General features: G+C 73.8%; 89 protein-coding genes, 1 tRNA gene, 2 pseudogenes and 1 riboswitch (1 of these 93 running past the window's edge). Of the genes and pseudogenes, 46 read left to right on the forward strand and 46 right to left on the reverse strand.

The genetic code is table 11. The features are described 5' to 3' along the window. Positions 1-156 precede the first annotated feature (156 nt). Positions 157-1,944: pseudogene (locus ACIA8O_RS20490) on the reverse strand (glycoside hydrolase family 15 protein); the annotation flags it as partial. A gap of 127 nt (positions 1,945-2,071) precedes the next feature. Between ACIA8O_RS20490 and ACIA8O_RS20495 the strand changes: the two are divergent. From ACIA8O_RS20495 to ACIA8O_RS20525, 7 genes are all read left to right on the forward strand, one after another. Continuing rightward, positions 2,072-2,878, forward strand: a complete 807-nt coding sequence (locus tag ACIA8O_RS20495; protein ID WP_396295347.1) for an SAM-dependent methyltransferase — start codon at positions 2,072-2,074, stop codon at positions 2,876-2,878. Beyond that, positions 2,875-5,019 (forward strand): putative bifunctional diguanylate cyclase/phosphodiesterase, encoded by a 2,145-nt coding sequence (locus ACIA8O_RS20500; RefSeq protein WP_396295348.1) that lies wholly within the window; start codon positions 2,875-2,877, stop codon positions 5,017-5,019. Before ACIA8O_RS20495 ends, ACIA8O_RS20500 begins: the two co-directional genes overlap by 4 nt. Before the next feature lie 302 nt (positions 5,020-5,321). Further along, positions 5,322-6,152 (forward strand): glycosyltransferase family 2 protein, encoded by an 831-nt coding sequence (locus ACIA8O_RS20505; protein WP_396295349.1) that lies wholly within the window; start codon positions 5,322-5,324, stop codon positions 6,150-6,152. After that, a complete protein-coding gene (locus ACIA8O_RS20510) occupies positions 6,152-7,549 on the forward strand; it encodes a glycosyltransferase family 2 protein (protein WP_396295350.1) in 1,398 nt (465 codons plus the stop codon). Before ACIA8O_RS20505 ends, ACIA8O_RS20510 begins: the two co-directional genes overlap by 1 nt. 5 nt (positions 7,550-7,554) lie before the next feature. Next, positions 7,555-8,919 carry a lipopolysaccharide biosynthesis protein gene (locus ACIA8O_RS20515; protein WP_396295351.1) on the forward strand — a complete coding sequence of 455 codons (1,365 nt, stop codon included), beginning with the start codon at positions 7,555-7,557 and terminating at the stop codon, positions 8,917-8,919. Between the two features lie 5 nt (positions 8,920-8,924). Then, positions 8,925-9,944, forward strand: a complete 1,020-nt coding sequence (locus tag ACIA8O_RS20520) for a glycosyltransferase family 2 protein (protein ID WP_396295352.1) — start codon at positions 8,925-8,927, stop codon at positions 9,942-9,944. Beyond that, positions 9,941-10,753: a polysaccharide deacetylase family protein gene (locus tag ACIA8O_RS20525; RefSeq protein ID WP_396295353.1), complete on the forward strand. Its 813-nt coding sequence runs from the start codon at positions 9,941-9,943 to the stop codon at positions 10,751-10,753. Before ACIA8O_RS20520 ends, ACIA8O_RS20525 begins: the two co-directional genes overlap by 4 nt. Positions 10,754-10,808: 55 nt before the next feature. Here ACIA8O_RS20525 and ACIA8O_RS20530 read toward each other — a convergent pair whose 3' ends face one another. From ACIA8O_RS20530 to ACIA8O_RS20540, 3 genes are all read right to left on the reverse strand, one after another. Continuing rightward, positions 10,809-11,993, reverse strand: a complete 1,185-nt coding sequence (locus tag ACIA8O_RS20530; RefSeq protein ID WP_396295354.1) for a family 16 glycosylhydrolase — start codon at positions 11,991-11,993, stop codon at positions 10,809-10,811. 22 nt (positions 11,994-12,015) lie between these two features. Beyond that, positions 12,016-13,731 carry a glycosyltransferase gene (locus ACIA8O_RS20535; protein WP_396295355.1) on the reverse strand — a complete coding sequence of 572 codons (1,716 nt, stop codon included), beginning with the start codon at positions 13,729-13,731 and terminating at the stop codon, positions 12,016-12,018. Positions 13,732-13,811: 80 nt separating this feature from the next. After that, positions 13,812-15,047: an FAD-dependent oxidoreductase gene (locus ACIA8O_RS20540; RefSeq protein ID WP_396295356.1), complete on the reverse strand. Its 1,236-nt coding sequence runs from the start codon at positions 15,045-15,047 to the stop codon at positions 13,812-13,814. A gap of 24 nt (positions 15,048-15,071) precedes the next feature. Between ACIA8O_RS20540 and ACIA8O_RS20545 the strand changes: the two genes are divergently transcribed. Together ACIA8O_RS20545 and ACIA8O_RS20550 are read left to right on the forward strand one after the other, a co-directional pair. Next, positions 15,072-16,427, forward strand: a complete 1,356-nt coding sequence (locus ACIA8O_RS20545) for an ATP-grasp domain-containing protein (protein ID WP_396295357.1) — start codon at positions 15,072-15,074, stop codon at positions 16,425-16,427. Between the two features lie 122 nt (positions 16,428-16,549). Further along, a complete protein-coding gene (locus tag ACIA8O_RS20550; RefSeq protein ID WP_396295358.1) occupies positions 16,550-18,751 on the forward strand; it encodes a transglycosylase domain-containing protein in 2,202 nt (733 codons plus the stop codon). Positions 18,752-18,758: 7 nt separating this feature from the next. Here ACIA8O_RS20550 and ACIA8O_RS20555 read toward each other — a convergent pair whose 3' ends face one another. Both ACIA8O_RS20555 and ribA read right to left on the reverse strand, forming a co-directional pair. Continuing rightward, a complete protein-coding gene (locus tag ACIA8O_RS20555) occupies positions 18,759-19,376 on the reverse strand; it encodes an RICIN domain-containing protein (RefSeq protein ID WP_396295359.1) in 618 nt (205 codons plus the stop codon). Between the two features lie 123 nt (positions 19,377-19,499). After that, positions 19,500-20,156, reverse strand: a complete 657-nt coding sequence (gene ribA, locus ACIA8O_RS20560; RefSeq protein ID WP_396295360.1) for a GTP cyclohydrolase II RibA — start codon at positions 20,154-20,156, stop codon at positions 19,500-19,502. A gap of 173 nt (positions 20,157-20,329) precedes the next feature. On the opposite strand from ribA, the gene ACIA8O_RS20565 reads away from it, so the two are divergent. Both ACIA8O_RS20565 and ACIA8O_RS20570 read left to right on the forward strand, forming a co-directional pair. Continuing rightward, complete coding sequence (locus ACIA8O_RS20565; protein WP_396295361.1) at positions 20,330-21,241, forward strand: NADP-dependent oxidoreductase; 912 nt, start codon at positions 20,330-20,332, stop codon at positions 21,239-21,241. A gap of 12 nt (positions 21,242-21,253) precedes the next feature. Further along, the gene (locus ACIA8O_RS20570; RefSeq protein WP_396295362.1) at positions 21,254-22,006 is read left to right on the forward strand and encodes a VOC family protein; all 753 of its coding nucleotides are present in this window, start codon (positions 21,254-21,256) and stop codon (positions 22,004-22,006) included. Positions 22,007-22,070: 64 nt separating this feature from the next. Here ACIA8O_RS20570 and lnt read toward each other — a convergent pair whose 3' ends face one another. After that, positions 22,071-23,669 (reverse strand): apolipoprotein N-acyltransferase, encoded by a 1,599-nt coding sequence (gene lnt / locus ACIA8O_RS20575; RefSeq protein WP_396295363.1) that lies wholly within the window; start codon positions 23,667-23,669, stop codon positions 22,071-22,073. Between the two features lie 220 nt (positions 23,670-23,889). On the opposite strand from lnt, the gene ACIA8O_RS20580 reads away from it, so the two are divergent. After that, the gene (locus ACIA8O_RS20580; protein WP_396295364.1) at positions 23,890-25,233 is read left to right on the forward strand and encodes a glycoside hydrolase family 18 protein; all 1,344 of its coding nucleotides are present in this window, start codon (positions 23,890-23,892) and stop codon (positions 25,231-25,233) included. A 65-nt stretch (positions 25,234-25,298) separates the two neighbouring features. Here the strand turns inward: ACIA8O_RS20580 and cobN are convergent, their stop codons facing one another. Further along, the gene (gene cobN / locus ACIA8O_RS20585) at positions 25,299-28,907 is read right to left on the reverse strand and encodes a cobaltochelatase subunit CobN (RefSeq protein WP_396295365.1); all 3,609 of its coding nucleotides are present in this window, start codon (positions 28,905-28,907) and stop codon (positions 25,299-25,301) included. Between the two features lie 122 nt (positions 28,908-29,029). Next, a riboswitch (cobalamin riboswitch) is annotated at positions 29,030-29,152 on the reverse strand. A gap of 212 nt (positions 29,153-29,364) precedes the next feature. Here cobN and ACIA8O_RS20590 point away from each other — a divergent pair. Beyond that, a complete protein-coding gene (locus ACIA8O_RS20590) occupies positions 29,365-30,642 on the forward strand; it encodes a cobalamin biosynthesis protein CobG (RefSeq protein ID WP_396295730.1) in 1,278 nt (425 codons plus the stop codon). 51 nt (positions 30,643-30,693) lie between these two features. Here ACIA8O_RS20590 and ACIA8O_RS20595 read toward each other — a convergent pair whose 3' ends face one another. Beyond that, positions 30,694-31,896, reverse strand: a complete 1,203-nt coding sequence (locus ACIA8O_RS20595) for an RNA-guided endonuclease InsQ/TnpB family protein (protein ID WP_396295366.1) — start codon at positions 31,894-31,896, stop codon at positions 30,694-30,696. 162 nt (positions 31,897-32,058) lie between these two features. Between ACIA8O_RS20595 and ACIA8O_RS20600 the strand changes: the two genes are divergently transcribed. Beyond that, the gene (locus tag ACIA8O_RS20600) at positions 32,059-32,685 is read left to right on the forward strand and encodes a precorrin-8X methylmutase (RefSeq protein ID WP_396295367.1); all 627 of its coding nucleotides are present in this window, start codon (positions 32,059-32,061) and stop codon (positions 32,683-32,685) included. Next, positions 32,682-34,190: a precorrin-2 C(20)-methyltransferase gene (locus ACIA8O_RS20605; protein WP_396295368.1), complete on the forward strand. Its 1,509-nt coding sequence runs from the start codon at positions 32,682-32,684 to the stop codon at positions 34,188-34,190. The genes ACIA8O_RS20600 and ACIA8O_RS20605 overlap by 4 nt, the downstream gene beginning before the upstream one ends. Before the next feature lie 33 nt (positions 34,191-34,223). Here the strand turns inward: ACIA8O_RS20605 and ACIA8O_RS20610 are convergent, their stop codons facing one another. Then, the gene (locus ACIA8O_RS20610; protein WP_396295369.1) at positions 34,224-34,775 is read right to left on the reverse strand and encodes a hypothetical protein; all 552 of its coding nucleotides are present in this window, start codon (positions 34,773-34,775) and stop codon (positions 34,224-34,226) included. Between the two features lie 81 nt (positions 34,776-34,856). On the opposite strand from ACIA8O_RS20610, the gene ACIA8O_RS20615 reads away from it, so the two are divergent. Beyond that, positions 34,857-35,744, forward strand: a complete 888-nt coding sequence (locus ACIA8O_RS20615; protein ID WP_396295370.1) for a S41 family peptidase — start codon at positions 34,857-34,859, stop codon at positions 35,742-35,744. A 49-nt stretch (positions 35,745-35,793) separates the two neighbouring features. Here ACIA8O_RS20615 and ACIA8O_RS20620 read toward each other — a convergent pair whose 3' ends face one another. Then, positions 35,794-36,621, reverse strand: coding sequence for an oxidoreductase (locus tag ACIA8O_RS20620; protein WP_396295371.1), 828 nt, complete (start codon positions 36,619-36,621; stop codon positions 35,794-35,796). A gap of 98 nt (positions 36,622-36,719) precedes the next feature. Next, positions 36,720-37,103 carry a VOC family protein gene (locus ACIA8O_RS20625; RefSeq protein ID WP_396295372.1) on the reverse strand — a complete coding sequence of 128 codons (384 nt, stop codon included), beginning with the start codon at positions 37,101-37,103 and terminating at the stop codon, positions 36,720-36,722. Between the two features lie 57 nt (positions 37,104-37,160). Here ACIA8O_RS20625 and ACIA8O_RS20630 point away from each other — a divergent pair, with 57 nt between their 5' ends. Beyond that, positions 37,161-37,793: an AAA family ATPase gene (locus ACIA8O_RS20630; RefSeq protein WP_396295373.1), complete on the forward strand. Its 633-nt coding sequence runs from the start codon at positions 37,161-37,163 to the stop codon at positions 37,791-37,793. Positions 37,794-37,795: 2 nt separating this feature from the next. On the opposite strand, the gene ACIA8O_RS20635 is transcribed toward ACIA8O_RS20630, so the two are convergent. Genes ACIA8O_RS20635 through ACIA8O_RS20645 form a run of 3 tightly spaced genes read right to left on the reverse strand, consistent with a single transcriptional unit; the run spans position 37,796 to position 39,600 of the window. Beyond that, positions 37,796-38,353, reverse strand: a complete 558-nt coding sequence (locus tag ACIA8O_RS20635) for a barstar family protein (protein WP_396295374.1) — start codon at positions 38,351-38,353, stop codon at positions 37,796-37,798. Between the two features lie 45 nt (positions 38,354-38,398). Further along, positions 38,399-38,866, reverse strand: a complete 468-nt coding sequence (locus ACIA8O_RS20640; protein WP_396295375.1) for a hypothetical protein — start codon at positions 38,864-38,866, stop codon at positions 38,399-38,401. Positions 38,867-38,868: 2 nt separating this feature from the next. After that, positions 38,869-39,600, reverse strand: a complete 732-nt coding sequence (locus tag ACIA8O_RS20645; protein WP_396295376.1) for a cobalt-precorrin-6A reductase — start codon at positions 39,598-39,600, stop codon at positions 38,869-38,871. A gap of 20 nt (positions 39,601-39,620) precedes the next feature. Between ACIA8O_RS20645 and ACIA8O_RS20650 the strand changes: the two genes are divergently transcribed. Further along, the gene (locus ACIA8O_RS20650) at positions 39,621-40,751 is read left to right on the forward strand and encodes a cobalt-precorrin-5B (C(1))-methyltransferase (protein WP_396295377.1); all 1,131 of its coding nucleotides are present in this window, start codon (positions 39,621-39,623) and stop codon (positions 40,749-40,751) included. A gap of 7 nt (positions 40,752-40,758) precedes the next feature. Here the strand turns inward: ACIA8O_RS20650 and ACIA8O_RS20655 are convergent, their stop codons facing one another. The 3 genes from ACIA8O_RS20655 to cbiE are packed head-to-tail and all read right to left on the reverse strand — an operon-like array spanning position 40,759 to position 43,959. Next, positions 40,759-41,928 carry a HEAT repeat domain-containing protein gene (locus ACIA8O_RS20655; RefSeq protein ID WP_396295378.1) on the reverse strand — a complete coding sequence of 390 codons (1,170 nt, stop codon included), beginning with the start codon at positions 41,926-41,928 and terminating at the stop codon, positions 40,759-40,761. Between the two features lie 22 nt (positions 41,929-41,950). Then, complete coding sequence (gene cobM / locus ACIA8O_RS20660; RefSeq protein ID WP_396295379.1) at positions 41,951-42,706, reverse strand: precorrin-4 C(11)-methyltransferase; 756 nt, start codon at positions 42,704-42,706, stop codon at positions 41,951-41,953. After that, complete coding sequence (cbiE, locus tag ACIA8O_RS20665) at positions 42,703-43,959, reverse strand: precorrin-6y C5,15-methyltransferase (decarboxylating) subunit CbiE (protein ID WP_396295380.1); 1,257 nt, start codon at positions 43,957-43,959, stop codon at positions 42,703-42,705. Before cbiE ends, cobM begins: the two co-directional genes overlap by 4 nt. A 409-nt stretch (positions 43,960-44,368) precedes the next feature. Between cbiE and ACIA8O_RS20670 the strand changes: the two genes are divergently transcribed. Beyond that, positions 44,369-46,429: a glycosyl hydrolase family 18 protein gene (locus ACIA8O_RS20670; protein WP_396295381.1), complete on the forward strand. Its 2,061-nt coding sequence runs from the start codon at positions 44,369-44,371 to the stop codon at positions 46,427-46,429. 105 nt (positions 46,430-46,534) lie between these two features. Here the strand turns inward: ACIA8O_RS20670 and ACIA8O_RS20675 are convergent, their stop codons facing one another. After that, positions 46,535-46,804: a metal-sensitive transcriptional regulator gene (locus tag ACIA8O_RS20675; protein ID WP_396295382.1), complete on the reverse strand. Its 270-nt coding sequence runs from the start codon at positions 46,802-46,804 to the stop codon at positions 46,535-46,537. Between the two features lie 199 nt (positions 46,805-47,003). On the opposite strand from ACIA8O_RS20675, the gene ACIA8O_RS20680 reads away from it, so the two are divergent. Next, positions 47,004-48,164 (forward strand): alkaline phosphatase PhoX, encoded by a 1,161-nt coding sequence (locus ACIA8O_RS20680; protein WP_396295383.1) that lies wholly within the window; start codon positions 47,004-47,006, stop codon positions 48,162-48,164. Positions 48,165-48,239: 75 nt separating this feature from the next. Here ACIA8O_RS20680 and ACIA8O_RS20685 read toward each other — a convergent pair whose 3' ends face one another. The 6 genes from ACIA8O_RS20685 to ACIA8O_RS20710 form a co-directional block, all read right to left on the reverse strand. Beyond that, the gene (locus tag ACIA8O_RS20685; protein WP_396295384.1) at positions 48,240-49,004 is read right to left on the reverse strand and encodes a DUF4239 domain-containing protein; all 765 of its coding nucleotides are present in this window, start codon (positions 49,002-49,004) and stop codon (positions 48,240-48,242) included. A 75-nt stretch (positions 49,005-49,079) separates the two neighbouring features. Continuing rightward, positions 49,080-49,793, reverse strand: coding sequence for a hypothetical protein (locus ACIA8O_RS20690; RefSeq protein ID WP_396295385.1), 714 nt, complete (start codon positions 49,791-49,793; stop codon positions 49,080-49,082). Positions 49,794-49,960: 167 nt separating this feature from the next. Further along, positions 49,961-52,213 (reverse strand): germacradienol/geosmin synthase, encoded by a 2,253-nt coding sequence (locus ACIA8O_RS20695; protein WP_396295386.1) that lies wholly within the window; start codon positions 52,211-52,213, stop codon positions 49,961-49,963. Between the two features lie 99 nt (positions 52,214-52,312). Continuing rightward, positions 52,313-53,725, reverse strand: coding sequence for a family 2B encapsulin nanocompartment shell protein (locus tag ACIA8O_RS20700; protein ID WP_396295387.1), 1,413 nt, complete (start codon positions 53,723-53,725; stop codon positions 52,313-52,315). 319 nt (positions 53,726-54,044) lie between these two features. Beyond that, positions 54,045-56,309 carry a collagenase gene (locus tag ACIA8O_RS20705; RefSeq protein WP_396295388.1) on the reverse strand — a complete coding sequence of 755 codons (2,265 nt, stop codon included), beginning with the start codon at positions 56,307-56,309 and terminating at the stop codon, positions 54,045-54,047. A gap of 258 nt (positions 56,310-56,567) precedes the next feature. Beyond that, positions 56,568-57,911: a tetratricopeptide repeat protein gene (locus ACIA8O_RS20710; protein ID WP_396295389.1), complete on the reverse strand. Its 1,344-nt coding sequence runs from the start codon at positions 57,909-57,911 to the stop codon at positions 56,568-56,570. A 138-nt stretch (positions 57,912-58,049) separates the two neighbouring features. Here ACIA8O_RS20710 and ACIA8O_RS20715 point away from each other — a divergent pair, with 138 nt between their 5' ends. Both ACIA8O_RS20715 and ACIA8O_RS20720 read left to right on the forward strand, forming a co-directional pair. After that, on the forward strand, positions 58,050-59,342 hold the full coding sequence (locus tag ACIA8O_RS20715) for a M64 family metallopeptidase (RefSeq protein ID WP_396295390.1): 1,293 nt from the start codon (positions 58,050-58,052) through the stop codon (positions 59,340-59,342). A gap of 159 nt (positions 59,343-59,501) precedes the next feature. Beyond that, positions 59,502-60,413 carry a DMT family transporter gene (locus tag ACIA8O_RS20720; RefSeq protein WP_396295391.1) on the forward strand — a complete coding sequence of 304 codons (912 nt, stop codon included), beginning with the start codon at positions 59,502-59,504 and terminating at the stop codon, positions 60,411-60,413. Here ACIA8O_RS20720 and ACIA8O_RS20725 read toward each other — a convergent pair. After that, on the reverse strand, positions 60,401-61,813 hold the full coding sequence (locus ACIA8O_RS20725) for an STM4012 family radical SAM protein (RefSeq protein ID WP_396295392.1): 1,413 nt from the start codon (positions 61,811-61,813) through the stop codon (positions 60,401-60,403). The two genes, ACIA8O_RS20720 and ACIA8O_RS20725, sit on opposite strands and share 13 nt — an antisense overlap. A gap of 135 nt (positions 61,814-61,948) precedes the next feature. Between ACIA8O_RS20725 and ACIA8O_RS20730 the strand changes: the two genes are divergently transcribed. Beyond that, positions 61,949-63,034: a DUF1152 domain-containing protein gene (locus ACIA8O_RS20730; protein ID WP_396295393.1), complete on the forward strand. Its 1,086-nt coding sequence runs from the start codon at positions 61,949-61,951 to the stop codon at positions 63,032-63,034. Positions 63,035-63,072: 38 nt separating this feature from the next. Here the strand turns inward: ACIA8O_RS20730 and ACIA8O_RS20735 are convergent, their stop codons facing one another. Then, the gene (locus ACIA8O_RS20735) at positions 63,073-63,870 is read right to left on the reverse strand and encodes a LysR family substrate-binding domain-containing protein (protein ID WP_396295394.1); all 798 of its coding nucleotides are present in this window, start codon (positions 63,868-63,870) and stop codon (positions 63,073-63,075) included. A gap of 83 nt (positions 63,871-63,953) precedes the next feature. Here ACIA8O_RS20735 and ACIA8O_RS20740 point away from each other — a divergent pair, with 83 nt between their 5' ends. Further along, positions 63,954-64,358 (forward strand): DUF5997 family protein, encoded by a 405-nt coding sequence (locus ACIA8O_RS20740; protein WP_396295395.1) that lies wholly within the window; start codon positions 63,954-63,956, stop codon positions 64,356-64,358. 85 nt (positions 64,359-64,443) lie between these two features. Beyond that, positions 64,444-64,788: a VOC family protein gene (locus tag ACIA8O_RS20745; protein ID WP_396295396.1), complete on the forward strand. Its 345-nt coding sequence runs from the start codon at positions 64,444-64,446 to the stop codon at positions 64,786-64,788. 5 nt (positions 64,789-64,793) lie between these two features. On the opposite strand, the gene ACIA8O_RS20750 is transcribed toward ACIA8O_RS20745, so the two are convergent. From ACIA8O_RS20750 to ACIA8O_RS20775, 6 genes are all read right to left on the reverse strand, one after another. Then, the gene (locus ACIA8O_RS20750; protein ID WP_396295397.1) at positions 64,794-65,627 is read right to left on the reverse strand and encodes a PaaX family transcriptional regulator C-terminal domain-containing protein; all 834 of its coding nucleotides are present in this window, start codon (positions 65,625-65,627) and stop codon (positions 64,794-64,796) included. Between the two features lie 35 nt (positions 65,628-65,662). After that, entirely contained in the window at positions 65,663-68,095 is a 2,433-nt protein-coding gene (locus ACIA8O_RS20755) for a bifunctional salicylyl-CoA 5-hydroxylase/oxidoreductase (protein ID WP_396295398.1), read from the reverse strand. Further along, a complete protein-coding gene (locus ACIA8O_RS20760) occupies positions 68,092-69,783 on the reverse strand; it encodes an AMP-binding protein (protein ID WP_396295399.1) in 1,692 nt (563 codons plus the stop codon). The genes ACIA8O_RS20755 and ACIA8O_RS20760 overlap by 4 nt, the downstream gene beginning before the upstream one ends. Further along, entirely contained in the window at positions 69,780-70,727 is a 948-nt protein-coding gene (locus ACIA8O_RS20765) for an acyl-CoA thioesterase (RefSeq protein ID WP_396295400.1), read from the reverse strand. The genes ACIA8O_RS20760 and ACIA8O_RS20765 overlap by 4 nt, the downstream gene beginning before the upstream one ends. Further along, positions 70,727-71,212 carry a cupin domain-containing protein gene (locus ACIA8O_RS20770; protein ID WP_396295401.1) on the reverse strand — a complete coding sequence of 162 codons (486 nt, stop codon included), beginning with the start codon at positions 71,210-71,212 and terminating at the stop codon, positions 70,727-70,729. Before ACIA8O_RS20770 ends, ACIA8O_RS20765 begins: the two co-directional genes overlap by 1 nt. Before the next feature lie 75 nt (positions 71,213-71,287). Then, positions 71,288-72,091 carry a fumarylacetoacetate hydrolase family protein gene (locus ACIA8O_RS20775; protein WP_396295402.1) on the reverse strand — a complete coding sequence of 268 codons (804 nt, stop codon included), beginning with the start codon at positions 72,089-72,091 and terminating at the stop codon, positions 71,288-71,290. 123 nt (positions 72,092-72,214) lie between these two features. Between ACIA8O_RS20775 and ACIA8O_RS20780 the strand changes: the two genes are divergently transcribed. Together ACIA8O_RS20780 and ACIA8O_RS20785 are read left to right on the forward strand one after the other, a co-directional pair. Further along, positions 72,215-72,649: a RidA family protein gene (locus ACIA8O_RS20780; protein ID WP_396295403.1), complete on the forward strand. Its 435-nt coding sequence runs from the start codon at positions 72,215-72,217 to the stop codon at positions 72,647-72,649. Between the two features lie 46 nt (positions 72,650-72,695). Then, positions 72,696-74,327, forward strand: coding sequence for an amidohydrolase (locus ACIA8O_RS20785; protein WP_396295404.1), 1,632 nt, complete (start codon positions 72,696-72,698; stop codon positions 74,325-74,327). Positions 74,328-74,376: 49 nt separating this feature from the next. On the opposite strand, the gene ACIA8O_RS20790 is transcribed toward ACIA8O_RS20785, so the two are convergent. From ACIA8O_RS20790 to ACIA8O_RS20800, 3 genes are all read right to left on the reverse strand, one after another. Beyond that, positions 74,377-74,598 carry a hypothetical protein gene (locus ACIA8O_RS20790; protein WP_396295405.1) on the reverse strand — a complete coding sequence of 74 codons (222 nt, stop codon included), beginning with the start codon at positions 74,596-74,598 and terminating at the stop codon, positions 74,377-74,379. A gap of 63 nt (positions 74,599-74,661) precedes the next feature. After that, complete coding sequence (locus tag ACIA8O_RS20795) at positions 74,662-75,975, reverse strand: SWIM zinc finger family protein (protein WP_396295406.1); 1,314 nt, start codon at positions 75,973-75,975, stop codon at positions 74,662-74,664. Continuing rightward, a complete protein-coding gene (locus ACIA8O_RS20800) occupies positions 75,972-78,932 on the reverse strand; it encodes a DEAD/DEAH box helicase (protein ID WP_396295407.1) in 2,961 nt (986 codons plus the stop codon). Before ACIA8O_RS20800 ends, ACIA8O_RS20795 begins: the two co-directional genes overlap by 4 nt. A gap of 147 nt (positions 78,933-79,079) precedes the next feature. Here ACIA8O_RS20800 and ACIA8O_RS20805 point away from each other — a divergent pair, with 147 nt between their 5' ends. From ACIA8O_RS20805 to ACIA8O_RS20820, 4 genes are read left to right on the forward strand one after another with little or no spacing between them, the layout of a single operon-like run. Then, entirely contained in the window at positions 79,080-80,675 is a 1,596-nt protein-coding gene (locus ACIA8O_RS20805; protein WP_396295408.1) for a TIGR02677 family protein, read from the forward strand. Next, entirely contained in the window at positions 80,675-82,018 is a 1,344-nt protein-coding gene (locus ACIA8O_RS20810) for a TIGR02678 family protein (RefSeq protein ID WP_396295409.1), read from the forward strand. Before ACIA8O_RS20805 ends, ACIA8O_RS20810 begins: the two co-directional genes overlap by 1 nt. Further along, positions 82,015-86,250, forward strand: coding sequence for a TIGR02680 family protein (locus tag ACIA8O_RS20815; RefSeq protein ID WP_396295410.1), 4,236 nt, complete (start codon positions 82,015-82,017; stop codon positions 86,248-86,250). The genes ACIA8O_RS20810 and ACIA8O_RS20815 overlap by 4 nt, the downstream gene beginning before the upstream one ends. After that, entirely contained in the window at positions 86,247-87,527 is a 1,281-nt protein-coding gene (locus ACIA8O_RS20820; RefSeq protein ID WP_396295411.1) for a TIGR02679 family protein, read from the forward strand. Before ACIA8O_RS20815 ends, ACIA8O_RS20820 begins: the two co-directional genes overlap by 4 nt. Positions 87,528-87,662: 135 nt before the next feature. Here the strand turns inward: ACIA8O_RS20820 and ACIA8O_RS20825 are convergent. Together ACIA8O_RS20825 and ACIA8O_RS20830 are read right to left on the reverse strand one after the other, a co-directional pair. After that, positions 87,663-87,932 (reverse strand): annotated as a pseudogene (locus ACIA8O_RS20825) (DNA/RNA helicase domain-containing protein); the annotation flags it as partial. Between the two features lie 216 nt (positions 87,933-88,148). Then, positions 88,149-88,236 (reverse strand) — tRNA-Leu (locus ACIA8O_RS20830). Positions 88,237-88,442: 206 nt separating this feature from the next. Between ACIA8O_RS20830 and ACIA8O_RS20835 the strand changes: the two genes are divergently transcribed. The 3 genes from ACIA8O_RS20835 to ACIA8O_RS20845 all read left to right on the forward strand — a co-directional run bounded on the left by ACIA8O_RS20835 (position 88,443) and on the right by ACIA8O_RS20845 (position 91,351). Further along, a complete protein-coding gene (locus ACIA8O_RS20835; protein WP_396295412.1) occupies positions 88,443-89,768 on the forward strand; it encodes a M20/M25/M40 family metallo-hydrolase in 1,326 nt (441 codons plus the stop codon). 253 nt (positions 89,769-90,021) lie between these two features. Continuing rightward, positions 90,022-90,264 (forward strand): chaplin, encoded by a 243-nt coding sequence (locus ACIA8O_RS20840; protein WP_396295413.1) that lies wholly within the window; start codon positions 90,022-90,024, stop codon positions 90,262-90,264. Positions 90,265-90,487: 223 nt separating this feature from the next. After that, the gene (locus ACIA8O_RS20845) at positions 90,488-91,351 is read left to right on the forward strand and encodes a chaplin family protein (RefSeq protein ID WP_396295414.1); all 864 of its coding nucleotides are present in this window, start codon (positions 90,488-90,490) and stop codon (positions 91,349-91,351) included. A 102-nt stretch (positions 91,352-91,453) separates the two neighbouring features. Here the strand turns inward: ACIA8O_RS20845 and ACIA8O_RS20850 are convergent, their stop codons facing one another. Next, on the reverse strand, positions 91,454-91,663 hold the full coding sequence (locus ACIA8O_RS20850; RefSeq protein ID WP_380150372.1) for a DUF5703 family protein: 210 nt from the start codon (positions 91,661-91,663) through the stop codon (positions 91,454-91,456). Between the two features lie 324 nt (positions 91,664-91,987). Between ACIA8O_RS20850 and ACIA8O_RS20855 the strand changes: the two genes are divergently transcribed. After that, complete coding sequence (locus ACIA8O_RS20855) at positions 91,988-92,608, forward strand: hypothetical protein (RefSeq protein WP_396295415.1); 621 nt, start codon at positions 91,988-91,990, stop codon at positions 92,606-92,608. Between the two features lie 206 nt (positions 92,609-92,814). Here the strand turns inward: ACIA8O_RS20855 and ACIA8O_RS20860 are convergent, their stop codons facing one another. Beyond that, positions 92,815-94,962, reverse strand: a complete 2,148-nt coding sequence (locus tag ACIA8O_RS20860; protein WP_396295416.1) for a helix-hairpin-helix domain-containing protein — start codon at positions 94,960-94,962, stop codon at positions 92,815-92,817. Between the two features lie 19 nt (positions 94,963-94,981). After that, positions 94,982-95,962, reverse strand: coding sequence for an aldo/keto reductase (locus ACIA8O_RS20865; RefSeq protein WP_396295417.1), 981 nt, complete (start codon positions 95,960-95,962; stop codon positions 94,982-94,984). Between the two features lie 350 nt (positions 95,963-96,312). On the opposite strand from ACIA8O_RS20865, the gene ACIA8O_RS20870 reads away from it, so the two are divergent. Beyond that, positions 96,313-97,359 carry an LLM class F420-dependent oxidoreductase gene (locus ACIA8O_RS20870; RefSeq protein WP_396295418.1) on the forward strand — a complete coding sequence of 349 codons (1,047 nt, stop codon included), beginning with the start codon at positions 96,313-96,315 and terminating at the stop codon, positions 97,357-97,359. Positions 97,360-97,456: 97 nt separating this feature from the next. Here ACIA8O_RS20870 and ACIA8O_RS20875 read toward each other — a convergent pair whose 3' ends face one another. Then, positions 97,457-98,446: a magnesium and cobalt transport protein CorA gene (locus tag ACIA8O_RS20875; protein ID WP_396295419.1), complete on the reverse strand. Its 990-nt coding sequence runs from the start codon at positions 98,444-98,446 to the stop codon at positions 97,457-97,459. Between the two features lie 91 nt (positions 98,447-98,537). Here ACIA8O_RS20875 and ACIA8O_RS20880 point away from each other — a divergent pair, with 91 nt between their 5' ends. The 4 genes from ACIA8O_RS20880 to mshC all read left to right on the forward strand — a co-directional run bounded on the left by ACIA8O_RS20880 (position 98,538) and on the right by mshC (position 102,530). After that, a complete protein-coding gene (locus ACIA8O_RS20880; RefSeq protein ID WP_396295420.1) occupies positions 98,538-99,248 on the forward strand; it encodes a histidine phosphatase family protein in 711 nt (236 codons plus the stop codon). A 311-nt stretch (positions 99,249-99,559) separates the two neighbouring features. Further along, positions 99,560-100,138, forward strand: a complete 579-nt coding sequence (locus ACIA8O_RS20885) for a DUF3090 family protein (protein WP_396295421.1) — start codon at positions 99,560-99,562, stop codon at positions 100,136-100,138. 221 nt (positions 100,139-100,359) lie between these two features. After that, a complete protein-coding gene (locus ACIA8O_RS20890; protein ID WP_396295731.1) occupies positions 100,360-101,157 on the forward strand; it encodes an SCO1664 family protein in 798 nt (265 codons plus the stop codon). Between the two features lie 143 nt (positions 101,158-101,300). Continuing rightward, positions 101,301-102,530 carry a cysteine--1-D-myo-inosityl 2-amino-2-deoxy-alpha-D-glucopyranoside ligase gene (gene mshC, locus ACIA8O_RS20895; protein WP_396295422.1) on the forward strand — a complete coding sequence of 410 codons (1,230 nt, stop codon included), beginning with the start codon at positions 101,301-101,303 and terminating at the stop codon, positions 102,528-102,530. Positions 102,531-102,722: 192 nt separating this feature from the next. Here mshC and ACIA8O_RS20900 read toward each other — a convergent pair whose 3' ends face one another. Further along, positions 102,723-103,637, reverse strand: coding sequence for a PAC2 family protein (locus tag ACIA8O_RS20900; protein WP_396295423.1), 915 nt, complete (start codon positions 103,635-103,637; stop codon positions 102,723-102,725). 177 nt (positions 103,638-103,814) lie between these two features. On the opposite strand from ACIA8O_RS20900, the gene ACIA8O_RS20905 reads away from it, so the two are divergent. The 3 genes from ACIA8O_RS20905 to ACIA8O_RS20915 all read left to right on the forward strand — a co-directional run bounded on the left by ACIA8O_RS20905 (position 103,815) and on the right by ACIA8O_RS20915 (position 105,421). Then, positions 103,815-104,177, forward strand: coding sequence for a DUF1304 domain-containing protein (locus ACIA8O_RS20905; RefSeq protein WP_396295424.1), 363 nt, complete (start codon positions 103,815-103,817; stop codon positions 104,175-104,177). A 65-nt stretch (positions 104,178-104,242) separates the two neighbouring features. Next, on the forward strand, positions 104,243-104,872 hold the full coding sequence (locus ACIA8O_RS20910) for a TetR/AcrR family transcriptional regulator (protein ID WP_396295732.1): 630 nt from the start codon (positions 104,243-104,245) through the stop codon (positions 104,870-104,872). A gap of 168 nt (positions 104,873-105,040) precedes the next feature. Next, positions 105,041-105,421, forward strand: coding sequence for a hypothetical protein (locus ACIA8O_RS20915; RefSeq protein ID WP_345289798.1), 381 nt, complete (start codon positions 105,041-105,043; stop codon positions 105,419-105,421). A gap of 51 nt (positions 105,422-105,472) precedes the next feature. Here the strand turns inward: ACIA8O_RS20915 and ACIA8O_RS20920 are convergent, their stop codons facing one another. The 3 genes from ACIA8O_RS20920 to ACIA8O_RS20930 form a co-directional block, all read right to left on the reverse strand. Next, positions 105,473-107,035: a serine/threonine-protein kinase gene (locus tag ACIA8O_RS20920; RefSeq protein WP_396295425.1), complete on the reverse strand. Its 1,563-nt coding sequence runs from the start codon at positions 107,033-107,035 to the stop codon at positions 105,473-105,475. Positions 107,036-107,050: 15 nt separating this feature from the next. Further along, positions 107,051-107,905 carry a serine/threonine protein kinase gene (locus ACIA8O_RS20925; protein ID WP_396295426.1) on the reverse strand — a complete coding sequence of 285 codons (855 nt, stop codon included), beginning with the start codon at positions 107,903-107,905 and terminating at the stop codon, positions 107,051-107,053. Positions 107,906-108,103: 198 nt separating this feature from the next. Next, positions 108,104-109,150: a hypothetical protein gene (locus ACIA8O_RS20930; protein WP_396295427.1), complete on the reverse strand. Its 1,047-nt coding sequence runs from the start codon at positions 109,148-109,150 to the stop codon at positions 108,104-108,106. Positions 109,151-109,291: 141 nt separating this feature from the next. On the opposite strand from ACIA8O_RS20930, the gene metH reads away from it, so the two are divergent. From metH to ACIA8O_RS20945, 3 genes are all read left to right on the forward strand, one after another. After that, complete coding sequence (gene metH / locus ACIA8O_RS20935; RefSeq protein WP_396295428.1) at positions 109,292-112,816, forward strand: methionine synthase; 3,525 nt, start codon at positions 109,292-109,294, stop codon at positions 112,814-112,816. Between the two features lie 136 nt (positions 112,817-112,952). Beyond that, a complete protein-coding gene (locus tag ACIA8O_RS20940) occupies positions 112,953-113,657 on the forward strand; it encodes an HAD family hydrolase (RefSeq protein ID WP_396295429.1) in 705 nt (234 codons plus the stop codon). 396 nt (positions 113,658-114,053) lie between these two features. After that, on the forward strand, positions 114,054-115,343 hold the 5' portion of the coding sequence (locus tag ACIA8O_RS20945; RefSeq protein WP_396295430.1) for an ABC transporter substrate-binding protein. The gene runs 312 nt beyond the window's last position; 1,290 of the gene's 1,602 nt are visible here — the first part of the coding sequence; the start codon lies at positions 114,054-114,056; its stop codon lies off the right edge, out of view.

Here is a 115,343-nt window from a genome sequence, read left to right on the forward strand (position 1 = left end):
GGGGGGGGGGGGGGGGGGGGGGGGGGGGGGGGGGGGGGCGGGGGGGGGGGGGGGGCGGGGGGGGGGGGGCCCCGGCCGCCCGCCCCGCCGGCCGCCCCCCCCCCCCCCCCCGCCCCCCCCCCCCCCCCCCCCCCCCCCCCCCCGGCGGGGGGCGCCCCCCCCCGCCTCGTCCCCGTCCAACGCGAAGGCCGTGTTGACCAGCCCGATGTGGGTGAACGCCTGCGGGGCGTTGCCGAGTTGGTGCCCCGTCCCGGGGTCGTACTCCTCGGCCAGCAGGCCCAGGTCGTTGGTCAGCGCCAGCACCCGCTCGAACAGCTCGCGGGCCTGCTCCCGGCGCCCGGTGGCGGTCAGCGCGTCGGCCAGCCAGAACGAGCAGGCCAGGAAGGCGCCCTCCGGCCCGGCCAGCCCGTCGGAGCCGGGCACGCCGTCAGGGAGGGTGTGGTAGCGGCGGACGAAGCCACCGTGGTCCAGCTCGCTGCGCACCGCGTCCACCGTCCGGACCACCCGCGGGTCCCCGGGCGGCAGGAAGCCGGACTTGGCGACGAACAGCGTGGCGGCGTCCAACTCCTGTTCCCCGTAAGCCTGGACGAAGACCCCGCGGCGGTGGTCGTAGCCGTACTCGCAGACCTCGGCGTGCACCGCGTCGCGCAGCGCCCGCCAGCGTTCCAGCGGGGCCGGCAGGCCGGTGGCCTCGGCCAGCCGGACGGCGCGGTCGGCGGCCACCCAGACCATCACCTTGGAGTGGACGAACTGCCGCTTGCCGCCCCGGACCTCCCACAGCCCCTCGTCCGGCTCGCGCCAGTGCAGCTCCAGGAAGGCCATCAGCGAGCGGAGCAGCCCCCAGACCTGGCGCTCCATCGGCACGCCCGCCTGCCAGGACAGCTCCAGGGTGTCCAACACCTCGCCGTAGACGTCGAGTTGGAGCTGGTGCACGGCCGCGTTGCCGAACCGCACCGGGGTCGATCCCTGGTACCCGGGCAGCCAGTCGGCCAGCGTCTCCGGCAGGGTCCGCTCGCCGGCCACCCCGTACACCGCCTGGAGGTCGCCCGGATCGCCCGCGATGGCCCGCAGCAGCCACTTGCGCCAGGCCGCCGCCTCCTCCCGGAAGCCGCCGCGCAGCAGCGCCGCCAGGGTCAGGCTGGAGTCGCGCAGCCAGCAGAACCGGTAGTCCCAGTTCCGCTCCCCGCCCGGGTGCTCCGGCAGCGAGGCGGTCGGCGCGGCCACGATGCCGCCGGTCGGATCGTAGGTGAGCGCCTTGAGGGTGATCAGCGAGCGCAGCACCTGATCCCGGTACGGCCCCTGGTAGCGGCAGCCCGCCGCCCAGTCCTGCCAGCGCCGCACGGTGGAGGCGAGCAGCCCGGCCGGGTCGGCGCGGGGCGTGCTGGTGTGGTGGGAGGGCTGCCAGGTGAGCACGAACGGCACCCGCTCGCCGGCCCGCACGGTGAACTCGGAGACGGTGGCGCCGTCCTCGCCCCAGGTGTGCACCCCCGGCGGCACCCGCAGCCAGGCCGCGTCCGGGCCCGCCACCGCGATCCGGTGGTGGTCGGTGCGGCGCACCCAGGGCTCGATCCGCCCGTGGTTGAACCGCAGCCGTAGAGCCCCGCGCATCCGCACGGCGCCGCTCAGCCCCTCCACCAGCCGCACCAGCCGCGGCAGCCGGTCGCGCTGGGGCATGAAGTCGGTGATCCGCACCGCCCCGGCGGGGGTCCGCCAGACCGACTCCAGCACCAGGGTCTCCGGCAGGTACCGCCGCTCCGTGCACGGCCCGCCGCCCTCGGGCGCCAGCCGCCAGGCCCCGTGCCGGTCGTTGCCGAGCAGGCCGGCGAAGCAGCTGGGGGAGTCGAACCGCGGCAGGCAGAGCCAGTCGACCGAACCGTCCCGGCCCACCAGGGCGGCGGTTTGGAGATCTCCGAGGAGCGCGTAGTCCTCGATCCGTCCGGCCATGAGGCTTCCATTCTGCGCCTCAGTATTCACTTCCGTCTCTGCTGCTTCGCTGGTTGCAGGTGGTGGGGCGATGATAGGAAGATCCTCGTGTTGTCCCGTCAGATTCAGAACCGGTAGGGGTGCGGTCATGCAGCAAGCCAACTGGGTGCCCGCCGGAACGGACCTCGACAAGCCGAACGCGGCCCGGATGTACGACTACTACCTGGGTGGTTCGCACAACTTCGAGGTCGACCGGATGATGGCCCGCAAGGCGATGGAGCTCTGGCCGGAGCTGCCGGAGATCATGCGCGCCAACCGCGCCTTCCTGCGCCGCGCCGTCCAGTTCCTCGCCGAGAGCGGTGTCACCCGCTTCCTGGACATCGGCTCCGGCATCCCGACCTTCGGTGCCGTGCACGAGGTGGCCCAGGCGATCCGCCCCGACAGCCGGGTGGTCTACGTGGACCACGACCCGATCGCCGTCGCGCACAGCCGCCTGCTGCTCAAGGAGGACCCGCAGAGCCTGGTGGTCGAGGCCGACCTGCGCGACCCGGCGGGCATCCTGGCCCGGCCCGAGGTCGAGGCGCTGCTGGCGGACGGCGAGCCGGTGGCCCTGCTGCTGGTCTCGGTGCTGCACTTCATCACCGACGAGGACGACCCGTACAAGCTGCTGCGGCAGCTGCGGGACGCGCTGCCCTCCGGTAGCGCCCTGGTCATGTGCCACGCCTCCCTGGAGGGCCGCCCGGACCAGGCCGAGGCCCACCAGGACCTGTACAAGCGCACCCCGACCCCGATCACGATGCGCAACTTCGCGGCGGTGGAGAAGTTCTTCGAGGGCTTCGAGCTGCTGGAGCCGGGCCTGGTCTACATGCCGCAGTGGCGGCCGGAGGACCCGGAGTCGGTCGGCCCGAACCCGGAGCGGATGACCGGTCTGGTGGGCGTCGGGCTGAAGCCGTGACCGCAGGCCCGGGCGAGACCGAGGAGCTGGCGCAGGCCGAGCGGGCGGTCCGTTTCCACGGCGAGTGGGAGCGGCTGCTCTCCAGCGGCCACGGCGCCGCCGTGCACCCGGGCATCCTGCGCAGGCTGGTCTCCCGGACGGCCGCGCTGCTGCACCGCGCGCAGACCGAGGAGCCGTTCCGGCCGGAGCTGGCCGCCCAGGCCGGGGCCCAGCTGGTGGACGCGCACTTCACCGACCCGGTGGTGCTCGCCCGGGCGGTGGAGCTGCTCCAGCGCACGCCCGACCCGGACGGCCGCGGCCCAGAGCTGTGCGGCTCCTTCGCGGCCGGCTGGGCGCGCGCCCTGCGCGAGCGGACCCTGCGCGAGCAGGAGGCGATCCGGCTGGCGGCGGACACCGCCAAGCTGGAGGTGGAGAAGGCGCTGCGGGAGTCGGAGAACAAGTTCCGCGCGCTCTTCGAGTCGGCCGCGATCGGCATCGGCATCGGCGACACCGACGGCAACATCATCTCGGTGAACAAGGCGCTCGGGGAGATCTTCGGCACCGGCCCGATCGACATGACGGGCCGTCGGGTGGACGAGCTGGTGCACCCCGAGGACACCCCCGGCGTCTGGGAGGCGTACGAGGACCTGATCTCCGGGCGCACCGAGTACTTCCAGTTCGACAAGCCCTACTACCGGCAGGACGGCGAGGTGGTCTGGACCCACCTGACCGTCTCGCTGATCCGGGACGACGAGGGCAGACCGCTCTACCAGGTGGCGATGCTGGAGGACATCACCGACCGCTACCGCCTCCAGGAGCGGCTGCGCCACCAGGCGACCCACGACCCGCTGACCGGACTGCCCAACCGGGTGGCCTTCTTCGAGCGGCTGGAGAAGCTCTTCGAGGAGCCGGAGCCGGGCGCCCGCTTCGGGCTCTGCTACGTGGACCTGGACGGCTTCAAGGTGGTCAACGACAGCCTGGGCCACGACACCGGCGACCAGCTGCTGGCCGCCGTGGCCCAGCGGCTGGAGACCGCGCTGACCCCGCTCGGCCACCTGGTGGCCCGGCTCGGCGGCGACGAGTTCGTGGTGCTGCTGGAGAACTGCCGGGGCGAGCAGGAGGCGGTGGCCGCCGCCAAGACGGTGCTGGCCGCGCTGGCGAGACCGGTGCAGGTGGGCGACCACTCGCTGGCGGTCGGCGCCAGCGTCGGCGTGCTGGAGCGCCGGGTGGCCACCACCACCCCGGGGGCGGCGGTGCGCGCGGCGGACCTGACGCTCTACCGCGCCAAGGAGGCCGGGCGCGGGCGCTGGACCCTCTTCGACCCCAAGGAGAACGCCCGGGCGGTCAGCCGCTACGCGGTCTCGGTCCGGATGCCGGCCGCGCTCGACCGCGGCGAGTTCTACATCGACTACCAGCCGCTCTGCTCGCTGGCCGACGGCCGGCTGGTCGCGGTCGAGGCGCTGGTGCGCTGGCGCCACCCGCAGCTCGGGGTGCTCGGCCCGGACGAGTTCATCGGGGTGGCCGAGGAGACCGGCCTGATCATGCCGCTCGGCCGCTGGGTGCTGGAGCAGGCGTGCCGTCAGGCCACCGACTGGGTACGGGAGTTCGGCGAGGCGGCCCCGCAGCTCAACGTCAATCTGGCGGTCCGTCAGGCCCGCAGCGCCGGGCTGGTCACCGACGTGGACCGGATCCTGCGCAAGACCGGGCTGCCGGCCGGCAAGCTCCAGCTGGAGATCACCGAGTCCACCGTGGTCGGCCCGGAGGACGAGACCCTGAAGGCCCTGCACGGGGTGCGGGACCTGGGCGTCTCGCTGGCGGTGGACGACTTCGGCACCGGCTGGTCGAACCTCGCCTACCTGCGGGACCTGCCGGTCTCCTGCCTGAAGATCGCCGGCTCCTTCGTCGGCGACATGCACGACCCGGCCAAGGACACCCACACCGGCTGGCGGATCGTCAGCGGCCTGGTCTCGCTGGCCCACACCCTGGGCCTGACCGTCACCGCGGAGGGCGTGGAGACCGACAAGGACGCCCAGCGGCTGCGCGAGATGGGCTGCGACTGGGCCCAGGGCTGGTTCTTCGGCCGCCCGGCCCGCCCGGAGGACATCGCCCGGCGGCTGGCCGAGCAGACGGCGGCCCGGCGGGAGCAGCTCGAACTCCCTTAGGTCAAATCGGACATAAGGGTTGACATCGCTCGCCGGACGGGCGGACGATGAGGCCCTGGCACCAGTTCATTCGCCAGTTGCCCGACCCAGGCGGCTCCAGCCGCCGGAGACCGGTCGGCGCGTATCCCCGAAGGGTTCTCGGGGCAGTCCCACCGAATCCCACGCGCCGTTCCCGACCGCTCTCCCCCTTCCAACCGGGGCACACCCCGCGCCCGAGGCGCGGCCGGCACCGCCCCGTCGACAGAGGGCCACGCCCGTGGGAGTACCGGCGTGCCCGCTGCCTCCCGAGAGGCTGTCCAACGATGAGCACCACGCTGCCTCCGAACGTCCTCCCGTACCCGGACCGCCAGGCCCGGCCGCTGCGCCGCACCACCGACCGGCCGCCGGCCGACCGGCCCCGGCGCCGGGTGGACGACGGAACACGGACCCGACACTCCGTCAGCCTGGTCATCCCCGCGCAGAACGAGGCCCGCAACATCCCCTGGGTGTTCGAGCAGATCCCGTGCTGCGTCGACGAGGTGATCCTGGTCGACGGCTCCTCCGACGACGCCACCCTGGCCGTCGCCGAACACGCACTGCCCACCGTCCGCCCCCTCCAGCAGAGCGCCCCCGGCAAGGGGAACGCGCTGCGCACCGGATTCGCCGCCGCCACCGGCGAGTACGTGGTGATGATGGACGCGGACGGGTCCATGTGGCCCGGCGAGATCCCGCACTACCTGCACTTCCTGGACCACGGCTACGACTTCGTGAAGGGCTCGCGCTGCATCGGCGGCGGCGGCTCCCTCGACCTGACCCGGATCCGCACGCTCGGCAACCTCGCGCTGCTGGCCGTGGTGAACCGGCTCTACGGGGCCAGGCTGACCGACCTCTGCTACGGCTTCTGCGCCTTCCGCCGCAGCTTCCTGGACCAACTCGACCTGCGCTCGGCCGGTTTCGAGATCGAGGCGGAGATGGTCGCGCACGCGCTCCGCTCCGGCCTGCGGATCGCCGAGGTACCGAGCCTGGAACTCCCCCGACGCAGCGGCCGCTCGCACCTGCACGCCGTCTCCGACGGCCGCCGGGTGCTGCGCACCCTGATCGCCGAACGACCTGGCAGCCGGGGTGCGGCCGCACCCGTATCGAGGGAGCGATGATGAACGGCAACGACCAGCGGACCGCAGCGGCCTGCCCCTGCCCCGCCGCCCGTGACACGCTCGACACCCCCGTCCACGTGGTCGAACTGGACCTGGCCGAACCCGGTGAGCTGCGCTCGCCCGGCGGCACCGGGCCGGCCGCTCCCGACGGCCGCGTGCTGGCGTTGGTGCGGCTGCACGGACACCCGCTCGGCCTGGTCGAGGCCACCGGTGCCGACCCCGCCGACCCCGGCGGAACGTACCGGACGCTGGTCGCTGCCGCTCACCGCGAACTCGGCCCCACCCCCGCCCGCCCTCGAACCGTCCCATCCCAGTTGACCTCCGCGACGTCCGGCGGGCCCTCAAGTCGGGTCGGCGGCCCCCGGACGCCCGCGGGCCCTCCGCCGCGCGTCAGCGTCGTGATCGCCACCCATGACCGGCCGGAGCCGCTCCGCCAGTGCCTGGACTCCCTGCTGCGGATCGACAGCCCGCAGTACGAGGTGCTGGTGGTCGACAACGCTCCGGCCGGGGACGACGCCCACGCGCTGATCCGCGAGCGGTACGCCGGCCGGGTCCGCTACCTGCGAGAGCCGGTGGCGGGCCTGGCCCGGGCGCACAACCTCGGACTGGCCGCCGCCAGGGGCGAGTTGATCGCCTTCACCGACGACGACACCCTGGTGGACCGGTACTGGCTGGCCGCCCTGACGGACGCCTTCGACCGCGACTCCAGGACCGGCTGCGTCACCGGCCTGATCCTGCCCGCCGAACTGGCCACCCCGGCCCAGGCCGCCCTGCACCGCCAGGGCGGCTACGACAAGGGCTTCAGCGAGCGCCGGCACGCCATCGACCTGCCGAGCGCCGACCCGCTCTTCCCGTTCACCGCGGGGCGGTTCGGCTCCGGGGCCAACATGGCCTTCCGGACCGGGCTGCTCCGCGCCCTCGGCGGCTTCGACCCCGCCACCGGCGCCGGCACCCCCGCCCACGGCGGCGACGACCTGCTGGCCTTCTTCCGGATCGTCAACTCCGGTCTGGTGCTGGACTACCGGCCCGACGCCATCATCTGGCACCGCCACCGCCGGGCCGACGAGGCCCTGCCCGCCCAGCTCTACGGCTACGGCGCCGGCCTCGGCGCCTACCTGGCCGCCGCCGTCACCGCCGACCCCCGGCTGCTGCCCGCCCTGCTGCGCCGCCTGCCCGGCGGCCTGCGCCAGGCCCTCGGCCAGGCCAGGCACCGCACCACCGTCGCGGGGGAGCACTCCACCCGCCTCACCCTGCTGGAGCTCTCCGGCATGCTGTACGGCCCGCTCGGCTACCTGCGCGCCCAGCACCAGGCCGAGCGGCGCCGGATCGCCGACGAGCGGATCGCCCGCGACCCGGTGCCGGCCGGCGCCCGGCGCCCCGGCCCGCGGACGGGGTGAGCACGATGGCCGCCGCCACCGCCACCACCCGGGGCACCGCGGTGGGGTGCGGCTGCCCGCTCCCGCTGCCCTGCCAGTGCTCCTACCCGGCCCTGCTCCGGGCCCGGCTGCGGGCCGCCCTCGCCACCGAGCCGCTGCTGCGCAACGGCCATGTCCTGACCGCGAGTTCACTGCTCACCGCCGGGCTCGGCGGCCTGTTCTGGCTGCTCGCCAGCGCCTGGTACGGCCCGGCGGCGGTCGGCCGCGGGTACGCCGCGCTGGCTGCCGCCGCCCTGCTCTCCGGCATCGGCCAGTTCAACCTGGGCGACGTGCTGATGCGCTTCGTCCCCACCGCCGGCCGGCACACCCGCCGCCTGCTGCTGCGCTGCTACGCCGTCAGTTCGGCGGCCACCGTGCTCGCGGCCGGCGCCTTCCTGCTGCTCGTCCCGGTGCTCGCCCCCGAGCTGGACTTCCTGCGCACCCCCGTGGTCGCGGTGGCCTTCGTCGCCGCGGCCGCCGGGTACACCCTCTTCGTGCTCCAGGACGGCGCGCTCACCGGGCTGCGCCGACCCGGCTGGGTGCTCGGCGAGAACGCGCTGTTCGCCGTCGCCAAGGCCGCGCTGCTCGGCCTCTGCGTCCTGCTGCCCGTCTCCGGAGTCCTGCCCGGCTCCGGGATCCTGCTCGCCTGGAGCGCGGCCCTGCTGCTCTCCCTGCTGGTCACCAACGCCTACCTGTTCGGCCGCGCCGTCCCGGCCCACGCCCGGGCGGGGAGGGACGCGGCCCGGCCCGCCGGACTGGTCCGCTACGCGGCCGCCGACTACCTCGGCGCCCTGCTGCGCACCGCCTCGTTCAGCGTGCTGCCGCTGCTGGTGCTCGGCCGGCTCGGGGCCGAGCAGAGCGCCTACTTCTCGCTGGCCTGGGTGATCGCCTACACCCTCCAGCTGGTCGCGCTCAACATGGGCAGTTCGCTGATCGTCGAGGCCGCGCACGCCCCGGAGCGGCTGGCCGCCCAGGCCCGCCGGGTGCTGCGGCACTCCGCCCCGCTGATCGGCGCGGGCGCGGCGCTGCTGGTGGTCACCGCCCCCTGGCTGCTCTCGCTCTTCGGCCCCGGCTACGCCGAGCACGGCACCACCGCGCTGCGGCTGCTGGCCCTGTCCGCCCTGCCCAACCTGGTGCTCGGCCTGGCCGTGGACGTCTGCCGGGCCCGCCGGGCGATGCGCCGGGTGGTCGCCCTCCAGGCCGCCCTGCTCGGGCTGGTGCTGCTGCTCACCCTCCTGTTGATCCCCCCGCTCGGCATCACCGGCGTCGCCCTGGCCTGGCTGATCGCCGAGAGCACCCTCGCACTCGCCCTGCTGGCCACCACGGGCCGCTGGCTCCCGAAGGGACGGTGACGGCAATGACCGCCAACCCGCTCACCGAACCGGTCCTGGCGGGCCGTCCGCCCACCCTCACCGTGGTCATCTGCTCCTACACCATGGCCCGCTGGCCCGAGCTGGTCTCCGCCGTCCGCTCGGTGCAGCGCCAGCAGCGCCCCGCCGAGGAGCTGCTGCTGGTGGTCGACCACTGCCCCGAGCTGGCCGTGCGGGCCGCCGGGGTGCTGGCCGGCGTCCGGGTGGTGCCCAACCACGAGAGCCCCGGCCTGTCCGGCGCGCGCAACACCGGCACCGCGCTCGCCCACGGCGACGTGGTCGCCTTCCTGGACGACGACGCCACCGCCGACCCGGACTGGACCGAGCGGCTGCTGGCCGGCTACCGGGACGAGCGGGTGCTCGGCGTCGGAGGCCTGGTCCGCCCGCACTGGGAGAGCGGGCGCCCCGCCTGGTTCCCGCCCGAGTTCGACTGGGTGGTCGGCTGCTCCTACCTCGGCATGCCCGAACAGGACGGCTGCGTACGGAACTTCATCGGCGCCAACATGTCCTTCCGGCGGGCCGAGCTGCTCGCCGCCGGCGGCTTCCGCCCCGACCTCGGCCGGGTCGGCAGCCGCCCGCTGGGCTGCGAGGAGACCGAGCTCTGCATCCGGCTGACCGCCCGTCACCCCGGTGCCATGCTGCGCTACGAGCCCACCGCCGGAGTCAGCCACCGGGTGCCCGAGGGCCGCACCAACTGGAGCTACTTCCGGGCCCGTTGCTACGCCGAGGGCCTCTCCAAGGCCGCCGTCACCCGGCACGCGGGCCGCCGCCCGGCGCTGGCCAGCGAGCGCCGCTACCTCTACTCGGTGGTGCCGCGCGGGATGGCCCGGGCGATGCGCCGGGGCGGCGGCGGCCCGCGCGAACTGGCCGCGCTGGCCCTCGGGGTGGCCGTCACGGTGACCGGCTACACCACCGGACGGCTGCGCCGGGCGCTGCCCTCGGCGGTGCCCCCGCTGCCCGCGGTCCCGGCCGGGGGCGGGCCGGGCGGGCCGGGAGGTGCGCCATGACCGTCGTACCGGTGTACCTGTGGCACTCGGTCTCCGAGGACCCGCCGTCCTGGATCGCCCCGTGGACCGTCACCCCGCGCGTCTTCGCCGAGCAGCTGGACCGGATCGCCGACAGCGGACGCACCGTCATCCCGCTGCACCGGCTGGTCTCCGCGCTGCGCGGCGGCCCGGCCCTGCCGGAGAACTGCGCGGTGCTCACCTTCGACGACGGCTTCGCCGACTTCTACTGGACGGTGGTCCAGCAGCTCACCGACCGCGGCCTGCCCGCCACCCTGTTCGTCACCACCGGCGCCGTGCACCCGCCCGGCGGGCCGGCCACCGGCAGCCTGCTGCCGCCGGCCCGGATGCTGAGCTGGCGTCAGGTGGTCACCCTGGACGCCTGCGGGGTGGAGATCGGCGCGCACACCCGCACCCACCCGCAGCTCGACACCCTGCCCGGCCGCTGGCTGCCGGGTGAGATCGTCGGCTGCCGCCGGGAGCTGGAGGACGTGCTCGGCCACCAGGTGCTCTCCTTCGCCCACCCGCACGGGTACTCCAGCGCGGCGGTGCGGCGCCAGGTGAGCCTGGCCGGGTTCACCTCCGCCTGCGCGGTGGGCAACGCCTTCAGCTCCGGCAACGACGACCCGCTGCGGATCTCCCGGCTGATGGTGCGGGCCGACACCACGGCCGAGCACTTCCGCCGCTGGTCGGACGGCGAGGGCGCCCCGGTCGCGCCCTACCCCGAGCGCCTGCGGACCAAGGGCTGGCGGTACTACCGGCGGATGCGGGCCGCCGTCCGCCGCCCGGTCGGCGGGCCGCCCGACCTGTGAGACGTGGGACCGGACGGGTGGCGGCCGGTCGGTGCCGGCGGCGTCCGACGGCCGGTCAGTGCTGCCAGACCCGCACCCAGTCCACCTGCATCCGGGCGGTGTCCACACCGTCCGGCGGAGCCGCGGGGTAGCCGACCGCCAGGTTGAGCAGCAGCTCCATCGGCTGGTCCGGGATCCGCTCCGGCCGGGTCTCCCGGTGCCGGGCCACCCCGTCCACGTACCAGGTGAGCGCGTCCCGCTCCCAGGCCAGTGCGAAGACGTGGTAGCCGGCCGGGAAGTCGGCCGGGCCGAAGAAGGCCGCGTCGTGCAGGTCCTGGCCGTTCGGGCCGGCCCAGTGCACGGTGAACTGGGCCTTGTCGGTGGAGCCGATGAACTCCACCACGTCCAGCTCGGGCGGGGTGGTCCGGGTGGCGGCCGGCATCAGCCAGAAGGCGGGGAACATGCCGCCCTCCGGCGGGATCCGCACCGCCGCCGCGAAGTAGCCCCGGGTGAAGACCTGCCGGGGCTGGGCGTCCCAGGAGTCCCGGCCGGTGGTGACCATGCCGGAGGTCCAGGGGTAGACCTGCCCGTCGGCGCCGGTGGTCGGGCGGCGCTGCGCGGTCAGGGTCAGCGCGCCGCCGCCGACGGTGGCCTGGGAGGGCAGGTACCACTCCAGCTCGTGGTTGGCCTTGTTGGTGCAGCCGTCGTCGTTCCAGTCGTAACAGGTGGCCCAGCGCCGGGTGTTGAGCACGGTGCCGTCGAACTCGTCCTGGAGGACCAGCCGCCAGTCGCCGGCCGGGGCCGGGGCGGCGGCGGAGGAGGCCCCGGCGGTGGTCTCGGTGATCCGGGCGCCCGGGGTGTTCCACACCTCGCCGGTGCCCCCGCCGCCGCAGGCGCTGACCAGCAGGAGCAGCCCGGCCAGCCCCACTCGCCCGAACGGGGGACGGGCCAGCACCGCCAGGGTGGTCAGCAGGGCCAGCACCAGCACCGCCCGGGCGGGGGTGAACCAGCCGCCCAGGTAGAGCGCCACCGCCACCAGGGTCTCCACCGCCAGGCCGAGCGCCCCGGCCAGCACCACCGACCGGGTGCGCCCGGACGGGCCGGGGACGAGACGGGCCAGCGCGGTGCCGGGACCGGTCAGCAGGAACAGCAGGGTGACGGGCAGCCGGACGGCCTCCGGCAGGGCCAGGGCGGCGAGCGCGGCCCAGCCCGCCACGGCGGGCAGCAGCGGAACGGCGAAGCGGCGGAACACCTCTGACACCTCCTCGGACGGCCCGCCCCGGTCAGCCCGGATCGGGGACGTAGCGGTAGACCGCGGCGTCGTCGTCGCGGTGGACCACGGTGAAGCGGGGTGCCGCGTCCACCGCGGCGCCCAGCCGGGCCACCGTGTCGGCCGGCAGCACGCCGGTCAGGTAGCACTCGGCGGCCTGGCCCCGGTTGAGCACCAGGTAGAACGGCGTGCCCGGCGGGGCGAAGGCGGTGGCCCGGGCCAGCGCGGCCAGCGGGTCGGTGGCCAGCTGGCGGCGGACGTCCTCGCTCTCCTGGTTCAGCTGGACCCGGGGGTGGACGTCGTAGCGGGCCGCCACTCCGGGCACGTTCCCGGTGACCGAGACGATCACCGCGCCGGGCGGGGCCACCTCGATCATCCGGGCCACCGCGGAGACCTCGCCGGGGGTGAAGTAGTTCATGTTCTCCTTGCTGTAGTAGCCGAAGAACAGGCCGCCGAGCAGCGCCAGCACCACCGCCACGGCCGCCGTCGCCCGGGCCCCGGAGCGGGCCGCCGGGCGGAGCAGGGCGGTGATCAGGAAGGCACAGGCGGGCAGCGCGAAGAGGTAGACCCGGAAGATCATCTCGCCGCCGTAGCTGTTCGCCAGCAGCAGCGGCAGCGGGGCCGCCGCCATCAGCGGCAGGGGGGTGCGCCGCACCCAGGGTCGGCGCCAGACGGCCAGCACGGCCAGCAGGATCACGGTGGCCGAGAGCCCCCGGTCCACCCAGGCCACCACCACCTGCCCCGGCGCGGCGGCGCCCAGCCCGGCCAGGCCGGAGACCACGTTGGCGTCCGGCGCGGTCAGCCCGGCCAGGAACTCCGGCAGGTTCCGGGACAGGAACGGCCGGGCGGCCGTGGTGTCCCAGAGCACCGTGAGCACCACCGCCCCGGCCAGTGCGGGCAGCACCGCCCGCCGGTTGCGGCGGGGCAGCGCGAGGGCGGCCAGCACGCAGATCAGCATCAGCGGGGTGAGCTGGTGCGAGACCACCACGGCCGCCTCCAGCAGCAGCACCGGCAGCAGCAGGAGCGGCCGGGGCGGGCCGGCCCGCTCGGGCGAGCCGGAGGCGTGCGCCCCTCCTCCCGGGGCGGCGCCCGGGAGCTGACGGGCCACCAGGGCCAGCACCGTGACGAAGAGCAGGAAGGCGAAGGCCTGCGGGGCGAAGTAGTCCTGGCCGACCCAGGCGCAGCAGTAGTAGACCCAGAGCCCGCCCCAGACCAGCCCCCGGTCGGTGGAGAAGGAGCGGTAGAGCAGCAGCAGTGGGCCGAGCAGCAGCGCGTTCACCACCGGCGGGGCCCAGGCCGCGTAGCCGAGCGCCGACTCCAGGCCGGTGACCCGCAGGTAGAGCGCGTTCAGCAGGAAGAAGCCGGGCCACTGGTTGTAGATGTCGAAGCCCCCGGCGTGCGGCACCTGGCCGCCGCTGCGCAGCATCGCGTCCAGCACGTCGACGTGCTTCCAGGCCCAGGCGTAGCGCAGGGTCGGGTAGAGCAGCGTCGGGGTCGCGTGGATCACCGCGATCAGCCCGAGCAGGTACCCCGTCAACCACCGGACGCGGACGGCGCGGTCACGCACCGCCAGCCAGAAGCCGGCCGTCAGCAGCACCACCGCCACCCAGTACCCGGCGGGCAGCACCTGGAGCAGCCCCAGGTCGTCCATCCCGGACAGGTCCACGGCGCGCAGCGAGAGCGCCCAGACCAGCAGCGCCAGCGGCAGCAGCAGGTGGGCCGGACGCACCCGCCGGGGGAGAGGTACCCGCCGGGGGAGACGCACCCGCCCGCGCGGCGCCGTCCCGGCCGGCCCGCCGGGAAGTGGGTTCACCGCAGGGCCCCGGCGATCCGGCGGGCCGCGTGGCCGGTGCCGCAGACGAAGCGGAGCACCGGGCCGAAGGTGGCCGCGGCCGCCAGGCCGGTGAAGTACAGGCCGGGGACGGAGGACTGGAAGTCCGCGTCCAGCCGGGGCGAGCCCTCCAGCAGGCGCAGGGCGCGACGGGTGCCGGGCCCCAGCAGGGGCAGGCGGTCCAGGTCCACCCGGTAGCCGGTGGCGGCCAGCAGGTGGTCGGCCTCCAGGGTCTCGGTGGCGCCGCCCGGCCGGCCCAGCGTCAGCCGCACCGCGCCGGAGCGCTCCTCGGCGGAGCGCAGCGTCCGCCCGAGGAGCACCGGCACCCGGCCCTCCACGCGCTCGCGCAGCCACCAGGCGCCCGACGGGCCGAGCACGGTGCGCACCAGCTGGAGCCGGGTGTGGTCGGGCAGCTGCCGGAAGGCGGCCGGGCCGCGCGCGAAGGCCAGCAGTGACCAGCCCGGGCCGAGCGGCGAACCGGGTTTGACGAGGCGTCGGACGGCGGGCCCGCCGGTGCCGGGCGGCTCGCCGAACAGCAGCCGGCCGGTGCGGGCCACCACGGTGGGCTCGGCGCCGGCCTCGCGCAGCAGCGCCGCGCTCTCCAGCGCCGACTGCCCGGCGCCCAGCACCGCCACCCGCCGCCCGGCGAGCCCGGCCAGGTCCCGGTGCTCGCAGGAGTGGCTGGCCAGACCGGCCGCCACCAGCGGGGCCAGGCCCGCGGGCAGGTGCGGGAAGGGGGCCAGCCCGGTGGCCAGCACCACCCGGGCGCTGGTGAACTCCTCGCCGTCGGCCAGCGCGATCCGGAAGCCGGCCCGCCCGGCCTCCACCGAGCGCACGGCGGTGCGCTCCAGGTCCGGGACGCAGGCCTGCTGGAACCACAGGCCGTAGCGGACGAACTCCTCGACCGGCACCGGGTCCGCCGGGCCGCCGGGCCCGCGGCCCTCGGCGGCCCGGAAGTCCGCCAGCCGGTACCGGCCGGCGGGGTCGGAGAGGGAGGACGCGGAGGGGGAGGACTTGAGGTACATCCCGGTGGGCATCCGCTCCCGCCAGCTCTCCATCGGCTCGCCCAGCACCCGCACCGGCACCCGGTGCCCGAGCAGGTGGGCGGCGGTGGCCAGCCCGTACGGCCCGGCCCCGACCACGGTGACCGGCACCGCCCGGCCGCTCACCGGAGCGCTCCGGGCCGGGCGGCGCCCCTCTGACGGTCGGTCCACATCCGGCACCCTCCTGGCGGCAGAGTGATCACCCCTCAGACCAGCGTGCACCGGCTCGGCGGGCCGGGCACCCCCGGGAGCGGCGCGGCCGGGGCGGACACCCCGGGGGCGGTGCGGTCGGGTCGGGGCGAGAATGCGGACCGGGAGGGCACGCCGCCGAGGAAGGGCTGGAGCCGGATGTCCCCGATCGAGCCGGACCGCGGCACGCCCGCCCTGCTGGTGAAGGTCGGCCGCTACCCGCAGCACCACGGCGGGCTCGGCGTGGTCCGCACGCTGGGGCGCCTCGGGGTCCCGGTGCACGCGGTGGTGGAGGACCGCTGGACCCCGGTGGCCCGTTCCCGCTACCTGGGCCGGGCCTTCGTCCGGCCCACCGGGGGCACCGAGCCCGCGGAGCGGCTGCTGGCCCTGCTGGCGGAGCTCGGCGACGCGATCGGCCGCCCGGTGGTGCCGGTGGCCACCGACGACGAGGCGGCGGTGCTGCTGGCCGAGCACGCCGGGGAGCTCTCCCGCTGGTACCTGCTGCCCGGGGTGGAGCCCGGGCTGCCGCGGCGACTGGCCAGCAAGGGCGGGCTGGCCCGGCTCTGCGCCGAGCACGGGGTGGACACCCCGCGGGCGTGGACCCCGGGCACGTACCGGGAGCTGCTGGCGGTGGGGCGCGGGCACGGGTACCCGCTGGTGCTGAAGAACCTGGAGGCCTTCACCCGGCTGCGCGCCCCGGTGGTGGGGCACACCACGGTGGTGCGCGGCGAGGAGGAGCTGCGGGCGCTGCTGGCGGACCGTCAGGAGCCGTCCGTGCTGGTGCAGGAGTACCTGCCGCCGGAGCACTGCGAGGACTGGTTCACCCACCTGTACTGCGGCCCGGAGGGCACCGAGCCGGTGGTCTTCACCGGCCGCAAGCTGCGCTCCTGGCCGCCCGGGGCGGGGATGACCAGCCGGGCCCGCGCCCTGCCGGAGCCCGAACTGGCCGCGCTGGCGGCCGGGTTCTGCCGCCGGATCGGCTACCGGGGGGTGGCCGACCTGGACTGGCGGCTGGACCGGCGGGACGGCCGGTACCGGCTGGTGGACTTCAACCCGCGCACCGGCGCGCAGTTCCGGCTGTTCGAGACCACCACCGGGGTGGACGTGGTGCGGGCCCTGCACCTGGGGATGACGGGGCGTCGGATACCGGCGGGGGAGCAGCTGGCGCGCTCCTTCGGGGTCGGCCAGCTGGACCTGCCCTCGGCGCTGGCCTCGGCCCGGCGGGAGCTGCGCCCGCCGGGCGACCTGCTGCCCCGGCGCTCGACCGAGCGCGGCTGGCTGGCGGCCGACGACCCGCTGCCGGCGCTGGTCGAGTCGGTCCGGTTCTGCGGCACGGTGGCTGCCCGGCTCCGCCGCATATGACCGTTATCTCTGACCGGTGTTGGTCAGATCGCATCCGAACATCCCGCCGCTGTCGCAGAGTTGTGACAGAGGAGACCGAAATCGTTCCCCCCGTGCGGTGTTTGTGGACGTAGTGTTCCGGCATGGCACCGAACCGCCCCATATCCTCCGGGCTCAAGTTCATAGGCTTCTCCACGCTGTCCGGCGTGCTGCTGGCCGGGATGGCCCTGCCCGCGGCCGGCGCCCTCGGCCTGACCGCCAAGAGCGGGGCCGAGAGCTTCGAGGAGGTCCCGGACGAGCTGAGGACCCCGCCGCTCTCCCAGGCCAGCCACATCTACGACGCCCAGGGCGGTCTGATCGCCACCGTCTACGGCCGGTTCCGCACCGTGCTGACGGCGGAGGACATGGGCACCGTGATCCGCCAGGCGCAGGTGGACATCGAGGACGCGCGGTTCTACGAGCACGGGGCGGTGGACCTCAAGGGCGTGCTCCGGGCGGCCAGCAAGAACGCCGAGAGCGGCTCGGCCGTGCAGGGTGCCTCCACGCTGACCCAGCAGTACGTGAAGAACGTCCACGTGGAGCAGGCCGGGGACGACCGCGAGGCGGTGCTGGCGGCGCAGCGCAAGACCCTGGGGCGCAAGATCCAGGAGCTCAAGTACGCGATCAAGCTGGAGGAGGAGCTCACCAAGGACCAGATCCTCACCAACTACCTGAACATCACGTACTACGGGAACCAGGCCTACGGCATCGAGGCCGCCGCCCAGCGCTACTTCTCCAAGCGCGCCAAGGAGTTGACCGTCCCCGAGGCGGCGCTGCTGGCCGGGCTGGTGCAGAACCCCAGCCAGTACGACCCCAAGCTCCACCCGCAGGCCGCCCAGAAGCGCCGCGACGTGGTGATCGACAAGATGCTGGAGCGCGGCCACCTGACGGCCGCTCAGGCCGCCGAGGCCAAGGCCGCCCCGGTCGGCCTGCGCTACCAGGCGCCGCGCAACGGCTGCATCACCGCCCAGGCCGGCATGGGCTTCTTCTGCGACTACGTCCGCCAACTGGTGCAGCAGGACCCGGTGTTCGGCGCCAACGCGGCCGACCGCAAGCGGCTCTGGGACCTCGGCGGCCTGGACATCCGCACCACCCTGGACCCGAAGAAGCAGGCCGCCGCGCAGAAGGCGGTGACCACCAAGGTCCGGGTCAGCGACAAGGTCTCGGCCGCGGCCACCATGATCGAGCCCGGCACCGGCAAGATCCTGGCGATGGCCCAGACCCGTCCGTACGGCCTGGACAAGGCCAAGAACGAGACCGTGGTCAACCTGAACGTGGACGCCGCGATGGGCGGCGGCAACGGCTTCCAGCCCGGCTCCACCTTCAAGCCGATCGTGGCCGCCGCCGCACTGGAGGCCGGCCTGCCGGCCACCCAGTCCTTCACCTCGCCGCCCCGGCTGGAGTGGCCGACCATGACCACCTGCGCGGGAACCTGGAAGAACCAGGCGAAGGGGAAGAAGGAGGGCAGCGTCCCGAACGACAGGTCCGATGAGGTCGGCCCCTACGAGCTGAAGCAGGCGATGGCGCTGTCCGTCAACACCTACTTCGTGCAGATGGAGCAGGAGATCGGCCTCTGCGCGGTCAAGCAGATGGCCAACAAGCTCGGCATCAAGGGCCGGGCCAGCGGGGCGCAGCTGGACGAGGTCCCGGCCATGGGCCTGGGCACCCAGGAGGTGGCGCCGATGACCATGGCCAACGTCTACGCGACCTTCGCGGCCCGCGGCACCCACTGCACGCCGGTGGCCATCGAGAAGATCACCAACGCCGAGGGCAAGGCCGTCCCGGTGCCGGAGCGCAAGTGCTCGCGGGTGATGTCCGAGGAGACCGCCGACGTCATCAACACCGTGCTGCTCGGCGTCACCGAGAAGGGCACCGGCCGCGAACTCGGCCTGGAGGACGACCGCCAGATCGCGGGCAAGACCGGCACCACCGACCAGAAGAAGTCCGCCTGGTTCACCGGCTACACCGCCGACCTGGCCACCGCGGTCTGGCTGGGCAGCCCGGTCGGCGGCGTCCCGATGCAGAACATCACCATCGGCGGCAAGTTCCACGGCGAGGTCTACGGCTCCAGTGGCCCCGGCCCGATCTGGAAGATGGCGATGGACCTGGCCGTCGAGGGCACCCCCGAGCGGGAGTTCGAGACCGTGCACATCCCGGACCCGGTGCGCCCGCCCGGCCCGAGCGCCTCGCCGAGCGCCTCCGGCAGTGCCTCCCCGGGTGCCCCGGCGACGCCCGGCGCGCCCGCCTCCCCGGGCACCCGGCCCGGGGCGCCCTCCCCGGGCGGGAGCGGGGCGCCCCGGCGCTGAGCGTCCGTCAGCTCGACGGGGCTCCCCAGTAGTAGGGGGTGGTGTACCAGGCGTGGTCGTCGGTGTCGCCGCCCTGGCCCCAGCAGTCGTAGAGCCAGGTGGTGCGGGGCCCTCGGTCGGTCTGGTTCCAGGCCTGCCCGTCGACGTCCAGGCACTTGCCGGTCTGGTAGTTGACCAGCACCTCGGGGCCGGCGGAGTCGTCCCAGTACCACTCCTGGTTGTCGTTCTGGGTGATGCAGGTGTGCAGGCGGATCTCGGTGCCGTTGGGCAGGTCACCGCCCTGGCCCGGCAGGTCGAGGCAGAGGTTGTCCCCGTGGTAGCTGCTGACCAGGAACTTGTCCTTGTAGATGACCACGCCGTTGGGCAGGTGGTAGGGGAAGCTCCCGGTCCGCAGGAGGTTCCACCGCTGGTTGTCGTCCGCGCTGCACCAGTAGACGCCCACCCGGTCCCCGAAGTGCGCGCCGGACACCTCGGGGACGTCCAGGCAGGTCCGCGTGACGTCGTTCTTGATGAAGCGGGCGTACACGCCGACCTCGCCGGCCTGGGCCGGCGGGGCGGCGGCGGTCACCGCCAGGAACCCCGCTCCCAGCAGTCCGAGCAGCTTGATCCGAGAGAACGTGCGCATCGGTGTCTCCCCCACGGGTCGAAAGGATCCGCCGGGAGACCGACTTGGCATGTGCACTCCCCCGGCGGCACGCTGGGATCGTACGGGGTCGACCCGTTCCCTGCCCAGACCCCTGAGCGGGCGTCAGCCGGCCAGCTCGGCCAGCGGGATGGCGTGGTGGGTGTGCTCGACCTTGGCGCGCAGGTAGCGGAGGTTGGCGGGGGAGACGTGCACCCCGGTGGGGACGTGCTCGGTGACCTCGATGCCGTGGGCGGTGAGCTGGGCGGCCTTGTCGGGGTTGTTGCTGAGCAGGCGGATCCGGGGCGCGCCGAGGGCGGCGAGCATCTGGGCGGCGGCCGCGTAGTCGCGGCCGTCCTCCGGGAGGCCGAGCGCCGCGTTGGCGGCGTAGGTGTCCAGGCCGCGGTCCTGGAGGGCGTAGGCGTCGAGCTTGTTGTACAGGCCGATGCCGCGCCCCTCCTGACGGAGGTACAGCAGGTAGCCGCCGTCGGTGGCGATCCGCTCGACCGCCTCGCGCAGCTGCGGGCCGCAGTCGCAGCGGTCCGAGCCGAAGACGTCGCCGGTGAGGCACTCGGAGTGCAGCCGCACCAGCGGCCCGCCGCCGCCGGGCTGCTCGCCGCCGGGTCGTCCGCCGGGCTCGCCCAGGCGCAGGGCCAGGTGCTCGGCGCCGTCGGCGAGGCCGTGGAAGGTGGTGACCTCGGCCTGGACGCGGTAGCCGTCCGGGAAGGTGAGCGGGATCCGCACCGTGGTGCGGACGGTCGCCGGGTCGAGCTGCTCGGGCATGCCCGCCCTCCTCTTGTCTGGGTGTTCCGTCCCGGCCGACCGTACACCTGTTGTTCCAATTTGAACAACAGGGGTCACTGCGGCACCGTTCGGCCCAGCAGCCCCGGGCGCGGCCGGGCCGGGGCCCGCAAGCTGGTGGGGTCCGGCGAACCCCCCCCAGTGGAGGAAGTGCGATGTCGAAGGCGTTCGGATTCGTGGCGTACGGCGGGCCGGAGACCCAGGAGTACCTGGACCGGCGCATCCCCGTGCCGGGACCGGGCCGGCTGCTGATCGCGGTGCGGGCGGCCGGGGTCAACCCGTCGGACTGGAAGATCCGGGAAGGCCTCTTCGGGCGGACCAAGCCGGTGCCCCGGGTGCTCGGCTCGGAGGCGGCCGGAGTGGTGCGGGTGCTCGGGGAAGGCGTCTCGGGCTTCATGGTGGGCGACCCGGTCTTCGGCATCGCACCGGAGGGCGCCTTCGCGGACCACGTGCTGCTGGACGCCGGCGAGGCCGCCCGGGTGCCGGACGACGTCACCTTCACCCAGGCCGCCACCCTCCCGGTGGCCGCCGCCACCGCCTACGACGCGGTGGACCAGCTGGGCCTGACGCCCGGTCAGGTCCTGCTGGTGCTCGGCGTGGCGGGCGGGGTCGGCAGCGCGGCCGCCCAGATCGCCCGCAGCCGGGGGATCACCGTCCTCGGCACCGCCAGGGACCAGGCCCGGGAGTACGTGGCCACCCTGGGCGCCACCCAGATCGCCTACGGCGACGGCGTGGCCGAGCGGATCAGGGCCGCCGCCCCGGACGGCGTGGACGGGGTGCTCGACCTGGTCGGCGGCATGGACGCCAAGGCCGCCGCCACCACCCTGCGCACCGGCGGCCGGCTGGTCTCCACCACCGATCCGGCCACCGCCGCCGGACTGGGCGGGGAGTACGTGAAGCGCCGCCGCACCGGCGAGGTGCTGGCCTCGGTCGCGGCGCTGGTGGCCGGCGGCGCGCTGGACCCGCACGTCTCCGAGACCTTCGCGCTGGACCGGGCCGCGGAGGCGATGCTGGCGGTGGAGTCCGGCCACGCGCGCGGCAAGTGCGTCATCGAGATCCGGGGCTGAGGGGGCGTCAGGATGAGGATCACCGAGACCAGCCCCGGCGCGCCCTGCTGGTTCGAGCACAGCAGTGCCGACCCGCGGGCGGCGGAGCGCTACTACGGCGAGCTGTTCGGCTGGACGGGCGAGGCCGACCCGCGGCCCGAGGCCATGGGCTACAGCGTCATGCACCTGGACGGAGCACCGGTCGCGGGCGTGGTCGGACTGGTCGCCGAGGGCCAGCCGACCGCCTGGTCGGTGTCGCTCGCGGCCGAGGACGTGGACGCGGCGGCGGAGGCCGCACAGGCCGCCGGCGGGCAGCTGCTGGCCGGGCCGACGGAGGCCCTGGACCTCGGCCGCTTCGCGGTGGTGGCCGATCCGGCCGGGGCGGTGTTCGGCATCTGGCACGGCCGCCGCCTCCCGGGCGTCGCGCGGTTCGCCGAGCCGGGCGCCCCGGGGTGGATCGAACTGGCGACGCGGGACGTGGCCGGGGCGGTCGGCTTCTACCACGGGCTGTTCGGATGGAGCGTCAGCCCCGGAGAGCAGTACACCCAGTGGGGGCTGGACGGGACCGACTTCGGCGGGGTGCTCGACATGGGGGAGCAGTTCCCGGCCGACCTGCCGCCGTACTGGATGCCGTACTTCGCGGCGGCGGACGTCGACCTGGCCGCGGAGCGGGGCGTCCGGCTGGGCGGCGACGCGGTACTGCCGCCGACCGACGTACCGGACGGGCCCCGCCTCGCCGTCCTCAAGGACCCGCTCGGCGCGGTCTTCGGGCTCTACCAGGTCTGAGGCCCTCCGGGGCGCGGCGGAAATTGGTCACCCCGGGGGCGCGGGGAACTGCGCGAAGCGGGAGTCACGGACCCGTGTGCCGGGTGCGGGCGCTCACGTGCAAGTGGTTCTCCGTACCCGGCAGGTGGTTCATCTCTTCCGCTTCGCGCAGTTCCTCGCGCCCCTGGGGTAGCCACCATCGCCGGGAGCCCAGGACGGCCGCCGCCAGGGTGACGGCCGCCGCGGTGTAGGGGACCCAGTCGCCGAGGCGGGTGTACCAGGTGGTGGCGGTGGGGGAGGCGAGGGGGAGACGGACCGTCAGGGAGCCGGTGGCGCCGGTGCCGAGGAGGGCGAGGCGGCGGCCCTGGCGGTCGTAGGCGACCGACTCGCCGGTGAGGGCGGCCTGGACCACCGGGCGGCCGGTCTCGGCGGCGCGCAGGGCGCCGAGGGAGGCGTGCTGCTGCGGGGCCCAGGAGTCCTGGAAGGTGGAGGTGGCGGACTGGAAGACCAGCATCCGGGCCCCTTCGGCGGCGGCCGCCCGGGACATGTCGGGGAAGGCGGACTCGAAGCAGATCAGCGCGCCGAAGGGGAGGGGGCGGCCCTGCCGGTCGGTGGTGTGCAGCAGGTGGAAGGCGGAGCCGGGGGCCCGGTTCTCGCCCGCGGCCCGGCTGACGCCGGTGAGCCAGCCGAACAGCGGTCGCAGCGGGATGTACTCGCCGAACGGCACCAGCCGGATCTTCCGGTAGCGTTCGGCGACCCCGCCGGGGGTGACCAGGACGGCGTCCTTGGAGATCAGGCCGTCGCCCTTGCGGGCGTCCTCGCCGACCAGCAGCGGGGCGCCGACCAGGGCCGACAGCCGGGCGGCCTCGCGGCGGGCGTCCCCGTCCCGGTCCAGGTCGCTGTTGGTGCTGCTCTCGCCCCAGACCACCAGATCGGGCGCCCGGCCCGCCAGTTCGGCGGTGATCCGCCCGCTCGCGGCGAAGCGGGCGGCCGACCCGGCCACCTCGCCGGGCTGGACGAGGGCGAGGGTGGCGGTGTCCCCGGGCGGCGGGGCGGGCAGGGCGGCGAACAGCAGCGGGCCGGCCAGCAGGGCGGCGGTGACGGCGAGGGCGGCGAGCACCCGGACGCGCGGGCGGCGGCCGGCCAGCAGGATCAGCACGCCGACGTTGGCGGCCACCACGGCGGCGCTCACCAGCCAGGCGCCGCCGACGGAGGCGAGGCCGAGCACGGCGGGGTGCTTCCACTGGCTCGCGCCGAGCAGTGCCCAGGGGCCGCCGAGCGCGTGCCAGGAGCGGACGAACTCGGTGCAGACCCAGACCGAGGGGACCACCAGCAGCGCGAGCAGCGCCCGACGGACCGTCAGCGGAGGTGACAGCAGCCGCCACACCGCGTACCCGACCGCCCCGGGCAGTACGCCGAACACCACTGCCAGCGCGAGCAGCCCGGGCCCGATCGACGGCACCAGCCAGTACATCGACAGCAGGATGAACCCGGCCCCGAACCACCAGCCGCGCACCACCGCCTCCCGCCCGCTCCCGGCCCGCCGCATCAGTTCGAGGCCGGGCACCAGGGCCACCCAGGCCAGCCAGGACAGCCCGGGTGCGGGGAACGTCAGCACCGGCAGCCCTCCGGACACGAGCGCGGCGTACCTGGCGGGGTGGCGGAGGGAGGCGGGCAGGTTCATGGTCCAACGCTAGCCCTGTTCGGCCCCGTGGGCCGGAAGGAGCGGCTCCGGGGGGTGGTACTCCGTGGCCTGACGGAGCGTCACGTCCCTTGCCGGGTACGAAGTGTCAAGCGCGGGCGGGCAGTGTTTTGCAGGGCGGACGGCCGGTTGACGCTACTGGTTCAGACCAATACCTTCCCTGCAGCAAAGCTCCATCCAGGCCCACAACAGGAACGAGCCCATGCGTCACGGATCCATCACCCGGCTGACCGTCGCCTCCGCCGCGGCCCTCGGCCTGCTCGTCTCGATCGCCCCCGCGGTGTCCGCCCACGACGCCCACGACGGTCACGGCGGCCACGGAGTCCCCGCCTACAAGCGGATCGGCTACTTCACCCAGTGGGGCATCTACGGCCGCAACTACCAGGTCAAGGACCTGCAGACCAGCGGCACCGCGGCCAAGCTGACCCACATCAACTACGCGTTCGGCGCCATCGGCAAGGACGGCAAGTGCCTGGTCGGCAACGTGCCCGGGGCCGACCCGTGGGCCGACTACGTGCGGCCCGTCGACGCGGCCACCTCGGTGGACGGCGTCGCGGACACCGCCGAGCAGAAGCTGGCGGGCAACTTCAACCAGCTGCGCGAGCTGAAGGCGAAGAACCCGGGCCTCAAGGTCATGGTCTCGCTGGGCGGTTGGAGCGGTTCGGCGCACTTCTCGGACGCGGTGCTCACCGACGCGGGCCGCAAGGCGCTGGTGGCCTCCTGCCTCGACACCTACATCAAGGGCAACCTCCCGGTGGACGGCGCCCGCGGCGGCGCGGGCGCGGCGGCCGGGCTGTTCGACGGCGTGGACCTGGACTGGGAGTGGCCCGGCTCCGAGGGCAACGAGGGCAACGGCATCCGCCCCGAGGACAAGCAGAACTTCACCAAGCTGGTGCACGAGTTCCGGGTCCAGCTGGACGCCTACGCCCGGACCCAGGGCCGGCACAAGCACTACGACCTGAGCGCGTACGTGCCGACCGCCCCGGCGAAGATCGACGCCGGCTTCGAGGTCAAGAAGATCATCAAGGACTTCGACTTCGTCAACCTGCAGGGCTACGACTTCCACGTCTCCGGCGAGAAGAAGACCGCCCAGCAGTCCGCGCTGTACGCCAAGCGCGGCGACTTCAGCGTCGACCAGACCGTCAACGCCTGGCTGGACCGCGGCGCCCCGGCGGACAAGCTGGTGGTCGGCGTGCCGTTCTACGGCCAGGGCTGGACCGGCGTGACCGGCGGCGGCGACGGCCTCGACCAGCCGGCCACCGGCCCGGCCCCGGCCACCTGGGTGGCGGGCACCGAGGACTACAAGGCGCTCAAGAAGCTGGCCGACTCCGGCAGCTACAAGATCTACCGCAGCCGGGACAAGGGCAGCGCCTGGCTGTTCGACGGCTCCACCCTGTGGACCTACGACGACCCGACGGTGCTGCGCGCCAAGACCTCCTACATCCGCGAGGAGGGCCTGGCCGGCGCGATGATCTGGGCGCTGGACGGGGACACCCCGAACGGCGAGCTGATCAGCGCCATCGACCAGGGCCTGAAGCGTCGCTGACGCTCCACCAGGACGGCACGGGGGGACCGGCGGCCACCGGTCCCCCCGTGCGTTTCACGCAGCCGTCAGCTGTCCGACTCGAGGTCGCCCTCGGTCTCCAGGAAGGCGGCCTTCAGCTCCTCGATCAGCGCCGGGTCCGGCTCGGCCCACAGGCCGCGGTCGGCCGCCTCCAGCAGGCGCTCGCTGATCCCGTGCAGCGCCCAGGGGTTGGCCTCGGCCAGGAACTCCCGGTTGGTCGGGTCGAGCACGTACTCCTGGGTGAGCTTCTCGTACATCCAGTCGGCGACCACGTTGGTGGTGGCGTCGTAGCCGAACAGGTAGTCCACGGTGGCGGCCATCTCGAAGGCGCCCTTGTAGCCGTGGCGGCGCATCGCCTCCATCCAGCGCGGGTTGACCACCCGGGCGCGGAAGACCCGGGCCGCCTCCTCGGTGAGGGTGCGGGTGCGGACCGTCTCCGGGCGGGTCGAGTCGCCGATGTAGGCGGTCGGGGCCTTGCCGGTCAGGGCGCGCACGGTGGCCACCATGCCGCCGTGGTACTGGAAGTAGTCGTCCGAGTCCGCGATGTCGTGCTCGCGGGTGTCGGTGTTCTTGGCCGCGACGGTGATCCGCTTGTAGGCGGTCTCCATCTCCTCCCGGGCCGGGCGGCCGTTCAGCTCGCGGCCGTAGGCGTAGCCGCCCCAGACCGTGTAGACCTCGGCCAGGTCGGCGTCGGTGCGCCAGTCCCGGCTGTCGATCAGCTGGAGCAGGCCGGCGCCGTAGGTGCCGGGGCGGGAGCCGAAGATCCGGGTGGTGGCCTTCCGCTCGTCGCCGTGCTCGGCCAGGTCGGCCTGGACGTGGGCGCGGACGAAGTTCTCCGCCTCGGTCTCCTCCTGACGGGCCGCCAGCCGGACGGCGTCGTCCAGCAGGGCGACCACGTGCGGGAAGGCGTCCCGGAAGAAGCCGGAGATCCGCAGGGTGACGTCGATCCGCGGGCGGCCCAGCTCCGCCAGCGGGATCGGCTCCAGGCCGGTGACCCGGCGCGAGGCGTCGTCCCAGACCGGGCGCACGCCCAGCAGGGCGAAGGCCTCGGCGATGTCGTCGCCGGCGGTGCGCATCGCGCTGGTGCCCCAGAGCGAGAGGCCGACCGACGGCGGGAACTGCCCGTCGTTGTCGGCCTGGTAACGGTCCACCAGGGACTGCGCCAGCGCCTGCCCGGTCTCCCAGGCCAGCTTGGAGGGGACGGCCTTCGGGTCCACCGAGTAGAAGTTGCGGCCGGTCGGCAGCACGTTCACCAGGCCGCGCAGCGGCGAGCCGGAGGGCCCGGCCGGGACGAAGCCGCCGCCCAGCGCGTGCAGCACCGCGTCCAGCTCGTCGGTGGTGGCGGACAGCCGCGGGACCACCTCGCGGGCGGCGAAGTCGAGCACCTCGCGGACCGCGTCCGGGTGCCCGGCGGCCACCTTCTCCACCGCGGACGGGGCCCAGTCCTCGGCCTCCATCGCCTCGACCAGGGCACGGGCCTGCGCCTCGGCCGCGTCGGTGGCGCCCAGGGTCAGCGCCGCCTCGTCCAGGCCGAGCGCCTCGCGCAGGCCGGGCAGCGCGCTGACGCCGCCCCAGATCTGACGGGCCCGCAGGATCGCCAGCACGATGTTGACCCGGTCCTCGCCGGCCGGGGCCTGGCCGAGCACGTGCAGGCCGTCCCGGATCTGGGCGTCCTTGATCTCGCAGAGCCAGCCGTCGACGTGCAGCAGGAAGTCGTCGAAGCCGTCGTCCTCGGGGCGCTCGTCCAGGCCGAGGTCGTGGTCCAGCTTGGCGGCCTGGATCAGGGTCCAGATCTGGGCCCGGATGGCCGGCAGCTTGGCCGGGTCCATCGCGGCGATGTTGGAGTGCTCGTCGAGCAGCTGCTCCAGCCGCGCGATGTCGCCGTAGGAGTCGGCCCGGGCCATCGGCGGGACCAGGTGGTCGACCAGGGTGGCGTGGGCGCGGCGCTTGGCCTGGGTGCCCTCGCCCGGGTCGTTGACCAGGAAGGGGTAGACCAGCGGCAGGTTGCCGAGCACCGCGTCCGGCCCGCACTCGGCGGACAGCGCGGCGGTCTTGCCGGGCAGCCACTCCAGGTTGCCGTGCTTGCCGAGGTGGACCACGGCGTGGGCGCCGAAGCCGCCGTCGGCCTGCGCGGCCTCGATCCAGCGGTAGGCGGCCAGGTAGTGGTGGCTCGGCGGCAGGTCCGGGTCGTGGTAGATCGCGACCGGGTTCTCGCCGAAGCCGCGCGGCGGCTGGATCAGCACGAGGAGGTTGCCGGAGCGGATCGCGGCCAGCACGATGTCGCCGTCCGGGTTCTGCGAGTGGTCCACGTAGAGGTTGCCGGGGGCCGGGCCCCAGTGCTCCTCGACCTGCTCGCGCAGACCCTGCGGCAGCTCGGCGTACCAGCGGCGGTAGTCGGCGGCCGGGATGCGGACCGGGTTGCGGGCGAGCTGGTCCTCCGTCAGCCAGTCCTGGTCGTAGCCGCCGGCCGCGATCAGCGCGTGGATCAGCTCGTCGCCCTCGTGCCCGTCGCCGGTGAGGTCCAGGCCGGGGACGTCGGTGCCGATGTCCATGCCCTCGGCGCGCAGCCGGGCCATCAGCCGCATCGCCGAGGCCGGGGTGTCCAGGCCGACCGCGTTGCCCACCCGGGCGTGCTTGGTCGGGTACGCGGAGAGCACCAGGGCCAACCGCCGCTCGGCGGCCGGGACGTGACGCAGCCTCGCGTGGGCGACCGCGATGCCCGCCACCCGGGCGGCCCGCTCGGCGTCCGCCGCGTAGACGGTCAGGCCGTCCTGGTCCAGCTCCTTGAAGGAGAACGGCACGGTGATCAGGCGGCCGTCGAACTCCGGCACGGCGATCTGGGTCGCGGTGTCCAGCGGGGAGAGGCCGTCGTCGCTGGCCTCCCACTGCTCGCGGGACCAGGTCAGGCAGAGCGCCTGGAGGATCGGGCGGTCCAGCGCGGCCAGCGCGCCGGCGTCCCAGGCCTCCTCGTCGCCGCCGGCCTGCGCGTCGGCCGGGCGGGTGCCGCCGGCCGCCAGCACGGTGGTGACCAGCGCGTCGGCCTGCGCCAGCTCGGCCAGCAGCTCCGGCTCGGCGCCGCGCAGGGTCGCGCAGTAGATCGCCTTCGCCCGGGCGCCCGTGGCCTCGATCGCCTGGCAGAGGATCTCCACGAAGGCGGTGTTCCCGCTCATGTGGTGGGCGCGGTAGTAGAGCACCGTCACCAGCGGGCCGTCGTTGTCGGCCGCCTGACGCTCCAACGGGCCCCAGGCGGGCGCGGAGGCGGGCGCCGCGAAGCCGTGGCCGGTGAGCAGCACGGTGTCGGAGAGGAAGGCGCCGAGCTCGGCCAGGTTGGCCGGGCCGCCGTGCGCCAGGTAGGCGTGCGCCTCGGCGGCCAGGCCGGCGGGCACCGTGGAGAGCTCCATCAGCTGGGCGTCCGGGGCCTGTTCGCCCGTCAGCACCACCACCGGGCGCGGCCCGGCGAGCAGCGCGTCCAGGCCCTCCTGCCAGGCCCGGCGGCCGCCGAGCAGCCGGACGACGACCAGGTCGGTGCCCTCCAGCAGCGCGGGCAGGTCGTCCACCCCGAGCCGGGCCGGGTTCCCCAGCCGGTACGGGACCGGACCGTTCGAGGCGCGGGCGCTCAACAGGTCGGTGTCGGAGGTGGAGAGGAGCAGGATCATGCGGAGGCCCTCCCGGCCGTGACTTCACGCCGGGACGGCGGCGGGCACGAGGAGACGGCGGCGCGACGGAGCGCTGGTGTACGGCGCACGGGCACGGCGGAGCCTTCCTCGGGGTCCGCGCCCCGGGCTGGTGTGAGGACGGCAGGAGTTCCTGGCTCCCACGGCCGAACCGTGGTCACAGTGGCGGGACCGCACCGGATTCGCACCGGTTTCCTCCCCATAGCGCCGTCGCTGGCGTTGGCTGGGCTGTGCGCCCACCCGGGGAGCATCGTACGGGGTGCGCCCGGGTTGCGGACCAGGGTCCCGAAGGTCTGTCAGGTGATCACCGGTGCGGGCGGGGGAGGACGGGAGGGTGGACGGAGGGTCGGGTGGTCGGGGAGAGCGGGCCGTGCCGCCGGGGACGGAGGGTCGCGCGGACGTGACGCAGCGGACAGGAGCAAACCGGCGGAACGTGGGTATGCTCGCGGCCATGCCACCCACGCCGCCCGTCGCCGAGTCACGCCCCGGCGCGTCCGACCGCGACCGGGGCGGTGCCTCCGCAGCCGGGCGGGAGGCCGCCTCCGGGCCCGACCGCGACCGGGGTGACGCCTGCCCGGGAGCGCTGCGGCTGCACCGGGCCGACGACGGGGCGTTGGCCCGGGTCCGGCTTCCCGGCGGCCTGCTGACGGCCGCTCAGGCCCTCGCCCTGGCCGACGCGGCCGAGCGGCTCGGCGACGGGCGGCTGGAGCTGACCTCGCGCGGCAACGTCCAGCTGCGGGGCCTGGCCGAGGACGCCGGGGCCGAGCTCGGTGCCCTGCTGCGGGCTGCCGGGCTGCTGCCCTCCGAGACCCACGAGCGGGTCCGCAACGTCATCGCCTCGCCGCTCTCCGGGCTGGACGGGCTCGGCAGCGCCGACGTCCGGGCCTGGGCGCGGGAGTTGGACGCGCTGCTGTGCGCCAGCCCGCCGGCCGCCGGACTGGCCGGACTGTTCCTCTTCGTCCTGGACGACGGCCGCGGCGACGTGGCCTCCCTGGACGCCGATGTGACCTTGATCGCAACGCCCGGCGGCGGCGCGCTGCTGCGCCTCGGCCGGGCCGCCACCGCCCGCCGGGTCGCCCCCGGGACCGCTCCCGCCGCCGCGCTGGCCGCCGCCGAGGAGTTCCTGACGGCGGTACGAGCGGCTGGGGTGAAGGCCTGGTTCGTCCGGGAGGCCGCCCAGCTGCTCGACCCGGGCGCCGAGCCGCTGCCCGTCTTCGCGGGCGGCGCCCCCGAGTTGGGACCGTTCGGCGGCGGGGTCGTGGCCGGCACCCGCTTCGGCAGCGTGACCGCCGCCCAGTGGCGGGCGCTGGCCGGGGCCTGCGCCGGAGAGCTGCGGATCACCCCGTGGCGCAGCGTCGTACTCCCCGGGGCGACGGCGGTCGGCGAACTGGCCGCCGCCGGGCTGCGCCTGACGCCCGGTTCGCCCTGGGAGCTGGCCACCGCCTGCACCGGCGCGCCGGGCTGCGCCAAGTCGCTCGCGGACGTACGGGCGGACGCCGCCCGGGCGTTGGAGACCGCCGGGGTGCCCGGGCTGCCGGTGCACTGGTCCGGCTGCGAACGGCGCTGCGGCCACCCCGCCGGGGAGTGGGTCGACGTGCTGGCCACGGGATCGGACATGTACCGGGTGACGAACCATCGGATCTCTGCAAGGACCACGCATGACCTGACGATGGAACAGATGGCCCAGGCGGTAGCCGAGGCCCGGAGGACGAATTGACATCCTCCCCACCCTGAAGGACGGGGATTCCTGGCTCACTCAGCCTGACCGTCAGCGACGGGCAGGGCTTAGAAGATCAACACCAGCCGGGTTGAGACCAGCCCGGACGAGCATCACGCGAGCGGAGTTCTTGTCTCTCGGTGAGGAGACTCCGCAGGCGGTGCACGTATACGTTCTCATCGAAAGAGGTAGGCGGTGCTTGGCTCTCGCTCCGCAGTGCGCGCAGTCCATCGTGGTGTGCGCGGGGTGGACCAGGTGCACGGTACGGCCGTGCTTGCGGGCCATCTCGATCAGCGCCGTTTTGGTCGCGCCGATCGCGGCGTCGGACGCCTTCCTGGCCATGGTGGTCCTGGCGAGGAACTTCGGACGGAAGTCCTCCACGGCGATGTGATCGAAGTCGCGGACCACGCTCTTCGCCCACTTGCGGCCGGTGTCCTGGCGCTGTCTGGCTACCTTCTTGTGCAGCTTCGCTGCCTGCTGCTGCGCCTTGCGGTAGCCCCGGGTCTGCGGCTTCCCCTTCGGGGCGCGACGACGCGCCATCTGACGCTGGTAGCGGGCGAGGCGCTGTGCGGCCGTCCTGCCGTGCTCGGCATGCGGCAGATCGTGAGCGTCGCTGGTGGTGGTGGCAGTGTCCTTCACGCCCCAGTCGACGCCGATCACGCGGCCTGTCGCGGCCAGCGGCTCCGTTGCGACGGGGACGACAAAGCTTGCGTACCAGTGGCCAGTGCTGTCCCGGTACACGCGCACCGACGACGGGTTGGCGGGAAGCTCACGCGACCAGACCACGGTCAGGACAATCCCCCCGGCGAGGTGCAGACGGCCAGCTCTGAGCCGGAAACCACGCCGCGTGTAGTTCAGCGACGTGAGCGCATCCCGTTTTCTCTTCGGCTTCGGCAGCCCGGCCCGCTGAGATGCTGGCAGCTTCGCTCTGACGTCCTGGAGCGCCTTCGCACGGGACTTCGCGAAGTCCCGGATTGTCTGCTGCTGTGGCACCGAGCTCCCTTCCCGCAGCCACGCCATTGCGCTACGGGCCTCGGTCAGCATCTTGTCGAGCCGCGCCGGACCGCATGTCAGCTTCTCGCTCGCGGTCTTGTTCAGCAGATGGACTCTGCGGGACACAGACAGGCACTCGTTCCACACCCACCGGCACTTGCCCCACTCGTCTTCGAGGGCACCGAGCGCGGTCGACGACACGCGCAGGCGGTAGGTGTACCGGGCGTGCCCGGCGTCCTCCGCAGCCCGTCCAGTCGTCACGGTCCACAACCTACCGCCCTTCACCGACAGTCAGAGAGGTAACCCAGGACACGCAGAGAACACCGCCGCTTCGCGGCTTCGACCCAAAGCCCCTCTCCTGTCCTCTGGGTGGGGGTCCCCCTCTCCCCGGCCCGAAGGCCGGGGCTCTCTAGGAGAAATCCGGTGATCGAGTACGAGAAGGACGGCGCGGCCATCTACCGCGAGTCCTTTGCCACCATCCGGGCCGAGGCCGACCTGGCCCACCTGCCGGCCGACGTGGCCCAGGTCGCGGTGCGGATGATCCACGCCTGCGGCATGACCGACCTGGTCGAGGACCTGCTCTGGTCGCCGAAGGTGGTCGCCGACGCGCGCGCCGCGCTGAACGCCGGGGCGCCGATCCTGTGCGACGTCTCGATGGTCGCCAGCGGCGTCACCCGCAAGCGGCTGCCCGCCGACAACCAGGTGATCTGCACCCTCTCCGACCCCTCGGTGCCGCAGCTGGCCAAGGAGCTGGGCAACACCCGCAGCGCCGCTGCGATGGAGCTCTGGCTGCCGCACCTGGAGGGCGCGGTGGTCGCCGTCGGCAACGCGCCGACCTCGCTGTTCCGCCTGCTGGAGATGGTCGCGGCCGGTGCCCCCCGCCCGGCCGCCGTGATCGGCGTGCCGGTCGGCTTCATCGGCGCCGCCGAGTCCAAGGAGGTGCTGGCCGCGAACGACCTGGGCCTGGAGTACCTGGTGGTCCGGGGCCGCCGGGGCGGCAGCGCGATCGCCGCCGCCGCGATCAACGCGATTGCGAGCACCGAAGAGTGACGGAGCAGCAGATCGGCAGACTGTACGGCGTCGGCCTCGGCCCGGGCGACCCGGAGCTGGTGACCGTCAAGACCGCCCGGCTGATCGGCGAGGCGGACGTGGTCGCGTACCACAGCGCCCGGCACGGCCGGTCGATAGCCCGCTCCATCGCCGCCCCCTACTTCAAGGACGGCGTGGTCGAGGAGAAGCTGGTCTACCCGGTCACGGTGGAGACCACCGACCACCCCGGCGGCTACCGGGGCGCGTTGGACGACTTCTACGAGGAGGCCGCCGCCCGGCTGGCCGCCCACCTCGACGCCGGCCTGACGGTGGTGGTGCTGGCCGAGGGGGACCCGTTCTTCTACGGCTCCTACCAGCACATGCACAAGCGCCTGGCGCACCGCTACCCGACCGAGGTGGTGCCCGGCGTCACCTCGGTGAGCGCCGCCGCCGCCCGGCTCGGCAAGCCGCTGTGCGAGGCCGAGGAGACCCTCACCATCATCCCCGGCACCCTGCCCGAGGAGGAGCTGACGGCCCGTCTGGCCGCCGCCGACTCGGCCGTGGTGATGAAGCTCGGCCGCACCTTCCCGGCCGTCCGCTCCGCCTTCGAGCGCTCCGGCCGCCTGGCCGAGGCCTCGTACGTCGAGCGGGCCACCATGGCGGGCGAGCGGACCGGCGCGCTGGCGGAGATCGACCCCGAGTCGGTGCCGTACTTCTCGGTGGCGGTGCTGCCGAGCCGGCTGGGCGGTGGCTCGCCCGCGCCGGTGTACGACGGCCCCGGCGAGGTGGTCGTGGTCGGCACCGGCCCGGCCGGGCCGCTCTGGCTGACCCCCGAGGTGCGCGGCCAACTCGCCTCCGCCACCGACCTGGTGGGCTACACCACCTACCTCGACCGGGTGCCGGTGCGGGCCGGCCAGGTGCGGCACGGCTCGGACAACAAGGTGGAGTCCGAGCGGGCCGAGTTCGCCCTCGACCTGGCGAGCCGCGGGCGGAAGGTGGTCGTGGTCTCCTCCGGCGACCCGGGCGTCTTCGCGATGGCCACCGCCGTGCTGGAGGTCGCCTGCGAGGAGCGGTACCGGGAGATCCCGGTGCGGATCTGCCCCGGCATGACCGCCGCCCACGCCGCCGCCTCCCGGGCCGGCGCCCCGCTCGGCCACGACTACGCGGTGGTCTCGCTCTCCGACCGGCTCAAGCCCTGGTCGGTGGTGGCCTCGCGGCTGCGCGCCGCGGCCGAGGCGGACCTGGTGCTGGCGCTGTACAACCCGGGCTCCAAGTCCCGTACCACGCAGGTCGGTTCGGCGAAGGAGCTGCTGCTGGAGCTGCGTGCCGCCGACACCCCCGTGGTGATGGCCCGGGACGTGGGCGGGCCAACCGAGCGGGTGCGGACGGTACTGCTCGGCGAGCTGGACCCGGCCGAGGTCGACATGCGGACCATCCTGCTGATCGGCTCCTCGCAGACCCAGGCGGTCAGCCGTGGGGAAGGCCGCGAGGTGGTCTGGACGCCGCGGCGCTACCCGGAGGCGTGACTCTCCCCGGCCGGCCCCCTGGCGGACGATCCGTCAGGGGGCCGGTACGGCGATGGTGCGGGTGCCCTTGTCCGTGGTGACCAGGACGTGGCCGCGGTCGGCCCAGGTGGCGGACGCGAAGGTGCCGTCCCGGCCCGAGGCCGGGAGCTCGGCCACCCACCAGTGGCGCTCGGACCAGCCGCTGCCGGTGTGCAGGTTCAGCTTCCAGGACTGGGACTCGATCTCCGAGCCCGGGTTCCCGACCTGGGTCACCACCAGGACGTGGCCGGGGACGCCCGGCCTGGGCTGACGGCTGGTCACCCGCTGCTGCGGGACCGCGCCCTGGAGCACCAGGGCCCCGACGGCGTACAGCAGCGTGCAGGCGGCCACCAGCCCGGCCACCGTCCGCCCGTTCCGGCTGCGCGCGGCGGCCGTCACCGCGAGGAAGGCCAGCCCCGCCCCGCCCACGATCAACGGGCGGAACAGCGCCACCGCCACCATTGTCCGCCCGCCCGGGCGGTCTTCGTACACGCCCCAGGCGTACGCCGCCAGCGCGAGCAGCCCGGCCAGCACGAACAGGGCCGGCCAGCGTCGTCGTTCCGTCATGTGTGCCCCCTCCGGCGGGGATCGTAGCGTGCGGAAATAACCGCTCGTCACGGTGTCCGCCGGTCCGTACGATGCGCGCTCATGACCTCCCACAACGAGATTCTCGACGCCGCGCTGGACAAGATCACCACCGGCTACGTCTTCCCCGAACTCACCGGCCCGATCGCCGAGGCGCTGCGCGGGAAGCTGGCCGACGGTGCGTACGACGGCCTGGCCGACGCCGACTTCTGTGCCGCCGTCACCGCGGACCTCCAGGCCGTCTGCCCCGACAAGCACCTGCGGCTGCTCTGGAGCGAGGAGGCCGTCCCGGTCGAGGAGGAGGACTCCCCGGAGGAGGAGAAGGCCCGCTGGCTGACGTACTACCAGGAGGGCAACTTCGGCATCGCCAGGGCCGAGCGGCTGGACGGCAACATCGGCTACCTCGACCTGCGCTTCATCCCGGACGCCGACGCCGGGTTCGCGGCCATCGGGGCGGCCATGCAACTCGTCGCCCACACCAAGGGGTTGGTCATCGACCTGCGGCAGTGCCGGGGCGGCTCGCCGAACGGCGTCGCCCTGTGGTGCAGCCACTTCTTCGGCGACGACGAGGTCCACCTCAACGACATCTACGAGCGCGCCACCGACTCCACCCGCCAGTACTGGACCTACCCCCACACCCCCGGCCCCCGCTACCTCGACCGCCCGGTCACCGTCCTCACCGCCGCCTTCACCTTCTCCGGCGGCGAGGAGCTCGCCTACAACCTCCAGGCCCTCGGCCGCGCCACCCTGGTCGGCGAGACCACCCGCGGCGGCGCCCACCCCACCGACCGCTACGCCCTCACCCCGCACATCGCGGTCACCGTCCCGACCGCCCGCTCCATCAACCCCGTCACCGGCACCAACTGGGAGGGCGTCGGCGTCAAGCCCGACGTCGACGCCAAGGCCGAGGACGCCCTGGACGCCGCCCTCGGCCTGCTGGCCGCCGAGTAGCCGCCGACCGGCCCCGACCGTCCTGGCGCGGGGCCGGTCGGACGGTCCGTCAGAACGCGGTGGAGAGTGCCACCTGCCGCCACGCATCGAGCTCGGACCGCACCAGGTCCAGCTTCGCCTCGACCCGTTGCACCGCGTCGGAACCCAGTTGCAGCCGCAGCGGCGGCTCGGCTGCCCCGGTCACGTCGACCACCGCCCGGGCCGCCTTCACCGGATCGCCCGCCTGCCGGCCGTCGTGGTACGCCATCGACTCCCGCACCGGGCCCGCGCCTTCCGCGTAGTCCGCGATGGAGGCCGGCTCGACCCGGATGCTGGCCCCGCTCAGGAAGTCCGTCCGGAAGCCACCCGGCTCGACGATGGTGACCCGGATGCCGAGCGGGGCCAGCTCGCCGTGCAGCGCCTCCGAGATGCCCTCGACCGCGAACTTCGACGCGCCGTACACGCCGACGGCCGGCGCGGTGGCGAAGCCGCCCACCGAGCTGACCGTCAGCACGTGCCCGGAGCGCTGCGCGCGCAGGACCGGCAGGGTCGCCCGCAGGGTGTTCAGCACCCCGAACACATTGACGTCGAACAGCGCCCGGGCCGCCGCGTCGGAGACCTCCTCGACCGCGCCGACCAGCCCGTGGCCCGCGTTGGCCACCACCACGTCGATCCCGCCGAACCGGGCCACCCCCGCCTCCACGGCCGCCGCCAACTGGGCCTCCTCGGTCACGTCCGCACCCACCGCCAGCAGGCCCTCCGGCTGCTCCGGGTAGGCCACGAGCACCGCGGAGGCGTCCCGCGCGGTGGCGATCACCTTGTGCCCGCGCTCCAGTGCTTCGCGGGTGATCGCCGCGCCGAGTCCGCGCGATGCCCCGGTGACGAACCAAGTACTCATGCTCTCTCCCCGATCCGATGGCCCCCTGACGGGCCGACAACCGGACGGTAGACCCTAGAGTGCGCTCTAGATCAACAGCTGAGCGGCGGTCCGTGTGCTCAGGAGTGCGCGGCGGCGCGGTCGGACTCGCTGCGCAGGACGCAGAACTCGTTGCCCTCCGGGTCGTGCAGGACCGCCCAGCCCGAACCGTCCGGGTTGCGGCGGTCCGCCGCCATGGTGGCGCCGAGGGCGAGGAGGCGTTCGACCTCGGGGTCGCGGGAGTCGGTGGGGCGCAGGCAGAGGTGGAACCGGTTCTTGACGGTCTTGGGCTCGGGGACGACGTTGAAGTAGAGGACCGGGCCGCCGGCGAGGACCACCTGGGTCTCGTGGTCGCCGGGGCGGCAGTCGGGGTCGACCGGACAGCCCGTCACCTCGCTCCAGAACCGCGCCAGTTCGTAGGCGTCCGCACAGTCGATCGCGACGTTCTGCACCACTGAGACCATGGGCGCGAGTCTTGCGGATCTTGGTCGGGGGCGCCAGCCGGGCGTACGCTCCGCCCCATGCTCCTGTGGATCAACGGCCCCTTCGGCGGCGGCAAGACGCAGACGGCGTACGAGCTCCGGCGGCGGCTGGCCGGCAGCGTGGTGTGCGACCCCGAGCACGTGGGGTTCGGGCTGCACCGGATGACGCCCCCTGGGTTGCGCGGGGACTTCCAGGACCTCCCGGCCTGGCGGCAGGGGGTCTTCGAGGTGCTGGACCGGGCGCTCGGTGGGCACGACGGCGTGGTGATCGTGCCGATGACGGTGGTGGAGCCCGGGTACTTCGCCGAGACCGTCGGGCGACTGCGCGAACGCGGCCACGACGTGCGGCACTTCGCGCTGCTGGCCGAGCGGGAGACGGTGCTGCGGCGGCTGCGGGAGCGGGGGTTCGGGCACGCCGTGCGGCTGGTCGGCGGGAAGGACGCCCCGTTGCGGCGGGAGAGCTTCGCGGTGTCCAAGCTGGACCTCTGCCTGGAGCGGCTGGGCGGGGAGGAGTTCGCCGAGCACCTGTGGACCGACCGCCTGACGGTCCCCAAGGTCGCCGACCGGATCGCAGCCTCGGCCGGTCTGACCCTTGCCCCGGACACCGACGGCCCCCTGCGGGGGCGGCTGCGGCGGGTCTGGACGGGCCTGCGGCACGTCCGCTTCGACTGAGCTCAGTCCGAGCCGGGCCAGTCCGGGCCGGTCAGGGCGGCGGTGAGGCGGCCGTCCGCCAGGTGCACGGTGACGTCCGGATCGGTGGTCACCCGGGCGGTGAAGTCCGAGGCGGGGAGGTGGTCGAGGAGGAACACGAAGTGCAGGGGGAAGGCGGGCATGTCGTCCGGGAAGCCGTCGGCGTCCAGGCGGAGGTTGGCGCGCCAGGCCGCCTGGCAGAGCACCGAGACGAACAGGCCCAGGTGGTCCGCCGCCAGTAGGTGATCGGCCCGGTCGACCAGCACCGCGACCGCCCGGTTGCCGTGCCAGGGCCCGTGCAGGTCGTGCAGGCAGTCCACCAGGGCCGCCCAGTTGTGGCCGAAGTAGCCGGGGAAGGGAAGCTCTCGGGCGAAGGCCCGGAACAGCGAGGCCGGCTCCAGCAGCTCCCGCCCGTCCAACCGGAAGGCGAAGCCGCCCGCCGCCTCCAGCGCGGCCAGCCCCGCCGCCACCCAAGGGTCCCGACGGGACGTCAGCACGACCCACGGTGAGCGGGTGTCGACCAGGGTGGGGGCGTTCGTCATGCGCGCCATCCTCCCAGCCGAGGGCACGGTTCCGTACCCGGCCGGTCAGGCGGCGGCGAAGGCTGCCCGAGCCTGTTCGACAGCGGTGATGAGCTCTTCCAGGGGGCACTCCTGGCGGCCCATCACGATCGGTGTGAAGTCCTTGATCCGCCGTGCGGAGGAGAGGTACGCCAACGGGCGGACCGAGTAGCCGTCCACGGCGCTCCAGCCGGCTTCCACGGAGATCCGCTCGGGGGTGGTGGCGACGACGCGGAGCCAGCCCGTGGACTGGTCGGAGAAGTCGTACGGGAGGAGGGCCGTCCCGGCCTTGGTCCGGAGGCGGCGCAACTGTGACAACCACTGGTCGAGGAGCCGGACCAGTCGCAAGGGGATCGTGTCGAGCCCCGGTCCGTAGCGCTCGTCGTCGAGCAGTGGGCCGTAGTCGCACATGGTGCGGTGGCTGCCCAGGCGCAGCTGTAGGTCATGGCCGAGCCTGCGTTCGATGAGCTCGAAGCGGAAGAGGAGGGGCGGCATGCTCACAGGCCCGCCAGCCAGGTGAGGGCTGACGGGACGTCGGGGGCGGTGGGGAGGCCGGCCGGGGGTTCGGGGCGGCGGACGATCACCACCGGGAGGGAGAGTTCGCGGGCGGCGGTGAGTTTGGGGGCGGTGGCGGCGCCGCCGCTGTCCTTGGTGACCAGGACGTCGATGCGGTGGTCGCGCAGGACGCGGCGTTCGCCGTCGAGGGTGAAGGGGCCGCGGTCGAGGAGGACCTCGGTGGAGGCGGGGAGCGGGGGCTCGGGGGCGTCCACGGAGCGGGCCAGGAAGTGCAGGGGGGAGGAGGCGAAGGCGGCCAGGCCCTGGCGGCCGGTGGTGAGGAAGACCCGTCCGCCGAGGGAGGGGAGCAGGGCCGCGGCCTCCGCCAGGGAGCCGACCGGGTGCCAGCGGTCGCCGGGGACGGGGACCCAGCCGGGGCGGCGCAGGGCGAGCAGGGGAGTATGGACCTCGGCGGCCGCCTCGGCCGCGTTCCGGCTGATGGCCCCGGCGAAGGGATGGGTGGCGTCGATGACCGCGTCCACGCGCTCCGCCCGGAGCCAGGCGGCCAGCCCGGCCGGTCCGCCGAAGCCGCCGATCCGGACCTCGCCGACGGGCAGCCGGGGCTGTGCCACCCGCCCGGCGAGGGAACTGGTCACCCGCAGGGCGGTGTCGGCGGCGAGGGCGGCGGCCAGTTCGCGGGCCTCGGTGGTGCCGCCGAGGATCAAGACGTGCAACAGGACTCCAGGGGACGTACGTGACTGGTGAGCGTAGTGGGAACGCCGATGCGAAGGGCGGCCGGGAGGCCCAGCTCAAGAGCAGCGGGCTGCGGCACGGCTGGACCACCGGCGCCTGCGCGACGGCCGCCACCACCGCCGCGTACACCGCGCTGCTCACCGGCGAGTTCCCCGACCCGGTGACCATCACCCTGCCCAAGGGCCAGCGGCCCGCCTTCGCGCTGGCGGCCGAGCTGCTGACGCCGGGTCAGAGTGCGATGGCGGGTGTGGTGAAGGACGCCGGCGACGACCCGGACGTCACGCACGGCGCGCTGATCCGCTCCACCGTACGCCACGGGGCGCCCGGCAGTGGTGTGGTCTTCGCGGCCGGGCCCGGGGTCGGCACGGTCACCAAGGCCGGGCTGCCGATCCCGCCCGGGGAGCCGGCCATCAACCCGGTGCCGCGGCAGCTGATGCGCGATCACGTCGCCGAGGTGGCGGCCCGGTGCGGGGGCAGCGGGGACGTGGTGGTGGAGATCTCGGTCGACCACGGCGAGGAGATCGCCCGCTCCACCTGGAACCCCCGGCTCGGCATCCTCGGCGGCCTCTCCATCCTCGGGACGACCGGCATCGTGGTCCCCTACTCCTGCTCGGCCTGGATCGACTCCATCCGGCGCGGCGTGGACGTCGCCCGGGCGGCCGGCCGCACCCACGTGGCCGGGTGCACCGGCTCCACCTCCGAGAAGGTGGCCGTGGCGGTGCACGGCCTGCCCGAGGACGCCCTGCTCGACATGGGCGACTTCGCCGGCGCTGTCCTCAAGTACCTCAAGCGCCACCCCGTCCCCCGTCTCACCATCGCCGGCGGCTTCGCCAAGCTCTCCAAGCTCGCCGCCGGCCACCTCGACCTGCACTCCGGCCGCTCCCAGGTCGACAAGTCCTTCCTCGCCGATCTGGCCCGCCAGGGCGGTGCCGACCCGGCGCTGGTGGAGGCCGTGGCGGGCGCCAACACCGGCCTGGAGGCGGTCCAGCTGTGCGCCGCCGCCGGGGTCCCGCTCGGCGACCTGGTCGCTGCCCGGGCCCGCCGCACCGCCCTCGACGTCCTGGCCGGCGCCCCCATCGAGGTCGACGTCATCTGCATCGACCGCGCGGGCACCATCGTCGGCACGGCCTGAGCCGTCGTCAGGACCGGGACCGCTCCTGCTGCTCGACCCAGCGGCGGAGGTGTTCCAGGTGGGGGTTCCAGCCGCCGTCGGCCTCGGAGTACGGGCCGAGACGGCGGTAGGCGTCGAAGGCCCGGTCGTCCTGGCGCATGGCCAGGCCGTAGCCGCCGATCTCACGGAGCTCGCGGTCGTCCTCCTCCAGCAGCGCCCGGAGCAGGTCACCGATCTCCGGCCGTGGATCGTTGGAGTGGCCCAGGGCCAACGCGGCGGAGAGCCGGACCCGCAGGACCGGGTCGTGCAGCAGGGTCAGCAGGGGAGACCAGTACTCTGCCGCGCGCTCGGGCGCGAGGCGTTGTGCGGCGGCGTTGCGCACCTTCCAGTCGGTGTCATCGGCCAGGGCCAGCATCGCGGAGACCTCGGCCGGCGAGCTGGCACCGAGCAGCTCGGGCACCTGGCAGCGGACGTCCGGGTCCGGGTGCCCGGCGTACCGCACACCGATCGCGCCGAGTTCCTCGTGCACCGTCAGGCCGCAGACGAACAGGACCTCGGAGAGCACCCGGGCATCGGTCTCCTCGCGCGCCCAGGCCACCGGCATCGCCGGGTCGTCCACGTCGTCGACGACCGCCCGGTAGCCCAGCACCACGGCGAGGACCAGCCGCCGCGCGGGGTTGGGGTCGGGACGCAGCGCCCACAGCGCCGTCCAGGTCTCCGGGTCCTGACGACGGCTCAGCACACCGCAGGCGCCGACCCGGTCGGGGTGGTCCTCGGCGGACTGCCGGACGGCCCGGGCGATCAGCTCGTCGGCGGGGACCGGGACGCCGAACTCCTGCTCCAGCCAGGTCAGGACGGCCCCGTGCCCGGCCCGGACGGTGCGGCCGTCGAGGACGAGCTGCTGGACCCGCGAGTCCTGCTCGTCCTCGACCCAGGTGAACGGGCCGAGTGCGGCCACGTCCCGCTCGTACCAGCTCCGGGCCACCGCGAGCAGGTGCTCGCGCTGCCCGGGCGAGAGCCGCTCCCGGGTCTGCCGGTCGAGCAGGGTGGAGACCAGCAGGGGCGAGCCCGACTCCACGGCGAGCCGGAGCGGCGTGACGCCGTCGGGGCCGGGGGCGAGCGGGTCGGCGCCGGAGTGCAGGGCCCGTTCCACGGCCCGGGCGTCGAAGGCGGTGATCGCGGTGCTGAGGTCGGGCAAGCGGAATCCTCCTGAAGGGGCGTCAGTCGCAGGTGTGGGTGCGGTCGCGGTCGCTCGAGTAGAGGTGGCTGTCGCGGAACTGCTCGGCGGCCAGGGTGCGGCCGACCAGGATGACGGCGGTGCGCAGCAGGCCGGCCTCCTTGGTCTGGGCGGCGATGGTGGCCAGGGTGCCGCGCAGGACGAGTTCGTCGGGGCGGCTGGCCATGGCGACCACGGCGGCGGGGCAGTCGGGGCCGTAGTGGGGGAGGAGCTCCTCGACCACGGAGTCGACGTAGCGGGTGGCCAGGTGGAGGACGAGGAGGGCGCCGCTGCGGCCGAGGGTGGCGAGGTCCTCGCCCTCGGGCATGGGGGTGGCCTGGCGGGCGACCCGGGTGAGGATGACGGTCTGGCCGACCGTGGGGACGGTGAGTTCGCGCTTGAGGGCGGCGGCCGCGGCGGCGAAGGCGGGGACGCCGGGGACCACCTCGTAGGGGACGCCGGCCGCGTCCAGGCGCCGCATCTGCTCGGCGACGGCGGAGAAGACGGAGGGGTCGCCGGAGTGCAGGCGGGCCACGTCCTGGCCGGCCTGGTGGGCGCGGACCAGCTCGGCGATGATCTGGTCGAGGTCGAGGTCGGCGGTGTCGACCAGGCGGGCGTCGGCCGGGCACTCGGCGAGCAGTTCGCGCGGGACGAGGCTGCCGGCGTAGAGGCAGACAGGGCTGGCGGCGAGCAGGCGCTGGCCGCGCAGGGTGATCAGGTCGGCCGCGCCGGGGCCCGCGCCGATGAAGTAGACGGTCATGAGGGGGAGTCCTCTCGGAGGGCGGAGGGGGAGGGCTTGACCACGGACCACTGGGTGACGGGCATGGCCTGGCGCCAGCCGGTGAAGCCGCCGACCGGGACGGCGTGGGAGACGGCGAGCTTGAGCAGTTCGCCGCCGTGGCGGCGGTACCACTCGGTGAGCAGGGCCTCGGATTCGAGGGTGACGGTGTTGGCGACCAGGCGGCCGCCGGGGGCCAGCGCGGCCCAGCAGGCGTCCAGCAGGCCGGGCGCGGTGAGGCCGCCGCCGACGAACACCGCGTCGGGGGTGGGCAGTCCGGCCAGGGCGGCCGGGGCGGGGCCGGTGACCACCCGGAGGCGGGGGACGCCGAGGGCGGCCGCGTTGCGGGTGATCCGGCCGGAACGGACCGGGTCGCGCTCGACGGTGACGGCCCGGCAGTCGCGGTGGGCGCGCAGCCACTCGACGGCGATCGAGCCGGAGCCGCCGCCGACGTCCCAGAGCAGCTCGCCGGGGGAGGGGGCCAGGGTGGCCAGGGTGACGGCCCGGACGTGACGCTTGGTCAGCTGGCCGTCGGTCTCGAAGGAGTCGTCGGGCAGGCCGGGGGTGAGGGTGGTGCGGGGGCCGTCGGGGGCGCAGTCGACGGCGATCACGTTGAGCGGGTCGCCCGCCGGGTGGGCCCAGTCGGCGGCGGTGCCGTCGAGCTGGCGCTCGGAGGGGCCGCCGAGCTGCTCCAGGACGCGCAGGCGGCTGGTGCCGAAGCCGCGGTCGGTGAGCAGGGCGGCGACGGCGGCCGGGGTGGTGGCGTCGGCGCTGAGGACGAGGACCCGGCGGCCGGGGTGCAGGGCGAGGGTGAGGGAGTCGAGGGGGCGGCCGACCAGGCTGACCACCTCGGTGGACTCCAGCGGCCAGCCGAGCCGGGCGCAGGCGAGGGAGAGCGAGGAGGGGTGGGGGTGGACGGCGAGGCGCTCGGGTCCGGCGAGTTCGGCCAGGGTGCGGCCGATGCCGTAGTACATCGGGTCGCCGCTGGCCAGGACGGCCAGGCCGCCGGGGGCGTGCTCGGCCAGCAGGGCCGGGACGGCGGGGCGCAGCGGGGAGGGCCAGGCGATCCGGGCCGCCGTCACCGAGTCCGGGAGGAGGGCGAGTTGGCGGGGGCCGCCGAGGACGGTGCGGGCCCCGGTGAGCGCGGTGCGGGCGGCGGTGGTGAGGCCGTCCCAGCCGTCGGCGCCGATCCCGACGACGGAGATCGGCGGCCCGGGGAGCGGGGCGGTGCTCAACAGGTACTCCTCGGAGGGCTTCGGAAGCGGACGCGCCACGGCGCGTCGTGACACGTCATGATCGGCCGGGCACCCGGCAGCCTACCCGGGGCCCCGGGCGGGGTGCCGGGGCGGTGGCGGGGCGGTGACGCGAAGGGGGCGGAGAAGAGTGCCGAGGTCGCGTGCCAAGGGTCGGTAAAGGATTGCCTGACGGCCCATCAGGGCCCTTGACGGTCAAGTGGTCTAGTCCAACTATGGGCGATGTCCATCCGACCGGGACGCACTGTGGGGGTGTCTGATCCGGGCGGCGGGCGCCTACTGCCCTGCCCATGTCACCCGGACACCCCCGGACCCGCGTACGGCGACCGTGCCTCCCTGCACCGCCGTCCCGCCTCCCATCCGATGACTTCACGTCTGCTGGAGAACCCCCATGCGCCCAGGTAGACCACTCCGTGCCCTGGTGGCCGCCTTCGCCACCCTGGCCGCCTCGGCCGGTCTGATGACGGCCGGCACCACCACCGCCCAAGCGGCCGCCACCCCACTGCCGGCCCGCGTCTTCGCCCCCTACTTCGAGGCCTGGACCGGGCAGAGCCCGGCCACCCTGGCCGCGCAGTCCGGTGCCAAGCACCTCACGATGGCGTTCCTGCAGACCGCCGCCAAGGGGTCCTGCACACCGCTCTGGAACGGCGACACCTCGATGCCGGTCTCGCAGTCCGTCTTCGGGGCCGACATCGCCGCCATCCGCGCCAACGGCGGCGACGTCATCCCGTCCTTCGGCGGCTACACGGCCGACAACACCGGCACCGAACTGGCCGACAGCTGCACCGACGTCAACCAGATCGCGGCCGCCTTCGAGTCGGTGATCACCACCTACGACGTCAGCCGGATCGACCTCGACATCGAGGACAACTCGCTGACCAACACGGCCGGCATCGACCGCCGGAACAAGGCGATCAAGCTGGTCCAGGACTGGGCCGCCGCCAACGGCCGCTCGATCCAGTTCTCCTACACCCTGCCGACCACCACCAGCGGGCTGGCGGCCAGCGGGCTCAAGGTGCTGCGCAACGCGATCAGCAACAACGCCCGGATCGACGTCGTCAACCAGATGACCTTCGACTACTACGACAACGCCGCGCACGACATGGCCGCGGACACCAAGACCGCGACCACCGGCCTCTACAACCAGCTGGCCTCGCTCTACCCGTCCAAGACCCCGGCCCAGCTCTGGGCGTCGATCGGCATCATCGAGATGATCGGCATCGACGACTTCGGCCCCGCCGAGACCTTCACCGTGGCCAATGCCACCGAGGTCTACAACTGGGCGCTCTCCAAGGGCGTCAACACGCTCTCCTTCTGGGCGCTCCAGCGGGACAACGGCGGCTGCCCCGGCACGGCTGGCTCGGACAGCTGCTCCGGCATCCAGCAGGGCACCTGGGACTTCACCCGGATCTTCGCGCCCTACACCAGCGGCACCACCACCCCGGCCGACGACTTCTCGGTGACCGCCTCCCCGGCCGCCGGCTCGGTGCAGGCCGGCTCCGCCACCACGGCGGGCATCGCCACCGCCGTCACCTCCGGCTCCGCGCAGAACGTCGCGCTGACCGTCACCGGTGCCCCGGCCGGGGTCACCGCGAGCGTCAGCCCGTCCTCGGTCACGGCCGGCGGCAGTGCCATGCTCTCGGTCTCCACCACGGCCGCCACCGCCCCGGGCAGCTACCCGCTGACCGTCACCGGCACCGGCGCCTCCGGCACCCACAGTGCCACCTACACCCTGACGGTGACGGGCGGTCAGCCCGGCAACGACTTCTCGCTGGCGGTCAGCCCGGCGGCGGGTTCGGTGCAGGCGGGCGCCTCGACGACGGCCGCGCTCTCCACGGCCGTCACCTCCGGCTCCGCGCAGAGCCTGGCGCTGACCGTCACCGGTGCCCCGGCCGGGGTCACCGCCACCGTCAACCCCGGTACGGTGAACGCCGGTTCGGGGGCGACGCTGTCGGTGGCGACCACCGCCGCGACCGTGCCGGGCAGCTACGTGCTGACCGTCAAGGCCACCGGCGCCTCCGGCAGCCACACCGCCACCTACACCCTGACGGTCACCGGCACCGCCCCGACCGGCCTGGTCAACGGCGGCCTGGAGACCGGCGGCCTGGCCCCGTGGAGCTGCCAGCCCGGCGGCGCGGTGGTCTCCACCCCGGCCCACAGCGGCTCGTACGCGCTGCAGGCCGCGGCCACCGGCTCGCAGAACGGCCAGTGCTCGCAGACCGTCACCCTGGCCCCCAACACCAAGTACACGCTCACCGGCTGGGTCCAGGGCAACTACTCCTACCTCGGCGTCAGCGGCGGCGCCACCGCCTCCACCTGGACCCCGGGCTCGTCCTCCTGGACCAAGCTCACCGTCCCCTTCACCACCGGGGCCAACGGCACCGTCACCGTCTACCTGCACGGCTGGTACGGCCAGGGCAGCGTCTACGGCGACGACTTCTCCATCGCCTGAGCACCGCCCCGCACCGCATCGCACGGCCCCGCACCAACGGGCCCGGACCTCGGCAGCCAGCCGGGGTCCGGGCCCGCCGTGCGCCGTGCGTCGCGTGCGGGGGCGTCAGGCGAGGGTGAGGAAGAGCTTCTCGAGCTCCGCCTCGGTGAGCGGCTGGGAGCCGTCCTCGGACTCGCCGTTCAGGCACTGCCGCATGCCGCTGGCCACGATCTTGAACCCGGCCCGGTCCAAGGCCCGTGAGACGGCGGCCAGTTGGGTCACCACGTCCTTGCAGTCGCGGCCCGCCTCGATCATCGCGATGACCCCGGTCAGCTGGCCCTGGGCGCGGCGCAGCCGGTTCAGGACGGCCGCCTGGGCCTCTTCTTCCACCTTCACCGGGATCCTCCTCCGTACGGCGGCGTGGATGGACCGCCCAGGATACCCCAGTGGGTATGGTGGGCGGGCAGTGCGTCCGACCGCCCGGGGGCGTTCATCCGGCGTTGCCGGGGCGGCCACCCCCGTTCCCCAGCCTTCCGCGAGGCGCGGCCCGCCGCCGGACGGGTGGCGGGAACTGACGAATCCCCCGGGAGTCGGCATGGAACGTCGCAACTTTCTCCGCACCGCCGTGATCGGCGGCTCGGCCGCCGCGTTGGGCGGCACCCTCTGGCGCGGGGCGGCCACCGCCGCACCGGCCCAGCCCGCCCCGGGCCCGTACGGCGCGCTCGGCGCGGCGGACGCGAACGGCATCCAGCTCCCGGCCGGGTTCACCAGCCGGGTGATCGCCCGGACCGGCCAGAAGGTGGCCGGCACCGCCTACACCTGGCACAGCGCGCCGGACGGCGGTGCGGTCTTCGCGGACGGCAGCGGCTGGATCTACGTCTCCAACTCGGAGATCAGCGGCACCGGCGGCGCGGGCGCGGTGACGTTCGACTCCTCGGGCCAGATCACCGGCGCCCACCGGATCCTGTCCAACACCAACGTCAACTGCGCCGGCGGCAAGACCCCGTGGAACACCTGGCTGTCCTGCGAGGAGGTCAGCCTCGGCTACGTCTACGAGACCGACCCGTGGGGGGTGAACGCGGCGGTCCGCCGTCCCGCGCTCGGCCGGTTCAAGCACGAGGCCGCCGCGGCCGACCCGGACCGCCAGGTCGTCTACCTGACCGAGGACGAGAGCACCGGCTGCTTCTACCGCTTCCGCCCGACCACCTGGGGCGACCTCTCCAGCGGGACGCTGGAGGTGATGGTCGGCGGTACCGGCACCTCCGGGCCGGTGAGCTGGGCGGTGGTGCCGGATCCGGACGGCCAGCCCACCACCACCCGCAGCCAGGTCTCCGGGGCGAAGAAGTTCAACGGCGGCGAGGGCTGCGTCTACGCGGCCGGCACCTGCTGGTTCACCACCAAGGGCGACAACCGGGTCTGGGCCTACGACGCGGTCAACCAGAGCATCTCGCTCGCCTACGACGACTCGCTGGTCACCACCGGCACCGCCCCGCTCACCGGCGTGGACAACGTGACCAGGGCCGGCTCCGGCGACCTCTACGTGGCCGAGGACGGCGGAAACATGGAGATCTGCCTGATCACCCCGGCCGACACCATCGCCCCGTTCCTGCGGATCACCGGCCAGTCCGCCTCGGAGATCACCGGCCCGGCCTTCTCCCCGGACGGCTCCCGGCTGTACTTCTCCAGCCAGCGCGGCACCAGCGGCAGCTCCTCGGGCGGCATCACCTACGAGGTGACCGGCCCGTTCCGGACCTGAGCACGCACGGGGGCGGGGGGGGGGGGGGGGGGGGGCCCGCCCCCCCCCCCCCCCCCCCCCCCCCCCCGTGCGCGCTCAGTCGCCGATCCCCGGGAAGAGGTCGAGGAAGGGCTGCGCGGTGACGGACAGGCCCCGGCCGAAGGGGTTGTCGAAGTCCCAGATCAGGAAGAGCAGGAAGGCGATCAGCGCGCTGAACGCGGCCGCCAGGAACAACTCCCGCCCGGAGCGCCGGATCTGGAGGGTGAAGAGCATGCCGACGGTGACCACCGCGCCCGCCAGCAGGCCGAACCAGACCACGCCCGGCATGGTCGGACCGGCGTTCTGGCCGCGGGAGTTGCGGGCCTCGTCGGCGGCCGCGACCCGGTCCACCATCGGCTGGTAGGCCTGGTTCTCCAGCTCGGTCTGCGGGGTGCGCTCGGTGACGGTGCGGCGGAGCTGGGCCAGCTTCTCGGTGCCCTCGGGGGAGAGGCTCTCGTGCTGCTCCATGTAGGACCACTCGGTGTCCACGATGAAGGAGACGTAGGCGTTCACCTCGGCGCGCACCTTGTCGCGGTCGGCGGCGGGCAGCACCTCGGCCCGGGCGCTGACCTCGTGCAGGGCCTGGGCCTCGCGCAGCGCGTCGGCCTGGGCGGAGCCGCGGGCCTCCCAGACGCCCGCGATGGCCAGGCCGAGCACGATCGCGTAGACCACGCCGATCATCATCGTCATGTACTCGATGACGTCCGGCGTCTCGGACGGGTCGTCGTCCTCGCCGACCCGCCGTTGTCGCAGGACGACGACGGCCAGCACCACGGCACAGACCGCGGCCATGGCGATGACGAGGGCCACCCACTCGGACATGAGGGAACTCCACTTCGGTGACCGGGACGGCTGTCCCGGTTGGGGACGGTCAGGGGGCTGTGGGGTGACGCCGGGTCAGCGGCGGCCTCGGCCGCTGCCGCCTCCGCGCGGGCGCAGGGCGCCTGCCGCGAGGACGGCCGGGACGGTGACCAGCAGCACCGTCCGGGTGGTCGGCATGGTGTTCCGCGCGGGCGGCTCGGCCACGGGCACGACGGCCGGCTTGCGGAAGGTCTGCGAGGGCCGGGGAGCCGGCGGCGGTGCGGGCGGGGTGGTGACGGGGGGCGGAGGCGGCGGGGGCACCACCGGCGGCGGTACCACCGCACGGGAGGGACTCGGCTTCGGGGTGGGCTTTGGGGGAGGCGGTGGTGTGGGGGCGGGTTTCGGTGGCGGGGGCGGTGTGGGGGTCGGGGTCGGCGTGGGGGTCGGTTTGGGAGTCGGGGTCGGGGTGGGCGTCGGTGTGGGGGAGGGCTTCGGGCTCGGGGTGGGGCTGGGCTTGGGCGTCGGCTTGGGGCACGGGTGGTGGTGATGGTGGTCGTGGCCCTTGCCGTGGCCCTTGCCCTTGCCGGTGCCGAGCTCGTACTCGAAGCCGACCTCCACCTCGACCGGGGAGAGGCCGACCTCGACCCGGTGGCACCAGCCGAGGTGCAGCCCGTTGTCGTGGGAGTCCCCGCCGCGGGAGGCGCCCGGGGCGGCTCCCGCCAGGGTGAAGCAGAGCGCGGTCGCGCCCAGCACGGTGGCGGCCCGTCGGACCAGCCGGCCGCGGGGCGCCGTAGGGGAAGAGTCGCTCACGTGGAAGATCACCGAGCGACCTGGCGGACAGGTTCTCCGGTTGGCCACTGAATACCTCGAAAGGGCTAACGTATGGTCAGAAAGTCTGACCACGAACCGATGGTGGCAATGCCAGGGAGGGGCCCGGGTGGTGGCGGCCACCCGGACCCCTCCGCGGGCGAGGGGGTTCAGCTCCTGCCCAACAGCTCCAGCACCCGGGCGGCCGAGGTGCCCAGGCCGGTCGGGCCGGCCGGTGGCCGCCGCACGGGGCCGGCGTCGTCGGTGGGGGCGCCGGCCGGTGCGAAGTGCCGGCGCAGCGAGGCCTCGTCGTAGCGGTGGCACTCCTGGTGCCACTTCAAGATGCCGTACATCCAGTGCCGGAGCTCCTGGGTGTACTCGTCCACCGCTGCCCTGGCCTCCTGCGGAAGGTCCAACTGGGTGTAGAGCAGCGGGAGTTCGTTCCGGGACAGGTGCTCGAACTGGTGCATGCGCTCGGTGGTGAGGTCGTGCACGACGGCGACGGCCTGCTCCCGTTCGCAGTCCAGGAAGTTCTGCACCACCACCACGGCGTTGTGCAGCTCGCCCTCGAACTCGACCTCCTTCTGGTACGAGTGCAGGTCGTTGACCAGCGTGCAGTAGTCGAAGGCCGCCGCCTCCAGCTCGGTGAGCGGCGAGGCGGCGAACACCTCGGCGGGGACGGCGTCGGTGCGGCCGAGCCGGAGCAGGCTGCGGGTGAGGTCGGAGCCGAAGGTGAGGCGGCGCATCTCGAGGTAGTCCACCGGGTCCGGCACGTGGTTCTGGATCTGGTTGGTCAGCTCCCAGAGCCAGCTCTCCAGCATCCGGACCACGCCGGACCGGAAGGACCGCCGCTGCTCGGGCGTCAGGGGTGCGCCGGTGCGCTGCCAGAGGTCCGCCAGGCTGATCTCGGCCGGGTGCGGGCCGGGCAGCGCCGGGCCGCCCTCCAGCGGCATCATCGCCAGCAGCCGCTCGTGCATCAGCCGGGCCCCGGCCATGTCGTGGCCCCGGCCGTAGACCAGGGGGTAGTAGTCGTCCACCCAGGTGCCCCAGGTCAGCCAGGCGCTGGTGAGGTCGAGCTCCTCGGCGGTGGCGCGCGGCTGCATGCCGGCCGAGCAGAGCGGGAAGTCGAAGGCGCGCAGCATCTCCTCCGTCCACAGCCCGGCACCGGGCACCCCCGGCACCTCGTCGAGCAGGCCGGTCCGGCGCGACCAGGCGACGGTGTTCTCCCGGGAGCGCTGGAGGTGCGGGTTGAGCACGTTGCCGAACGGCATCCGGAACTCCGGGAGTTCGGTGGGCCCGACCTGCTGGAAGGGGGTGTAGGAGAAGGAGCGCAGCCGGGCCGGCATGGTGTCGGCCACCGAGGCGAAGAGCCGGGCGGCCGAGGTCCCGAGCCCGGCCGGGCCGCCGAGCACGCCCGTGCCGAGGTCGGCCTCCGCGTTCATGTAGCGGCTGGAGCGCATGTGCCACTCGTGGCCGCCGGACTGCCAGTCCTGGAGGCCCTTGACGTACGCGAAGACGTCGGCGGCGGCCCGCGCGTCCATCCCGCGGTCGGCCAGCAGGGCCGGGACCTCGGTCAGCGCGGTGTGCTCGAACTGCTGGAGCCGGGAGGTCAGCAGGTCGTTCAGGCGCTCCGCCGCCTCCTGCGTGGAGCAGCCCAGGAAGGTCTCCAGCACCAGGACGCCGTTGGAGAGTTCGCCCTCCTCCTCGACCTCGCGCTGGTACGAGAAGAGGTCGTTGCGCAGGTGCACGGCGTCCGAGAAGGTGTCCCGGAGCACCTCCATCGGCCGGGTGGCGGCGATCTCCGCGGGCACCTCGGCCCCGGCCGCGTGCTCGATCAGGCCGGCCGACCAGGGGGCGCCGCCGACCTTGCGGCGCATCGCGATGTACTCGACCGGGTTGGATACCCGGCCCCGCTCGATGTTGGAGAGCTCCCACATCGACTCGTTCAGCAGCGCCTCGGTGGCGAGGGCGAAGCGCCGGCGCCAGTCGGCGGACATGGCCGGGACGGAGCGGGCCCAGAGGTCGGCCAGGCCGGCCTCGACCGCGTTGGTCGGCTCGGGGTACCCCTGGGAGTCGTCCAGCGGCATGAAGGCGGCCAGCCGGTCGAGGTAGGCCTTGCCGCCGGCCAGGTCCCGGGTGCGCTTGAAGATGTCCAGGAAGTGGTCGTCGAAGAAGAAGACCCAGACGTACCAGTCGGTGATCAGGCCCAACTCGGCCGCGTCGCAGTCGGGGTGGGTGTACGCGCAGAGCAGCGCGTAGTCGTGCCGGTCGAAGTCGTCCTCGTCCCAGATCCCGGAGCCCTCGATCATCACCATCTCGCGGGCCCACGCCTTGGAGTGCACCCGGGCGCTCTCCAGGTGGGGGTTGAGCCTGGCCGGGTACGGCATGTAGAAGTCCGGCAGTCGGAAGGGTTGCGCCGCCATCGGTGCCAAGCCTTTCGGGGAGTGCGCTGGAGGGGGCCCGGACACGGTGCTGGGCGGACCGGAAGGACTCCGGCCCGCCCAGCACCCGCTCATCGAGGGTCAGTCACGGCCGTTCGAGATCTGGACGTTCTCCAGGACACCCAGCGCGTCCGGCACCAGGACGGCGGCGGAGTAGTAGGCGGTGACCAGGTAGTTGATGATCGCCTTCTCGTCGATGCCCATGAAGCGGACCGACAGGCTCGGCTGGTACTCGTCCGGGATGCCGGTCTGGTGCAGGCCGATGACGCCCTGCTCGGCCTCGCCGACGCGCAGCGCGATGATCGAGCTGGTGCGCTCCTTGGTGACCGGGATCTTGTTGACCGGCAGGATCGGGACGCCGCGCCAGGCCGGCACCTTGGAGCCGTGCAGGTCGACGTGGTCCGGGTACAGGCCACGGGAGTTGAACTCGCGGCCGATGGCGGCGATGGTGCGCGGGTGGGCCAGCAGGAAGTGGGTGTCCCGGCGCATCGAGAGCAGCTCGTCCAGGTCGTCCGGGGTCGGGGCGCCGGTCTGGGCCTGGATGCGCTGCTTGAAGTCGGCGTTGTTGAGCAGGCCGAACTCCGGGTTGTTGATGAGCTCGTGCTCCTGACGCTCCTTCAGTGCCTCGATGGTGAGACGGAGCTGCTGCTCGGTCTGGTTCATCGGCTGGTTGTAGAGGTCGGCGACCCGGGTGTGCACCCGCAGCACGGTCTGGGCCACGCTCAGCTCGTACTCGCGCGGCTTGAGCTCGTAGTCCACGAAGGTGCCGGGGAGCTCGACCTCGCCCCAGTGGCCGGCCGACAGGGCGATCTCGGCCTCGCCCAGCTCGTTCTGCCGCTGCTGCGGGAGGGTGAGGAACTCGGCGATGTGGGCCTGGAGTTCGGGGGACTGGTCGAGCACCGCCTGGAAGTCGGAGCGGCTCAGGGTGAGCAGGGTGCCGTTGGTGGCGGCGGTGACGGTGTAGTCCCACAGGGCGTCGGACTCGGTCAGCGCCTGCTCGCCGAAGCGGGAGCCGTCGGCCAGGACGCCGAGCTGGGTGGGCGCGTCGTAGGCGTCCAGGCCGGCCCGGCTCACCTTGCCGTGCGCCAGCAGGTGCAGCTGGTCGATGGGCTCGCCGAGCTCGGCCAGCACCTCGCCGGCCCGGAACTCGCGCTGCACGCAGCGGTCGGCCAGCGCGACCAGCACGTCCTGGTCCTCGAAGCCGCGCAGCAGGGCGAGCTCGCCGAGCTCGCCCGGGATCACCCGCACCTCGGAGCCGGTCTTCACGAAGTCGATCCGGCCGTCGCCGACGGTGTAGGTCAGACGGCGGTTGACCCGGTACGCGCCGCCCGAGGTCTGGACCCAGGGGAGCACCTTGAGCAGCCAGCGGGAGGTGATCTCCTGCATCTGCGGGGCGGACTTGGTCGTGGTGGCGAGATTGCGAGCGGCGGCGGTACCGAGGCTGAGCTGCTTCTCCGGTGCCTGAGCGTTCTCCAGGCCTGCGTCCACGGACATCTGCCGGGTTCTCCTTCATCGTGCTCGGCGGGCGTCCTGCCAGCACTGACAGGTCGTCAAAGTATGTGAATATCACCGGGCTTGGAGCAGGCCGCCGATCGCTCGGCCTTTCCCCACCCCGACCTCTGACGACCCTAGATCCACATCGCCGGGGTGGACCGGAGAGTGTCCCTCCACTCCCCCGAACGAGTGAATCACCGAGCGGGCCCGATCATGATTCGCCGCGATCTGCTCAAGGCCGTACCCGAACGGAAGTGCCCCGCAGGCCGGTCGGGCCTGCGGGGCACTGTCCTCGGGTGGTGCTCGGTACGGGTGGTGCTCAGTACTGCGTGGTGACGCTGACGCCGTCGAAGCCCTGCTGGGCGTAGAGGCTGAAGAAGACCCAGCCGGCGGGCGGGTTGACGACGGTCAGCGTCTCGCCGTTGCCGGTGTTGGTGGACTTGGCCAGGTAGGACGTGGTGGTCGCCCAGCTGGAGCCGTTGTAGTAGAGGTCGCCGTTGCCGGTGCCGCCGCTGCTGGTGACGGTGAGCTGCTGCACGCCGGCCGGCAGGTAGACGAACATGTAGCTGTAGTTGCCGGTGGTGGCCGCGACGCCGTCCCGGCGGCAGTTCTTGTCGTACTGCCGGGTGTCGGCCTGGGTGCAGAGCGGGGCCTGGGCCTGCTGGAGGCTGCCGCACCGGCCGGTGCCGCAGGCGGTCAGCCAGGCGGCGAAGTCGGCGTCGTAGCGGGTGCCGATGGTGGAGGTGAGCAGGGTGCGGGCGCCCGCCCAGTCGCCGGCCCGGTACTTGGCCAGCAGCGCGGTCATGTCCTGCGGGTGCGACTGGAGCATGTAACGGACCGCCAGGTAGCCCCAGTTGTAGATCCGGGTGGAGTCGGCGTTCTCGTAGGTGGTGTCGAAGAGGGTGCTCAGCTTGTAGGTGCCCTGGGCGGCCTGCGCGATGGCGTCGTCGTAGCGGACGCCGCGGTAGCCGTAGGAGACGTACTCGGCGATGCCCTCGACCCACCAGACGGTCGGCGTGGACATCCCGGCATCGAAGTCGCCGGCCATGTCGTAGCGGCCGTCGAGGTAGTGGGTGTACTCGTGGTTCAGGTTCCAGATCTGGAACGTCGGGCGCTCCCAGGTGGCCTCGTGGGCGATGAAGCGGGCCTGGTTGTCGACCTTGGACGGGTCGCCCTCCAGGTACATGCCGCCGTTGTCGACCTCGATGTCGTAGATCGACCAGGCGTAGAGGCTGTAGTCGTAGTAGGAGTCGAAGACCACGACCTCGAGGCGCTTGTTCTGGTCGCCCGCGACCGGGCCGCCGTCCTTCACCAGGGCGTGGAAGTAGGCGTCCTGGTTGGCCAGGCTGGTGCAGGTGTCGGCCAGTTCGGCGGCGCTCATGTCCTGGGCCCGGACGCGCAGCGAGGGGCTGCAGGTGTGGTCCACGGTGAGGACCAGCGGGATCAGCCGGGTGGGCAGGTCGCAGATGCCGTAGAGGGCGCAGTTGCCCTTGTCCTTGTTCTCCGCGTACCAGGCCAGGTTCATGGTGAGCGGGCCGGAGGCGCCGACCAGCGGGTAACGGGCGATCAGGTCCTTGACCAACGGGCGGGCCTGGGGCCGCAGTTCGGGGAAGGAGACCAGCGAGCCGAGCTGGATGCCGATCGAGGTGGCCAGGTCGCTGCCGGTGAGACCGGCGGCGTTGCGGGTGACCAGGCCGGCCATCGCGGTGGCGAAGGACGGGTCGGCCTGGAGGGCCGCGATGAACTCGGGCAGCTCGGTGCCGCGCTCGATGACGGTGCGGGTGTTGTCCACCGCGCTCCACATCGCGCCGCCGGTGGTCGGGTCGAAGCCGTTGAGCAGCCACTTGACCACGCCGGTGTAGCGGGCGTTCTCCCGGGCGCTGTCGATCAGGGTGACGGCCTCGGCCAGGGTCTCGCCGTTGGCCTGGGTGACGTCCTTGGAGCGCGGGGCGCCGAAGAAGGCGTCCAGGGCGCCGCGGGTGGCGCTCTTCAGCGGGGCGCCGTAGGCGCCGACCCGGTCCGGGAAGCGCCACTGCACGTAGTAGCCGACCCGCAGGAAGAGCACCAGCTGGCCGATGGCGGCGTTGTTGGTGCCGTCGTAGGACGCCGAGGCGGTGCGCAGCGCGTCGGCGACGGTGGCCATCTGGTCCTCGCGGAAGACCTTGGCGGCGCCGTCGGCGTCCAGGTTGAACAGCGAGTTCACGCAGGCCACGTCCACCGACCGGACCTGCTGGACCAGCGCGGCGCCGGTCTTGGCGAAGTCGGCGGGGGAGCAGACCGCGGCGGTGAGCGCGTTCGGCGCGGAGCGCTGCGCCTTGCCCTGCTTCTCCGGCGCCGCGGCCGGGGCGGTGCCGGCCCTGGGGGAGTCCTGACCGCCGGTCAGGGCCTCGCCGGGGACCGGGCGGTGCTCGTCGGGCAGCTTCGGGGACTTCGGCAGCGGGAAGCTGCGGGGGGTCGGCCGCTCCTGCGGGGCGGTGGTGGCGGCGCGGCTCTGCGGGGCGAAGAGGCCGAGGGTCAGCAGGAACGCGAACGCCAGCGTGAGCAGACGGCCCAGCTGGGCCGTCGGTATCCGGGAGGGTCGCACGGTGGGGGCCTCCGGGCCGAGTAGTGGCCGTGCTGTTGGGGGACACGGCCGACTCAATGTGTGACATGTAAAATGGCACACCTCACACTGCGTGCGGAAGACCCGTCAGATCTCGGATGGGTATCGGAAGGGGAGGTTCCGGGTGGGCCGGGTGCCCGTTCCGGAGAACCCGCAGGGCGGCACCTGACCTGCGCCGTCGTTCCCCGGACAATCCGATGCCGGCCGGCGGGAGCCGGCCGACGGGAGCCGGGCGGCGCCTCAGGGGATCGGCGGGCGGGCCGGGCCGGGGCCGAGGGTGGTGGTGCCCGGCGCGGCGCGGTGGCCGAGGCCGGTCCGGTAGACGTCCAGGGCCTGTTCGGTGCGGCCGGTGCGGCGCAGCAGGTCGCCGAGCAGGCGGCAGAGGTCGGCCAAGTCGCCCGCCGCACCGGTCTGTTCGAGCAGCGAGAGGGCGTTGACGTAGTGCTCCTCGGCGGTCTCGGGGTCGCCATCCTCCTCGGCGACCAGGCCGAGCAGCCGGTGGGCGCCGGCCGCGTGCACCGCGCCCCGGCCCGGCCCCAGCGGCAGCAGGGCGTGCAGCAGCTCGGCGGCCTCCTGCCGCCGCCCCCGGCGGCGCAGCACGTCGGCCAGCTCCACGTCCACCTGCTGGGTGAACAGCTCGGCCCCGTGTGCGGCCAGCATGGCCCGGGCGGTGCGCAACTCCCGCTCCGCGCTGCCGAGTTCGCCGTCCTGGGCCAGTACGTAGCCGCGCATCCAGTGGCACTTGGCCAGGTCGGAGCCGAGCCGCAGGTGCTGGTAGAGCTCCTGTGCCTTGGCCAGTGAGGCGTCCGCCTCGGCGGCCCGGCCCTCGGCGATCAGGGTGCGGGCGACGCTGCGGTGCAGGCCGGCCACCAGGACCGGGTCGGTGGCGACGGGGGCCAGCGCCAGGGCCAGTTCGGCGGCCTGGGCGGCCCGGGCGTGCGCGCCCATGTCCATGTACGGGCCGATCACGGCGGAGTAGAGCAGCAGCAGGGCGTCCGGGTCGGGCAGTCCGGCCGCGTTGAGCCGGTCGATCGCGGTCTCCAGCAGGTAGCAGGCGTAGCGGAGTTCACCGGCCAGCAGGTGGGCCACCGCCCGCCCCCGGACGGCGGCCGCCCGGCGCGCCGGCGGCCCGTCGGCCAGCAGCCGCTCGGCCGCCTCGAAGTGCTCCCTCGCCCGCTCCAACTCCCCGCTCTCCAGGGCGCATTCGCCGAGGCCGAGGAGGGCCGGGGGGATCAGCTCGGCCACCCCGTACCGCTCGGCCCGCTCCAGCACGGCGGCGAAGCGGGCGGCGGCCCCGGCGCGGTCCCCGGTGGCCAGCTCGCCCTGCGCCTCGGTGAGGTCCAGCCGCAGTCCGGTGGCCAGATGGGCGGGGCGGCCGGTGGCCAGCTCGTCGTGGGTCACCCCGAGCCGCTCCGCCAGGTAGCGCAGCGCGGCCTCGGAGGGGCGGACCCGGCCGGCCTCCAGGGTGGAGACGTAGGCGGCGGTGTAGCCCTCGCCGGCCAGCGTGCGCTGGGTCAGGCCCCGGTCGCGGCGCAGCTGTTGGAGCCGCTGCCCGATCACGGCCGGTTCGTCCTGCTCCGTCACGTCCGTCCCCCTGTCGGTGGTGGGCTGCTGGTCCTGCTCGTTCCGCCGCCCCATTGTCGGGGGCCGGACGGGTGCCCTACATTAACTCACCGCTTAAGTGTGATTAACCATCAACTTACTCCCGCCGGAGGTCCGTTCGTGCCCTCGCCCAGGATCGTCCCGTCCGTGCTGGCCACCGCCCTGCTGGCCGGCCTCGCCCTCGCGTCCCCCGCCACCGCCGCCCCCGCTCCGGCCCCGGTCGCCCGCCACCAGGTGGAGACCTTCGCCGAGGACGGCACCATAGGCCGCGCCGAGGTCCCCGTCACCCATGCCAAGGCCGCCCCGCAGCGCCTCGCCGCCCCCGTGCTCGGCGACGGCGACGTCTCCACCATCGTGCAGAACGGCTCCACCGCCACCAAGCTCGACGTGGTGGTGATCGGTGACGGCTACACCGCCGCCGAGCAGGGCAAGTTCCACACCGACGCGGCCGCCAAGTGGCAGGAGATCACCGCCGTCGAGCCCTACGCGAGCTACCGCTCGCTCTTCAACGTCTGGGCGGTGGACGCCGTCTCGGCCGAGTCCGGCGTCACCGGCGACCCGGACCGCACCACCACCCGGACCACCGCCCTCGGCTCGTACTTCTGGTGCGGCGACGTCGAGCGGCTGCTCTGCGTCGACACCGACGCGGTCGAGCGCTACGCCGCCAAGGCCCCCGCCGCCGACCTGGTCATCGTGGTCGCCAACAGCGCCAAGTACGGCGGCGCAGGCTACAACGACGTCTCCTCCGAGCTCGGGTACTCCGGCATCGCCACCGTCGCCGGCGGCAACGCCAAGTCCGGCCAGATCGCCGTGCACGAGACCGGGCACTCGCTCGGCAAGCTCGCCGACGAGTACTGGTACGAGGGCCAGGGCACCTACACCGGCAAGGAGCCGGCCGAGACCAACATCAGCAAGCAGACCCTGGCCCAGATGAAGCGCACCAAGACCAAGTGGTACCGCTGGCTCGGCCAGACCTCCCCCGACGGCGGCACCGTCGGCGCCTACCAGGGCGGCGGCTACTACCCCACGGGGCTCTACCGCCCCACCGACAACTCGATCATGCGGTCGCTCGGCCGCGAGTTCAACCTCCCCGGCCGGGAGGCGATGATCGCCGGCTTCCACCGCTACGCCACCACGCTGGCCAGCACCACCCCCACTACCGCCCCGCTCGACGCCGCGGCCGTGGTCACCGTCGAACTCCCCACCCCGGGAACGCGGTTGCGCTGGTACCTGGACGGCCGCGAGCTCATCGGCCTGCGCGACCGCACCACCGTCCGCACCGCCGACCTGCACCTCGGCAAGGGCCAGACCCGCGAGCTCACCGCCCGGGCCACCGACCCGACCCCGGCCGTGGCCGACCCCGACCTCAAGCTGCTGCTCACCGACACCCTCACCTGGCAGGTCACCCGCTGACCTCCGCCGACCGGGCCGGTGCCGCACGGCGCTCCCCGCCGCGCGGCACCGGCCCCGCCCGCTGGTGCGAACCTACGGCCCCCGGTCCGGGCCCCCGCCGATCTGTGGTCAACTCGCCCCATTCCGCCCGGTGCTGACGCCTCGTTAGCGTCCGTCCACATGACCATCGAAGAGGTGCGGGCGCGGCGGCGGACGGGCGGGGTGCCCCAGGTGCTGGGGGCCGCGGTGCTCTGGGGGACGGTCGGCCCGGCCCAGGTGCTGGCCGCCTCCACCGCCGCCCCGGCGGCGATCGGCGCCGGGCGGATGCTGCTCGGCGGCCTGGTGCTGGCCCTGTGCACCGTCCGCCCGAAGGGCCTGCGCACCCTCGCCCGCCCCGGCGTCCGCCGCTGGCTGCTGCTGAGCGTCCTGGTGACCGCCGCCTTCCAGCTCTGCTTCCTGGAGGCCGTCGACCGCACCGGCGCCGCCCTCGCCACCGCCGCCGCCTTCGGCACCACCCCGGTGGCGGCCGGCCTGTGCGCCCGCGCCCTCGGCACCGAGCGCCTGACCCCGGCCTGGTGGCGCGGCACCGCCCTGGCCGTGGCGGGCATCGCCCTCCTCCTGGCACCGGGCGGCGGGGCCCGCGCCGACCTCACCGGCGTCCTGCTCGCGGTGGCCGCCGGCGTGAGCTTCGCCGTCTACATCGCGGCCACCGGTCCGCTCACCCGGCACGGCGGGGACCCGTCCGCGGCCGCGCCGGTCAGCGTGCTCGGCGCGGGCCTGCTGGTGCTGCCCGCCCTGCTGGCCGCCCCCGAGGGACTGGCCACCCCCCGCACCGCGGCCCTGGTCGCCTGGCTCGCGCTCGGCACCACCGCCCTCGGCTACCTGCTCTTCACCCGGGGCGTCGGCCGGGTCGGCGCCGCCACCGCCGCGACCCTCAGCCTGGCCGAACCGCTGGTCGCCGCCCTGCTCGGCCTGCTGCTCGGCGAGCGCCCCGGCCCGGCCGCCGTGCTCGGCCTGGCCCTGCTGCTCGGCGGTCTGGTCCTGGTCTCCCGGCCGGGGCGCGGTGCGCCCCGGGGCCCTCAACGGTCCTGATAGCCCGCCATGGCGGCCCGCACCCGGTCCGAGAAGAACAGCGGCCCGACCGCGTCCGCGTGCGCCATCCCCTCCGAGGTCAGCCGCAGCGCCGCACCGTCCACCAGCCACACCCAGCCGCGCTCCACCAGCTGCGCGAACTCCGCCGCGAAGTCCTCCTCCGGCCCGGTGCCGAACAGCGCGCGGTAGCCGTCGACCGCCAGCCCGTCCGCGTCGAGCAGGCGTTGCAGCACGTGCATCCGGCGCCGCTCCCCGCCGTCCATCCGGTAGGCCCACTGCGCCCGGCGGAACTCCTCGGTGGGCGTGGCGATGTACTCGTCGATGATCCGCCGCACCTCCGGCACGGCCACCGCGTAGTCCGTGGTGTAGTGCAGGCCGGTGGTGAACGAGCGGGCGCCGACGCCCAGTCCGACCATCCCGGCCTGCTGGTTGTACTCGGCGATCCCGGCCCCGCCGGCCCCCTCCGCCGCCGCCGTGCCGATCCGCTGGAAGACCCGCATCGAGGCCTGCCGGTACCCGGCGGCCAGCAGGTGGTCCCGGCCGTACCGGTAGAGCCGCAGCCGCTGCTCGTCCCAGCGCCGCCCGTCCCGGTCGTGCCGGGCCATCAGACCGGTCAACGGCCGCACGTACAGCGGGTAGAGGTAGACCTCCTCCGGCTCCCAGGCCAGCGCCGCGTCCAGCGAGACCCGGAAGGACTCCTCGGTCTGCCCCTCGATGCCGTAGATCAGGTCGATGTTGAGGATCGGGAAGGCCGCCTCCTTCAACCGGCCGAGCGCCGCCTCGACCTCGGCCCGCTTCTGCGGCCGCACCGCCGCCCGCGCCTCCTCGTCCAGGAAGCTCTGCACCCCGATGCTCAGCCGGGTCGCGCCCCGCTCCCGCAGCACCGCCAGCCGGTCCGCCGTCGCGGTGGCCGGCGAGGTCTCCACCGACCACGGCACCGCCCGCAGGTCGGCGCCCATCACGTCCTCGCAGACGTCCGCCAGCCGGCTCAGCTCACCCGCCGTCAGGTACGTCGGCGTCCCGCCGCCGAAGGCCGCCAGCGCGAACCGCACCGGCTCGCCCTTGGCCTCCAGCGCCTCCCTGGTCACCCGGGCCTGCCGCTCCAGCGTGCCGAGGAACGCCCCGGTCACCTCCTCCGGCGCCCCGGTGCGGGTGAAGAGGTTGCAGAAGCCGCAGCGCATCTCGCAGAACGGCACGTGCACGTAGAGCGAGAGCGCGTCCAGCCGCTCCTGCGCCCACAGCTCGCTCAGCAACGGCCGCTGCTCCAGCAGCCGGTAGGACTTCTGGTGCGGGTAGGCGTAGACGTACTGCTGGTAGGGCGAACCGGCGGCCGGCGCCCGCTCGGACCCGAGCGCAACGATCGGCAGCGAGGCGGTGGTCCCCGTCGTGGTATCCGTCATGCCCGCAACGGTATTGACGGTCCGTCAGCCCTGATCATCGGGCGATCCTTCAGAATCCCCCCGCTCCGGGCACGCCCTCCTCGGTGCTTTCACAACCTTGTCGGCCCCCGCCGCGCCGGGATAACCCTCGTACCCATGACCCGACTCCTGATCGCCGCCGGCGGTGGCGGCGACGCCATCGCCACCGCCCTGGTGCACGCCGCCCTGCACGGCCCCGACACCCCGGCCCTGGTCCTCACCTACGCCTGGGAGCGCCTGGTGGTCGACCCGCTCCCCGGCCCGCGCCGCACCACCGACTTCACCGGCCTGACCCCCGGCAGCGGGGCCCTCCGTCTGGTCACCCCGGCCACCGCGCCCCGCCCGCCGGCCGGATCGCTGCTGCCCCGGCTCGCCACCCAACTCCGGCCCGCACTCGGCCTGTTGGACCCGTACGAGGGCACCGTCGGCCTGGCCCGCCAGCTCCGCGACGCCGCGGCCCACTGCGGTGCCGACCGGATCGACCTGGTCGACGTCGGCGGCGACGTGGTGGCCGACGGCACCGAACCCACCCTGCGCAGCCCCCTCGGCGACGCCCTCGCCCTGGCCGCCTGCGCCCGCAGCGGCCTGCCCACCACCGTGCACGTGGCCGGGCCCGGCCTCGACAACGAGGTGCCGCTCCCCGTCCTGCTGCCCCGCCTCGGCCCGCCCGCCCTCCGGCTGACGGCCGCTCACACCACCGCCGTCGGCCGGGTCCTCGACTGGCACCCCTCCGAGGCCGGCGCCCTGCTGGTGGCCGCCGCCCGCGGCGTGCGCGGCGTCTGCGGCACCCGGGACGCACCCGAGCCGCTCGCCCTCACCGCCGCGAGCGCCGACGTCCACCGGCTCGCCCTCGACCGGGCGCTGGACCTCAACACGCTGGCCCGCGCCCTGCACGGCTGCACCTCGCTGGACGAGGCCGAGAAGGCGAGCGTCGAGGTCTGCGGCTTCTCCGAGATCGCCCGCGAACGCGCCCGCGCCGCCCGGGGAGAGGGCGCGGTGCCGCCCGCGCTCCCCTTCGACCCGGCCGCCTTCGCCACCTGGGAGGACGGCACGGCCGCCCTCGGCCTGGAGTACGTCACCACCCGCCGGATCACCGAGGAGCTCGACCTCACCCCGGCCGCCACCCGGGACCTGCGCACCTGGCTGACCACCGACGACCCCGGCCGGGCGGCCCCGCCGCTGTGGCGGCTGCGCCCCCGGTAGGCTGCGCCCCCAGTAGGACGTGCCCCCGGTGGGACGCGCTACGACCGGCGCTTCGGCTTGGCCCGCTTGGCCGGTGCCGCCTTCTTGGCACCGGCCCGGCCGGACTGCCCGCCCTTGCCGCCACCCTTGGCGGCGGGCTTGCCGCCCTGCTGCGGCCTGGCCCCGCCCGGCTTCTTCTTCGGCTGCTGCTTGGCCTGCTGCTGCTCCTTGGACTGCGCCGCCATGCCGCGCGAGCTGTTCACCGTCCGCCCCCGGACGATCCCGATGAACTCCTCCACCAGCTCGGTGGTCGCCTCCTCCGGCCAGGCCAGCGCGATCTGCGACTGCGGGGCGTCCGGCACCGGACGGTACGTCAGGTCCCGCCGGTGGTGCAGCCGGGCCAGCGACTGCGGCACCAGCAGCACGCCGATCCCGGCCGCCACCAGCTCGATCGCGTCCGCCGTGGTGGCCGGCCGCTCGAAGGCCGGGCGGCCCGGCAGCTCCTGCCAGCCGAGGGTGTCGTCCAGCGGGTGCAGCACGATCTCGTCCGCCACCTCGGCGAGCTCCACCTCGTCGAGGGCCGTGAGCAGGTGGTCCTTCGGGACCACCACCACGGTGGTCTCGGTGTAGAGCGGGATCGCGCTCAGCACCGACCGGTCCACCGGCTGCCGCACCAGACCGGCGTCCGCCAGCCCGTCCCGCAGCGTCGCCGACCCCTCCGGCGCGTCCACCTGCACCAGCGTGAGCGGCACCTGCGGGAGCCGCTCACCCCAGACCCGCACCCACTTGGTCGGGGTCACGCCCGGAACGTACGCCAGCCGGAAGGAAGGGGAGGGAACCACCTGCGAGTCAGTCACCCCGCCAGGCTACCGACCCCCGTGCCCGTCGCCGACCACCGCCGTGACCGGGGCGGCTGTCCGATTCCCTTACCCTTGTCCCCATGACATCGCTCAATTCCAAGACCTCCCAGCAGATGAAGCCGGCCACCGCGGCCAAGAAGCTCGGTGTGTACCTCCCGGCCACCCCTGCCGAGTTCCAGGAGGGCGTCGTCACCCGCGACGAGCTGAACGCGCTCCAGACCAACCCGCCGGCCTGGCTCACCGAGCTGCGCCAGAACGGTCCGCACCCGCGCCCGGTGGTCGCCGCCAAGCTCACCGTCTCCATCGCCGGCCTGGCCCGCGGCGGCGTCACCGACGCCCTGACCACCGAGCAGATCGAGGCCATCAAGGCCGAGAACCCGCTCTGGCTCCAGCACGAGCGCGCCTCCCTGGTCGACGTCCGCAAGGAGACCAAGCGCATCAAGGAGAAGAACGAGCAGAAGGCCGCCGACACCAAGAAGGCCTGACGCTCCACCAGCACCACCCCGGCCCGGGACACTTCGAGGTCCCGGGCCGCTCCGCGTCCCGGGGGCCGTCCCCTAGGCTCCGGCCATGGACGCACACCTCAGCCAGGTCGTGGTGGACTGCCACGACCCGCGCGGCCTCGCCCGCTTCTGGGCCGCGCTGTTCGGCACCGCCCCCGTCGACCGTGCCCGGGGCTGGTCCCACGTCGACCTCCCCGGCGGCGGACGCCTCGCCTTCCAACCCGTCCCGGAACCCCGGACGGCCAAGAACCGGCTGCACCTCGACATCGCCGTCGGCGACCTCCCCGCCGCCGTCCGGCTGGCCGTCTCCCTGGGGGCCGCCGCCACCGGCGGGACCGTCACCGACGACCAGGGCTCCTTCCGCACCATGGCCGACCCGGAGGGCAACGCGTTCTGCTTCGTCACCGCCTGACCCGGCTACCCGCTCCAGTGGCGGGCGGCGTGGGCGAGCGCGGGTCCGTCCAGCTCCGCGACCAGCCGCTCGAAGAGGCGGACGGCGGCGGGGCCGCTCCAGTCCTCGGTCAGCACCTCGGGCGGCAGGCCCGGGTCGCGGAACGGGAGCTTGCGCCAGTGGTCGACCACCGAGAGGTAGCTGACGAAGGCCTGCGCGTCGTCGGCGGCGGGGCCGGCCGGAAGGTCCCCGTACTCCTCGATGAAGGCACGGTAGCGCCGGTCGATCTCGGCGAGGTCCCAGCCGTTGCCGACCATGCTGGTGAGCTGCTGGCCCCCGACGTGGTCGCCGACGAAGACGGCGCACTGGCCGGTGAGGTCCAGTTCGGCGATGGCGCGCCGGGCGGCGGGGAGCATCCGGGCGGGCGCGATCCACACCGCCGCGCCGATGTTGCCGAAGCCGAGCGCGGCCAGGTGCGCGGTCAGCTTGTGGCGCACCGCGCGGGCCGACTCCGGCACCGAGAAGTTGACGAGGCACCAGCCGTCGCCGAGGTCGGCGGGCTGCCGCGCGTGCCAGATCACCTCGTCACCGGCCGCGAGCGCCTCCAGCGCGGCCGGCGTCAGCGCGTAGCCGCGCAGGCCGGAGCGGGACTCCGACTCCAGCCAGCCGCGCTTCTTCAGCCGGAAGACCGCCGTCCGGACGCTGGACGCGTCCAGGCCCGCCTGGGCGAGGAGCTCCACCGTGCCCGCGATCGGCATCCAGTTGCCGAGGGGACGGACCACCGCGCCGAGGAAGCTCACGAGCAGGGTCCGGGAACGGCGGGCGGCGGCCGGGGGCTGGGCGCTCTTCGTCTCGCTCATCCGGTTCAGTATCACCGACGCGGCCGTTCATGATTTCATCGGCCCGCTCCGGTGCCCGCTCCGGTGCCGGTGCCGGTGCCGGCGCCGGTGTCGCTGCTGGCCCCGGAGCCCGCGCCGGGCGTCCACCGCTGGTGCACCCGGTCCACGGCCCCCTCGCGCAGCAGCTCCAGCCGCGGCGGGACGCGGTCGGTCCGTGAGGTCGGCGGCCTGCGGCGGCCCGCGTCCCACTGGACCGGCCAGTCGGCGCCCGCGCCCCGGTACTCCTGCTCGGCGGCGGCCTGCAAGGTCCACTGCGGGTTGTAGAGGTGGGTGCGGCCGAGCGCGCAGAGGTCCGCCCGCCCGGCCAGCAGGATGGAGTTGACGTCGTCGTAGGAGGAGATCGCCCCGACCGCGATCACCTTGACCCCGGCCGGCCCGGCCACCCGGTGGCGGATCTTGTCGGCGAACGGGGTCTGGTACGAGCGGCCGTAGGCGGGCCGCTCGTCCTGGGTGACCTGCCCGGAGGAGACGTCGATCGCGGCGGCGCCGTGTTCGATGAACGCGCGGGCGATCTCCACGGCGTCGTCCTCGGTGTTGCCGTCCGGCACCCAGTCGGTCGCCGAGATCCGGACGGTCACCGGCACCTCGGCGGGGACGGCCCGGCGCACGGCGTCGAAGACCTCCAGCGGGAACCGCAGCCGGTTCTCCAGGGAGCCGCCGTACTCGTCGGTGCGCCGGTTGGCGACGGGGGAGAGGAAGGAGGAGAGCAGGTAGCCGTGGGCGGCGTGCACCTCGACCAGGTCGAAGCCGGCCGCCACCCCGCGCCCGGCGGCCGCGGCGAAGTCGGCGACCACCTTGTCCATGTCCGCGCGGGTGGCCTCCCGCGGGAGGTGGCAGCCGGGGCCGTAGGGGAGCGCGGACGGGCCGATCACCTCCCAGTTGCCCCCGTCGAGCGGGCGGTCGATGCCCTCCCACATCAGCCGGGTCGAGCCCTTGCGGCCGGAGTGGCCGAGCTGCAGGCCGATCCGGCCGGTGGAGCGCTCGTGGACGAAGTCGGTGACCCGGCGCCAGGCCTCCGACTGCCGGTCGGTCCACAGCCCCGGGCAGCCCGGGGTGATCCGGCCCTCGGGGGAGACGCAGACCATCTCGCTCATCACCAGGCCCGCTCCGCCGAGCGCCTTGGAGCCCAGGTGCACCAGGTGGAAGTCGCCGGGCACCCCGTCCACCGAGGAGTACATGTCCATCGGGGAGAGCACGATCCGGTTCTTGAGCTCCAGGCCGCCGATCGTCACCGGCTGGAACATCGCCGGGGCCGGCCCGGCCGCCCGCTCGTGCCGGGCGAACTCGCTCTCCATCAGGGCGGCGAAGCCGGCGTCCCGCTCCCGGAGGTTCTCGAAGGTGATCCGCCGGGACCGGGTCAGCAGGTTGAAGGCGAACTGGGCCGGGGCCTGCTCCGCGTACATCCCGATGTTCTCGAACCACTCCAGCGAGGCCTGCGCGGCACGCTGGGTCGACTCGACCACCGGCTTGCGCTCGGCCTGGTACGCCGTCAGGGCCCCGTCCACCGTGGGGTGTTCGTGCAGGCAGGCGGCCAGCGCGAGGGCGTCCTCCATGGCCAGCTTGGTGCCCGAGCCGATCGAGAAGTGGGCGGTGTGGGCGGCGTCGCCGAGCAGCACCACGTTCCCGTCGGACCACCGCTCGTTGCGGACGGTGGTGAAGTTGAGCCACCGCGAGTTGTTGGTGAGGACCCGGTGGCCCCCCAGCTCCTCGGCGAAGAGCTCGCGGATCCGCTCGACCGCGTCCTCGTCCGAGGCCCCCGGCGGCAGCTCCCGGCCGTCGGCCTGGTCGAAGCCGGCCCGCCGCCAGACCTCCTCGTGCATCTCGACGATGAAGGTCGAGCCGGAGTCGGAGTACGGGTAGCCGTGGATCTGCACGGTGCCCCACTCCGTCTGCTTGACGAAGAACTGGAAGGCCTCGAAGACCAGGTCGGTGCCGAGCCAGATGTACTTGTTCCGCCGTCGGTCCAGCGTCGGCCGGAAGACGTCGGCGTACTTGGTGCGGATCGCGGAGTTCAGCCCGTCGGCGGCGACGACCAGGTCGTACGAGGCCCGCAGCCCGTCCACGTCGGGCACCGCGGTGCGGTAGTGGACGGTGACGCCGAGCTCGGCGGCCCGCCGCTGGAGGATCCCGAGCAGGTCCTGCCGGCTCATCGCGGCGAAGCCCTGGCCGCCCACGGTGAACCGGTGGCCGTCGAACTCGATGTCCACGTCGGTCCAGCGGGCGAACCGGCTCTCCATCGCGGCGTGCACGACCTCGTCGGCGTTGTCGATCCCGCTCAGGGTCTCGTCGGAGAACACCACGCCGAAGCCGAAGGTGTCGTCCGGCGCGTTGCGCTCCCAGACGGTGATCTCGTGCGCGGGGTCGAGCCGCTTCATCAGGGCGGCGAAGTACAGGCCCCCCGGCCCTCCGCCGGCGATGGCGATCCTCATGCCCGGTCCTCCGCTGTCTGGTCCTTCGCCGTCTGGTCCTTCGCCGTCTCGTCCGCCGCCTGCTCCCGCACGATCCGGCGGAGCTTGAAGTGCTGGAGCTTGCCGCTGGGGTTGCGCGGCAGCGCGTCGACGAAGCGCACGTCGCGCGGGTACTTGTAGGGGGCGATCAGCCGCTTGACGTAGTCCTGGATCTCCCGGGCCTTCGCCGCGTCACCGGCCACCCCCTCGCGGAGCACCACGAACGCGCAGACCACCGAGCCCCGCGCCGGGTCGGGGGCACCGACCACCGCCGTCTCGGCCACGTCCGGGTGGGTGACCACCGCGGCCTCGACCTCGGGGCCGGCGATGTTGTAGCCGGAGGAGACGATCATGTCGTCGCTGCGCGCCTGGTACCAGAAGTAGCCGTCCTCGTCGCGGACGAAGGTGTCGCCGGTGACGTTCCAGCCGTTCAGGACGTAGTTCGCCTGCCGCTCGTCGTCCAGGTAGCGGCAGCCGACCGGGCCGATCACGCCGAGCCGCCCCGGCACACCGGGTTCGGCCTCCTCGCCGTCCGGGCCCAGCACGGTGGCGCGGTAGCCGGCCACCGGGCGGCCGGTCGCCCCCGGGCGGATGTCCGCGCCGTCGGCCGAGATGAAGATGTGCAGCAGCTCGGTGGCGCCGATCCCGTCGATCACCTCCAGACCGAGCTCCTCGCGCAGCCGCTCCCAGAGCGCCAACGGGATGTGCTCGCCCGCGCTGACCGCCCGCCGCAGGCCCGAGAGCCGTTGCACCGCACCGGACTTGACGATCTGCTGGTACGCGGTCGGCGCGGTGGCCAGCACCGTCACACCGTGCTCGGCGACCAGCTCGGCGAGCTGCACCGGCGTGGTGGCCTCGGTGAGGAAGGCGCAGGCACCCGCCCGGAGCGTGAAGACCACCAGCATGCCCAGGCCGAAGGTGAAGGCGAACGGCGCGGTGCAGGCGACCAGGTCGTCGGGGCGCAGCCGCAGCGTGTGCCGCCCGAAGGTGTTGTCGATCGACAGGACGTCGCGGTGGAAGTGCACGGTGATCTTCGGAACGCCCGTGGTGCCCGAGGTCGGCCCGAACAGCGCCACGTCCGCGGCCGCGGTGTCCACCGCGGCGAACCGCCCGGGCTTGCGCCCGGCCCGTCCGCACAGGTCCCCGTCCGCGTCGCCGCCGTGGGGCACCACGACCAGCCCCGGCGCCGCGGCGTCCCGGACGGCGAGCACCTCGTCGAGGTACCGGTGGTCGACCAGCGCCACGACGGGCCGGGTCTTGGCCACGATCGGCGCCAGCTCGCGGGCCCGCAGCGCGGCCATGGTGGAGACCACGATGCCGCCCGCCTTCAGCACGCCCAGCCAGGCGGCCACCGCCCACGGGTTGTTCGGGGAGCGCAGCAGCACCCGGTTCCCGGGCACCAGGCCGAGGTCCTCGGTCAGCACCTGGGCGATCTGGTCGGAGCGCAGCCGCAGGTCGCCGTACGTCCAGACCTCGCCGTCCGGCGTGCGCAGCGCCGGCCGGTCCGCGCCGTGCGCCGCCGTCGGACGGTCGATCAACTCGACGGCGGCGTTCAGGCGTTCGGGGTACTGGAGCAGCTCGGTGGTGAACTCCAGGACCGGCCACTGGTCGGCCGGGGGGAGGTGGTCGCGGGCGAAGGTGTCCGCGTGCGCGGAGGCCGGGTCCGTCATGGCCGGCCCGCCGCTCTGTCTGCCCGGTCTGCCCGGTCCGCCCCGGGGACGCGGATCATCCCCTCCTGGACCACGGTGGCCAGGTGGGTGCCGTCGGGGGTGAAGAAGCGGCCCGAGCCGAGACCGCGCCCGGCCTCCGCCGCACCGGCCTGCTGGGCGTAGAGCAGCCAGCCGTCCGCCGCGCCCGGCGGCAGCGCCCGGTGGAACCACATCGCGTGGTCCAGGCTGGCGGTGACCAGGCCCTGCTGCGCCCAGTGCAGACCCAGCACCCGCAGTACCGGCTCCAGGATCGTGTAGTCGCAGACGTAGGCGAGGGCCGCGGTGTCCCGCTGCGCGTCGGTCAGCCCCTCCACCGGCCGCAGGGCGTCGAACGGCCTGACCCAGACCGCCTGGTGGGGCACCCGCGCGCCCTCGACGCCCAGGTAGACCGGGCCCGGCACGTGCCGCATGTCGAAGCTGCGCCCGGTGGACCAGTACTCCTTCGAGGCGGCGGTCATCGTCCCGCCGCTGCGGTCCGCGAGGTACTCGGCGGAGCTGGGCAGGCCCTCCGGCCCCGGCAGGTCCGGGAGTTCGCCGTGGTGGCTCGCGCCGGGCTCGCCGGCCGCGAAGTTGGCCAGGCAGACGTACAGCTCCTTGCCGTTCTGGTGGCCGCGCACCTGCCGGGTCGCGTAGCCCCGGCCGTCGCGCAGCAGCTCCACCTCGTAGTGCACCTCCTTGCCGATCTCGGCGGGGCGCATGAAGTAGGAGTGCATGGAGTGCAGCGTCTTGCCGTCCTCGACCGAGCGCATGGCGGCCGCCGCGGCCTGGGCCACCAGGTCGCCGCCGTAGGCCTTCGGCCACGGGCAGGGCTGGGTGACCGCGGTGAACGCGAGGTCGAAGCGGACCGGCGCGGCCGGGGTCAGGGTGACGGCGGCGGTGAAGGTCTCGGAGGTGGTGTCGGTCATCAGGGCCGCTCCAGCCAGTCGCGCAGGTCCGCGTCGGGGACGTCGGGGAGGTTGACCACGATGTTCTCCGGGGTGCGGGTGGTCATCCAGGTCAGCGGGTCGTCGCGGTCGAGGTTGCACTCGACGTGCGGCATGAACGGCGGGACGAAGACCCAGTCGCCCTGCGCCAGGTCGACGTAGTCCTCGAACTTCCGGCCGAAGTAGATCCGGCCCCGCCCGGAGAGCACGTAGCCGCCGGTCTCGGCCTCGCCGTGGTGGTGCGGGACGGAGCGGTAGCCGGGCTCGTTGCGGACCTTGCCGAACCAGAGCCGGGTGGCCGGGGTGTGCTGGATGCTGATGCCCGAGATCCGGGTGGCGCCTGCCGACTGGCCGGTGTCCCCGGGCTCGGTGCCGGCCCTGGTCACCACCGGGACCACCAGGCCGCTCTCGGTGGCGTACATCGAGTTGTCGCCGTCGAGGACGTAGTCCCCGGGTGTGGGGTCCATCGAAGCTCCTTGCTCCTGGTCGGCTCGTGGCCGGTCCGTGGTCGGAGGACGTGACGGAGGATCAGTCGGTGAGGGTCAGTCGGTGAAGCGCACGGTGTTGCGCAGGGTGCCGATGCCGGGGACCTCGGTCTCCAGCACGTCGCCGTCGGCGAGGAAGCGCCGCGGCTCGCGGGCCGCGCCGATGCCGCCCGGGGTGCCGGTCAGCACCAGGTCGCCGGGGCGCAGCACGGTGAAGGAGGAGATGTACGCGAGCAGGTCGGCCGGGTCGAAGACCAGCGTCCGGGTGGAGTCGCGCTGGACCTGCTCGCCGTTGACCCGGCAGATCACCTCCACGCCCTCGGCCGGGTCGAGCTCGTCCGGCGTCACCACCACCGGGCCGACCGGGGTGGTGGCGTCCCAGGCCTTGCCCTGGAACCACTGCAGCGTCCGGTACTGCCAGTCGCGCACCGAGACGTCGTTCGCCACGGTGTAGCCCGCGATCCCGGCCAGCGCGGCCGACCGGTCGGCGCGGCGCAGGGTCGCGCCCACCACCACGGCCAGCTCCGCCTCCCAGTCGACCTCCAGGCCCTTCGGCAGTACGAGGTCGTCGGCAGGGCCGGTCAGGGTGTCGGCGTGCTTGGCGAACAGCGTGGGGTGGGTGGGGAGTTCACGCCCGGTCTCCCGGATGTGGTCGGCGTAGTTGAGGCCGCAGCAGACCACCTTGCGGGGCGCGGGCAACGGCAGCACCGGGACGGCGCCGTCGATGACCGCACCGGCCGTCGTCGGCGAGCCCGCCGCGAGGAACGCCGACAGGTCGGGCGCGGGGAGCGCCCGCCAGACGCCGCCGTCGAGCAGCGCCGCGCTGGTGCCGGCCGGGTGGGCCACTGTCGCGAGGTGCATGGGCCGTGCTCCTCCTTCGTACCGCCAGGCGATCCGGTATTTCATTATTTCTGCGACCGTCACGTGACTGTCAATAGATGCTACGGTGACGGCGCCCAGGTTCCCGGCACGCAGGAGCACGCCATGGCAACCGATCTGACGCCCCTTCCGGTCAACCCCCCGTCGCTGCCCGAGCCCAGCGGCTACTCGCACGGAACGCTCAGCGGCAACACGCTCCACCTGGGCGGCCAGACCGCCCTCGACCGGAACATGAAGATCGTCCCGGGCGGCATCGTCGAACAGTTCCGGCAGGCCTTCGGCAACGTCCTCACCACCCTGGCCGCGGCGGGCGGCGTCCCGCGGGACCTGGTGAGCGTCACCCTGTACCTGACCGACATCCCCGACTACCAGGCGCACGGCCGCGAGATCGGCGAGGTCTGGCGCGAACTGGCCGGGCCGGTCTACCCCGCGATGGCCGGCATCGGCACCACCGGGCTCTGGCAGCCCGAGGCCATGATCGAGATCCTCGGCGTCGCGGTCATCCCGGACGAGCGCCTGATCCGGCCCGCGACGGCCTGACGCACCTTCAGCCCAGCGCCGTTCCCGATCGAACTGGGAGGCCGCCGTGCCCTCGTCCACCCCGCCGGCCGCGGACCTGCTGCTCCGGGCCGGCCGCATCCACACCCTCGTCCCCGGCCAGCAGCCGCAACGGGCGCTCGCCGTGCGCGGGGACCGGGTGTTCGCGGTCTCCGCGGCCCCGGACGGGCTCGACCACCTGGCCGGCCCGGCCACCAGGCTGCTCGACCTGCCCGGCTCCACCGTGCTCCCGGCCTTCGACGACACCCACACCCACCTGATCGCGGCCGCCGACAGCGCCCGCGACGTGGCCGTGGACGGCGCCCGCTCCGTCGCCGGGTTCCTCGACCTGATCCGCGCCCGGGCCGACCGGACGCCCCCGGGGGAGTGGATCCGCACCACCGGGCACTGGCAGGAGCTCAACCTCGCCGAACGCCGCTTCCCCACCGCCGCCGAGCTCGACCGGGCCACCGACCGGCACCCCGTGCTCGTCCTGCGGGGGGTGCACAACCAGGTCCTCAACAGCCGGGCGCTGCACCGCTGCGGCATCGACGCCGACACCCCCGACCCGGTGGGCGGCACCATCGCCCGCGACGCCGCCGGCCGGCCCACGGGCCACCTGCGCGGCGGCATGGCACTGATCCGTCCCCACCTGCCGGTGCCCGACCCGGCGGCCAGGCTGGACGGCCTGCGCCTGGCCACCCACGCCTACGCCGCGACCGGCATCGGCACCGTCCGCGACACCAACTCCACCCCGGCCGACCTGGCCGCGCTCGGGCAGCTCCGGGACGCTGGCCAACTCGGCTGCCGGGTACGGGTGTTGCTCGGCACCCTCGGCTACACCTCGGTGCGCCAGGTGGAGGAACTCCTCGACGGCACGGAGGAGTGGCGGTACGCCGCCGACCCCTGGCTGCGGCTGTGGGGCGTGAAGTTCTGGATGGACGGCGGCATCGAGTCCGCCGCGCTCGACGCCCCGTACTGCCCGGCGCACTGCCCGACCCCCGGCTACACCGGCCAGTTCGCCTGGGACCAGCGGGAGTTGGAGGAGGCCGTCGAACTCGTGGCCCGGCGCGGCCGGCGGGTCGGCATCCACGCCTACGGCGACCGCGGCGTCCGCGCCCTGCTCGACCTGTACGAACGGGTGCAGCGTCGCCTCCCCGGCCTGCCCCACGGCACGCTGGTGATGGAGCACGGCGGCCTCGCGGACCGTGAACAGCGCGAGCGCGCAGCCAGGTCGGGCATCCCGGTGACCATCCAGCAGCCCCTGCTCCACGACGTGGCCGCCATCCAGGCCGAGTACTGGGGCAAGGAACGGGTGGCCGCCCTCTTCCCCGCCCGCGGCTGGCTGGACGCCGGCGCCGAGGTCTCGGCCGGCTCGGACTACCCCGTCGGCTCCTACGGCGCCGCCCACTCCCTGCACGGCCTGACCACCCGCACCACCGTCGACGGAGTCCTCGGCCCCGAACAGGCCGTCACCCGCACCGAGGCGATCGCCCTGCACACCACGGCCGCCACCCGCCTCACCGGCGAGTCCCGCCTGCGCGGCCTGCTCACCCCCGGCCGCCTCGCCGACCTCACCGTCTGGCCCGCCGACCCGACCACCGTCCCGTCGGCGGACCTCGCCGGCCTCCTCCCCACCCACACCCTGCTCGGCGGCCGCCCCGTCCACGGGGACGCCTGAAAACAGCCGGACCCCGGCTTCCGCCGGGGTCCGGTGGGCTGCCGGCGTCCTAGCCGGCCCGGTACGTGCCCGTCTCACGGTCGCGGTAGACCGCGCCCGCCTTGCGCAGCTGCTCCAGGTCCCGCCGCACGGTGCGCGGGTCGGGCTCGACCACGTAGCTCGCGCGGGCGCGCACCCAGTCCCAGGAGCCGCCGTCCTTCCGCATCGCCTGAAGAAGTTGGTCGCGCCTCTCGATGGCTGAGGTGGGCGCGTCGGGGGTGTTCTCGTTCATTGGCTCATTCTTGCCCGGCACCGGCACAGCTCCCAACTCCGTGAAACGTCCCGTCGCGGGAGGTCAGGACGGTTCCGGGTCCAGGGCGGTGGCGAGGGCCGCCGCCGGGTCGCGGTCGGCGGGGCCGGCGGGCCACCAGGTGCCGGACTCCTTGCGGTAGGGGTACCAGAGCCGGTCGGAGCCCAAGCGCAGCTGTGCGGCGCGGCCGGTGGCGGTGAGCCGGTTGCGGGTGGCCCGCAGGGCCGGGGTGCGTTCGCCCTCCCACGCCTGCCTGACCGCGTCGCGGGCGGCGGCGAGTTCGTACGGCTCCGGGTCCCAGGGCTCGTTCAGGACCCGCAGGCCTTCGGGGCCGCCGTGGCGCCATGCGCGTACGGCGCGGGCGAGGTCGGCGTGGCCCAGCCCGGCGGCGTCCGCCAGGCGCGCGGTGACGGCGGGCGGGCCTTCGGCCGCGGCGAGACGGATGACGTCCTGGTCGATGTCCAGTGGGCCGGCCGGTGCCGCGTCGGGACTGGCGGGGGAGAGCGCCTCGGTCAGCAGTCGTGCGGCGCGGGCGGCGGCATCGGTGGCGAGGAACTCCAGCGCTGCCGGGTCGATCCCGGTGCCAGGGGCACCCGCACCGGTGAGCAAGGCGGTGGGCCCCGGGCGGTCGGTGGCGGGCGGTGGGCCGGGAAGCGGCGGGAGCCCGGTCCTCGCTGCGGCGAAGACGTCCTTGGCCGGCACCGATCCGGCGGCTGACGGTACGTCATGGCCGCTCGCGGACTCCAGGGCCGCCTGCGCGGCGTTGCGGCGCTGGAGCTCGTCCATGAGTTCCTGCTCGCCGCGGCCCCGGAGCAGCAGGAGGACGAACGGGTCCTCGTCGAGCAGCCGGGCGACCTGGTAGTAGACGGCGGCCGCGTGTTTGCAGGGGTGGCCCCAGTCGGGGCAGGAGCAGGCCGGGGTGAGCTCGCCCTGTCGGGGAAGCAGCCGTACCCCCGCGCGTGCGGCGTCCTCGGCCAGTTCGGCGGGCACGTCACGGTCGAGCAGGGCCGCGATGTGCCCGGCCTGCCCGGCGGCGGCGTCCAGCAGCAGTTCCCAGTCACGCTCGCTCAGCACCGGGATGTCCATCGACGTCCGGTACGGAGTGCGACGGCTGCCCTGGACCCGGGCGGCGACCCGGCCGGGGGTCACGGTGATCTCGCCGACGTTGCCTCCCCGGGCGTAGGTGCGGCCGCGGGCGAGGCGGCCGTCGGCGGAGCGCTGCTTCCCCTCCAGTGCCTCGACCCAGGCGTTGCCCCACCAGGACTCGGCGAACGACCGGCGGCCCCGGGCGGGCGGAAGCGGGGGGAACGTCCGGCTGCGTGCGGCGTCGGGGCGGCCGGTGGTGCGGCGGGCGCTCATGCGGGGACCTCCTTGCGGGACCGGGCCGTGCGCGCCCGACCACCGGCGCTCCGCAGCTCCACCAGCTCGGCCAGCTCGGCATCCGTCAGCTCGGTCAACGCGGCCTCGCCACCGCCCAGGACGGCCTCGGCGAGGTCCTTCTTGTGTTTCAGCAGCTCGGCGATGCGGTCCTCCACCGTGCCCTCCGCGATCATCCGGTGGACCTGGACCGGCTGGGTCTGGCCGATCCGGTGGGCGCGGTCGGTCGCCTGGTCCTCGACGGCCGGGTTCCACCAGCGGTCGTAGTGGATGACGTGGGCGGCCCGGGTGAGGTTGAGGCCGGTACCGGCGGCCTTCAAGGACAGCAGGAAGACCGGGACTTCGCCGTCCTGGAAGCGCCGTACCAGCTCCTCGCGCCGCTTGGCCGTGGTGCCGCCGTGCAGGAACAGCGCCGGGATGCCGCGCTGTGCGAGGTGGCCTTCGATGATCCTGGCCATGGCGACGTACTGGGTGAAGACCAGCACGGCGTCGTCCTCGGCGAGGATGGTGCCGAGGAGCTCGTCCAGGAGTTCGATCTTGCCGGACCGCTCGGCGACCCGGCCCGGCCCGTCCTCCTTCAGGTACTGCGCCGGGTGGTTGCAGATCTGCTTGAGCCCGGTGAGCAGTTTGACGACCAGTCCGCGCCGGGCGATGCCCGTGCTGTCCCGGATCTCGGCCATGGTCTCGCGCACCACGGCTTCGTAGAGCGCGATCTGTTCCTTCGTCAGACCGACGACGCGGTCGGTCTCGGTCTTGGGCGGGAGTTCCGGGGCGATGCCCGGATCCGACTTCCTGCGGCGCAGCAGGAAGGGCCGGACGAGGGTGGCCAGGCGCTCGGCGGCCCGGGGGTCGTCGCCGCGTTCCACGCCCCGGGCGTAGCGGTCCCGGAAGGTCCTGAGCGGGCCGAGCAACCCCGGGGTGGTCCAGTCGAGCAGCGCCCACAGTTCGGAGAGGTTGTTCTCGACGGGGGTACCGGTGAGGGCGACCCGGGCCCGGGAGGTGAGGGTGCGCAGCGCCTTGGCGGTGGCGGAGAACGGGTTCTTGACGTGCTGGGCCTCGTCGGCCACCAGCAGTCCCCAAGGCCCGGCCGCGTCGAGCCGGGCGGCGTCCCGGCGCATGGTGCCGTACGTGGTGAGCACGAACTCGCCTGCGGCCAGGCCCTTCAGTTCGCGGGCGGTGCCGTGGAAGCGGCGGACGGCGGTGCCGGGGGCGAACCGCTCGATCTCCCGCTGCCAGTTGCCGAGCAGGGAGGTCGGGCAGACCACCAGGGTGGGGCCGGCGGTGGCGGGATCGGCCTGGCGGTGCAGGTGCAGGGCGATCAGGGTGATGGTCTTCCCGAGGCCCATGTCGTCGGCGAGGCACCCGCCGAGGCCGAGCGAGGTCATCCGGTGCAGCCAGCCGAGGCCGCGCAGCTGGTAGTCGCGCAGGGTGGCCCGGAGCGCGGCGGGTTGGGGCAGGGGCTCGCGGCGGGCGGTCGCCTCGGGGTCGGTGAGGCGGTCGCGCAACTCGGCGAGCCATCCGGAGGAGCCGACCTCGACCGGCTCGCCGTCGACCTCGGCGGTGCCGGTGAGGGCGGCCGAGAGGGCGTCCAGCGGGGTGAGGCGTCTCTCCTCACGCTCGCGGGCACGCCGCACCGCCTCGGGGTCGAGCAGGACCCACTGGTCGCGCAGCCGGACCGCCGGACGCTGCGCCTCGGCCAGACGGTCCAGCTCGGACTTGGTCAATTCCCTTCCGCCGAGCGTGAGTTGCCAGCGGAAGGCGAGCAGCTTCTCGGCGGAGAGCAGCGACGGCAGGTCGGAACCGGCCGGCTCCGGCGGCTCGACCACCGCGCGGACGGTGAGCTCGCGGACCAGCTCCTTGGGCCAGTGGAGCCGAAGCCCGGCTGCCGCGAGGCGTACCGCGGCGTCGCCGAGCAGCTCCTGGACCTCCTCGTCGGACAGCTCCAGTTCGGCCGGGACGGCCGCCGTCAGCAGCCGGCCCAGCGGAGGCCACACCCGGGCGGCCCGGCGCAGCGTCAGCAGCGTGTCGACCTTGGTGCGGGGGCCGAAGGCCTCACCGGCCGCCGCACGGCCTGACCAGAGATCGGCGGCGTCGGTGACCAGGGTGACGTCACCGAGGCTGTGCAGCTGGACGACCGCCCGGAAGGGCAGGTCGACGCTGTCGTCCTCCCGACCGTCGTACCGGCGATCGGAGTCTCCGGGACCACCCGCAGGCGGGTTGGCCGTCCCGGGCAGTTCCAGGCGCAGCGACACCCGCACCCCGGTGTCCAGCCCGGCGGCGACCTCGGCCGCCCACCCCCGGTGCGCGCCCGCCTGCTGGGGTGCGGGGGAGGCCCACGCCGGGCCGCCGGCCGCGAGGTGGGCGGCCGGGGTCCGGGGCAGCCCGTCGGCGACCGCGTCCAGGAAGGCACGCAGCAGCGGCTCGGCTTCGGGTAGTTGCAGCGGCGTACGCTCCGGGAGCGGCACGGCGCGGGCCTCCGGTGGCATCGCGGCGGCGAGCTCGCGGATCCGCCGGAGATCCTCCAGGTCCAGCGGGCCGACCCGCCAGGCGTCCGAGCCGCCCGGGCCGACACCGGGCAACAGCCGCCCCCTCGCGACCAGTTGAAGGGCGAGCAGACCGGCCGCCCCCCAGAAGGCGGCGGCCGGGTCGGCTCCGGTGCCGGTACGGGCCCGGGTGAGGACGGGCAGCGCCTGAGCGACGGTCAGGACGGTGGCCGGTACGGTGCGCCGGCGCACCGAAGAACCGTGCGGGCGGACGACGACGAGGCGAGTGACGCCGCCCCGGCCGGGTGGGGCGGTCCCGTCGGGGCGCCAGAACGCCACCTGCCCGAGCCGGGGCGGGTCGGCCGGCTGGAAGACGGCGGCGCAGGTGCCGAGCACGGAGAGCTCGGCCGAGCTCAGCGGGGCCGGAGCGGTGGCCGGCTCGGTGAGGTGGTGCACGGTTGCCACGATGTGCTCACTGCTTTCCAGCGGTCCGAACCGGTCTGTGCCAGAGCCTAGGGGACCGGGGTGCCCGGCAGCGGTGATCTGCGGGGGAATCCATGGATCGGGCCCGCACCGTCCCTGCCTGCGATTATCCTCGCGGGCATGGAGCAACAGGCCGGGGGGACGGCGGGTGAGGTGGGTGGCGGGCAGCTGACGGAGGAGCAGCTCTGGCAGCGGCTCGCCGCGTACTCCTACCTGAGCGCGCCCGAGCGGCTGGAGTACGTCGCGCTCATGCGGGTGTTCTGCTCGACCCTGCTGGCGGATCTGGCGGTGCCGGACATCCTGGCGAAGCTGTCGGGGAGTGACGCCTGGTCGCGTCAGGCCGACGCCGAGACGGTGACCGCCCGGCTGGAGCAGCTGGTGAAGTGGGGCAATCTGCTGCGCAGCACGCACACCGTCAAGGCGGCCAGCATCGCGGAGTACCAGCGTTCGCGGGCGCGTTACCAGCTCTCGAAGCTCGGCGAGCGGGTGCAGCGGGACGCGGACGAGGTGCTGGCGGGGGCGGATGCGGCCCGTGAGGTGAGCAGTGAGCTGCTCGCGCTGGTGGACCGCGGGCTGCGCGAGGTGGTCGAGGCCGTGGTGCGGCCGGGCGGTGCGGACCCGCAGGAGGCGCTGGAGAAGATCAGCACGCTGTTCGTGCAGTTCGCCGAATTCGCCGACTCGGTACGGGACTTCTACGCCTACCTGGGGCAGGTGCTGTCCCGTTACGACCTGGACGGCGGGGAGTACCAGGGTTTCAAGGAACTGCTGCTGGACTACGTCGAGGCCATCACCGAGGACGTGTCCTTCCGCTCGCCGAGGATCGCATCGAGCCTCGCGGAGCTCTGGCCCGACCTGCCCGGCCTGTTGGAACGGATCGACGAACACGCGGTCGGCCTCGGGACACTGGCGGACCGGACGCGCGTCCAGCGCAGCCGTGGGCGGGAGTTGGCGGACTGGGAGGGTCTGCGCGGCTGGTTCGAGGACCTGGACGGCCAGGGCAGCCAGGTGGACCAGCTGCGGGGCGCCACGCTCCGGGCGCTCCAGTCCCTGCTGGCCAACGCCAAGCGGATGCTGCGTTCGGCCTCCGGAGAGATGTCCCGGCGCCGGGACCTGCTCCGGCTCGCGGCGTGGTTCGACGCGGCCGAGCCGGAGACCGCACACGACCTGGCGGTGGCCGCCTTCGGTCTCCACGGCGCCCGCCACCTGGGGGTGGCGCCCGATCCGGAGGGGGTGGTGCCCGCCCATGTCAGCTGGTGGAGCGGCCCGGTGGTGGACGTGCCGGTGACCTTGCGGGAGCGGGGTGACCGCGCCCAGCGCGGTCGCGCCGCCTCGGTCGAGGACCACTCCGCCCAGAAGCAGCGCCTGCTGGACCAGGCGCGGGCGCTGGCGGATGCCCGGCAGGGGGCGGCGGACGAGCTGCGCAGCGCCTCGGGCCGTTTCGCGCAGGTCCGGCTGACCTCCGCCGCGATGGCACTGCTGCTGGAGCTGCTGGCCTCCGCGCTCGGGAACGCCCAGCTGCGCCGGCCCACCCGGGGAGACTTCGCACTGGAAGGCGTCTCGGCGGGTGACGCGGAGCTGGACCTCAGGTTGACGGCCCGTCGGGTCGTCGGCGCCGGCACGGTGCTGCACTCGGTGGACGGCGACCTGCTGGTGGACGACCTGGAGCTGGCCCTCGGCCGGTACGCCGCCGCCGGGCCGGCGGAGGCCGGAGCCTGATGGTGCTGCCCTCCACCCACGACGTCGAGTTGGCCGCCGAGCGCCGGGCGGCGGCCCGGCTGCTGCTCGCCCACCCGCTGGTGCACGCGGACGGGCCGCACGGTGAGGCCTTCCTGCTGATCCGCCGCCATGCCGACTGGCTCGGGCCGCGGTTCCAACAGGTGCTCGGCTACCGGCTGTTGGTGGAGGCCAGGTTCGCCAGGCTGTTCAAGGCGGGGCTCGGCCCCGGGGCCGGGCACCGGTTGGTGCGGTCCACCGGCACCCCGTTCACCCCGCGCACCTACGCCTGTCTGGCGCTCGCCCTCTCGGCACTGGTGACCGCTCCCGAGCAGGTCCTGCTGTCCCAGCTGGTGGCGGACGTGCGAGCGGCGGCGGTCGACGCCGGGCTGGAACTCGCCGACACCGGCCGCCAGGCGGAGAAGCGGACGCTGGCGGCCGCGTTCCGGCAGTTGGTCGGGTGGGGTGTGCTGACGGAGGTCGAGGGCAGCGTCGGTTCGGTGACCGAGGAGTCCGAGGGGGAGGCCCTGCTGACGGTCGACCGGGAGATCGCCCGCTCGATCGTCGCTGGCCCGCTGGCCCGGAGCCGGGACGGGGCCGACCTGATCGGCCGCGCGGCCGACCCGGGCTTCGGCGGGGCGCGGACGTACGTACGGCGCAGGCTGGTGGAGACGCCGGTGGTGTACCTGGACGAGCTCACCGCCGGCGAGCGGGAGTGGCTGCGCACCCGCCAGCGCCGGGAGGCCCAGGCCTTCGCCGAACTGCTCGGCCTGGAGGCGGAGATCCGCGCCGAGGGGATCGTCCTGGTCGACCCGGACGAGGAGTTGACGGACCTGCACTTCCCCGGCACCGGCACGGTCGCCCAGGCCGCGCTGCTGCTGGTGGAGCGGCTGGTACGGCACCTACGCCCCGACGGCGCCGGCCACCCCGCGGCCGGCGGCCGGCTGGTGATCGGCGTACCGATCCCGCCCGGGCTGGTGGACGAGATCCTGCACGACCTGGTCGAGGAGTACGGCCGACGCGGCAACTGGCAGCGCGGGTACGTCGAGGACCCGGCGGCGCTGCGCGCGGACGTGCTGGACCTGCTGGCCAGGATGCGGCTGGCAGCCCCGGCGGGCCCGCTGCGGGCGGAGGGCTTCGGCGTGCCCGACGAGTACGAGACCGAGGCCCCGGCCGGTCGGCAGGTCACCGATGTGCGGGAGGCCCGGGGGTACCCGGGCGGCGGCTGGGTGCTGCTCGCCGCGGCCGCCCGCTACGCCACCACCGTCACCGTCCGCAAGGCCGCGCGGCCGTCCGCCTTCGGCCCGCAGCCCGACACCACCCCGCAGGGAGAGCCGACACCGTGAGCCGCGAATCCGCCGGAGCCCAGCACCTCGGCCGTGGCCGCTACCGACTGCACCGGGCGGGCATCCGCAACGTCTGGCAGTACGACGAGCAGGAGTTCGCGTTCGGCGACGGCCGACTGCTGCTGCGCGGCAAGAACGGGGCCGGGAAGTCCAAGGCGCTCGAACTGCTGCTGCCGTTCCTGCTGGACGGCGACACCCGCGCGCTCGACGCCACCGGGACGGGCCGCACCACCCTCACCTGGCTGATGCTCGACGGCTTCGAACAGACCAACCGGCTGGGCTACCTGTGGGTGGAGTTCCGCCGCGCCGACGAGGACGGTGAGGACGGCGAGCAGTTCCTGACCCTCGGCGCCGCCATCCGCGCGTCGAAGTCCGCCAACACCGCCAAGCCGTACTTCTTCACCACCACCCGGCGGATCGGCCACGACCTGCAGCTGGCCGAGGCCGGGCAGCCGCTGCCACTGGACCGGCTGCGCGCGAGCGTGGGCACCGACCAAGTGCAGGAGCGGGCAGCCGACCACCGGGCGTGGGTGGCCCGGGAGCTGTTCGGCATCACCGACAGCGCCCGCTACCGCAACCTGACCCAGCTGCTGCACCGGCTCCGCCGCCCCACCATCGGCGACCGGATCGAGTCGGGCGGGCTGGTCGCCGTCCTCAGCGAAACGCTGCCCGGGCTGGACGAGGAGGTGATCGAGAGGGTCGCCCGCAACCTGGACGACCTCGACAACGTCCGCGGGGACCTCGGCCGGCTGGAGAAGACCGATGCCGCGCTGGGCCACTTCCTCGGCGGCTACCGGGGCTATCTGCACGGCGTGCTGCGTCGCCGGGCCGTCCGGGTCGGTGAGGAGCTGGGACAGCTCGGGGACCGGCGCAAGGCGGCGGGGGAGGCCGGAAAGCTGGTCGCCGAACTGACGGCCGGTGAGATCACGGCGACGGAGGCCCGCGACCGGCTGCGACAGGAGCAGGAGGACGCGAAGGCAGAGCTCGACGCACTGCGCCTGAGCACCGGTTACCGCAGCCTGCAGGAGCTCGGCGAGCGACGGAGCACGGTGGCCGCGCTGCGGACGGCGGCGGGGTCGGCCTTCACCGGGTGGCAGCTCGCCCACGGCGCGGCGGAGGCCGCCGGCGCCACGGTGTCGGCCGGAGCCGAGCGGGTGGGCACCGCGCTGCGCCGGCTCGGCTCCGCACACGCGGAGTTGGGGGAGGCGGCCGACCGTTCCGCAACCGGCCGGGCCCACCTGGGGGAGCCGGCTGCCGCCCCGGTCACCGTCCTGGCGGCCGCCGCCGAGGAGGAGCTCCCCGCGCCCGACGGTGACAGCCTGCTGCTGTGCCGGGAGCGGGTCCGGGCCTTCGACCCGGCCGCCGTGGCGCAGGCCCTGCACGGCTGGGACGGTCAACTGGCCGCAGCGGAGCCGGTGGTGAGGGCCAGGCAGCGGACGGTCGGGGAGCTGGCCGGGTTGCTGGCCCTGGCCCGCACGGCCGCCGACGCCGCGCGCGAGGCGGACCGTGAGCGCGAGCACCTCGAGAACCGGACCGAGGAGGCCGCCGCCGAGACCGAGCGTCGGCGCCGACTGGTCGTGGCGGCGAGCGACTTGTACGCCGCCGAGGTGTCCGCCTGGGCCGGCCGCCTGGAGAGCCTGGCCGAGGTGCCGTTGGGGGCTGTCCGCGCGCTGGTCGCCCGGGACGGGGCGGCCGACGCCACCTTCACCGAGCGGGCGCTCCCGGCCGAGACACGGGAGGACGTGGAGACCGCGGCCGACCAGGCCCTCGCCGGCACGGTCGAGCAGCTGTCGGAGGACCGTGGCGGTGCCCGGCTCCGCGTCCGCGAACTCGCCGCGGACATCGGCTCCCTGGAGCGGGAGAAGGACGAGTGGGAGCAGCGCTCCGACCCCGAGCCACCGCCTTCCCGTTACCGGGACACCGACCGGCCACCGGCCACCGGCGCACCCCTGTACCGGCTGGTCGACTTCGCGGACGGGCTGACGGCGGCCGACCGGGCGGGCCTCGAAGCGGCGCTCGAAGCCGGTGGGCTGCTCGACGCCTGGGTGACGGCCGAGGGCACGGTCATCGACCCGCTCACCCGCGACACCGTGCTCGCCCCCGGCCGGGCCGCGGTCGCCGGCCCCACCGTCGCGACCGTGCTGCGCCCCGTCGCCGTACCCGGCGCGGTGGTGACGGAGCACCAGATCACCGAGCACCAGATCACCGAGCTGCTCCGGACGATCGCGCTGGTTCCGCCCGGCATGCCGTTCGACCCGGCCGGGCACAGCGCGATCAGCGCGGACGGCCGGTGGTGGCTCGGCGTGGCACAGGGCGCGTACGCCAAACCACGGGCCGAGTACCTCGGCACCGAGGTCCGGGCCGCGACCAGGCGTCGGCGGATCGCCGAACTCGCTGAGCAGATCGGGGTAGCGCAGGAACAACTCGCGCTGGCAGAGCTGCACTTGAGGAAACTGACGGACCGGCTCAGTGAGCTGACCACAGCCCTCCGGCGTCGGCCGAAGGCCCAGGGCCTCACCGAGGCCTGGGCCGACCTGACAGCCGCCGGACGGGCGGAGTCCGCCCTCCTCCGGGCGACCGCCACCGCAGCGGGCGCGGCGAACCAGGCCCGGGCCGCGAGCGCGGAGGCCCGCCGACAGGCCGAGGCAGCGGCAACCGCGCACGCCCTGCCGACCGACCCCCAGGCCCTCGACGCCGTCCGGGACGCCCTGCGCGACCTGACCGCGGGTCTGGCCCGGCTCCGGGAGGACCTGCGCGCCGCGGACATCACGGCGGCCGCCCACCGGGAGGAGATCGACGGCTACGAGCAGGCCCGTGCCCGCCTGGCCGACGCGGAGAGCGGCTACCGGCGGCACCGCGGCGAGCTGGCCTCCGCCCGGCGGGCCCTCCGCACACTGGAGGAGGCGGTCGGCACCTCGGAGCACGAACTCCTCGACCGGGAGGACCGGATCGGCCGCCGCCTGGACGCTGCCGCCGTCGAACTGCCCAAGTCCGAGCGGACGCTGGCTCAGCTGCACGACCGGCGTGTGCGCGCCGAACAGGCCGAGCTGGTCAGCCGCGCCGAGCTCTCCGCCCAGGAGACCGAGGTGATCGACTCCGGCCGTGCCCTGCGCACCGCGCTCGCCACCCCGGAGGTACTGCGGGGCGCGGGCCTGGCGGACCACGCCGCCGAACTGACCGCCGCCGACCCCGCGCACAGCGACGTGCGAGCCCGGCTCAAGGCCCTGCACGCCCTGACGGACGTCTGCCGACGGGCCCTCGACACCGAACGCCGGGACGTCTCCGGCACCACCCTGCTCAACCGCTTCAACGACCTGCGCGACCAACTGGCCGGCGGCTACGACGCCGCACTGGAGGAACTCGACGGCATCATGGTCTGCCACCTGGTGGACGACCTGGGCCAGCACGACGTCGCCCTGGTCGGCGAGCGGATCGCCGGCCAGGCCGCCGAAGCCCGCTCCCGGCTCACCGAACGCGAACACGAGGTCTTCCAGCGCTTCCTCACCGGCGAACTCGGCGACAACCTGTCCCGCCAAGTCCTCTCCGCAGGCGCCCTGGTGGCGGCGCTCAACGACACCCTGCGCTCCGTACGCACCTCGCACGGGCTCGGCGTCGAACTCGACTGGCGGCTCGCCGACACCGTGGACGCCGACGTCCGCGCCGCCGTGGAACTCCTGCGCAGCCCGTCCGGACTGCGCACCCGTGAGCAGTCCGAGCAGCTCCGGGAAGTCCTGCAACGGCGGATCGAGGACGCCCGTCGGGCCGACCCCGGGGCCGGCTACACCGCCCACCTGCGGACCGCGCTCGACTACCGGACCTGGTTCACCTTCCAGCCCTGGGTCATCAACGAGGCGGCGACCGTACGGCGGCGCAAGTTCTCCGGCCGCACCGGCCTGAGCCAGGGAGAGCAGCGCGTCCTCTCCTACCTGGTGCTCTTCGCCGCGGCCGCCGCCCACTTCACCACCTTGGCCGAGGCCGCCCCGCAGGTGCCCCGGCTCATCCTGCTCGACGACGCCTTCGCCAAGGTGGACGAGCCGACCCACGCCCGGCTCGGCCGGATCCTGGTCGACCTCGACCTGGACTTCGTCCTCACCAGCGAACGGCTGATGGGGAACTGGCCCGACGTCCCGTCACTCCACATCTACGAATGCCTGCGCGACCCCGGCCACCGAGGCGTCGCCACGCTCCACTACGCCTGGAACGGCCGCAACCGGCGCCTGGTGAGCGAATGAACCCGCCCGACCGCCAACCACCCCCCGAGGCCATCGCCTGGCTCGCCCAACCCGAACTCGCGGAGCTGTGGACCGTCGTCCGAGCCCGGCTGGAGCGCAACGGTCTGCAGATCAGCGGCAGCATCGGGCTCACCGGCCTCGACGCACCGTCACGAGAAGCGCTCTCCCTCCTGCTCGGCCGCCGGATCGGCAGCCCCGACACCGCCGTCCGGCTGGCCGACCTGGACACCCGCCTCCGCGCCGGAGCCGTCGGGCGCGGCCTGGCGGACACCGTCCGCCTGCTCGGCGGCCCGCTCACCGACCGGCCGGCGGCGCGGTCCGCCGCCCAGGCCCGCCGCACCGACCTCTGGGCCTCGGTGTCCGCGTCCCTCGCCGCCTCGCCCCTCGCGGACGAGGACTGGGCCCACCAGTGGCTGGCCGACGTCCGACGCACCGGCACCGCCGCCCGCCTCCCGGCCGAAGCCGCCAAGGACCTCCTCCAGCAGGCGATCCAACTCCTCGGCCTGCTCCGGGCGGCCGGCGACCCCGGCCCGCAGTTCCGGGGCCGGGGCGAACTCGCCACCCTGGTCACCGGCACCGCCCACGGCCTGGACGACGACACCCTGCTCTCCCGCCTCGTCCTACGCGGCCTCGCCCTCGCCCTCGGCGCACCGCTCCCGGGCGACGCAGCCGGCCGGCGCGACCTGTGGCGGCTCGCGGCCGTCGCCCCTGACGAGGTGTCAAGCACCGTCCTCACCTACGGCCTCCGGCCGGTCGGCGACGGCTGGCGCGAACGGGCACTGCGCGAACGCGCCGACCACCACGCGGAGACCCACCTGACCCTGCGGGACCTGCGCTCCCTCGACCTCGCCGTACCGGCCTGCACCCGCGTCCACATCTGCGAGAACCCGCAGGTGGTGGAGGCGGCGGCGGCCACGGGCTGCGGTGCCGGTCTGGTCTGCACCTCGGGCAGTGCGGCCACCGTCGTCCTCGAACTCCTCGACGCCCTGGCCGCCGCCGGCTGCGAGTTCGCCTACCACGGCGACTTCGACTGGCCCGGCATCGCCCTCGCCAACCGGATCGTCCAGCGCTACCGGGCCCGCCCCTGGCGGATGGCGGCGAGCGACTACGAACACCTCGCCGCCCACACCCGGACCCAGGGCAGCCCACCCCTCCCCCTCTCGGGCACACCGGTGGACGCCCTCTGGGACCCGGGGCTCAGACCCGCGATGGCCGCCCTCGACCTGGCCCTGCACGAGGAGTCCGCCCTGCACCTGCTGCTCGCCGACCTGGCCTGAGCCACCGACGTCGACAGCGCCGCAGGTAAGCCCGACCGGCAATTGGGGGCGGCGTCGCGGCGCTGGGGCACGCACCCCACCGCCGCTCCTTCCCCCCACCCCCCAATTGCCGGTCGGTCCAAGCCCTGGACAGGGTCAGACGACGCTGTCGAACGGCCGACGCTGTTCGGGCTCCGATGCCGCCGAGACAAGCTCGCGCAGTTTCGCCCGGGTCTCGGCGTCGGTGGAGTAGATCACGGTCCCGATCATTCCGCGGGTGAGCAGGACCTTGTAGGTAGGGCGGACAAGCCGCTCGACATCGGCGTCAGAGACGGCTTTGGTGAAGGCGGGGTCCTTCGACGCGGTGCGATCGACCACCCAGTGGTCCCCGCGCCACACCAGATCCGGACCGAGGATCACCCCACTAGCGCCGCCGGCGGAGCACCGGACAGCGCGCGGTCAGGGTGAAGAACCGGGAGCTGGTCGCGTGCAGAGCCGAGTGGCCCCGACGGTAGAGCTCGCCGAGGAGCGAGAGCGCAATGACGCTCTTGCCCGTTCCGGGGCTGCCGAGGATCACCGTCTCGGCTTTCGCTGTCCTGCTGTGAACGCAGAAGGACCCCAGCTTCCGCTGGGGTCCTTCATTGGTGTCCGAGGGGGGACTTGAACCCCCACGCCCGATAAAGGGCACTAGCACCTCAAGCTAGCGCGTCTGCCATTCCGCCACCCGGACTAGGTGTCTGTCTTCGCGGGCTGTTCCCCGCGGCGACATGTGTAACTGTAGCAAAGATCAGCTTCAGGACCCAAAACCGTGCCTGACGGGGCTCGCGGGGCTTCGATCCGCGGGAATGGTCTTGGGGCGGAGCGGTGGCTGGGGGAGGATGGCCGGATGGTGCGGCGTGCCGGCCGGCCGGGTGGGCGAGACGACGAGGAGAGACCGTGAGCGAGGCGCGGACGGGGTCGAAGGTGACCGGGGAGTCGGAGGTCGCGGACATCTGCCGGGACCTGATCCGGATCGACACCAGCAACTACGGCGACGGGTCGGGACCGGGGGAGCGCAAGGCGGCGGAGTACGTCGCGGAGCAGCTCGCCGAGTTCGGCCTGGAGCCGAAGATCTACGAGTCGGCCAAGGGCCGGGCGTCCACCGTGGTGCGGATCGAGGGCGAGGACCCGTCCCGCCCCGGGCTGCTGATCCACGGTCACACCGACGTGGTGCCGGCCAACGCGGCGGACTGGACCCACCACCCCTTCTCCGGGGAGATCGCGGACGGCTGCGTCTGGGGCCGCGGTGCGGTGGACATGAAGGACATGGACGCGATGACCCTGGCGGTGATCCGCGACCGGCTGCGCACCGGGCGCAAGCCCCCGCGCGACATCGTGCTGGCCTTCCTGGCGGACGAGGAGGCGGGCGGCACCTACGGCGCGCGCTTCCTGGTGGACAAGCACCCGGAGCTGTTCGAGGGCGTGACCGAGGGCATCGGCGAGGTCGGCGGCTTCTCCTTCACCGTCAACGACCAGGTGCGCCTCTACCTGGTGGAGACGGCGGAGAAGGGCATGCACTGGATGCGGCTCACCGTCGAGGGCCGCGCCGGGCACGGCTCGATGGAGAACGACGACAACGCGATCACCGAGCTGTGCGAGGCGGTGGCCCGGCTCGGGCGGCACAAGTTCCCGCTGCGGATCACCAAGACGGTCCGGGCCTTCCTGGACGAGCTCTCGGACGCGCTGGGCGTGAAGCTCGACCCGGAGAACATGGACGAGACCCTCCGGGTGCTCGGCGGCATCGCCAAGATGATCGGCACCACGCTGCGCAACACCGCGCAGCCGACCATGCTGAACGCCGGGTACAAGGTGAACGTGATCCCCGGCCAGGCCACCGCGCACGTGGACGGCCGCTTCCTGCCCGGCTACGAGGAGGAGTTCCTGGCCGAGCTGGACAGCGTGCTCGGGCCCCGGGTGAAGCGCGAGAGCCTGCACTACGACAAGGCGCTGGAGACCGGCTTCGACGGTGCGCTGGTCGAGGCGATGCAGACCGCGCTGCAGGCCGAGGACCCGATCGCCCGGGCGGTGCCGTACTGCCTCTCCGGCGGCACGGACGCCAAGTCCTTCCAGGACCTGGGCATCCGCTGCTTCGGCTTCGCGCCGCTCCAGCTGCCGCCGGACATGGACTTCGCCGGGATGTTCCACGGCGTGGACGAGCGGGTGCCGGTGGACGGCCTGAAGTTCGGCGTCCGGGTGCTGGACCGCTTCATCGACGCCTGCTGATCCCCCGTCAGCGCCGACGGCCCGTCTCCGGATCCCCGGAGGCGGGCCTTCCGTTTGTCGGAGGGGATGACGATGTCCGGGGGTGGAGAAAGGATTCTTCGAGGACTCAACTGGGCGTTCCCCTGTGCGAGTTGTCACCGCTGCGGGTGAATGCATGATCCCTCCCGTACCCCGTTCGGCCCATTCGCCGTTCACCCATTTGCAGGCCGGGAACGGGCTGCGGAACACAGGAATCGACCAGGAGGAAAGCCCCATGAAGGTCAAGAAGATCGTCGCCGTCGCCGCCGCCACCGGTGGTCTGGTGCTCGCCGGTGCGGGTGCCGCCGTCGCCCACGGCGGTGCGGCCGCCAACGGTTTCGCGACCAACTCCCCGGGTGTGCTGTCGGGCAACAGCGTCCAGGTTCCGGTGCACGTGCCGGTCAACCTGTGCGGCAACACCGTCAGCGTCATCGGCCTGCTGAACCCGGCGTTCGGCAACCACTGCGCCAACTTCTAAGCGGAATCCGGCCGTTGGGCCGGTATCCGACCGAGAAGTGGTTCGTACCGGACGGGCCCTCCGCGACTGCGCGGGGGGCCCGTCCGCGTGTGCGAGGGCCGCTCACTCGATGGGGTGAAGAGGCCCGTTCGGGTCAACCGCGGGACCCCCGGGCTCGTTGTTCGGTGTACCGGCGAAGACCGCATCGGGAATTCCGACAATCACACACCACTCAGGGGAGTACATGCGTCAGGTCGCTAAGAAGGGCATCTTCACGGTGGTCGCCACGGGCAGCGTGCTGGCCTCGGCCTCCGGTTACGCCTACGCCGGCGCGGATGCCCAGGGAGCCACCACCAACTCGCCCGGCGTCGGCTCCGGCAACAGCCTCCAGGCGCCCGTGGACATCCCCGTGAACGCCTGCGGGAACACCGTCAGCGTGGTGGGCCTGCTCAACCCGGCGATGGGCAACGACTGCGCCAACGCCTCCGGCCCCCGCCACGGCGGTGGCTCGCAGCACGGAGGCGGCTCGCAGCACGGCGGCACGTCCACCAAGAGCGGCGGCGCGCAGGCCGGCGGCACCACCGCCAACTCCCCGGGCGTCGCCTCGGGGAACAGCGTGCAGGCCCCCGTCTCCATCCCCGTGAACGCCTGCGGCAACTCGGTGGACGTGGTCGGGATCGGCAACCCGGCCTTCGGCAACAGCTGCGGCAACACCGCCACCCCGCCCCCGCCGCCGCACCACGTGCCCGACGAGGAGTGCGACGAGCACGGCACCCACAACCCGCCGCCGCCCGCCACCAGCCAGCCGCCCGGCACCGTCCCGCCGAGCAGCAGCACCGGCGGCTCCGGCCACGGCAACGGCCGCGGCGGCCTCCCCGGCGGCGAGCTCCCCGGCACCGTGGTGACCGGCCAGCCGGTCTCCTTCACCGAGACCCCGCCGCCCGCCCCGGCCGTCTCCCGCACCGCCTCCGCGGCCGCGGTGGCTCCGGCCCGGGCCCAGCTGGCGCAGACCGGTTCGGACGGCCTCCAGCTGATGACCGTCACCGGGGCGGCCCTGCTGCTCGGCGGCGGCGTGCTCTACCGGCGCGCCCGGGCGGGCGCCCGCTGAGGCCTCCGGTCCGGCTGCCGGATTCGGAGGAACGCCGGAGGGGCGTGGCGCACCGGGCGCCACGCCCCTCCGGCGTTCGTCACGGACGGTCTCGGCCGACGGTCACCAGCTGCGGACCTGACGGATGATCCGCCGTCGCAGCAGCACGGTGCGGCTGCCGTCGGGGAAGAGCTTCAGCCGGTCCAGCTCCCAGTGCCCGTACTCGGCGTGCTCGGTGAGCAGCTGCCGGGCCGCGTTGCGGGTGGTGCCGCGGGGCATGCGCAGCGACTGGTACTCGTACTCGGGCTGCCGGACCAGCTTCGGTGGGGTCAAGACTCTCCTCCTGCGGGACGACGCATGCAGGCAAGGGTACGACCTGCCTGTGACGGCCTGGGTCGAACGGTGCCCCGGGCCGCCCGATCCGTCAGGTGAGCCTGGGCTTTCCGGGGGCTGACAGTCAATCAGTTTTCGTACCGAGGAAGGGATACCCACCCCGGTCGGGGCCGATGCGCGGGCCCGTGGCGCGGGCCGGGCCGCGGTCGGTGCGGGGTACAGATCCGTCCGGACCGGACATCCGGGCGGAAGTTGCGGTGAATTCCCGGAAGTAGACGACAACCCCTGTGCGTGTCGCGCCCCGGGGGAGATAGCGTCAGCACCATGTCTGATGCCGCGCAGCTCACCATCGCCGAGGTACGGGCCGCCGCCGAGGCGGTCAAGTCCGCCATCGACCGCCACCTGGCAGCGATCACCGGCCACGCCACAGCGGGCGATCCCGGGGTGGTCGCCGCTTACGAGGAGCTCGCCGCGGCGGCCATCGCCTACGACCAGATCCTCTACGAGGCCTACGACGAGGTCACCCCGTTCGAAGTGCCGGGCGACGAGGGCAGCGGTGGCTACACCGGGCCGGACCAGCCCGAGGCGATCAGCGTGCTGATCCGCCGGGACTACCTGATCACCGACGCCAAGCGGCTGCGGGGGCAGGCGGAACGGGTGGACAGCTCGCTGGTGCCCGGCGGCGGCCAGGACGGCAGCGGCGTGAACGCGGCCATCGGGGTGCTGTTCGGCGAGTACGAGCCGGACGAGATCGCGGCCCGCTGCGAGGAGTTCGGCCTGGAGGAGGGGGACTCCACGCTCTGGGTGGCGGCGGCCGAGCCCTCCGACCCGGGCGAGTGGCTCCCGGAGCCGTTCGACGGGGCGGACTCGCAGCTGCTGATCTGCCGGTTCGACGTCAGCGAGGTCTACGACGACGACCTGGACGGGCTGGACGACGAGGAGTAGCCGGCACGGCGCACGGCGGCGGGGTCGCGCAGCCCCGTGCGGCCGCGTACGGCGCTGTGTTCCTCGTACGGCTCCGTGCGGCTCCGTGCGGAGCCGTATGGCTTTGTACGGCCTCTGTACGGCGTGGAGGGGCGGGCCCGGTGGCCCGCCCCTCCGTCGTTGCGTCCCGATCGGCCCGGCAGGCCGGCTCGGCTCAGTACGCCTGCTCAGTACGCCTGCTCGGCCTGCTCCGCCAGGATCGAGCGCAGCCGGGTGGTGCGCGGACGGGCCGGACGCTCGGCGACGGCCTGGGCCAGCGCCGGACCGGCCGCGTGCACCACGGAGAGGTGGCGCTCGGCGCGGCCGAAGACGGTGTAGACCCACTGCCTGGTCAGGCCGGCGGCGGCGTCCTCCGGCAGCACGGCGACCACGCCCGGCCAGCGGCGGCCGACCGCCTGATGGCCCGTCAGCGCCCAGCCGTGGCGCAGCTCGGAGACCTTGGCGGGCGGCAGGGTGAGCCTGCCGCCGCCGGCCAGCTCCAGGTGCAGCCCGGCGGCGTCGCCGTCCAGCACCCGGCCGAGCCGGACCACGCCCGGGGCGGGGGAGTGCACCACCCGGTCGCCCGGGTCGAAGCCGCCGAACCGGCCCGGGCCGGGGTTGAGCCGGGCCTTGGCCGCCGCGTTCAGCGCCCGGGTGCCGGCCGCGCCGCCGTGACCGGGCGTCAGCAGCACCACCTGCTCGGCCGGGATGCCGAGGGCGCGCGGGATGGAGTCGGTGAGCAGCTGCACCGCGCGGTGCACCGCCTCGCCGCCGTCCTTGGCGGTGAGGATCACCACCTCCTTCTCCGGCGCGTCGACGGGCTGGAGCTCGCCGATGCCGATGGAGGAGACCAGCTCGCCGATGGGGCCGAAGTCCGGCGTCCGGGAGGCGACCGCCGGGCAGGCCTTGGCGGCCAGCAGGTCGGCGAAGAACCGGCCGGGGCCGGCCGACCAGAGCTGCCCCGGGTCACCGCTGAGCACCAGCCGGGTGGAGTCGGCCAGCGCCTCCAGCAGGGTGGCGGCCAGCTCGACGTCGACCAGCGGGGCGTCCAGCACGATCAGCAGGTCCAGCGCGAGCGAACCGTCCGAGGCGCGGCCCGGGCCGTCGGCCCCGGCCAGCAGCTCACCGAGCACGGCCACCTCGGCGGCCCCGCTCCGGGCCCGCAGCGCGTCCCGGCCCTCCGCCGTCCACGTTGCGGCCCAGGCCCGCAGACCCAGCCCCAGCGCGGCGGCGAGCAGCGCGGCGGGCTCGGCACGGGCGGCCTCGCCGCCGGTGTGCAGCACCACGGGGTGCTCGGCCACGGCGCGGACCAGGGCGGTGGCGGAGGAGGACGGCGCGGCGACGGCGGCCGCCTCCCAAGCGGCCGGGCCGGGCTGCACGGGAGCCGACGGTGCGTCAGGGGGCCCGGCCTCCGTGCTCTCCTCCCCGGCCGCGCCCGTCACGTCCTCGGCTGCGTCCGCCGCGTCCTCGGCCGTTTCGGTTGCCTCGGGGTTCTCCGGGTCCCCGTCCCCGTCTCCGGCCCCGTCCCCGGTCTCGGCCGACTCGTCGCCGTGGGCCGCCTCGTACTCCTCGTCGGTGCCGGGCACGAAGGTGGACATCACCCGAACGAGACCGTCCGCGAGGCTCTCCTCGGCGAGCGCGAGCCGTTCCAGCGCGAGCAGCGTCCGCATCGGCGGCTCGTCGTCCTCGTCGCCGGACGGACGGTGGCCGGGCAGCTCCTCCTGAAAGGCCATCACCCGGCCGTCCACCACGACCTCCTGGAGCGCGGCGGCCGCGTCCGGCAGGCCGAGCCGCTCCAGACCGGAGGCCACCTCGCCGATCTCCGCCGCCGAGTCGCCGCGCAGCGCGGCCTGCTCCAGCAGCCACGGCACCAGCGCCTGGGCGCGGCGCGGGTCACCCGGGCCGGCCGCCGGGCCGAGCAGGCCACGGGCGAAGCCGTCCGCCTGGTCCGGCCGGACGCCGGGCAGGGTGAGCACCGCCCACGGGTCCTCGCGCAGCAGGCCGGCCGCGCCCTCGCCCAGCGCCGCGACGGCGGCCGGGGCGAACTCGGCCGGGGCGCCCCCGGCCGTCAGCACCTCGGCGGCCTCCCGCAGGGCCTGCTCGCGCTGCCCGTCCACCGCGCCGGAGGCCTGGGCCCCGCCGGGCGCGGCGGTGCCGGCCGCGGGGCCGCCGGCCCCGGAGGACCCACCGACCGTGCGGATCGCCTCGGCCAGCGCGGCCACGGTGGAGGCCGTGTCCGCCGACGTACCGTCGGCCCCCTGCCCGGAACCCCTCTCCGACGCCTGCTCAGGTCCCTGGTCCGGAGCGCCTTCGGCCACGTTCTCTGCTTCCCTCACGTCGCCCACCACTTCGCTCCTACAGCTCCGTCCAGCCCTGGTCCGGGTAGCGGTGCACCGGGGCCGAGACGTCGTCCAGCGCACCGCGGATCTCACCCGGTAGCGTAAGCGCCTCCACCGACAGGGCCGCCGCCAGCTGCCCGGCGGTCCGGGCGCCGACCAGCGCGCTCGCCACGCCGGGCCGGTCCCGGGCCCAGGCCAGGGCGACCGCGAGCGGACTGCTGGCCAGACCGTCGGCGGCGGTGGCGAGGGCGTCCACGATCCGGCGCGAGCGCTCGCCGAGGTACGGCTGCACGAAGCCGGAGAGGTGCGGCGAGGCCCCGCGCGACTCGGGCGGCACGCCGTGACGGTACTTGCCGGTCAGCACGCCCCGGCCGAGCGGGGAGGAGGCGATCACCCCGAGCCCGGCGTCCAGCGCCGCGGGCAGCACCTCGCGTTCGATGCCGCGTTGGAGCAGCGAGTACTCCATCTGGGTCGAGGCCAGCGGTACCCGGCCGGGCTGGGCGCGCTGCCAGGTGGCGGCCTTGGCCAGCTGCCAGCCGCTGTGGTTGGAGAGCCCGACGTACCGGGCCCGGCCGGAGGAGACGGCCAGGTCGAGGGCGTGCAGGGTCTCCTCGGTGGGGGTACCGGGGTCGAAGGCGTGCACCTGCCAGAGGTCCACGTGGTCGGTGCCCAGGCGGCGCAGCGAGGCGTCGAGGGCGGCGAGCAGGCCGCCGCGGGAGGTGTCGAAGCGCCGGTCCGAGTCGGGGGTGCTGCCCGCCTTGGTGGCGATCACCAGTTCCGAGCGCGGGACCAGACCGTCCGTCAGCCGGGAGATCAGGTACTCGGCGCCGCCGTCGGCGTAGACGTCGGCGGTGTCGATCAGGGTGCCGCCCGCGTCGACGAAGGTCTTGAGCTGCTCGGCGGCCTCGTGCTCGTCGGTGTCCCGGCCCCAGGTCATGGTGCCCAGGCCGAGCCGGGAGACCCGTAGGCCGGTCCGGCCGAGATGACGCTGTTCCATCGGGCAGACCCTCCGTCGGCTGACCCGCGCGCGGGTGACGTCGGAGGTGACATCGGCGCAGGTGGGGGAAGGTGCCTCCCCCGTCGGCCGAGCGTAGCGGCCCGGGGGCGGGGCGCCACGCCGACGTGCCGGGAGCGCGACACGCGCGTGCCGGCGGACGACACGCGCGGGTACCTACCGGTGGGTAGCTTGACCGGCTACGCTCCGTCCAGCGGCCGGTCGTCGGGCGGCCCGGCCACCACGAACCCCTGACACCCCGACACCTGACACCCCGACACCTGACACCCCGACACCTGACACCTGACACCTGAACATCCCGACACCTGAACATCCTCCCGGAGGGCACCCACATGCGACTCGGCATCAACCTCGGTTACTGGGGCCTCGGCATGGACGCCGACAACATCACCGTCGCCCAGGAGGCCGACCGGCTCGGCTACGCGGTCTGCTGGGCCGCCGAGGCGTACGGCTCGGACGCCGCCACCGTGCTCTCCTACGTGGCCGCCAAGACCGAGCGGATCGACGTCGGCTCCGCCATCTTCCAGATCCCGGCCCGCACCCCCGCGATGACCGCGATGACCGCCGCCACCCTGGACACCCTCTCCGGCGGCCGCTTCCGGCTCGGCCTCGGCGTCTCCGGCCCGCAGGTCTCCGAGGGCTGGTACGGCGTCAAGTTCGACAAGCCGCTGGCCCGCACCCGCGAGTACGTGGAGATCATCCGCAAGGCGATGTCCCGCGAGCGGCTCAGCCACGAGGGCGCCCACTGGACCCTCCCGCTGCCCGGCGGCCCCGGCAAGCCGCTCAAGCTGACGGTGCATCCGGTCCGCGAGCACATCCCGCTGTACATCGCCGCCATCGGCCCGAAGAACCTGGAGCAGACCGGCGAGATCGCCGACGGCTGGCTGGGCATCTTCTTCGCCCCCGAGCACGCCGCCCTCTCCCTCGACCCGCTGAAGGCCGGCCGGGCCAAGGTCGGCCAGACCCTGGAGGGCTTCGACCTCTGCCCGACCGTCGCCATCTCGGTCGGCGAGGACGTCAAGGCCGCCGCCGACCTGCAGCGCCCCTACACCGCCCTCTACGTCGGCGGCATGGGCTCCAAGGAGAAGAACTTCTACAACCAGCTGGCCCGCCGGATGGGCTACGAGCAGGCCGCCGACGAGATCCAGGAGAAGTACCTGGCCAGGGACTACGCGGGCGCGGCCGCCGCCGTCCCGCACGACCTGATCGACTCCACCGCCCTGCTCGGCACCACCGAGCGGATCGCCGACCGGATGCAGGCCTACGCCGACGCGGGCGTCACCACCCTCACCCTGGCCCCGGCCGGCCTCACCCTGGAGGAGCGGATCACCGCCCTGCGCACCGGCGTCGACGCCCTGGAGCGCGCCGGGCTGGCCTGACCCGCCCGGTCCGTTCGGACCGGACGGCCCACCCGATTCCGTCCCGGGTCCTGCACCGGCTCCGGTGGCGCTGTGGCCGGAGCCCGTCAGAGGGGCTCTAGAGCCAGCCGCTGCGCTTGAACACCCGGTGCAGGACCAGACAGATCGTCACCATCACCCCGACCGCCGCCGGGTAGCCCCAGGGCTGGCGCAGCTCGGGCATGTCCTCGAAGTTCATCCCGTACACGCCCGCGATCATCGTCGGCACGGCGGCCAGCGCCGCCCAGGCCGAGATCTTCCGCATGTCGTTGTTCTGCTGCACGCTGACCTGCGCGAGGTTGGCGCTCAGGATGTCGGAGAGCAGCCGGTCGAGCGCGTCCACCTGCTCGTTCACCCGGGTCAGGTGGTCCGCCACGTCGCGGAAGTACGGCCGCAGCTTGTCCGGGACGGACTCCACCGTGCCCGAGGCCAGCCGCAGCAACGGCTCCTGGAGCGGGACGGTGGCCTTCCGCACGCCGGTCACCTGCCGCTTGAAGGCGTAGATCCGCTCGGCCAGCCCGCGCACCGGCCGACCGGGCGCGAACACCTCGGCCTCCAGGTCGTCCAGGTCGCCCTGGAGCGCGGTGGTGATCTCCAGGTAGTGGTCCACCACCATGTCCGCGACGGCGTAGAGCACGGCGGCCGGGCCCTGGGCGAGCAGCTCGGGCTCCTGCTCCAGGGTGCTGCGCAGGCCGGAGAGCGGGCTGTCCTCGCCGTGGCGGACCGTCATCACGTAGCAGTCGCCGAGGAAGAGCATCACCTCGCCGGTGGAGACGGTGTGCCCGTCCGGGTGGTAGCCGAGGGTCTTGAGCACCATGAAGGCCGAGCCGGGGAAGCGCTCCAGCTTGGGCCGCTGATGGGCCGTCACGGCGTCCTCGACGGCCAGCGGGTGGAGCCCGAACTCCTCGCTGACCAGGTCGAGTTCCCCGGTGGTGGGCTCCATCAGACCGAGCCAGACGAAGGCGTCTCCGGCCTTCCGGGCGGCCGCCAGGGCGTCCGAGAAGTCCTCGGGGCCCGGGGTGCGACGGCCTGCGCGGTATATGGCGCTGTCGACGATCATGCGGTCCATTCTGGTGCCTGCCGCCCCGTTGCGGCCCGAGAAGTGCACCATATCGAGCCTCCGCGCCACCGGCGGGCAGCACAGGCCGTACGCTGACGCCATGCCGACCCTGCTGCTCGTCCGTCACGGCCGTTCCACCGCCAACACGGCGGGGGTGCTCGCAGGCTGGACCCCCGGTGTGCACCTCGACGAGACCGGCCGGGCCCAGGCCGCCGCGCTGGCCGGCCGGCTGGACGGGATCCCGCTGGTCAAGGCGGTCTCCAGCCCACTGGAACGCTGCGCCGAGACCCTCGCCCCGCTGCTCGACGGCCGCCCCGAGCTCGGCCCGGCAGCCGTGGACGAGCGGCTCGGCGAGTGCCACTACGGGGACTGGACCGGCCGGCCGCTGGCCGAACTGGCCGAGGAACCGCTCTGGCGCACCGTCCAGGACCACGCCGCCGCGGCGGTCTTCCCCGGTGGCGAGTCACTGCGCGAACTGAGCCACCGGACGGTGGACGCTGTGCGGGAGTGGAACGAGAAGATCGAGGCTGAGCACGGTGCGGACGCGGTCTGGGTGGCCTGCTCGCACGGCGACGTGATCAAGGCGGTGGTGGCCGACGCGCTCGGCCTGCACCTGGACCACTTCCAGCGGATCTCGGTCGAGCCCTGCTCGGTCACCGCGATCCGGTACACCCCGCAGCGGCCGTTCGTGCTGCGGGTCGGGGACACCGGGAGCCTCGCCTCACTGGCGCCGCGACCCCCGGCCGAGGGCGGCTCGGCGGGCGCCGGGCAGGGGGACGCCGTGGTCGGCGGCGACACCGGGGTCCGCTGACGCGGCTCGTCGCCCCGGCCCGTCGCTGCGGTTCGTCGCTGCGGTTCGTCGACGGGGGCGGTGGGTCGGCCGAGGTGGGCGACCGGGGGACCGGGGGAGAGCGGGACCGGGAGGCAGTGGGACCGGGAAGGGCGGGCCGTGGACGTGACGGCGCGCGTCCGTCCATCTGACGCAGCGGCACCTGGGCCGCCCCAACTGGGCTGCCCAGGCCGTAGGGTGGCCGGTGAGACCACGATCCACACCGCGACACCCGCCACGTCCCAGAACACCTCGGCGCCCAGGCGCCCGATTCCAGAACCCGGAGCGAGCACGTGCCCCGTCAGGTCCACTTCTATGACCAGCCCGAGCGGTTCGTCGCGGGCACCGTCGGCCAGCCCGGGGCCCGGGCCTTCTTCCTCCAGGCCAGCGCGCGCGGCCGGATCACCTCCGTGCTGCTGGAGAAGGCCCAGGTGGCCGCGCTGGCGGAGCGGGTCGAGCAGGTGCTCGACGAGGCGCTGCGCCGCAGCGGGGGCGACGCGGACATCCCGCAGACCGCGCCGGCCGAGCTGATCGACACCGCACCGCTCGACCTCCCGCTGGAGCAGGAGTTCCGGGTCGGCACCATGGCGTTGGCCTGGGACAGCGTCGAGGAGTGCCTGGTGGTCGAGGCCCAGGCGGTGGTCGAGAGCGAGGAGGAGGCCGTCGAGGACGAGGCCGACTACTACGACGACGAGGACGACGAGAACGGCCCCGACATGCTCCGGGTCCGGCTCAGCGGGGCGATGGCCCGCGTCTTCGCCAAGCGCGCGCTCGACCTGGTCGCGGCCGGCCGCAAGCCCTGCCCGTTCTGCAACCTGCCGCTTGACCCCGAGGGCCACCTCTGCCCCCGGGCGAACGGGTACCGGCGCTGACCGTGGAGCGCACGGGCGGGGCGGGACCGCAGGCGGAGCGGGCGGCGGGGACGGCGGCCGAGGACGGTCGGTCGGGCGCGCCGACCGGGCAGGCGGAGCGGGTGGAGCGGGTGGAGCAGGTGGCGACGGGTTCGTCGACGGAGGAACCGGAGCAGCTGGAACAGTCGGCACAGCCGGAGCAGATCGAGGTGCCGGTGGCGGACCCGGCCGTCAGCGCCGCGCTGGCCGCCGACCCGAGGACGGCGCTGGAACTGCTCCGCTCGGGCGAACTGGAGGTGCACGGCCGGGTCACCAGCGCCTCCAACGCGGTGCTCTACTGCACCGTCACCCTGGACGGCCTGACCGTGCCCTGCGCCTACAAGCCGGTCGCGGGGGAGCGGCCGCTCTGGGACTTCCCGGACGGCACGCTGGCCGGGCGGGAGGCGGCCTCCTTCCTGGTCTCGGCCGCCACCGGATGGGGACTGGTGCCGCCCACGGTGCTCCGGGACGGCCAGGCCGGGCCGGGCATGGTCCAGCTCTGGATCGAACCGGACGACGAGGCAGAGGAACTGATCGACCTTCAGGACCCGGCCGGCCCCGAACCCGGCTGGCTCCCGATCGTCCACGCGGACGTGGGCGGCGGGCGGACCGCCCTGCTGGTGCACCGGGACGACGACCGGCTGCGCCGTCTGGCGGTGCTCGACGCGGTGCTCAACAACTCCGACCGGAAGGGCGGCCACTGGATCACAGCCCCGGACGGCCGCCTGTACGGCATCGACCACGGCGTGACCTTCGCCGCACCGGCCAAGCTGCGCACCCTGCTCTGGGGCTGGGCCGGCGAACCGCTACCGGACGAGGCGTCAGAGGTCCTCGGCCGACTGGCCGGTGCCCTGGACGGTGCCCTCGGCGAGAGCCTGCGCCCGCTGATCACCCCCGCCGAACTGGATGCCACCAGGGCCCGGGTCGCCGCGCTGCTGCGTGGCGGACGTCACCCGGAGCCTTCGCCTGACTGGCCGTCGATCCCCTGGCCGCCGGTCTGAGCCCGTACGGCCCGGACAGGGTGGGGTGACGCGGTGGCTGCGGGGTGACGTCGTAGCTGTGAGGTGAACCGGCAGCGAACGCAATCCGGCCGATCTCGCGTACTGGTTAGCCTTTCAAATGATCGCGAGGTTAGAGTCGAGCCATGCATTCCTGGCCCGCCTCCGAGGTTCCCGCCCTGCCTGGTCAGGGGCTTCCCCTCCACATCCACGACACCGCCACGAACAGCGTCCGGGAGGTGGTCCCACAGGGGCCGACCGCCCGGCTGTACGTCTGCGGCATCACTCCCTACGACGCCACCCACCTCGGCCACGCCGCCACCTACAACACTTTCGACCTGGTGCAGCGCGTTTGGAAGGACGCCGGTCACGACGTCCTCTACGTGCAGAACGTCACCGACGTGGACGACCCGCTGCTGGAGCGGGCGGTGGCCACCGGTCAGGACTGGACCGTGCTGGCGGAGCGTGAGACCGCCCTGTTCCGCGAGGACATGACGGCGCTGCGGATGCTTCCCCCGGCCCACTACATCGGTGCCGTGGAGTCGATCCCGTGGATCGTCCCGCTCGTGAAGAAGCTGCTCGCCTCGGGCGCGGCCTACGAGCTGGACGGCGACATCTATTTCTCGGTCGAGTCCGACCCGCACTTCGGCGAGGTCTCCGGCCTCGACCGGGAGGCGATGGTCCCGGTCTTCGCCGAGCGCGGTGGCGACCCGGAGCGCCCGGGCAAGAAGCACCCGCTGGACGCCCTGCTCTGGCTCTCGGCCCGCCCGAACGAGCCCGCCTGGGACACCGAGCTCGGCCACGGCCGGCCCGGCTGGCACATCGAGTGCGTGGCCATCGCGCTGCAGTACCTGGACATGGGCTTCGACATCCAGGGCGGCGGCAGCGACCTGTCGTTCCCGCACCACGAGATGGGCGCCTCCCACGCCCAGGTCGCCAGCGGTGCGCACCCGTACGCCCGGGCCTACGTGCACGCCGGGATGGTCGGGCTCGACGGGCACAAGATGTCGAAGTCGCGCGGGAACCTGGTCTTCGTCTCGGCCCTGCGCCGGGACGGCGTCGAACCGGCTGCGATCCGGCTCGCGCTGCTCGCCCACCACTACCGCAGCGACTGGGAGTGGACCCAGGCCGACCTGGACCAGGCGCAGGAGCGGCTCGCTCGCTGGCGCGCCGCGGTCTCCCGGCCTGACGGTCCGTCGGCCGACGAGCTGCTGGCCGAGGTCCGCGCCGCGCTCGCCGACGACCTGAACGCTCCGGCGGCACTGGCCGCCGTGGACCGCTGGGCCGACCGGCAGGCCGAGGCCGGTGGCACCGACATCGGCGCCCCGGGCCTGGTCTCCCGGACGGTGGACGCCCTGCTGGGCGTGGCGCTCTAGGGGTCGGACGGGACAGGGTCCGTATCGCTTCGAGGTTCTCGTTGCGGTGCGGACCCTGTCGTTTCGTCAGCTGTTCTTCGTCGGTGGTCGTGCGCAGTCGTCGGTGGTCGTGAGCGGTTGCCGACGGTCGTGAGTGGTCGTCAGCTGTGCGGTGCCGACGGATGGTCGGCGGCACTCACCGGGCGACGACCGTCACTGGTCCTCGTCCGTCGGGTTCTTCGGCTCGGTGGCGTGACCGGAGACGGGCTTCTCGCCGGTCGGGCCGAGGTTGTCCCGGCGTCGGAGGTACCGCTCGAACTCGCGGGCGATGGCGTCTCCCGACGCCTCCGGCAGCTCGGCGGTGTCCTGTGCCTCCTCCAGCTGCTGGACGTACTCCGCCACCTCGCTGTCCTCGGCGGCCAGCTGGTCCACCCCGAGCTGCCAGGCACGGGAGTCCTCGGTCAGCTCGCCCGGCGGGATCCGCAGGTCGAGCAGGTCCTCCAGCTTGTTGATCAGGGCGAGGGTGGCCTTCGGGTTCGGCGGCTGCGCCACGTAGTGCGGCACGGCGGCCCAGAGCGTCACGGCCGGGACCCCGGCGTGGGCGCAGGCCTCCTGGAGCACCCCGACGATGCCGGTCGGCCCCTCGTAGCGGCTCTCCTCCAGGTCGAGCGAGCGGGCCAGCGCGGCGTCCGAGGTGACCCCGCTGACCGGTACCGGCCGGCTGTGCGGGGCGTCGCCCAGCAGGGCGCCCAGGATCACCACCAGCTCGACGCCCAACTCGTGGGCGAAGCCGAGCAGTTCGTTGCAGTACGAGCGCCAGCGCATGCTGGGCTCGATGCCGCGGACCAGCACGAGGTCGCGCGGGCGCGGCTCGGTGACCCGGACCACCGAGAGGCGGGTGGTCGGCCAGGTGATCCGGCGCACCCCGCCGTCCAGCCAGATGGTCGGTCGGTTGACCTGGAAGTCGTAGTAGTCCTCGGCGTCCAGCGCCGCGAAGACCTTGCCGCCCCAGGTCGTGTCCAGGTGCCCCACGGCCGCCGAGGCCGCGTCACCTGCGTCGTTCCAGCCTTCGAAGGCGCAGACCATCACCGGGTCGATCAACTCGGGAACATCTTCCAGCTCGATCACCCAGCGTCTCCCTCCGGACGTTCCATGGTCCCTACCTGCCCAGCCTACGAGCTTTGAAGCGTGGGCCAGGAGCGGTCGAGCCTATCCCGGAGAACCCTCTGCGACCCAGTCGGTTTTGGACACTTCGGGACAGGTGTCTATGATTGTTGGACAGTCGTCCATGAAAGGGAGCCTGCCATGAACCTCCTCGCGAACGTCCTGGTCGGTCTGGTGGCCGCGTTGCACGCGTGGATCCTGGTGCTGGAGATGTTCCTGTGGGAGCGGGCGCCGGGCCGCGGCCTCTCGGGCTTCGACGCCGCCATGGCCAAGGCCACCGCTCCGCTGGCGGCCAATCAGGGCCTGTACAACGGCTTCCTCGCCGCCGGTCTGGTCTGGGGTCTGGTGGCGGCGGACCCGACCGGCTTCCGTGTCCAGGTCTTCTTCCTCGCCTGTGTGGTGGTGGCGGGTCTGTACGGTGCCGCGACCGCCAACCGCCGCATCCTGGTTGCCCAGGCGCTGCCCGGTGCGCTCGCGCTGACCGCCGTGCTGGTCGCGGGGTGACCGGCTCCCGCGGGACGGCGGGCTCCCGGGCGGGCTCCGCCGACCGCATCGACGGGCCCGACCGCATCGACAGGTCCGAGAGGTCCGACCGGCCCGACCCCAGGGCGGAGCGGACCAGGGCCAAGCTCCGGGCCGCCCTGCTCGCCGAGTGCGCCGAGCGTCCGCTGGACGAGCTGGGGGTGGCGGCCCTGGTCCGGCGGGCCGGGGTCGGGAGGGCCACCTTCTACGTGCACTACCCCGACCTCCAGGCGCTGGCGGTGGATGCCTGTGCCGATATCGTCCGGGACGGTGTGGAGGCGCTGCACGCCTGGCGCGGCGTGCCCGACCCGGCCTCCCCGCCACCGCCGTTGGTGGACTTCCTGGCCGCGCTGGCCGGGCACGGCCCGCTCTACCGCACCCTGCTCACCCCCGGCGGCGGAGGCCCGCTCGGCGAGCTGATGCACCGTGAACTGCGTGCCTACAGCCGCCGGGAGCGCGAACTGGCCGGCGCCCCGCACGCCGCCCTGGTCGCCACCGCCGTGGCCGCGACCTTCACCGGGCTGCTCGCCGACTGGCTGCACGGCGAACTCCCGGGCACCCCGGCCCAGCTGGCCGCCCACTGCTGGCGTCTGCTGATCGCGCTTCATCGCACCCCCCTCGATCCAGTCGATCCGGTTGCCCCGGTTGCCCCGGTCGGCCCGGTGGACCCGGCCTGAAAGACGGAGAACGCACCCGCCTCCGGATCCTTCTGACGGTCCATCATGGGCCCGCTCGTCCTGCCTGTGACCCTGACAAATGTCAGGTACCGGTGGATTTCTCCCGATGATTCTCTGATCTCGGCACGGGAGACCCCGAGCCGGGAGAGCAGAGCAAGGAGAACCCTCATGTTCGGTGCACTCGGAGTGCGCAGGCTGGTCATGGCCGGTGCGGCGCTGGCGCTCGGCGCCGCCACCCTCGGGGCGACGACCGTCAGCGCCGAGGCCGCCAGCGGCTGCTACGGCATCGGCGGCGGCAAGTACAACTGCAACGTCTGGAAGACCGCCCCGACGTACTGGGAGAACAACGTCCGTGCCGGCACCCTGAACGCCGGGACGAACTACTTCTACTGCCAGGCCGTCGGCACCCGGATGTCGGACGGGCCGTACTACAACAAGTGGTACGCCAAGACCGACGACGACAGCGGCAACAAGGGCGTCTGGGTCAACGTCATCTACCTCTCCGGCGGTGGCAACGACGAGCCCGTCCCCGGCCTGCCCTACTGCTGAGGCCGGCCCCGCCGTCGGCAACGGCGGCCGGACCGGCAGGCTGACAGCGCGTCAGCCCCCGTACTGCGCGAGGTAGCGCAGCACGAGGTCGACGTGGGGGCGTACCCGCTCCGGGACGCCCCCGGTGTCGGCCACGGTCTTGTCGCTGGTGCGGTAGCCCGCGGTGACCAGGGCGGGCAGGTCACCGCGGACTCCGCGCCGCTTCAGCTGCTGGTCCAGCCAGCAGACGTAGTTGCCCATCGTGATGATGGCGTCCGGAGCCGACATGTAGTCCTTCCGGCCGTCACCGTCACCGTCCTGCGCCCAGGCGTTGAAGACCGACGGGGTCCACATCGCGATCCCGTACTCCTCGGTCCGGGGACGGGACGCCTGCGGATCGAAGCCGCTCTCCGCCTTGAGCATGGCGGCGATCAGCGCGGGTGTGATCTCCGGCTCCGGGCAGCGCCGGGCCGCCCGGTCGATGGGCTCGCGCAGGGCATCGGGTACGTCGGCATCGGGTGGGAGCGCCCCGGCCCGGGTGGACGGGCCGGAGGAGACGGGAGCTGCGGAGACGGCAGCTCCGTCGGGGGAGGACCCGGTCGCCGGGCCCGAGACCGTACCGGCGGTCGGAGGCGGGGGAGCGGGAGACCGGCCCGTCAGGCCGGTCCAGGGGGCAGCCGGTACGGCCGCGAGCAGGACAGCGGCCACCGTCAGACCGATTCGGCGCCACCGCCGGGGAGGCGGGGGAGAGTGCAGCAGTCGCAACCGCGTCACCAGTCGTCCGGCGGTCGGGCGCAGCGCCTGATCGGCTGTCAGGCAGCCGGCGATCAGCGCCTGCCAGCCCTCGGGCAGCCGCTCGTCGAGCCGCAGCGGCGCACTGCCCCGGGCGTAGGCCTGGGCGGTCAGGGCCCGGGCCCGTGCGGTCGCACCGAGGAAGGGGTGCAGGCCGCCGGTGAGCACTTGGTGCGCCAGGACACCGAAGGCCCAGACGTCCGCACTGGGCCGGAGCTGGACGCCGCGCGGCCCCGACCGCTGGGACCACCACTCCGGTGGCACGTGGTCCAGCGATCCCAGCGGTGGTGCGTAGGCGTGGGTCCCCTCCAGCTGGGTGGTCAGCCCGAAGTCGGCGAGCCGGATGTCACCGTCGGGCATCAGCAGCACGTTGCCCGGCTTCAGGTCGCCGTGCACCCAGCCCCGGCCGTGCATGTGGGCCAGCCCGGCGGCGAGCTGGCCGAGCATCTGTCCGGCCCCGGGGAGCGAGCGCCCCGGAACGGCCTCCTGGAGCAGCTGCTGAAGGCTCAGCTCGGCCCGCTCCATCACCAGGGCGACGGCGCCGTCCAAGGCCGGGCAGGCCGGGTCCCGGACGGTGGTGACGGCCAGGGTGCGGATCAGGTGGGGATGGTCGGCCCGTCGGCTGAAGCGGACCTCACGCCGGGTCAGCTCCGCCATCGTCCGCCGCTGACCTGGGGTCAGCCGCCCCGGCGGGAGGAACTTCACCGCGACGGGTGTGCCGTCCGCCTCGCAGCTGCCGGCGTACACCCGACCCCAGGCCCCGCTCCCGATCAGGGGCCCGATCCGGCAGCCCGCCACCAGGTAGCCCGTCGGCACCTCGAGCTGACCCGGTTCGGTCGGCATCGGCACTCCGTCCGCTCAGCCGCGCCGGACGGGAGCCGTGGCGGAGGCCTCGGTGGGGGCTGCAGCGGGTGCCGGACCGCGGGCCGCGCCGGGAGCCGCGGCTCGGGGGCCGGCCACCGGTGGGCTGAGCCGCGGTGGACTGAGCAGCGCGAGGTGCTCCTCCCGCACCAGGTCGAAGCGGAGCGCGAGCGACACCAGCTCCTCCCGCTTGCGGCCGGTCCGCCCGCCGTCCTCGCAGTCGCGCAGCCGCAGCTTGGTCTCCGCCAGGTAGTCGATGTGGTAGTTGACGGCGGAGCGGGTCAGACCACGCCCGGCCGGGAGGGCGCGGAGCCGGGCCAGCACGTCGCCGACCCCCGGCACGGCCGCGGCCGAAGGGTCCCGCAGGCGCGGCTCGCAGAGGGCCAGCAGCACCAGGAAGTACTTCGCCGTCGAGTCCAGGGCGAAGGGGCTGACGGTGTGTTCGCCACCTTGGTGGTCCGGCGGCCCGTCCAGGTAGGCGTGCTGCGGGGCGAAGACCTTGAACTCGGTGGTACCGCCGACGGAGGGCAGCACCACCCGGGCGAACTCGAACGGCACGGGCGCGCCCAGCCGCCCCGGAGCGACCTTCAGGTGCTCGCCGGCCCCCTCCATGTTCTCCACCACGTACGTCGCCGTGGGGCTGAAGTTGGAGAGCCGCCAGTAGTCCTCCGCCGCGATGATCTCCCCGGCCCGCCGGGAGACCCCCTGGTCGGCCAGCTCGATCGCGACCGGGCGGTCCGGCGCACCACGGCCGAAGTCCGCCTGTTCGCCCGGCCCCATTCGGAGCAGAGGGGGCCGCTCCGAGGGGGGCGCCCCCGGGCGGCCGGGCAGTTGGACGATCACCGTGTCCATCGGGACTCCTTCCCGGGCCGACGGTCGTGCGCGAATCATGCTAGACGCTCCGCTGTCACGTGGTCACCATCCGTTCGGGTGGGTCTGGTTGACCGACCGTCAGCACAGCAGCCCGCCCGTCCCGTTACACCCCTCGGCTCCGCCCCTCTCGGCGCTGTACCCCTCGGCGCCGCGCGCCGCGTCCCCCTCCGCGCGTCCTCAGCACCACCCCGAGCGGTACGCCGCCCAGTGCTCCGGCGTGGCGGTGAAGTCCACGTACAGCGCCAGCCCGAAGGACTGCCGCCCCGGAGCCTCCCGGCCCAGCGCCAGCCGGGCGCCCCGGACGGCGGCGGCCACCGTCTCCGCCGAGCCCCGGTGGCCGAAGGTGTCGTCCCAGTAGGCGGGCAGCCCCATCAGCAGGTCCACCTGAGGCGGGGTCACCTCCAGGGCGAGCTCCGTCTGCTGCGCCACGTAGCCGCCGTACAGCGACTCGACCGGCATCGCGGTGTCGTAGGACATCACCGCGATCTGGTCCACCCTCCGGGCGACGTCGGCGAAGTAGGCCTGGGACCACCACTTGCCGTGGTCGAAGGCGGCCGTGGTCACCCGGTGCAGTCCGGGGAGCGGGTCGATCTGCGGGGAGGCCACCGAGAGCGGCACGCCCCGCGCGGAGGTCAGCGCCCGGGTCCGGTCCAGCACGTCCAGGAAGCCGGCCGAGCCGGAGCGCACCGGCTCCAGGTCGTAGTGCACCCCGTCGAAGCCGAGGTCCAGCACCTGCCCGGCCGCCCCGGCGATCCGGCCGCGCACCGCCGGATCGGTCAGGTCGAGCCCTTCCTTCTCCGGCCGGACGACGTCGCCCAGCCAGGACTGGACGCGCAGCCGGGGCAGCAAGCGGTGCACCTCCTCGACGAACTGACGCGCCCTCGGGTACCGGCCCGCCTGGAGCGAGCCGTCGTGCTCCAGCGGCCCGGTGTGTACGTACAGGTCACGCACCCCCGTCCCGGCGAGCAGCCGCGTCAACTCGGCGACGTCGGCCTCCCCCTTGCGCCCGTCCACCCAGGCGTGCCCGAGCCAGACCGCGTCCCGTCCCCTGGTCACGGCCTGGGGCGAGGGCTCGCCGGAGTAGGCCAGCCTGAGTGCGGCGGCCGCCGTCGCGAGCGGAAGCAGCGTCAGGACCGCACCCAGCAACAGCGCCAGCAGGGAGCAGTACGCGGCCCTCCTGCGGCGGGTCGCAACTGACCAGGTCCGCCGGAATTTCTTGATCATCCGTCCTCCTCGTGGAAGGCGGACGCTCAGGATGCGGAACGGGTTCCCGACCTTGGCCGTGGTCCGGCTACCCTGACCGCGTGCCTCCCGTACACGGACGGGTCGCATAGCCGACAGCCGTCGCACCCAGGGAGTAGCCCCATGGCCACCGCCGTCCCCTTTTCCACCCCGCAGGACCGCGCGAAGGAGCAGGACCGCGCGAACGAACTGCGTGCAGCCCTCACCACCCGCGTGGTGGTGGCCGACGGTGCGATGGGCACCATGCTCCAGGCCCAGGAGCCGAGCCTCGAGGACTTCCAGCAGCTCGAGGGCTGCAACGAGATCCTCAACCTGACCCGCCCCGACATCGTGCGCTCCGTCCACGACGCCTACTTCGAGGTCGGCGTCGACTGCGTCGAGACCAACACCTTCGGCGCCAACTACTCCGCACTGGGCGAGTACGAGATCTCCGACCGGATCTTCGAGCTCTCCGAGGCCGGCGCCCGGGTGGCCCGCGAGTCGGCGGACTCCTTCACCGCGAAGGACGGCCGCACCCGCTGGGTGCTCGGCTCGATCGGCCCCGGCACCAAGCTGCCGACCCTGGGCCACGCCCCCTACGAGACGCTCCGCGACGGCTTCCGGGACAACGCGGCCGGGCTGATCGCCGGCGGCGCCGACGCGCTGCTGGTGGAGACCAGCCAGGACCTGCTGCAGACCAAGGCGGCCATCCTCGGCTGCAAGGCCGCGCTGGCCGAGGCCGGCCTGGACCTCCCGATCCTGGCCCAGGTCACCGTCGAGACCACCGGCACCATGCTGCTGGGCTCCGAGATTGGCGCCGCGCTCACCGCGCTGGAGCCGCTCGGCATCGACTACATCGGCATGAACTGTGCCACCGGCCCGGCCGAGATGAGCGAGCACCTGCGCTACCTGGCGAAGAACGCCAGGATCGGCCTCTCCTGCATGCCGAACGCGGGCCTCCCGGTCCTGGGCAAGGACGGCGCCCACTACCCGCTCAGCCCGGTCGAACTGGCCGACGCCCACGACACCTTCACCGCCGAGTACGGCCTCTCGCTGGTCGGCGGCTGCTGCGGCACCACGCCCGAGCACCTGCGCGCGGTGGTCGAGCGGGTCCAGGGCCGTCCGGTGGTGGCCCGCGACCCGCAGCCCGAGCCCTCCGCCTCCTCGCTCTACCAGCCGGTGCCGTTCCGTCAGGACATCTCCTACCTGGCGATCGGCGAGCGCACCAACGCCAACGGGTCCAAGAAGTTCCGCGAGGCGATGCTCGCCCAGGACTGGCAGGCCTGCGTCGAGATCGCCCGCGAGCAGATCCGGGACGGCTCGCACATGCTCGACCTCTGCGTCGACTACGTCGGCCGGGACGGCGTGGCCGACATGAAGGAGATCGCCGGCCGCCTCGCCACCGCCTCCACCCTGCCGATCGTGCTGGACTCCACCGAGCCGCAGGTGCTGCGCGCCGGCCTGGAGGCGCTCGGCGGCCGCGCGGTGCTCAACTCGGTCAACTACGAGGACGGCGACGGCCCGGAGACCCGGTTCGGCCGGATCGCCTCGCTGGCCCGTGAGCACGGCGCCGGTCTGATCGCGCTCACCATCGACGAGGAGGGCCAGGCCCGCACCGCCGACAAGAAGGTCGAGATCGCGGAGCGCCTGATCACCCAGCTCACCACCGAGTACGGCATCGACGAGGGCTCGATCCTGGTCGACTGCCTGGCCTTCACCCTGGGCACCGGCCAGGAGGAGTCCCGCCGGGACGGCATCGAGACCATCGAGGCGATCCGCGAGCTGAAGCGCCGTCACCCCGCGGTGCAGACCACCCTCGGCCTCTCCAACATCTCCTTCGGCCTCAGCCCGGCCGCCCGCCAGGTGGTCAACTCGGTCTTCCTGAACGAGTGCGTCGAGGCCGGTCTGGACTCGGCGATCGTGCACGCCTCCAAGATCCTGCCGATGGCCCGGATCCCGGAGGACCGCCGCACCGTCGCGCTCGACCTGGTCTACGACCGCCGGGCCGAGGGCTACGACCCGCTGCAGAAGCTGCTGGAGCTCTTCGAGGGCGTCAGCGCCGCCTCCAACGCGGCCTCCAAGGCCGAGGAGTTGGCCGCCCTCCCGCTCGACGAGCGGCTCCAGCGCCGGATCATCGACGGCGAGCGCAAGGGCCTGGAGGCCGACCTGGACGAGGCCCTGACGGAGCGTCCGGCCCTCGACATCGTCAACACCACCCTGCTCGCCGGCATGAAGGTGGTCGGTGAGCTGTTCGGCTCCGGCCAGATGCAGCTGCCCTTCGTGCTCCAGTCCGCCGAGGTGATGAAGACCGCGGTGGCCCACCTGGAGCCGCACATGGAGAAGTCCGACGACGAGGGCAAGGGCACCATCGTGCTGGCCACCGTCAAGGGCGACGTCCACGACATCGGCAAGAACCTGGTCGACATCATCCTGTCCAACAACGGCTACACCGTGGTCAATCTCGGCATCAAGCAGCCGGTCTCGGCGATCCTGGACGCCGCCCAGGAGCACCGCGCCGACGTGATCGGCATGTCCGGCCTGCTGGTGAAGTCCACCGTCATCATGAAGGAGAACCTGGAGGAGCTGAACCAGCGTCAGCTGGCCGCCCAGTTCCCGGTGATCCTCGGGGGCGCCGCGCTCACCCGCGCCTACGTCGAGCAGGACCTGCACGAGATCTACGAGGGCGAGGTCCGCTACGCCCGGGACGCCTTCGAGGGCCTGCGCCTGATGGACGCGCTCATCGCGGTCAAGCGCGGCGTCCCCGGCGCCTCCCTGCCGGAGCTGCGCCAGCGCCGGCACGCCCGGGTCGAGGTCCAGGAGCCGGAGGAGCCGAACCTCGGCCAGATCCGCTCCGACGTGGCGGTGGACAACCGGATCCCCACCCCGCCGTTCTGGGGCGACCGGATCGTCAAGGGCGTCCCGTTCGCCGACTACTCCTCCTGGCTGGACGAGGACGCGCTCTTCAAGGGCCAGTGGGGCCTCAAGGCCGCCCGGGCCGGCGAGGGCCCGTCCTACGAGGAGCTGGTGGAGACCGAGGGCCGCCCGCGCCTGCGGATGTGGCTGGACCGGCTGCAGACCGAGGGTTGGCTGGAGGCCGCCGTGGTCTACGGCTACTTCCCGGCCGCCTCCAAGGGCGACGACCTGCTGGTCTACAACGCCGACGGCACCGAGCGCACCCGCTTCACCTTCCCGCGCCAGCGCCGTGGCCGCCGTCTCTGCCTGGCCGACTTCTTCCGTCCGGAGGAGAGCGGCGAGCGGGACGTGCTCGGCCTCCAGGTGGTCACCATGGGGAACCGGATCTCCGAGGCGGCCAACGAGCTGTTCGCCGCCAACGCCTACCGCGACTACCTGGAGCTGCACGGCCTCTCGGTCCAACTGGCCGAGGCGCTGGCCGAGTTCTGGCACGCCCGGGTCCGCTTCGAGCTGGGCTTCGGCGACGAGGACCCGCAGGACGTCAAGGACATGTTCCAGCTCAAGTACCGCGGCGCGCGGTTCTCGCTCGGCTACGGGGCCTGCCCCGAGCTGGAGGACCGGGCCAAGATCGCCGACCTGCTGAAGCCGGAGCGGATCGGGGTCGTGCTCTCCGAGGAGTTCCAGCTCCACCCCGAGCAGTCCACGGACGCGATCGTGATCCACCACCCCGAGGCGAAGTACTTCAACGCGAGGTAACGAGGTAGCCGCGTTCCGTTCGTGTCGTTCCGGCGCACGGGGCGTATCCTGGATCACCCTGAACGGGCCGGTCCGCTCACCGCGGACCGGCCTGCGTCATCTCCGGGGACGCCCGCCGACGGGAAGGACGCCCACCATGACCACGATCTCCACCGCCACCCAGCTGCCGGGCCGGGGCGACGGGCTCGACCCGCAGGCCGTCCTGCTGGACATGGACGGCACCCTGGTCGACACCGAGCACTTCTGGTGGCAGGCGGAGGCCACGCTCTTCGCCGAGCTCGGCCACGAGCTGAACGAGGCGGACCGCGAGCACGTGGTCGGCGGCCCGATGAGCCGCGTCCTGGACTACCTGATCTCGACCACCGGTGTGACGCTCACCCCGGCCGAGCTCACCGTGCTGGTCAACCAGCGGTTCGTCGACCTGCTGGCCGGCGGCGTCCCGCTGATGCCCGGGGCCGAGCGGCTGCTCAACACCCTGGCCGCGCACGGCATCCCGGCCGCCCTGGTCTCCGCCTCGCACCGGCACGTGATCGACATCGTGCTGGAGAGCCTGGGCCACCACCACTTCGCGTTCACCCTGGCCGGTGACGAGGTCGCCCGCACCAAGCCCCACCCGGACCCGTACCTGGCCGCGGCGGCCCGCCTGGGCGCGGACCCGGCCCGCTGCGTGGTGGTGGAGGACGCCCCGACCGGGGTCCGCTCCGCCGAGGCGGCCGGCTGCCCGGTGATCGCGGTCCCCTCGGTGGCGCCGATCGAGCCGGCCCCGGGCCGGACGGTGATCGGTTCGCTGGAGCAGCTCGACCTGGAGCTGCTCCGCTCGGTCGTGGCCGCCCGGGTCTGACGCGCACCGCCCGCGGACGCCGAGGGCACCACCTCCGGACCCCGAGGGGCACCACTTCCAGGCACTGGGAGGCACTGAGAGGCACCACTCCCGGACACCGGGGGGCACCGCCCGCAGGGCAGGACGGGCACCGCTCTCCGGTGTGACTTTGCCCACTCTGGGCGATGGTGCGAGCCCCCGTTCGTGGGACGAATCGGGCATTGTCTGACAAGACGTCAAGGTTCCGGTCCGGACGGGCCGTCCCGTGATCACTACCGGTGATATTCGTACAAGTTCGATGTGGCACGCTTCATCCGGTTCAGTGACTCACGCCCGACCGCCGTGCGCCCCCACCCGGGCAGCGGCTTCGGCAGCCACCGGCTCACCGTCGGTCCGTCCGAGAAGGAACGTTCCCGCATGACTTCTGCCAACCGTCTGGCTGTACTGGCGTGTGCCACCCTGGTCGTCACCTCGGCCGCGGGCTGCGCCTCGGCCAAGAAGGTGGTCACCGGCGGCGACGACGGCAAGGGCGCCATCACGATGGGGACGACCAACGTCACCAAGGTGCTCGACCCGGCCGGCGCCTACGACAACGGGGCCTGGCTGGTGCTCAACAACACCTTCCAGTCGCTGCTGAAGTTCCCGGCGGGCGCCTCCGTCCCGCAGCCCGACGCGGCCCAGTCCTGCGGCTTCACCGGTGGTGGCACCACCACCTACAAGTGCACCCTGCAGAGCGGTCTGAAGTTCTCCAACGGCCACCCGCTGACCGCCCAGGACGTGGTCTTCTCGGTCGAGCGGATGAAGAAGATCGCGGACGAGAACGGCCCGTCCAGCCTGCTCGACACCGTCGAGAAGGTGACCGCCAAGGGTGACCTCGAGGTGGAGTTCCAGCTGAACACCCCGGACGCGGTGCTCCCGGCCAAGCTGGCCACGGCGGCCGGTTCGATCGTGGACCACCAGGTCTTCCCGGCCGACAAGCTGCTGCCCAACGACAAGCTGGTCGGCTCCGGCCCGTACAAGATCGACGCGATCGAGGCCGGCGACAACGGCGGCCCGGCGAAGGTCACGCTGACCGCCAACGGCGACTACCGGGGCGAGGCCAAGCTCCAGAACAACAAGTTCGTCGTCCGCTACTTCGCCGACAGCGACGCGCTGAAGAACGCCCTGGAGTCCGGCGACATCGACCTGGCCGACAACGGTCTGGACCCGGCCACCGCCGCCAAGCTGAAGGACGAGCAGCTGACCGGCGCCGGCAAGCTCAAGGTGGCCGAGGGCGACAGCGGCGAGACCCGCTTCCTGACCTTCAACACCAAGGACGCCGTCACGGGCAACGTGGCCGTCCGCCAGGCCGTCGCCCAGCTGCTGGACCGCAAGGTGCTGGCCCGCGACGTGTACGCGCGCACCGTGCAGCCGCTCTACTCGGTGGTCCCGGCCGGCATCACCGGTCACAACACCGCCTTCTTCGACCGCTACGGCGAGCCGGACGTGGCCAAGGCCAAGAAGCTGCTCGCCAACGCCAAGGTGCAGACCCCGGTGAAGTTCACCCTCACCTGGTCGCGCTCCCGGGCCGGCGACGCCGAGGCCAAGGAGATCAAGAAGCAGCTGGAGGCCAGCGGCCTGTTCCAGGTGAACGTCCAGCAGGAGGCGGACTGGAACGCCTTCCAGAAGGGCTGGAACGACGGTTCCTACCAGGCCTACACCGTCGGC

The organism is Kitasatospora sp. NPDC051853 (assembly GCF_044452665.1).
GTDB lineage: Bacteria > Actinomycetota > Actinomycetes > Streptomycetales > Streptomycetaceae > Kitasatospora.

Coding starts and splice junctions, on each gene's coding strand:
- ACIA8O_RS20635 (WP_396295374.1), bottom strand. CDS start 38,353: ATGACGAACGCCCCCACCCTGGTCGACACCCGCTCACCGTGGGTCGTG.
- ACIA8O_RS20565 (WP_396295361.1), top strand. CDS start 20,330: ATGTCGAAGGCGTTCGGATTCGTGGCGTACGGCGGGCCGGAGACCCAG.
- ACIA8O_RS20505 (WP_396295349.1), top strand. CDS start 5,322: ATGAGCACCACGCTGCCTCCGAACGTCCTCCCGTACCCGGACCGCCAG.
- ACIA8O_RS20695 (WP_396295386.1), bottom strand. CDS start 52,213: ATGGCGGCGCAACCCTTCCGACTGCCGGACTTCTACATGCCGTACCCG.
- cobM (WP_396295379.1), bottom strand. CDS start 42,706: ATGACCGTCTACTTCATCGGCGCGGGCCCCGGCGCGGCCGACCTGATC.
- ribA (WP_396295360.1), bottom strand. CDS start 20,156: ATGCCCGAGCAGCTCGACCCGGCGACCGTCCGCACCACGGTGCGGATC.
- cobN (WP_396295365.1), bottom strand. CDS start 28,907: ATGATCCTGCTCCTCTCCACCTCCGACACCGACCTGTTGAGCGCCCGC.
- ACIA8O_RS20930 (WP_396295427.1), bottom strand. CDS start 109,150: ATGATCAAGAAATTCCGGCGGACCTGGTCAGTTGCGACCCGCCGCAGG.
- lnt (WP_396295363.1), bottom strand. CDS start 23,669: ATGAACCTGCCCGCCTCCCTCCGCCACCCCGCCAGGTACGCCGCGCTC.
- ACIA8O_RS20730 (WP_396295393.1), top strand. CDS start 61,949: ATGACCCGACTCCTGATCGCCGCCGGCGGTGGCGGCGACGCCATCGCC.
- ACIA8O_RS20640 (WP_396295375.1), bottom strand. CDS start 38,866: ATGCCGCCCCTCCTCTTCCGCTTCGAGCTCATCGAACGCAGGCTCGGC.
- ACIA8O_RS20875 (WP_396295419.1), bottom strand. CDS start 98,446: ATGGACCGCATGATCGTCGACAGCGCCATATACCGCGCAGGCCGTCGC.
- ACIA8O_RS20680 (WP_396295383.1), top strand. CDS start 47,004: ATGGAACGTCGCAACTTTCTCCGCACCGCCGTGATCGGCGGCTCGGCC.
- mshC (WP_396295422.1), top strand. CDS start 101,301: ATGCATTCCTGGCCCGCCTCCGAGGTTCCCGCCCTGCCTGGTCAGGGG.
- ACIA8O_RS20525 (WP_396295353.1), top strand. CDS start 9,941: ATGACCGTCGTACCGGTGTACCTGTGGCACTCGGTCTCCGAGGACCCG.
- ACIA8O_RS20810 (WP_396295409.1), top strand. CDS start 80,675: ATGGTGCTGCCCTCCACCCACGACGTCGAGTTGGCCGCCGAGCGCCGG.
- ACIA8O_RS20855 (WP_396295415.1), top strand. CDS start 91,988: ATGTCTGATGCCGCGCAGCTCACCATCGCCGAGGTACGGGCCGCCGCC.
- ACIA8O_RS20670 (WP_396295381.1), top strand. CDS start 44,369: ATGCGCCCAGGTAGACCACTCCGTGCCCTGGTGGCCGCCTTCGCCACC.
- ACIA8O_RS20755 (WP_396295398.1), bottom strand. CDS start 68,095: ATGAGGATCGCCATCGCCGGCGGAGGGCCGGGGGGCCTGTACTTCGCC.
- ACIA8O_RS20580 (WP_396295364.1), top strand. CDS start 23,890: ATGCGTCACGGATCCATCACCCGGCTGACCGTCGCCTCCGCCGCGGCC.
- ACIA8O_RS20550 (WP_396295358.1), top strand. CDS start 16,550: ATGGCACCGAACCGCCCCATATCCTCCGGGCTCAAGTTCATAGGCTTC.
- ACIA8O_RS20685 (WP_396295384.1), bottom strand. CDS start 49,004: ATGTCCGAGTGGGTGGCCCTCGTCATCGCCATGGCCGCGGTCTGTGCC.
- ACIA8O_RS20805 (WP_396295408.1), top strand. CDS start 79,080: ATGGAGCAACAGGCCGGGGGGACGGCGGGTGAGGTGGGTGGCGGGCAG.
- ACIA8O_RS20750 (WP_396295397.1), bottom strand. CDS start 65,627: ATGAGCGAGACGAAGAGCGCCCAGCCCCCGGCCGCCGCCCGCCGTTCC.
- ACIA8O_RS20720 (WP_396295391.1), top strand. CDS start 59,502: ATGACCATCGAAGAGGTGCGGGCGCGGCGGCGGACGGGCGGGGTGCCC.
- ACIA8O_RS20870 (WP_396295418.1), top strand. CDS start 96,313: ATGCGACTCGGCATCAACCTCGGTTACTGGGGCCTCGGCATGGACGCC.
- ACIA8O_RS20725 (WP_396295392.1), bottom strand. CDS start 61,813: ATGACGGATACCACGACGGGGACCACCGCCTCGCTGCCGATCGTTGCG.
- ACIA8O_RS20510 (WP_396295350.1), top strand. CDS start 6,152: ATGAACGGCAACGACCAGCGGACCGCAGCGGCCTGCCCCTGCCCCGCC.
- ACIA8O_RS20925 (WP_396295426.1), bottom strand. CDS start 107,905: ATGGACACGGTGATCGTCCAACTGCCCGGCCGCCCGGGGGCGCCCCCC.
- ACIA8O_RS20520 (WP_396295352.1), top strand. CDS start 8,925: ATGACCGCCAACCCGCTCACCGAACCGGTCCTGGCGGGCCGTCCGCCC.
- ACIA8O_RS20620 (WP_396295371.1), bottom strand. CDS start 36,621: ATGAGTACTTGGTTCGTCACCGGGGCATCGCGCGGACTCGGCGCGGCG.
- ACIA8O_RS20915 (WP_345289798.1), top strand. CDS start 105,041: ATGTTCGGTGCACTCGGAGTGCGCAGGCTGGTCATGGCCGGTGCGGCG.
- ACIA8O_RS20905 (WP_396295424.1), top strand. CDS start 103,815: ATGAACCTCCTCGCGAACGTCCTGGTCGGTCTGGTGGCCGCGTTGCAC.
- ACIA8O_RS20780 (WP_396295403.1), top strand. CDS start 72,215: ATGGCAACCGATCTGACGCCCCTTCCGGTCAACCCCCCGTCGCTGCCC.
- ACIA8O_RS20880 (WP_396295420.1), top strand. CDS start 98,538: ATGCCGACCCTGCTGCTCGTCCGTCACGGCCGTTCCACCGCCAACACG.
- ACIA8O_RS20770 (WP_396295401.1), bottom strand. CDS start 71,212: ATGGACCCCACACCCGGGGACTACGTCCTCGACGGCGACAACTCGATG.
- ACIA8O_RS20765 (WP_396295400.1), bottom strand. CDS start 70,727: ATGACCGACACCACCTCCGAGACCTTCACCGCCGCCGTCACCCTGACC.
- ACIA8O_RS20840 (WP_396295413.1), top strand. CDS start 90,022: ATGAAGGTCAAGAAGATCGTCGCCGTCGCCGCCGCCACCGGTGGTCTG.
- ACIA8O_RS20570 (WP_396295362.1), top strand. CDS start 21,254: ATGAGGATCACCGAGACCAGCCCCGGCGCGCCCTGCTGGTTCGAGCAC.
- ACIA8O_RS20740 (WP_396295395.1), top strand. CDS start 63,954: ATGACATCGCTCAATTCCAAGACCTCCCAGCAGATGAAGCCGGCCACC.
- ACIA8O_RS20845 (WP_396295414.1), top strand. CDS start 90,488: ATGCGTCAGGTCGCTAAGAAGGGCATCTTCACGGTGGTCGCCACGGGC.
- ACIA8O_RS20920 (WP_396295425.1), bottom strand. CDS start 107,035: ATGCCGACCGAACCGGGTCAGCTCGAGGTGCCGACGGGCTACCTGGTG.
- ACIA8O_RS20630 (WP_396295373.1), top strand. CDS start 37,161: ATGCTCCTGTGGATCAACGGCCCCTTCGGCGGCGGCAAGACGCAGACG.
- ACIA8O_RS20865 (WP_396295417.1), bottom strand. CDS start 95,962: ATGGAACAGCGTCATCTCGGCCGGACCGGCCTACGGGTCTCCCGGCTC.
- ACIA8O_RS20795 (WP_396295406.1), bottom strand. CDS start 75,975: ATGAGCGCCCGCCGCACCACCGGCCGCCCCGACGCCGCACGCAGCCGG.
- ACIA8O_RS20700 (WP_396295387.1), bottom strand. CDS start 53,725: ATGTCCGTGGACGCAGGCCTGGAGAACGCTCAGGCACCGGAGAAGCAG.
- ACIA8O_RS20610 (WP_396295369.1), bottom strand. CDS start 34,775: ATGACGGAACGACGACGCTGGCCGGCCCTGTTCGTGCTGGCCGGGCTG.
- ACIA8O_RS20515 (WP_396295351.1), top strand. CDS start 7,555: ATGGCCGCCGCCACCGCCACCACCCGGGGCACCGCGGTGGGGTGCGGC.
- ACIA8O_RS20745 (WP_396295396.1), top strand. CDS start 64,444: ATGGACGCACACCTCAGCCAGGTCGTGGTGGACTGCCACGACCCGCGC.
- ACIA8O_RS20625 (WP_396295372.1), bottom strand. CDS start 37,103: ATGGTCTCAGTGGTGCAGAACGTCGCGATCGACTGTGCGGACGCCTAC.
- ACIA8O_RS20495 (WP_396295347.1), top strand. CDS start 2,072: ATGCAGCAAGCCAACTGGGTGCCCGCCGGAACGGACCTCGACAAGCCG.
- ACIA8O_RS20775 (WP_396295402.1), bottom strand. CDS start 72,091: ATGCACCTCGCGACAGTGGCCCACCCGGCCGGCACCAGCGCGGCGCTG.
- ACIA8O_RS20760 (WP_396295399.1), bottom strand. CDS start 69,783: ATGACGGACCCGGCCTCCGCGCACGCGGACACCTTCGCCCGCGACCAC.
- ACIA8O_RS20940 (WP_396295429.1), top strand. CDS start 112,953: ATGACCACGATCTCCACCGCCACCCAGCTGCCGGGCCGGGGCGACGGG.
- ACIA8O_RS20615 (WP_396295370.1), top strand. CDS start 34,857: ATGACCTCCCACAACGAGATTCTCGACGCCGCGCTGGACAAGATCACC.
- metH (WP_396295428.1), top strand. CDS start 109,292: ATGGCCACCGCCGTCCCCTTTTCCACCCCGCAGGACCGCGCGAAGGAG.
- ACIA8O_RS20820 (WP_396295411.1), top strand. CDS start 86,247: ATGAACCCGCCCGACCGCCAACCACCCCCCGAGGCCATCGCCTGGCTC.
- ACIA8O_RS20590 (WP_396295730.1), top strand. CDS start 29,365: ATGCTCGCGGCCATGCCACCCACGCCGCCCGTCGCCGAGTCACGCCCC.
- ACIA8O_RS20790 (WP_396295405.1), bottom strand. CDS start 74,598: ATGAACGAGAACACCCCCGACGCGCCCACCTCAGCCATCGAGAGGCGC.
- ACIA8O_RS20555 (WP_396295359.1), bottom strand. CDS start 19,376: ATGCGCACGTTCTCTCGGATCAAGCTGCTCGGACTGCTGGGAGCGGGG.